95 protein-coding genes and 3 tRNA genes (1 of these 98 cut by a window edge) are annotated in these 101522 nt (G+C 63.8%); 46 read left to right on the forward strand and 52 right to left on the reverse strand.

The window, feature by feature from the left end:
- Together AV929_RS09895 and AV929_RS09900 are read right to left on the reverse strand one after the other, a co-directional pair.
- Positions 1–330, reverse strand: the 5' portion of a protein-coding gene (locus AV929_RS09895; protein WP_064288153.1) for a UPF0179 family protein. The gene continues 123 nt to the left of window position 1, outside the view; only the first 330 of its 453 coding nucleotides appear in the window; the start codon lies at positions 328–330; the stop codon falls past the left edge of the window.
- A 32-nt stretch (positions 331–362) separates the two neighbouring features.
- The gene (locus AV929_RS09900; protein ID WP_064288155.1) at positions 363–740 is read right to left on the reverse strand and encodes a DUF5820 family protein; all 378 of its coding nucleotides are present in this window, start codon (positions 738–740) and stop codon (positions 363–365) included.
- Positions 741–1352: 612 nt separating this feature from the next.
- Between AV929_RS09900 and AV929_RS09905 the strand changes: the two genes are divergently transcribed.
- The 5 genes from AV929_RS09905 (at position 1353) to AV929_RS09925 (ending at position 10720) form a co-directional block, all read left to right on the forward strand.
- Positions 1353–3425 (forward strand): PrkA family serine protein kinase, encoded by a 2073-nt coding sequence (locus tag AV929_RS09905; protein ID WP_014040494.1) that lies wholly within the window; start codon positions 1353–1355, stop codon positions 3423–3425.
- Positions 3425–5707 carry a PrkA family serine protein kinase gene (locus AV929_RS09910; RefSeq protein WP_064288157.1) on the forward strand — a complete coding sequence of 761 codons (2283 nt, stop codon included), beginning with the start codon at positions 3425–3427 and terminating at the stop codon, positions 5705–5707. The genes AV929_RS09905 and AV929_RS09910 overlap by 1 nt, the downstream gene beginning before the upstream one ends.
- Positions 5698–7014 (forward strand): YeaH/YhbH family protein, encoded by a 1317-nt coding sequence (locus tag AV929_RS09915; RefSeq protein WP_064288159.1) that lies wholly within the window; start codon positions 5698–5700, stop codon positions 7012–7014. The genes AV929_RS09910 and AV929_RS09915 overlap by 10 nt, the downstream gene beginning before the upstream one ends.
- Complete coding sequence (locus AV929_RS09920) at positions 7011–10238, forward strand: SpoVR family protein (RefSeq protein WP_050038142.1); 3228 nt, start codon at positions 7011–7013, stop codon at positions 10236–10238. The genes AV929_RS09915 and AV929_RS09920 overlap by 4 nt, the downstream gene beginning before the upstream one ends.
- 89 nt (positions 10239–10327) lie before the next feature.
- A complete protein-coding gene (locus AV929_RS09925) occupies positions 10328–10720 on the forward strand; it encodes a secondary thiamine-phosphate synthase enzyme YjbQ (protein WP_014040498.1) in 393 nt (130 codons plus the stop codon).
- 30 nt (positions 10721–10750) lie between these two features.
- Here the strand turns inward: AV929_RS09925 and AV929_RS09930 are convergent, their stop codons facing one another.
- Positions 10751–12733 (reverse strand): long-chain fatty acid--CoA ligase, encoded by a 1983-nt coding sequence (locus AV929_RS09930; protein WP_064288161.1) that lies wholly within the window; start codon positions 12731–12733, stop codon positions 10751–10753.
- Positions 12734–12896: 163 nt separating this feature from the next.
- On the opposite strand from AV929_RS09930, the gene AV929_RS09935 reads away from it, so the two are divergent.
- On the forward strand, positions 12897–13106 hold the full coding sequence (locus AV929_RS09935; protein ID WP_064288162.1) for a hypothetical protein: 210 nt from the start codon (positions 12897–12899) through the stop codon (positions 13104–13106).
- A gap of 106 nt (positions 13107–13212) precedes the next feature.
- Here AV929_RS09935 and AV929_RS09940 read toward each other — a convergent pair whose 3' ends face one another.
- The 4 genes from AV929_RS09940 to AV929_RS21865 all read right to left on the reverse strand — a co-directional run bounded on the left by AV929_RS09940 (position 13213) and on the right by AV929_RS21865 (position 16407).
- Positions 13213–13392: a hypothetical protein gene (locus tag AV929_RS09940; RefSeq protein WP_064288163.1), complete on the reverse strand. Its 180-nt coding sequence runs from the start codon at positions 13390–13392 to the stop codon at positions 13213–13215.
- A 139-nt stretch (positions 13393–13531) separates the two neighbouring features.
- Positions 13532–14713 carry a bifunctional sugar-1-phosphate nucleotidylyltransferase/acetyltransferase gene (glmU, locus tag AV929_RS09945; protein ID WP_064288164.1) on the reverse strand — a complete coding sequence of 394 codons (1182 nt, stop codon included), beginning with the start codon at positions 14711–14713 and terminating at the stop codon, positions 13532–13534.
- Between the two features lie 110 nt (positions 14714–14823).
- Positions 14824–16077: a DUF4352 domain-containing protein gene (locus tag AV929_RS09950; protein WP_064288165.1), complete on the reverse strand. Its 1254-nt coding sequence runs from the start codon at positions 16075–16077 to the stop codon at positions 14824–14826.
- A gap of 274 nt (positions 16078–16351) precedes the next feature.
- Positions 16352–16407 (reverse strand) — tRNA-OTHER (locus AV929_RS21865).
- A gap of 295 nt (positions 16408–16702) precedes the next feature.
- On the opposite strand from AV929_RS21865, the gene AV929_RS09955 reads away from it, so the two are divergent.
- The gene (locus AV929_RS09955) at positions 16703–18085 is read left to right on the forward strand and encodes an ATP-binding protein (protein WP_050007725.1); all 1383 of its coding nucleotides are present in this window, start codon (positions 16703–16705) and stop codon (positions 18083–18085) included.
- Between the two features lie 55 nt (positions 18086–18140).
- Here AV929_RS09955 and AV929_RS09960 read toward each other — a convergent pair.
- Positions 18141–18215, reverse strand: a tRNA-Glu gene (locus AV929_RS09960).
- A 215-nt stretch (positions 18216–18430) separates the two neighbouring features.
- On the reverse strand, positions 18431–20395 hold the full coding sequence (locus AV929_RS09965) for a 3-hydroxyacyl-CoA dehydrogenase/enoyl-CoA hydratase family protein (protein ID WP_064288208.1): 1965 nt from the start codon (positions 20393–20395) through the stop codon (positions 18431–18433).
- Positions 20396–20508: 113 nt separating this feature from the next.
- Here AV929_RS09965 and AV929_RS09970 point away from each other — a divergent pair, with 113 nt between their 5' ends.
- Positions 20509–21666, forward strand: coding sequence for an acyl-CoA dehydrogenase family protein (locus AV929_RS09970; protein ID WP_064288166.1), 1158 nt, complete (start codon positions 20509–20511; stop codon positions 21664–21666).
- 11 nt (positions 21667–21677) lie between these two features.
- On the opposite strand, the gene AV929_RS09975 is transcribed toward AV929_RS09970, so the two are convergent.
- Positions 21678–22955 carry an RNA-guided endonuclease TnpB family protein gene (locus AV929_RS09975; RefSeq protein ID WP_064288167.1) on the reverse strand — a complete coding sequence of 426 codons (1278 nt, stop codon included), beginning with the start codon at positions 22953–22955 and terminating at the stop codon, positions 21678–21680.
- Between the two features lie 410 nt (positions 22956–23365).
- On the opposite strand from AV929_RS09975, the gene cysE reads away from it, so the two are divergent.
- Together cysE and AV929_RS09985 are read left to right on the forward strand one after the other, a co-directional pair.
- Positions 23366–23923 carry a serine O-acetyltransferase gene (cysE, locus tag AV929_RS09980; protein WP_064288168.1) on the forward strand — a complete coding sequence of 186 codons (558 nt, stop codon included), beginning with the start codon at positions 23366–23368 and terminating at the stop codon, positions 23921–23923.
- A gap of 45 nt (positions 23924–23968) precedes the next feature.
- On the forward strand, positions 23969–24580 hold the full coding sequence (locus tag AV929_RS09985) for a DNA-3-methyladenine glycosylase (protein WP_064288169.1): 612 nt from the start codon (positions 23969–23971) through the stop codon (positions 24578–24580).
- 30 nt (positions 24581–24610) lie between these two features.
- Here the strand turns inward: AV929_RS09985 and AV929_RS09990 are convergent, their stop codons facing one another.
- Positions 24611–25963 (reverse strand): RimK family alpha-L-glutamate ligase, encoded by a 1353-nt coding sequence (locus AV929_RS09990; protein WP_064288170.1) that lies wholly within the window; start codon positions 25961–25963, stop codon positions 24611–24613.
- 88 nt (positions 25964–26051) lie between these two features.
- On the opposite strand from AV929_RS09990, the gene AV929_RS09995 reads away from it, so the two are divergent.
- The 4 genes from AV929_RS09995 (at position 26052) to AV929_RS10010 (ending at position 28849) form a co-directional block, all read left to right on the forward strand.
- Complete coding sequence (locus AV929_RS09995; protein WP_064288171.1) at positions 26052–27074, forward strand: succinylglutamate desuccinylase/aspartoacylase family protein; 1023 nt, start codon at positions 26052–26054, stop codon at positions 27072–27074.
- Between the two features lie 99 nt (positions 27075–27173).
- Positions 27174–27593 carry a succinate dehydrogenase, cytochrome b556 subunit gene (gene sdhC / locus AV929_RS10000; RefSeq protein ID WP_008308928.1) on the forward strand — a complete coding sequence of 140 codons (420 nt, stop codon included), beginning with the start codon at positions 27174–27176 and terminating at the stop codon, positions 27591–27593.
- Entirely contained in the window at positions 27593–27958 is a 366-nt protein-coding gene (locus AV929_RS10005) for a succinate dehydrogenase hydrophobic membrane anchor subunit (RefSeq protein ID WP_008308927.1), read from the forward strand. The genes sdhC and AV929_RS10005 overlap by 1 nt, the downstream gene beginning before the upstream one ends.
- Positions 27959–27961: 3 nt before the next feature.
- The gene (locus AV929_RS10010) at positions 27962–28849 is read left to right on the forward strand and encodes a succinate dehydrogenase/fumarate reductase iron-sulfur subunit (protein WP_050038154.1); all 888 of its coding nucleotides are present in this window, start codon (positions 27962–27964) and stop codon (positions 28847–28849) included.
- A gap of 156 nt (positions 28850–29005) precedes the next feature.
- Here the strand turns inward: AV929_RS10010 and AV929_RS10015 are convergent, their stop codons facing one another.
- Entirely contained in the window at positions 29006–30355 is a 1350-nt protein-coding gene (locus AV929_RS10015; protein ID WP_064288172.1) for a PAS domain-containing sensor histidine kinase, read from the reverse strand.
- 249 nt (positions 30356–30604) lie between these two features.
- On the opposite strand from AV929_RS10015, the gene AV929_RS10020 reads away from it, so the two are divergent.
- Complete coding sequence (locus AV929_RS10020; RefSeq protein WP_014040516.1) at positions 30605–32431, forward strand: FAD-binding protein; 1827 nt, start codon at positions 30605–30607, stop codon at positions 32429–32431.
- 39 nt (positions 32432–32470) lie between these two features.
- Here AV929_RS10020 and AV929_RS10025 read toward each other — a convergent pair whose 3' ends face one another.
- Positions 32471–32791, reverse strand: a complete 321-nt coding sequence (locus tag AV929_RS10025; protein WP_014040517.1) for a cupin domain-containing protein — start codon at positions 32789–32791, stop codon at positions 32471–32473.
- Positions 32792–32994: 203 nt separating this feature from the next.
- Between AV929_RS10025 and AV929_RS10030 the strand changes: the two genes are divergently transcribed.
- Positions 32995–33096: transfer RNA gene (locus AV929_RS10030), tRNA-OTHER, on the forward strand.
- Between the two features lie 362 nt (positions 33097–33458).
- Here the strand turns inward: AV929_RS10030 and AV929_RS10035 are convergent.
- Entirely contained in the window at positions 33459–33683 is a 225-nt protein-coding gene (locus tag AV929_RS10035) for a hypothetical protein (protein WP_004592515.1), read from the reverse strand.
- 86 nt (positions 33684–33769) lie between these two features.
- Here AV929_RS10035 and AV929_RS10040 point away from each other — a divergent pair, with 86 nt between their 5' ends.
- The 4 genes from AV929_RS10040 to AV929_RS10055 all read left to right on the forward strand — a co-directional run bounded on the left by AV929_RS10040 (position 33770) and on the right by AV929_RS10055 (position 37811).
- Positions 33770–34810 carry a nicotinate-nucleotide--dimethylbenzimidazole phosphoribosyltransferase gene (locus tag AV929_RS10040; protein ID WP_064288173.1) on the forward strand — a complete coding sequence of 347 codons (1041 nt, stop codon included), beginning with the start codon at positions 33770–33772 and terminating at the stop codon, positions 34808–34810.
- 2 nt (positions 34811–34812) lie between these two features.
- Complete coding sequence (locus tag AV929_RS10045) at positions 34813–36132, forward strand: cobyrinic acid a,c-diamide synthase (RefSeq protein ID WP_064288174.1); 1320 nt, start codon at positions 34813–34815, stop codon at positions 36130–36132.
- A gap of 72 nt (positions 36133–36204) precedes the next feature.
- Positions 36205–37014: a diadenylate cyclase DacZ gene (gene dacZ / locus AV929_RS10050; protein ID WP_004960990.1), complete on the forward strand. Its 810-nt coding sequence runs from the start codon at positions 36205–36207 to the stop codon at positions 37012–37014.
- A gap of 2 nt (positions 37015–37016) precedes the next feature.
- Positions 37017–37811: a mechanosensitive ion channel domain-containing protein gene (locus AV929_RS10055; protein WP_064288175.1), complete on the forward strand. Its 795-nt coding sequence runs from the start codon at positions 37017–37019 to the stop codon at positions 37809–37811.
- Between the two features lie 6 nt (positions 37812–37817).
- On the opposite strand, the gene AV929_RS10060 is transcribed toward AV929_RS10055, so the two are convergent.
- From AV929_RS10060 to purD, 3 genes are read right to left on the reverse strand one after another with little or no spacing between them, the layout of a single operon-like run.
- Positions 37818–38366 carry a DapH/DapD/GlmU-related protein gene (locus AV929_RS10060; protein WP_175055171.1) on the reverse strand — a complete coding sequence of 183 codons (549 nt, stop codon included), beginning with the start codon at positions 38364–38366 and terminating at the stop codon, positions 37818–37820.
- Positions 38367–38386: 20 nt separating this feature from the next.
- On the reverse strand, positions 38387–39883 hold the full coding sequence (locus tag AV929_RS10065; RefSeq protein ID WP_064288176.1) for a TrkH family potassium uptake protein: 1497 nt from the start codon (positions 39881–39883) through the stop codon (positions 38387–38389).
- 58 nt (positions 39884–39941) lie between these two features.
- Positions 39942–41294 (reverse strand): phosphoribosylamine--glycine ligase, encoded by a 1353-nt coding sequence (purD, locus tag AV929_RS10070; protein WP_064288177.1) that lies wholly within the window; start codon positions 41292–41294, stop codon positions 39942–39944.
- Between the two features lie 153 nt (positions 41295–41447).
- Here purD and AV929_RS10075 point away from each other — a divergent pair, with 153 nt between their 5' ends.
- Together AV929_RS10075 and AV929_RS10080 are read left to right on the forward strand one after the other, a co-directional pair.
- Entirely contained in the window at positions 41448–41711 is a 264-nt protein-coding gene (locus AV929_RS10075) for a hypothetical protein (protein ID WP_050038163.1), read from the forward strand.
- Between the two features lie 54 nt (positions 41712–41765).
- Positions 41766–43919, forward strand: coding sequence for a thioredoxin domain-containing protein (locus AV929_RS10080; RefSeq protein WP_064288178.1), 2154 nt, complete (start codon positions 41766–41768; stop codon positions 43917–43919).
- Positions 43920–43921: 2 nt separating this feature from the next.
- On the opposite strand, the gene AV929_RS10085 is transcribed toward AV929_RS10080, so the two are convergent.
- The 3 genes from AV929_RS10085 to AV929_RS10095 all read right to left on the reverse strand — a co-directional run bounded on the left by AV929_RS10085 (position 43922) and on the right by AV929_RS10095 (position 48381).
- Positions 43922–44311, reverse strand: a complete 390-nt coding sequence (locus AV929_RS10085) for a thioredoxin family protein (RefSeq protein WP_050038165.1) — start codon at positions 44309–44311, stop codon at positions 43922–43924.
- 108 nt (positions 44312–44419) lie between these two features.
- Complete coding sequence (locus tag AV929_RS10090) at positions 44420–46582, reverse strand: beta-glucosidase (RefSeq protein ID WP_064288179.1); 2163 nt, start codon at positions 46580–46582, stop codon at positions 44420–44422.
- Positions 46583–46623: 41 nt separating this feature from the next.
- Positions 46624–48381, reverse strand: a complete 1758-nt coding sequence (locus AV929_RS10095) for a histidine kinase N-terminal 7TM domain-containing protein (RefSeq protein WP_050038167.1) — start codon at positions 48379–48381, stop codon at positions 46624–46626.
- Positions 48382–48408: 27 nt separating this feature from the next.
- On the opposite strand from AV929_RS10095, the gene AV929_RS10100 reads away from it, so the two are divergent.
- Both AV929_RS10100 and AV929_RS10105 read left to right on the forward strand, forming a co-directional pair.
- Positions 48409–48732, forward strand: coding sequence for a DUF5827 family protein (locus AV929_RS10100; RefSeq protein WP_080504296.1), 324 nt, complete (start codon positions 48409–48411; stop codon positions 48730–48732).
- Positions 48729–49553 (forward strand): hypothetical protein, encoded by an 825-nt coding sequence (locus AV929_RS10105; protein ID WP_064288180.1) that lies wholly within the window; start codon positions 48729–48731, stop codon positions 49551–49553. Before AV929_RS10100 ends, AV929_RS10105 begins: the two co-directional genes overlap by 4 nt.
- A 21-nt stretch (positions 49554–49574) precedes the next feature.
- Here AV929_RS10105 and AV929_RS10110 read toward each other — a convergent pair whose 3' ends face one another.
- Positions 49575–50150, reverse strand: a complete 576-nt coding sequence (locus tag AV929_RS10110; protein ID WP_008308900.1) for an MBL fold metallo-hydrolase — start codon at positions 50148–50150, stop codon at positions 49575–49577.
- A gap of 122 nt (positions 50151–50272) precedes the next feature.
- Between AV929_RS10110 and AV929_RS10115 the strand changes: the two genes are divergently transcribed.
- The 5 genes from AV929_RS10115 to AV929_RS10130 all read left to right on the forward strand — a co-directional run bounded on the left by AV929_RS10115 (position 50273) and on the right by AV929_RS10130 (position 53263).
- Positions 50273–50857, forward strand: coding sequence for a response regulator transcription factor (locus AV929_RS10115; RefSeq protein ID WP_023843291.1), 585 nt, complete (start codon positions 50273–50275; stop codon positions 50855–50857).
- Positions 50858–50867: 10 nt separating this feature from the next.
- Entirely contained in the window at positions 50868–51527 is a 660-nt protein-coding gene (locus AV929_RS10120) for an ATPase domain-containing protein (protein WP_044951863.1), read from the forward strand.
- Between the two features lie 82 nt (positions 51528–51609).
- Positions 51610–52353, forward strand: a complete 744-nt coding sequence (gene thyX, locus AV929_RS10125; protein ID WP_014040533.1) for an FAD-dependent thymidylate synthase — start codon at positions 51610–51612, stop codon at positions 52351–52353.
- A 197-nt stretch (positions 52354–52550) separates the two neighbouring features.
- The gene (locus AV929_RS21870; protein WP_155120743.1) at positions 52551–52724 is read left to right on the forward strand and encodes a hypothetical protein; all 174 of its coding nucleotides are present in this window, start codon (positions 52551–52553) and stop codon (positions 52722–52724) included.
- 134 nt (positions 52725–52858) lie between these two features.
- The gene (locus AV929_RS10130; RefSeq protein ID WP_014040534.1) at positions 52859–53263 is read left to right on the forward strand and encodes a translation initiation factor IF-2 subunit beta; all 405 of its coding nucleotides are present in this window, start codon (positions 52859–52861) and stop codon (positions 53261–53263) included.
- Here AV929_RS10130 and AV929_RS10135 read toward each other — a convergent pair whose 3' ends face one another.
- The 6 genes from AV929_RS10135 to AV929_RS10160 form a co-directional block, all read right to left on the reverse strand.
- A complete protein-coding gene (locus tag AV929_RS10135; RefSeq protein WP_004515550.1) occupies positions 53264–53443 on the reverse strand; it encodes a hypothetical protein in 180 nt (59 codons plus the stop codon).
- Between the two features lie 73 nt (positions 53444–53516).
- Positions 53517–54485 (reverse strand): transcription initiation factor IIB family protein, encoded by a 969-nt coding sequence (locus tag AV929_RS10140; protein WP_064288181.1) that lies wholly within the window; start codon positions 54483–54485, stop codon positions 53517–53519.
- Positions 54486–54964: 479 nt separating this feature from the next.
- Positions 54965–55267: a hypothetical protein gene (locus tag AV929_RS10145; protein WP_023843293.1), complete on the reverse strand. Its 303-nt coding sequence runs from the start codon at positions 55265–55267 to the stop codon at positions 54965–54967.
- Between the two features lie 55 nt (positions 55268–55322).
- Positions 55323–55598, reverse strand: coding sequence for a winged helix-turn-helix domain-containing protein (locus tag AV929_RS10150; RefSeq protein ID WP_014040537.1), 276 nt, complete (start codon positions 55596–55598; stop codon positions 55323–55325).
- Between the two features lie 179 nt (positions 55599–55777).
- Complete coding sequence (locus AV929_RS10155; RefSeq protein WP_064288182.1) at positions 55778–56272, reverse strand: fasciclin domain-containing protein; 495 nt, start codon at positions 56270–56272, stop codon at positions 55778–55780.
- 74 nt (positions 56273–56346) lie between these two features.
- A complete protein-coding gene (locus tag AV929_RS10160) occupies positions 56347–56631 on the reverse strand; it encodes a DUF357 domain-containing protein (protein WP_014040539.1) in 285 nt (94 codons plus the stop codon).
- A gap of 101 nt (positions 56632–56732) precedes the next feature.
- Here AV929_RS10160 and AV929_RS10165 point away from each other — a divergent pair, with 101 nt between their 5' ends.
- Positions 56733–57782 (forward strand): NAD(P)/FAD-dependent oxidoreductase, encoded by a 1050-nt coding sequence (locus AV929_RS10165; protein ID WP_064288183.1) that lies wholly within the window; start codon positions 56733–56735, stop codon positions 57780–57782.
- Positions 57783–57848: 66 nt separating this feature from the next.
- Positions 57849–58136: a hypothetical protein gene (locus tag AV929_RS10170; protein ID WP_014040541.1), complete on the forward strand. Its 288-nt coding sequence runs from the start codon at positions 57849–57851 to the stop codon at positions 58134–58136.
- A 16-nt stretch (positions 58137–58152) separates the two neighbouring features.
- Here AV929_RS10170 and AV929_RS10175 read toward each other — a convergent pair whose 3' ends face one another.
- On the reverse strand, positions 58153–58812 hold the full coding sequence (locus tag AV929_RS10175) for a 2,5-diamino-6-(ribosylamino)-4(3H)-pyrimidinone 5'-phosphate reductase (protein WP_014040542.1): 660 nt from the start codon (positions 58810–58812) through the stop codon (positions 58153–58155).
- A 44-nt stretch (positions 58813–58856) separates the two neighbouring features.
- The gene (locus AV929_RS10180; RefSeq protein WP_023843295.1) at positions 58857–59315 is read right to left on the reverse strand and encodes a hypothetical protein; all 459 of its coding nucleotides are present in this window, start codon (positions 59313–59315) and stop codon (positions 58857–58859) included.
- Between the two features lie 243 nt (positions 59316–59558).
- On the opposite strand from AV929_RS10180, the gene AV929_RS10185 reads away from it, so the two are divergent.
- The 3 genes from AV929_RS10185 to AV929_RS10195 are packed head-to-tail and all read left to right on the forward strand — an operon-like array spanning position 59559 to position 63381.
- Entirely contained in the window at positions 59559–60839 is a 1281-nt protein-coding gene (locus AV929_RS10185) for a Single-stranded DNA binding protein (protein ID WP_064288184.1), read from the forward strand.
- On the forward strand, positions 60836–62584 hold the full coding sequence (locus tag AV929_RS10190; protein ID WP_064288185.1) for a hypothetical protein: 1749 nt from the start codon (positions 60836–60838) through the stop codon (positions 62582–62584). The genes AV929_RS10185 and AV929_RS10190 overlap by 4 nt, the downstream gene beginning before the upstream one ends.
- A gap of 47 nt (positions 62585–62631) precedes the next feature.
- Positions 62632–63381, forward strand: coding sequence for a metallophosphoesterase (locus tag AV929_RS10195; protein ID WP_064288186.1), 750 nt, complete (start codon positions 62632–62634; stop codon positions 63379–63381).
- Positions 63382–63400: 19 nt separating this feature from the next.
- On the opposite strand, the gene AV929_RS10200 is transcribed toward AV929_RS10195, so the two are convergent.
- Positions 63401–64249, reverse strand: coding sequence for a class 1 fructose-bisphosphatase (locus tag AV929_RS10200; RefSeq protein WP_064288187.1), 849 nt, complete (start codon positions 64247–64249; stop codon positions 63401–63403).
- A gap of 176 nt (positions 64250–64425) precedes the next feature.
- Here AV929_RS10200 and AV929_RS10205 point away from each other — a divergent pair, with 176 nt between their 5' ends.
- Positions 64426–67260, forward strand: a complete 2835-nt coding sequence (locus AV929_RS10205) for a DEAD/DEAH box helicase (RefSeq protein WP_064288188.1) — start codon at positions 64426–64428, stop codon at positions 67258–67260.
- A 23-nt stretch (positions 67261–67283) separates the two neighbouring features.
- Here AV929_RS10205 and AV929_RS10210 read toward each other — a convergent pair whose 3' ends face one another.
- Together AV929_RS10210 and AV929_RS10215 are read right to left on the reverse strand one after the other, a co-directional pair.
- Complete coding sequence (locus AV929_RS10210; protein WP_050007420.1) at positions 67284–68021, reverse strand: sporulation protein; 738 nt, start codon at positions 68019–68021, stop codon at positions 67284–67286.
- 176 nt (positions 68022–68197) lie between these two features.
- Positions 68198–69334, reverse strand: a complete 1137-nt coding sequence (locus AV929_RS10215; RefSeq protein ID WP_050038175.1) for a PAS domain-containing protein — start codon at positions 69332–69334, stop codon at positions 68198–68200.
- Positions 69335–69528: 194 nt separating this feature from the next.
- Between AV929_RS10215 and AV929_RS10220 the strand changes: the two genes are divergently transcribed.
- On the forward strand, positions 69529–70146 hold the full coding sequence (locus AV929_RS10220) for a zinc ribbon domain-containing protein (RefSeq protein WP_230458876.1): 618 nt from the start codon (positions 69529–69531) through the stop codon (positions 70144–70146).
- Positions 70147–70181: 35 nt separating this feature from the next.
- Entirely contained in the window at positions 70182–71939 is a 1758-nt protein-coding gene (locus AV929_RS10225; protein ID WP_064288189.1) for a DNA mismatch repair protein, read from the forward strand.
- Positions 71940–71944: 5 nt separating this feature from the next.
- Here AV929_RS10225 and AV929_RS10230 read toward each other — a convergent pair whose 3' ends face one another.
- From AV929_RS10230 to AV929_RS21875, 5 genes are all read right to left on the reverse strand, one after another.
- Complete coding sequence (locus AV929_RS10230) at positions 71945–72409, reverse strand: SRPBCC family protein (protein WP_064288190.1); 465 nt, start codon at positions 72407–72409, stop codon at positions 71945–71947.
- Positions 72410–72699: 290 nt separating this feature from the next.
- Complete coding sequence (locus AV929_RS10235; protein ID WP_064288191.1) at positions 72700–73011, reverse strand: hypothetical protein; 312 nt, start codon at positions 73009–73011, stop codon at positions 72700–72702.
- Between the two features lie 645 nt (positions 73012–73656).
- On the reverse strand, positions 73657–76038 hold the full coding sequence (locus AV929_RS10240; protein ID WP_064288192.1) for a cation-translocating P-type ATPase: 2382 nt from the start codon (positions 76036–76038) through the stop codon (positions 73657–73659).
- The gene (locus AV929_RS10245; protein ID WP_064288193.1) at positions 76035–76808 is read right to left on the reverse strand and encodes a sulfite exporter TauE/SafE family protein; all 774 of its coding nucleotides are present in this window, start codon (positions 76806–76808) and stop codon (positions 76035–76037) included. Before AV929_RS10245 ends, AV929_RS10240 begins: the two co-directional genes overlap by 4 nt.
- Position 76809: 1 nt before the next feature.
- Positions 76810–76986, reverse strand: coding sequence for a hypothetical protein (locus AV929_RS21875; RefSeq protein ID WP_023843297.1), 177 nt, complete (start codon positions 76984–76986; stop codon positions 76810–76812).
- Positions 76987–77153: 167 nt separating this feature from the next.
- Between AV929_RS21875 and AV929_RS10250 the strand changes: the two genes are divergently transcribed.
- From AV929_RS10250 to AV929_RS10265, 4 genes are read left to right on the forward strand one after another with little or no spacing between them, the layout of a single operon-like run.
- Positions 77154–78386 carry a halocyanin domain-containing protein gene (locus AV929_RS10250; protein WP_064288194.1) on the forward strand — a complete coding sequence of 411 codons (1233 nt, stop codon included), beginning with the start codon at positions 77154–77156 and terminating at the stop codon, positions 78384–78386.
- Positions 78387–78390: 4 nt separating this feature from the next.
- Entirely contained in the window at positions 78391–78960 is a 570-nt protein-coding gene (locus AV929_RS10255) for a cytochrome c oxidase subunit II (RefSeq protein ID WP_014040559.1), read from the forward strand.
- Positions 78960–80648 (forward strand): b(o/a)3-type cytochrome-c oxidase subunit 1, encoded by a 1689-nt coding sequence (locus AV929_RS10260; protein ID WP_014040560.1) that lies wholly within the window; start codon positions 78960–78962, stop codon positions 80646–80648. The genes AV929_RS10255 and AV929_RS10260 overlap by 1 nt, the downstream gene beginning before the upstream one ends.
- Positions 80649–80671: 23 nt before the next feature.
- Positions 80672–81220, forward strand: coding sequence for a hypothetical protein (locus AV929_RS10265; RefSeq protein WP_014040561.1), 549 nt, complete (start codon positions 80672–80674; stop codon positions 81218–81220).
- A 5-nt stretch (positions 81221–81225) separates the two neighbouring features.
- Here AV929_RS10265 and AV929_RS10270 read toward each other — a convergent pair whose 3' ends face one another.
- From AV929_RS10270 to AV929_RS10310, 9 genes are all read right to left on the reverse strand, one after another.
- Complete coding sequence (locus AV929_RS10270) at positions 81226–82497, reverse strand: hypothetical protein (protein WP_064288195.1); 1272 nt, start codon at positions 82495–82497, stop codon at positions 81226–81228.
- A 40-nt stretch (positions 82498–82537) separates the two neighbouring features.
- On the reverse strand, positions 82538–83680 hold the full coding sequence (locus tag AV929_RS10275) for a zinc ribbon domain-containing protein (protein ID WP_064288196.1): 1143 nt from the start codon (positions 83678–83680) through the stop codon (positions 82538–82540).
- A gap of 60 nt (positions 83681–83740) precedes the next feature.
- The gene (locus AV929_RS10280) at positions 83741–84949 is read right to left on the reverse strand and encodes a PP2C family serine/threonine-protein phosphatase (RefSeq protein ID WP_050038181.1); all 1209 of its coding nucleotides are present in this window, start codon (positions 84947–84949) and stop codon (positions 83741–83743) included.
- Complete coding sequence (locus AV929_RS10285) at positions 84946–86184, reverse strand: FHA domain-containing serine/threonine-protein kinase (RefSeq protein WP_014040565.1); 1239 nt, start codon at positions 86182–86184, stop codon at positions 84946–84948. Before AV929_RS10285 ends, AV929_RS10280 begins: the two co-directional genes overlap by 4 nt.
- A 56-nt stretch (positions 86185–86240) precedes the next feature.
- Entirely contained in the window at positions 86241–87425 is a 1185-nt protein-coding gene (locus AV929_RS10290; protein WP_023843299.1) for a VWA domain-containing protein, read from the reverse strand.
- Positions 87426–87558: 133 nt separating this feature from the next.
- Positions 87559–88161 (reverse strand): hypothetical protein, encoded by a 603-nt coding sequence (locus tag AV929_RS10295; RefSeq protein WP_014040567.1) that lies wholly within the window; start codon positions 88159–88161, stop codon positions 87559–87561.
- A complete protein-coding gene (locus AV929_RS10300) occupies positions 88151–89266 on the reverse strand; it encodes a DUF3179 domain-containing protein (RefSeq protein WP_196219984.1) in 1116 nt (371 codons plus the stop codon). Before AV929_RS10300 ends, AV929_RS10295 begins: the two co-directional genes overlap by 11 nt.
- A 108-nt stretch (positions 89267–89374) precedes the next feature.
- Complete coding sequence (locus tag AV929_RS10305; protein ID WP_014040569.1) at positions 89375–90013, reverse strand: alpha/beta hydrolase; 639 nt, start codon at positions 90011–90013, stop codon at positions 89375–89377.
- Between the two features lie 166 nt (positions 90014–90179).
- On the reverse strand, positions 90180–91013 hold the full coding sequence (locus AV929_RS10310) for a VOC family protein (RefSeq protein WP_044952237.1): 834 nt from the start codon (positions 91011–91013) through the stop codon (positions 90180–90182).
- 285 nt (positions 91014–91298) lie between these two features.
- Between AV929_RS10310 and AV929_RS10315 the strand changes: the two genes are divergently transcribed.
- Entirely contained in the window at positions 91299–91535 is a 237-nt protein-coding gene (locus tag AV929_RS10315) for a UPF0058 family protein (RefSeq protein WP_004592453.1), read from the forward strand.
- A gap of 137 nt (positions 91536–91672) precedes the next feature.
- Here the strand turns inward: AV929_RS10315 and AV929_RS10320 are convergent, their stop codons facing one another.
- On the reverse strand, positions 91673–92146 hold the full coding sequence (locus tag AV929_RS10320; RefSeq protein WP_014040571.1) for a DUF555 domain-containing protein: 474 nt from the start codon (positions 92144–92146) through the stop codon (positions 91673–91675).
- A gap of 251 nt (positions 92147–92397) precedes the next feature.
- Here AV929_RS10320 and AV929_RS10325 point away from each other — a divergent pair, with 251 nt between their 5' ends.
- From AV929_RS10325 to AV929_RS10335, 3 genes are read left to right on the forward strand one after another with little or no spacing between them, the layout of a single operon-like run.
- Positions 92398–93306, forward strand: coding sequence for a DNA-3-methyladenine glycosylase (locus tag AV929_RS10325; protein WP_050038185.1), 909 nt, complete (start codon positions 92398–92400; stop codon positions 93304–93306).
- A gap of 53 nt (positions 93307–93359) precedes the next feature.
- Entirely contained in the window at positions 93360–93635 is a 276-nt protein-coding gene (locus AV929_RS10330; protein ID WP_165353752.1) for an acylphosphatase, read from the forward strand.
- 46 nt (positions 93636–93681) lie between these two features.
- Positions 93682–95124: a bifunctional ADP-dependent NAD(P)H-hydrate dehydratase/NAD(P)H-hydrate epimerase gene (locus AV929_RS10335; RefSeq protein WP_050038186.1), complete on the forward strand. Its 1443-nt coding sequence runs from the start codon at positions 93682–93684 to the stop codon at positions 95122–95124.
- Between the two features lie 9 nt (positions 95125–95133).
- Here the strand turns inward: AV929_RS10335 and hflX are convergent, their stop codons facing one another.
- Positions 95134–96444, reverse strand: coding sequence for a GTPase HflX (gene hflX / locus AV929_RS10340; protein ID WP_014040575.1), 1311 nt, complete (start codon positions 96442–96444; stop codon positions 95134–95136).
- A gap of 190 nt (positions 96445–96634) precedes the next feature.
- Positions 96635–98830 carry a catalase/peroxidase HPI gene (gene katG, locus AV929_RS10345; protein ID WP_064288197.1) on the reverse strand — a complete coding sequence of 732 codons (2196 nt, stop codon included), beginning with the start codon at positions 98828–98830 and terminating at the stop codon, positions 96635–96637.
- A gap of 201 nt (positions 98831–99031) precedes the next feature.
- On the opposite strand from katG, the gene AV929_RS10350 reads away from it, so the two are divergent.
- Positions 99032–99379 (forward strand): FUN14 domain-containing protein, encoded by a 348-nt coding sequence (locus tag AV929_RS10350; RefSeq protein ID WP_008308823.1) that lies wholly within the window; start codon positions 99032–99034, stop codon positions 99377–99379.
- Positions 99380–99394: 15 nt separating this feature from the next.
- Here AV929_RS10350 and AV929_RS10355 read toward each other — a convergent pair whose 3' ends face one another.
- From AV929_RS10355 to AV929_RS10365, 3 genes are all read right to left on the reverse strand, one after another.
- A complete protein-coding gene (locus AV929_RS10355; RefSeq protein WP_014040578.1) occupies positions 99395–100120 on the reverse strand; it encodes a ribosome assembly factor SBDS in 726 nt (241 codons plus the stop codon).
- Between the two features lie 87 nt (positions 100121–100207).
- Positions 100208–100984: an archaeal proteasome endopeptidase complex subunit alpha gene (gene psmA, locus AV929_RS10360; RefSeq protein WP_014040579.1), complete on the reverse strand. Its 777-nt coding sequence runs from the start codon at positions 100982–100984 to the stop codon at positions 100208–100210.
- A 2-nt stretch (positions 100985–100986) separates the two neighbouring features.
- Complete coding sequence (locus tag AV929_RS10365) at positions 100987–101472, reverse strand: Rpp14/Pop5 family protein (protein WP_050007415.1); 486 nt, start codon at positions 101470–101472, stop codon at positions 100987–100989.
- Positions 101473–101522: the final 50 nt, after the last annotated feature.

Consider the following 101522-nt stretch of genomic DNA (forward strand, 5'->3'; position numbering starts at 1 on the left):
GGGCTCACAGTAGGGATGGCTCGGACACTCAGTGTGAGGACAGGGACCCATCAGCGAGGCCTTGCTTCCAGCATACGCGCCCTTCGAGGGCACGTTCGCCTGAATCGGTGCGGGCTCAACCTCGACAGCGCGAACACCATCTTGGTGCACAGCACAGTCTAGCGTTTGGCCGCTCTGTCTGACGCTGGTAATCCGGTAGCGGTTCCCCGTCGTCAAATTGAGGCATTGGTCGCGGTAGGGACAGCCCTCACAGCCGCTGGCTTCGCCGCGGTAGACGAACTCCTCGCCGGCCTCGGCGAGGCGCGTCCCGACGAGCGTGACAGTAGTCATACTGGGTTATAGAGTGTCGCCACGGTAAAGCGTCATGACCGCCCGGTCAGCTCGTCCAGTTTGTCCAGATACGCCTCGCGGGGGACCTGATACAGCGAGCGGTAGTCCAGCTCGCCGTCGGCGAACCGGGTCGCCAGCTCCACGGCACCCTCGACGGCAGTGTCGCGGCGTTCGTAGGAGTCGGCGTCGCGCTCGACTTCGGGCTCCAGATAGAAGGTGACGTACCAGCGCTCCCCGGTCCGGTCAGCGCCGGGGCGTCGGGTTCGTTTCCCGCGCGTGAGATAGATCGTCGGGAGACACGGCGCTGGAAACTGCTCGGAGTCGAAGATGTCCGGGCGGTACGCGAGGATGAGCTTGTCGTCGGTCTCGTTCCACACCGTCCAGTCTTCGGGAAGGGCCGACAGGTCCATACCGTCGAATTGGCGTGGACCGGCAAGAATCCGCTGGTCCGTCCCGAAATCCGCCGGGCCCGGATACCGACACTCGTGCTGACGGCGGCAACGTCGATACGTCAAGCCACAATATCGTGTGGGCCGTTCTCAGTCGCCAATCAAACCAGCAACAGATTCACATCAATCCAGCGCTAAACACTGGCCGACACACCGAAGAGAACAGTTGACAACCGACACAGTATATAAATCCAACTCGAAACCAATGATGCACGCTAACATACATATGGCCCACCATCCCCGTGTTCGGCCTATCACGGCGTCGGAATTTATCGGCGGTATACCCACAAGAGGGCAAAGTTCTTATACGAACAGAGTTCGTACGGTAAATAGTATCGGAAACAGTTCCACACTGTCTCCCGTTACCACAGCAGGTCGGAGCAGTCCCCGTGTTCCGCCCGGCAGGTCAGCCATGGAAGGGCACACGCGTCACCCTGCAGCGAAGGGTGATTCGGCGGCTGTACGCGGTCACATCTGCAGCGGACAGCACCGACGACGAGTAGCCACACAGCCCCGGGACCGTCCCGCAACAGTCGGCGGTCGCCTGCAGCCACGACGAACTACTGAGATAGCATGAGCAAGAACAAAGAGACACTCGAAGCGCTGAGCAAGGAGTACCGTGACACGATACCGGCGGACCTCCGGAAGACGAACACGTTCGACTGGTATCTACAACAGTTGTACGACGAACCGAAGGTAGCCCGCAACGCCCACCAGCGCGTGGCGGACATGTTCGACTACTACGGCAAGACCTACGACGAGGAGGCCGGCGTGGTCGAGTACGAACTGGCGAGCGAAGATCCGCTCAACGACGGCGAGAACACCTTCTACGGGCGAGTCATCCACGAGGCGATCCACGAGTTCGTCAACAAGGTCAAATCCGGCGCTCGCGGACTCGGCCCCGAGAAGCGCATCAAACTCCTCCTGGGGCCGGTCGGGTCGGGCAAGTCTGACTTCGACCGGCAGGTCCGGCGCTACTTCGAGGATTACACCAGCCGGGACGACGGGCGGATGTACACGTTCCGCTGGACGAACCTCTGTGACGTCATCCACGACCAGGACCCTGCCGACGACGTGGTCCGGTCGCCGATGAACCAGGACCCGCTCGTGCTCCTCCCACAGGAGCAGCGGGACAAGGTCATCGAGGACATCAACGCGGAACTCGATGCGCCTTACACCATCCGGAACGAGCAGTCGCTTGACCCCGCCTCGGAGTTCTACATGGACCGGCTGCTGGCCGAGTACGACGACGACCTCCAATCGGTCTTGGAGAACCACATCGAGATAATCCGCTTCGTCGCGGACGAGAACCAGCGCCGCGGTATCGAGACGTTCGAGCCCAAAGACAAGAAGAACCAGGACGAGACCGAACTCACCGGCGACGTCAACTACTCGAAGATCGCCATCTACGGCGAGAGCGACCCCCGCGCGTTCGACTACTCCGGGGCGTTCTGTAACGCCAACCGCGGGATCTTCTCTGGCGAGGAGTTGCTGAAGCTCCAGCGGGAGTTCCTCTATGACTTCCTCCACGCCAGTCAAGAACAGACAATCAAGCCCAAGAACAACCCCCGCATCGACATCGACCAGGTCATCGTCGGCCGGACGAACATGCCCGAGTACCGGGACAAGAAGGGCGACGAGAAGATGGAGGCGTTCAACGACCGGACCAAGCGCATCGACTTCCCGTACGTCCTCCAGTACGAGGCCGAAGCCAACATCTACCAGAAGATGCTACGCAACGCCGACCTGCCGGACATCCAGGTCGAGCCACACACCCTAGAGATGGCGGGCCTGTTCGGCGTCCTCACCCGCATCGAGGAGCCGGACAACGAGTCCATCGACCTCGTACAGAAGGCGAAAGCCTACAACGGTGAAATCGACGAGGCCGACGACGTCGACGTGAAGAAGCTCCGCGAGGAGGCCGAGAAAATGGCCGACATCGGCGAGGGGATGGACGGCGTCTCCCCGCGGTTCATCGGCGACGAGATCGCCGAGGCCATCATGGATTCGATGCACCGCAGCCGGGACTTCCTCTCGCCGCTGACGACGTTCAACCACCTCGAGGGCAACCTCGAGAACCACGGCTCTATCGACGAGGAGTCGTTCAGCAAGTACTACCGCTTCCTCGAACTCGTCCGCGAGGAGTACAAGGAGCGGGCCATCGAGGACGTGCGCCACGCGCTGGCCTACGACATGGACGAGATCCAGCGCCAGGGCGAGAAGTACATGGACCACGTCATGGCCTACATCGACGACGCGACCGTCGAAGACGAACTCACCGGCCGCGAGCAGGAGCCGGACGAACAGTTCCTGCGCTCCGTCGAGGAGAAGCTCAACCTCCCCGAGGACCGCAAGGACGACTTCCGGCAGGAAGTGTCCAACTGGGTGTCCCGGCGTGCCCGCGAGGGTGATACGTTCAACCCACAGGACAACGACCGCCTGCGCCGTGCCCTCGAACGCAAGCTCTGGGAAGACAAGAAACACAACATCAACTTCTCCGCGCTGGTCTCCAGCTCGGAGATGGACGACGAGGAGCGCAACCAGTGGATCGACGCCCTCATCGAACAGGGCTACTCCGAGGAGGGCGCCAAGGAAGTCCTCGAGTTCGCCGGCGCGGAGGTCGCCAAAAGCGAGATGGAAGAGTAATGACCGGCGAGGAGTACATCGACCGCGCGGACGAGTCACTCGACGCCGCCTACGAGGCCCCGATGAGCCTCGCGGAGTACGTCGACACCGTCCTCGAAACGCCCCAGGTCGCAGCCCACGCTTCGAAGTACCTGCTCGATGCAATCGAGGACGCCGGAACACGGATCGTCATCGAGGAGGGCGAGGAGAAGGAGCGCTACCGCTTCTTCGACGACCCGCACAACGACGGGGAACACGCCATCCTCGGTAACACCGAGGTCCTGAACGCGTTCGTCGACGACCTCCGCTCGATTGCGGCGGGCCGCGGGAAAGACGAGAAGATCATCTGGCTCGAAGGACCGACGGCGACCGGCAAGTCCGAGCTCAAACGCTGTCTCATCAACGGCCTGCGGGAGTACTCGAAGACGCCCGAGGGGCGGCGCTACACCGTCGAGTGGAACGTCGCCGGGGCCGGCGGCAACGCCACCAGCATGACCTACGGGAACGCGGCCGTCGGGGACGAGGACGACTGGTACGAGAGCCCCGTCCAGGCCCACCCGCTGACGGTGTTCCCCGACGACGTCCGCACCGATCTGCTCGCCGAGGTCAACGAGCGCCTCGACGACCACATCCCGATCCGCGTCGACGGCGAACTCGACCCGTTCTCGCGGGAGGCCTACGACTTCCTCGAAGAACAGTACCGCCGGCAGGGCGAGACGGACCTGTTCTCGGCGGTCACCCAGCCCGCTCACCTCCGTGTGAAGAACTTCGTCGTGGACGTGGGCCACGGCATCGGCATCCTGCACTCCGAGGACGATGGCACGCCCAAGGAGCGGCTCGTCGGCTCGTGGATGCACGGCATGCTCCGCGAACTGGATTCGCGGGGGCGCAAGAACCCACAGGCGTTTAGCTACGACGGCGTCCTCTCCCAGGGCAACGGCCTGCTGACCGTCGTCGAGGACGCCGCCCAGCACGCTGACCTGCTCCAGAAGCTGCTGAACGTGCCCGACGAGTCCCACGTCAAACTCGACAAGGGAATCGGGATGGACGTGGACACGCAGCTCATCATCATCTCGAACCCGGACTTGGAGGCCCAGCTGAACAAGCACGCTGACCGCGAGGGCCAGGACCCGCTGAAGGCGCTCAAGCGGCGACTGGACAAACACGAGTTCACGTACCTGACGAACCTCTCGCTCGAAGCCCAGCTCCTGCGGCGGGAACTGACCAACGAGACGCAGGTGTGGGACCCCGAGACCTGGGACGAACTGGAGACGTGGATCCAGGAGCCCCTGACCATCTCGGTCCGTGACCAAGTCGAGACGGCGACCGACAAGGAGCTGGCCCCACACACAATCGAGTCCGCGGCGCTGTACGCCGTCGTCTCGCGGCTCGATAGCGCCGAAATCCCGACCGGGCTGGACCTCGTCGACAAGGCCCTGCTGTTCGACCGGGGCTACCTGATGGAGGGCGACGAGCGCGTCGACATCGAGGACTACGACCTGGAGACCACCGCCGAGGACGGCGACCACGGCATCCCGGTCACCTACGTCCGAGATATCGTCGCCGACCTGCTGCACGAGCCACAGGACCGACACCATCCCGACCTCCCGGTCGAACACGTCCTGATGCCCCGGGACGTGCTCAACGCCGTCGCCGAGGGGCTGGAAGACGCCCCCGTGTTCTCGACGGGCGAGGCCACGGAGTACGAGGAACGGGTCGTGACCGTCAAGAACTACATCTTCGGCCAGCAGGAACAGGACGTGCTCGACGCGATGATGCGGGACAAGCGCGTCGACGAGGCGACCGTCGAGGAGTACATCGAGCACGTCTACGCCTGGGAGTCCGACGACCAGATCGAGAACGAGCGGGGCGAACTCGTCGACCCGGACCCGCTGAAGATGAAGGTGTTCGAGATCGAGCACCTGGGCCGCTTCGACGAGAAGAACTACGACGGCAACGAGCCCGACCACGCCGTCGAGCAGTTCCGGACGGACAAGATTATCACCGCCTTGAACCGCCACGCGTGGCAGCGCCGCGACGAGGAGTTCCGCGTCGGCGACGTGAACCCCAAGGAGATTCCGGTCATCAACACCGTCCTCGGCAGCTACGACTGGGACGACATCCAGCGCACCTACGCGGACTTCGAGCCCGGGCAGTGGGACAACCCACCGTCCGGGACTGAGACGGCCCGCCTCAAGGCGAAGACGCTGGACAACATGGTCGAGATGTTCGACTACACTGAGGCGTCGGCTGAGCTGACGAGCCGGCACGTCATGAGCCAGGTGAGTTACAGATGGGACTGAAAGACGACCTCGAACGGTACCGCGACGTGGGCGAGGAGCGCCGACAGGACCTCGCTGAGTTCATCCAGTACGGCGACCTCGGCCAGTCACGCGGGGACTCGGTCCGCATCCCGATCAAGATCGTCGATCTGCCCGAGTTCGAGTACGACCAGCGCGACCAGGGCGGCGTCGGCCAGGGCGAAGGCGCCGAACCGGGCGACCCGGTCGGCCAGCCACAACCCCAGCCCGGCGACGGCGACGGTGACGAGGACGGCGAACCCGGCGAGGAGGGCGGCGAACACGAGTACTACGAGATGGACCCCGAGGAGTTCGCCGAGGAACTCGACGAGCAACTGGGGCTCGACCTCGAACCGAAGGGCAAGAAAGTCATCGAGGAGAAGGAGGGCGACTTTACCGATATCACCCGAACCGGCCCCTCCTCGACACTCGACTTCGAGCGGCTGTTCAAGAAAGGGCTCAAGCGGAAGCTCGCGATGGACTTCGACGAGGACTACGTCCGCGAGGCGCTCAAAGTCGACGGCTGGGGCCCTGCCACCGTCTACGAGTGGACTCGCGAGCAGAATATGCCCGTCTCGAAGGCGTGGATCGACGACGCCTACGAGGAACTGCCCGACGACGAGAAAGGCGTCTGGGACTCCATCGAGGAGATGGAGGACAACGTCGAGAAGGTCGAGACGTCCCAGCGCATCCGCCGGGAGGGCGTCGACCAGATCCCGTTCCGTCGCGAGGACGAGCGCTACCGCTACCCCGAAATCGTCGAGGAGCGCGAGAAGAACGTCGTCGTCGTGAACATCCGGGACGTCTCCGGGTCGATGCGCCAGAAGAAGCGCGAACTCGTCGAGCGGACGTTCACGCCGCTTGACTGGTATCTCACCGGCAAGTACGACAACGCCGAGTTCGTCTACATCGCCCACGACGCCGACGCCTGGGAGGTCGAGCGCGAGGAGTTCTTCGGCATCCGCTCGGGCGGGGGCACCCGCATCTCCAGTGCGTACGAACTCGCCGCCGAAGTGCTCGAAGAGGAGTACCCCTGGAGCGAGTGGAACCGCTACGTGTTCGCGGCGGGCGACAGCGAGAACTCCTCGAACGACACCGAGGAGAAAGTAATCCCGCTGATGGAACAGATCCCGGCGAACCTCCACGCGTACGTGGAAACCCAGCCGAGCGGCAACGCCATCAACGCCACCCACGCCGAGGAGGTCGAGCGCAACTTCCGCGACGCCGACAACGTCGCGGTCGCGTACGTCTCTTCGCCGGAAGACGTGGTGGACGCCATCTACGACATACTCAGTACGGAGGACCAATGAACGACGACAGATTCGCGAAACAGCGCGTGGCCGACGACCTCGACGAGCCCGTCGAGGAGGCTGGCAATCTCGCCAGAAAGCTCGGGCTGAAACCGTACCCGGTGAACTACTGGATCGTCGACTACGACGAGATGAACGAACTCATCGCCTACGGCGGGTTCCAGCAGCGCTACCCGCACTGGCGCTGGGGGATGCAGTACGACCGCCAGCAGAAACAGGGCCAGTTCCTCGGCGGCAAGGCCTTCGAGATCGTCAACAACGACGACCCGGCCCACGCGTTCCTCCAAGAGTCGAACACGCTGGCCGACCAGAAGGCCGTCATCACCCACGTCGAAGCCCACGCGGACTTCTTCGCCAACAACGAGTGGTTCCGGATGTTCACCGACGGCTCCTCCCGGACGACGACCGATGCGTCCGGCGAGGACCGCCGCCGCGGCCCTGACGCCGCCGGGATGCTCGCCCGCCACGGCGACACCATCCAGGAGTACATGCAAGACCCCGACATTGAGCGGGCCGAGGTCGAGCGGTTCATCGACCACGTCCTCTGTCTGGAGGACAACATCGACCAGCATATTCCCTACAGCCCGGTCGAGACGGTCCCCGAGGAGTTCGAGGACATTGAAGGGGCGGACGTGACCGAGCAGCTGGATGATCTTGAACTCTCCGAGGAGGTCAAACGGCAGGTGTTCGACGAGGAGTGGCTGGACGCCCAGCGCGACGACGACGAGAACGTCACGTTCCCCGCCGAACCCGAGAAGGACGTGCTCGGCTTCCTCCGGAAACACGGCATGCAGTACGACGGGGACGCCGAACGCGCGACCGAGATGGAAGATTGGCAGACGGAACTCTTGGAACTGCTCCGACGGGAGGCCTACTACTTTGCGCCGCAGAAAATGACGAAGGTGATGAACGAGGGTTGGGCCTGTGTAGACCCTGAGACGCCGGTTTTCACGGCTGATGGGTTAGTTCCAATGGAGGACGTGGTATCGGACCATGTCACCGTCTCCGATGGTGAACAAGCACGCGAAGTGTACGACTCTAACATTATCCCGGACCACGATACCGTGACGATAGAGACACGTCGTGGGTTCGAGTTGACCGGATCGAACAATCACCGTGTGCGTCAGCCCGATGGAGACTGGGTCAGACTTGATGAACTGGAGACTGGCGATGAAATCGCCGTCACTGGCGGGAACGGGACGTGGCCCGAGACGAACGTCCCAATCGAGTGGACCTGTTCGGAATACACGTCGCTGAATGACGTCGCTGATGAGGCGGGTGTCTCCGTCTGGACCGTAATGCGGTATCGGCGTACAGGTAGCGCCGAAAAGGCTGAGGCTATCGACCGCGCACTCGACGGCTACGAAGAAGGCGGTAACGCTGGGTTGAGTAACAGAGAGTCGATCCGCATCCCTGAAACCGTTGATGAGTTATTCGGGCGATTCCTCGGTTTGTTAATCGGAGACGGACACGTTCCGTCGAATTCCCGCCATATCGGGTTTACATCCGGTAAACAGGCCCATGCGGAAGAGTTCGCTGGGCTTCTCTCGGAACTGTTCGGTATCGAAGCGACGGTCGAACGGCAGGAGTCACGGTGGCGAGTCTACGCGTATTCGAAGAATCTCCGTGACTTGCTCACTGAGGAATTCGACCTCCCAACTGGTGTCGCTGCTGCTGAAAAAACGGTCCCAGACCAGATTCTGCGGTCGCCGAAACAGGTGGTCGCCGAATTCATTCGCGGTCTATTCGACGCCGATGGGTACGCCGGAGAGCAGGGTGCGATCCTGTCGACAAAGAGCGAAGATCTCTCGAAAAGGGTTCAGCTACTACTGACGAACTTCGGAGTTCTGAGCCGACGGCGGGAGCAGTCGGACGGCTGCTATCACGTCCATCTCACCGGTGCGTCTGCAAACACCTTCGCCGACGAAATCGGGTTCGGATACGAGGCAAAAGCGACGGAACTGTCGACGTACCTCGATGAACTCGCCTGGTTCGAAACTGAATCGTGGACAGACGAAATTGTCGATGTCGAAACCGGCACCGGAGATGTGTATGATATCTCCGTTGAGGAGACGCATCGGTACGCTGCCGCGGGGTTCGTCAACCACAACTCCTACTGGGAATCCACGATGATGACCGGCGAACAGTTCGCCGGCGACGACGAGTTCATCCTCTACTCCGACCACATGTCGAAGGTGCTCGGGTCGGGCGGGCTGAACCCTTACAGCCTCGGCCTGGAGATCTGGGAGTACGTCGAGAACACGGAGAACCGCCGCGAGGTCATCGAGCGCCTGCTCCGCGTCGAGGGCATCACCTGGCGGAACTTCGACGAGAGTGTCGATTACAAGATGGTACAGGACCACCTCGAACCGCCGGCGTGGCTCACTGCTGTCCCGAACCACCTCGACGACCTCGACCCCGAGGACCCGCGGGTCGATAGCGACGGGCTGGCGGCGGCCCGCGACGGCGAGTTCGACGTGGAGCAGTACCCCTGGAAGGTGCTGACCTACGAGGGGCTGGCCCAGCGCCACTACTCGCTGGTCAAGCCCCAGTACCGCGGCTTCGTCTCCCGGGTTGGGCAGGAGGAACTGGAGCGGACCGCCCGCTACATGTTCGACAATTCGCGCTACGACAGCGTCGAAGACGCACTCGACGACGTGGATTACACCCGCGGGTGGGAGCGCATGCGGGAGATCCGCGAGAGCCACAACGACGTGACCTTCCTCGATGAGTTCCTCACCCAGGAGTTCGTCGACGACAACGACTACTTTACCTACGAGTACACCCACGCTTCGGGTGACTACCGGGTGACCTCGACGGACCACGAAGACGTCAAGAAGAAGCTCATGCTGCAGTTCACCAACTTCGGGAAGCCCACCGTCGTCGTCGAGGACGGTAACTACCAGAACCGCAACGAACTGCTGCTCGCTCATCAGTACAACGGCGTCATGCTCGACATCGGCCAGGCCAAGGAAGTGCTCAAGCGCACCTTCGAACTCTGGGGCCGACCGGTGAACCTGCTGACCATCGTCAAGGAGTTCGACGACCACGACGTGGAGGTCGCCAAGCGCCGCGACCGCGAACCCGAACCAGAAGAGGTCGGCAAGCGCATCCGCTACGACGGCGACGAAGTGACTGTCACCGATGTCGACTGGTCCGAGGTCGAACACCTCACAGCAACTGACATCGACTACAACACCAAGCCGGACGAGTGGCTTGCCTGAAGGGCGGAGTTTGAACGAGGCCGCGTTTTCCGACCTGTGACGCTGAGCGTAGCGGTACGCTTGAGTTCCGTCCGCTCGTGGGCGCAGATATGCCAACGAATCGGTTCACTGTCGCGACTGACGACCAGCTCTCGGTAGTCGACATCACCGACCGAGTCCGGGACGTGATTCCCGAAGACGCCGAGGGGACCTGTACAGTGTTCGTCCGCCACACCACCGCGGGCATCACAGTCAACGAGGCCGAGCCGCGGCTGCTCGGTGACCTCAGTGACGCACTCGGGGACCTCGTCCCGGACAGCGGGTGGGACCACGACGAACTGGACGGCAACGCGGACGCACACGTCCGGGCGATGTTTGTGGGGCCGAGCGAGACGATTCCCGTCCGCGACGGGGGCCTCGATATGGGGACGTGGCAGTCCGTGCTGCTCGTCGACTGCGACGGGCCGCGAGAACGAGCCGTCGACGTGGTCGTCACCGACTGAGGCGGCGACAGCATTACTGACGACTACCAGTCAGACAGCCTCGACCTGCTGTTCGCCGTATATCTCTGCGAGTTTCTCGCGGTACGCGCTGCGGATGTTGCGGCGCTTCTTTTTCATCGACGGCGTGAGCAAGTCGTTCTCGGCGGTCCACTCCCGGGAGACGAGCGCGAACGACTTGATCCGCTCGACGCGTTCGAGTTCCTCGTTGACCGCGTCGACGGCAGTCTGGACCCACGCGTGGACGCGGTCGTCCTCGACCAGTGCTTCGGGATCGGCGGGAAGGTCGACGCCCTCGCTGTCGGCCCACCGGCGGAGTTCCTCGAAGTTCGGAACGATTATCGCGCCGACGAACTTCTGGTCGTCGCCGACGACCATGACCTGGTCGACTCGGTCGCTCGTCGCGAACTGGTCTTCGATGGGCTGTGGCGCGACGTTCTTTCCGGTCGAGAGGACGAGCAGTTCCTTGAGGCGGTCGTGGTAGATGAGGAAGTCGTCGTCGGTCCGCTCGACGATGTCGCCGGTTCGGAACCACTGGGTGCCGTCGATCTCCGTGAAGGCCCGCGTCGTCGCATCGGGCGCGTTCCAGTACCCCTGCGTGACGTTCGGGCCGTCGACGAGCAGTTCGCCCACGTCGCCAGTGACGTCATCGAATTCGCTGGCGTCGACGACACCGGTGTCGATGTGAATGTCGACAGCAGGTAGCGGGGCTCCCAGCGTTCCGGGACGGATATCTTCTGGCGGATTCACCGTCAAAACCGGCGACGTTTCCGTAAGCCCGTATCCTTCGAGTATCGTCAGCCCCATCCCGAGGAACGTCTCACAGAGCGTTTTCGAGAGGCTGCCGCCGCCGCTGACCATGAACTCAATGTTCCCGCCGAGCCGTTCTTTGACGGTGCTGTAGACGAGGCGGTCTGCGAGCGAGTGTTTCGCTGTGAGTATCGGTCCAGGGTCGTCGGTTCGGGCGTAGTCGCGGGCTACGTCCATCGCCCAGTCGAAAATCCGCTTTTTGAGCGGGGACTCGCTGGCCTGCGTTCGCATGTTGTCGAAAATACGCTCGTAGACTCTGGGGACACTCAATCCGGTCATCGGTTGGACGGTCTGGAGGTCGTCGGCCAGCGTATCCGGGCTTTCGGCGTAGCTCACAGCCGCGCCGGAGGCGTACATGAAGAAATGACCCGCGAGGCGCTCGAATACGTGTGCCAGCGGGAGGAACGCTATCGAACGCGTCTCGGCGGTAACGGTCGGCAGGTCCGACGACTTGTCCGGTCGTGGCCCGATTCGCCTGCGCGTCTGGTTGACGTTCGACCGGAAGTTGCGGTGAGTGAGCCGGACCCCTTTCGGTTGGCCTGTCGTTCCGGAGGTGTAGATGAGGCTCGCAAGGTCGTCGGGGTCGCGCTCGTCAAGCCAGGACTGGTACGCCGACTCGCTGAACGTCTCCTCGCCGCGCTTGTACACTGTATCGAGTGTGTACACGTCTTCGCGGTCCACATCGATATCGTCCATGACGACGATGAACGAGAGCGAGAGAGCGTCCTCGACAGCAAGAACGCGGTCCAGCATCGCAGCGTTCTCCACGACGACAGCGCTCGCCTCCGGGTCCGACAGCAGATACTGGACCTGGTTCGGTGAGGAATCCGTATACACTGTCGTCACCACCCCGCCCGCAGAGAGAACGGCAAAGTCGCTCAGCGCCCACTCCATCCGCGTGTTTGCCAGGATACCGACGCGGGTGTCCGGGCCGACACCGAGGTCGCGGAACCCTGCAGCCAAGTGTTTGACCAGGTGATGCATCCGCTCGTAGCTGAGTTCGGCGCAGTCGCCGTCGGGAGCCGCCGGTATCACGTCGTCAGTCAGTGCCCGGTCGTAGACGCCACCCTTGTACAGTTGGGCGGTCGTGTCAGCGTTCCGGGCCGCGCTTGCGGCAAACATTTCGCCCAGCGTGTCGTCGCCGATGACTTCGTCAGTATACGCTTCCTCGGCCTGACGCCAGTCAGAGTGATTGCCTGCGGTCATGTCATACCGCAGTGTTCACTAGGCCATCCCAAATATGTGCAGGGTGTTAACACTCAATTGGTTTGTCGGAGTTGATTCCGTCAACGGTTTTAGACGAGGAGGCGACGAGTGAGGGGCAAGGTGTCGCACCAAGATTTTATCGCGGCCACAGCATAATTGACCTATGGTCATCTCGACGGAACCAGCCTGGGGTGAAGCCGTGGAGCAGTTCGTCAAAGAGCACAAGAGCGCGATCGTGTACGCCGATATCGAGCAAGAGACAGTCCTGCACGAGGGAGCGGTTCGCGTCCTCGCAAACGGCTGGGTCGAACTACCAACGGGGCGACTCCTCTCGCCAGACGCTGTCCACCACATCGATACGCAGAGCGGCTGAAAGGAACTGAGTAAGGTGTTGTTGGCGAGGGAAGTCCACAGACCTATCGCGCGAGCGAACTCATCGATTGGTGGTCACTGCCCAGAAGACAGCTAGAGCAGACGCCTTATTGCCACTCTAGCCGGCAGTCCTCGTTGCAAAAGTGGGCGGTTTCGACGCCGCCGTCCTCTATCCATGTGATGACGCGGTGTGTCACTTCGTTAGCGATAGCGTCGCCGCAGGTAGCACACTCCGGTGCCTCGTCCTCGTCGATATTCTCGTGGTGATCTGATGTCGGGTCGACCATCTTAGTTGAGAGTGTCTTTCACGCCACTTAATCTCACATACTTACACTGAACATCACGAACGTACACGAATGTCGAACCGGTAACAGAAGGCTAGCGACACGTAGTTACCGCAGACAGACGCTCGATAGAAGATGCCCGCTATCGGTCTCGCGTGACGGATTCGCCAGGGGTTGTCGTCGCGCCCGAGGAGAGGACGACACCGGCGTTCAGGCTCGTGTTGATAGCCGTCTTCGCGCCGTCGCCTGCGACGACGCCGAACTTCCGCCGCCCCGTCGAGACGCGGTCGCCTTTCACTGTCATCCGGACCGGGTCGCCGTCGTGGCGGAGGTTCGCTACCTGCGTTCCCGCGCCGAAGTTGACCTCGCGCCCGATGACGCTGTCACCGACATAGGAGACGTGGGGCACGTTCGAATCGGCCATCAGCACCGTGTTCTTGAGTTCGACCCCGTGGCCGACGTGAGTGTCCTCGCCCAGCAGGGTCGCCCCGCGGACGTAGGCGTTCGGTCCGACGTGTGCGCCCGAGCGGACCAGCGCCGGTCCCTCGATGACGACGCCGGGTTCGACGACCGCGCCCTCCTCGACGACGACTTCGCCACGCAGGTCGGCGTCACCGCGCACCTCGCCGTCGAGTCGCCGGTCCAGTTGTCCGAGTTTCCACTCGTTGGCTTCCAGCAGTTCCCAGGGACGGCCCACGTCGAGCCAGCGGTCGACCTCGACGGCGGTGACCGTCGACTCCTCGATGACTTTGGCGAGCACGTCCGTGATCTCCCGCTCGCCGCGGTCGCTGAGCGGCACATCGAGCCAGTCCCGCGCTTCCGCCGGGAAGACGTACGCTCCTGCGTTTGCGAGGTCCGTCGGTGGGTCGTCGGGCTTCTCGACGATGCCGGTGACGGCGTCGCCATCCGTCGACAGCACGCCGTAGCTCGTGGGGTCGTCGACGCGGTAGGCGGCGACCGACGGTGCGGCGTCGAAGAGGCCGCTGAGACTCGCAGCGTCGTAGAGGTTGTCGCCGTTGAGAACTGCAAAGGGGCCGTCGAGGTGGGCCTTCGCGGCGGCCACTGCGTCGGCGGTCCCCAGTTGCTCCTCCTGAACGGCGAAGCTGACCGGGACGCCGTTGTACTCGTCGCCGAAGTACGAGCGGACCGCCTCGGCCTCGTAGCCGACGACGAAGATGAGTTCATCGGCCCCCGCCCGGATCGCGGTGTCGGCGGTGTGTGCCACCAGCGGCCGGTCCGCGACCGGGAGCATCGGCTTCGGTGTGTGGTCTGTCAACGGCCGCATACGCGTCCCCTGGCCTGCCGCGAGTACGACTGCTTGCATGGTCGGTCCGTTGCTCGGGCCCGAAAAATACCTACCGCTGTTGACTCGTTCGGGAGGCGGATTATCGAGAAGTCACGCTGATTCGGTCGTGGAGAAAGCCCTATCTACACCTATTCCACGGCCTCGAACGTCCACTCTGCCCCGAATGGCGTCGTCCGGTAGTCCCACCGCCTGTCCGCGTCCGGTTCCGTCACCAGTTCGATGGTTCTGGTTTCCCCAGCGGGAATCCGCTGCGTGTAGGGGCCATCAGAGTCAATGTACCACGTATCTGCGGAATAGCCGGCAAGTATGCCTGGTTCCTCGGGCGTCTTGAACTCGAAGATGGACTTGAACATCCCTGCGCTGTCGCCCACGTTCTCGACCTCCATCTCGACTATCGCTTCATCGCCCGTGACGTCCTCCGGCGGAACGTCGATGTTCGCCAGTTCGAACTCGGGGAAGCCACCGGGTGACTGGAGCGGGATTTCGATATCAGCGACTGCACTCCCTTCTGCGAGATTTATGCCGAACGCGAGGTTGTCAATCTTGGCCTTCGGGACAGCGTAAATCAGATGGCCGCTGTAGGTCTGCCCTGGGTTGATGTTCTCCCCGGCTGCGTTCGTCCCGTCACGACCTGCGGCCGACTCGCTCACGAAGCTCGATTCGGGAACGACAAAGTCGTCTTTCGACACCGTCTTCGCCTCGCCAGTTCCGTTCTCGAACGTCACGCTCAGAATCAGGAGGATATTATCTGAGACCGTTTCGCGAATGGCATGGACAGTGTTATCGCCCAAAGCCCGTTCGCCAGAGGGGAGCTCGTAGGCGATCATCTGTTCGTAGGACATATCAGACACTGTGGCCTGAACGCCGCTCGCAAGCTCGATGGTTTCCCCAGTGCTCCCCCGCTTCGGGAGGACCGACACGGTTGACGTGACCGTATCGTCGACGGTGTAGAAGTCCGACGACGGTTCAAACGCCCACGCGCCGGCGTACTCGGCGTCGACACGATAGCTATGCGAGACTTCTTCGCCGGACGCCAGTCCGTCAGCGTTGACGGTGACTGTCTGTGGCTCAGTGTTAGCTGATTCCGAATGGACGAACTCTATGGTTGCGTTCCCGGATATCGGCTCACCACCGACATTGACGGCAGTCACGTCACCCTCGATGGTGTCACCGAACGCGACCTCCTTTGGCCCATTCACGGAGAGCAGTTTCAGCCGTGCCGGTGCCTCTTGATCTACTTCATACGTTGGTTCCGGCGTTGGTGTCGACTCACTGGTTCCGTCTCCGCCGTCTCCGTCTCCCCCGTCGCTCCCACTACATCCTGCAAGGCTGAGTGCAGCGATGCTGCTTCCGATCGTACTTACGTATGTTCGCCGTTTCATATACTACTGGCTTCATATACATATATAAATATGTTTTCTTTCACTTATGTAATTGTCAAATATCAACACAGAGAGTGGCTGAATTGCAAAGCCTGGAGGCTGAACTCACAGTTACGTGCGGACTGGGCAGAGTAGTAACGGATCGAACAGCGGGAACAGCAGTCGCTCACTATAGTAACAATTGAAACAGTTCACACACTGATCACACTGCTGTCGTGCGATCAGGCGTGGGTTGGTTTTCAATGGCTACTATAGTTTGGTTACGACAGTAATGTGCTCGGTCAGGGATTTGAACCCTGGTCCTCGGCTTGAAAGGCCTTCCGTAACCGCAGAGTGACCATTTGTTTCGAGCACACCCAAATCCACCCAATTGCGTTTTTTCGCCGCTACTAACAGCTAATGTACAGGGAGTACTTGAACCAACCTGCTGATTGTCCATCAGCCAAGTTCGATTGGGAGGTGTGTCTGGTTTTAATTCCCACACAAATGGCAGTCGGGACTGGTTCGAGAGCACCTTCTCAGAACCAGTCCGGCTATACTGACTTCAAAATAAAGAAACTACGATTTCTGAAACTACGACTTCCAAAATCGGGAGTTCTATTGTATTGGGTATGGTACTGCCTGTATGGCGCAATTCGTTGACCGGGATATCGAACTCGAGAAGCTAACAGACTGTTACGAGTCTGTGACGGCGGATTTCGTCGTAATCTACGGCCGTCGCCGCCTCGGTAAGAGCGAACTCGTTCGCCAGTCCATCGCTGATCGGGACGACGCCGTATACTACCAGGCAGTCGAGTCCACGGCACCGAACCAACTCGAACAGTTCGTCGACACTGCAACTGCGCAGTTCCCGTCACTGCGAAACGTCCGCCGTGATTGGGAAGCACTCCTAGAAACACTCGGCGAAGAGGACGCCATTATCGTCATCGACGAGTTCCCGTTCCTCATTGAGGAGGACGAATCGCTCCCGTCACGGATACAGCGAGTTTGGGACATGAAGCTACAGGAGACGGGGATGACACTCGTGCTCGTCGGCTCTTCGATCAGCGTTATGGAGGACAAGGTGCTTTCCGGGAGCGCGCCGCTGTATGGACGCCGGACAGCAACAATCGATCTCAAGCCCCTCGAAGTAGTCGATGCGCAGCAGTTCTTCCCGGAATACGATCCCGAAACCGCAATCACCGCGTGGTCGATCTACGGCGGGACTCCGTATTATCTCCAGACTATCGATCCCGACCAGCCGTTAGGAGCGAACGTCCAGCAGACAGTTCTGTCGGAGCGCGGGCTTCTGTACTCAGAACCGGAATTCCTTCTCCGCACCGAACTCCGGCAGCCGAACACGTACTTCAGTATCCTCCGCGCACTTGCTCATGGGCGTCGCACTCCGAACGAGATCGCGGGCATGGCCGGCGTGGATTCGGGGTCGCTCAGTACGTACTTACAGAAGCTTCGTCGACTCCGCCTCGTTGAACGCCACATCCCCGTCACTGAATCACCGAGGACCTCGAAACGCGGCCGGTACCGCATCGCTGCGCCGCTGTTCCGGTTCTGGTTTCGATTCGTCTACGGGAACCAGGATCAGCTTCGCATGCTCGGCGCCGATGCGTACGACAAACTCGTTGTGCCCGAGCTAGCGGATTACGTGAGCCCGTTGTTCGAACGCCTCTGCCAGCGAGCGATTCCAGACCTTATCGACCGGCAGTTCCGTGATGTCGGGCAGTGGTGGTTCAAAGAACACGAGTTGGACATCCTCGGTCTCTCAGATAGGGGATTCGTTGCTGGCGAGTGTAAGTTCACCTCTCAGCCGGTAAGCGAAGGCGTGCTCTCTGATCTTGAACGAACCACGGAAGAAGTCCGGTGGTCAGGAGAACCAGCCGAGGAAGAGACGCTGTACGTCTTGTTCAGCCGCTCCGGATACACTGACGATCTCGAACGCGTCGCTGACACCCGCGATGACGTGCTTCTTTTCGAACTTTCAGATCTGGTAACAACTAACAGCACCTCGTGAACGCGATCCACTCCCCACACAGTAGTGACTTACGAGTTTGTTCGCGACAGTAATGTGCTCGGTCAGGGATTTGAACCCTGGTCCTCGGCTCGAAAGGCCAAGATGATTGGCCGGACTACACCAACCGAGCGTACTCAATCGTTCCGGGTGGACCAATTTAACCCCATCGAAATCAACGCTACCTGAGGATGCGTACCACAGACGTACGACTGTTGTGAGTCGGCAGGCTCCAGTAGCGTGTGTCAAAAAGATACGACGTATTCAGCCGGTGGGCGACTGTCCGCTATTACTTGCCGTCGAAGTCCGGCTCACTTCCGTCAGAGCGAAGCTCTGACGACGGTCGCCTCACTTCCCATCGAAGTTCGGCTCCCCGTCGCCCATGAACGCGTTGATGCCCTCCATCACGTCGTCGGTCCCGATGAGATGACCGAAAGCCTGTGATTCGACTTCGAGGCCGGCATCGATGTCGTCGCGGCCGGCCAGCATCGCGCGCTTGGTGAGTTTCTGTGCGACCGGCGGGCCGGCGGCCATGTCTTTGGCCAGTTCGAGTGCGTGCTCGTGGAGGGCGTCGTTGTCGACGACCTCGTTAATGAAGCCGTATTCGGCCATCTCGTCGGCGTCGTAGCGGTCGCCGGTGAAGATAATCTCCTTGGCGCGGCCTTCGCCGACGATGCGGGCGAGGCGCTGTGTGCCGCCCCACCCCGGCAGGAGGCCGAGGTTGTGTTCGGGCTGGCCCAGTTCGGAGCGCTCCGAGGCCACGCGGAGGTCGGCACAGGTCGCCAGTTCCATCCCGCCGCCCAGCGCGTAGCCGTCGATGCCGGCGACGACCGGCATCGAGCACTCCTCGAGCTTCCCGAAGGTTTGCTGGCCCTTGCGGGAGAGTTCGATGGCGTCCAGCGGCGTCGCGTTCGAGGCCATCGCCTGCACGTCTGCCCCGGCGGAGAACGCTTTGTCGCCGGCCCCGGTCAGCAGGATGGCGCGCACCTCGTCGTCGTCTTCGAGCAGGTCGACGGCGTCGGCGAGGTCGTCCATCAGCTCAGGGCTGACGGTGTTCATCCGGTGTGGGCGGTCGAGTTCGATGTGACCGACCATGTCACCGGGGTACTCGACGGTGACATTATCGAACTCCGCTGGAGCCTCGTCCTCGGTACTGTAAAAGCCACCTTCCGCCGCGGCCTCTCGGAGGCCGTCAGAGACCGCGTAGCGCTCCGCGCCGGTCTCCTCGTGGGTTTCCTCAAGCGTGTCGACGAGCGTCTCGAGACCGGTCTTGTCGGCTATCTTCGCGGGACCGTCCGGGAAGCCGCCGCCGAGCTGGACGGCCTGGTCGATGTCTGCAACGGGGGCCACGTCGTTCTCGACGAGCTTCCCGACCTCGTTTGCCATCACGGCGACGAGGCGGTGCTCGACGTCTTCGCGGCCGGCGTCGGTCGGAATATCGACGCCGCCGTTCTCGTAGTCGTAGAAGCCCTTGCCGGTCTTCTTCCCGAGTTCCTCGTTCTCGACTTTCTCCTCGAGCAGGGGACACGGGGCGTAGGGCTCGCCCAGCACTTCGTGCATATATTCGAGGACGTGGAGGCCGACGTCGTTACCGACCTGATCGGAGAGTTCGAACGACCCCATCGGCAGGCCCATGTCGAACTTCGTTGTCGAGTCGACCTCGGCGATGGTCGCTTCCTCGCCGTGGACGAGCCAGGCGGCCTCGTTCATCAGCGGGACGAGGATGCGGTTGACGATGAACCCCGGCGAGTCCTTGCGGACGCGGACCGGCGTTTTGTCGAAGTCTTCGGCGAGCGCCTCGATGGCGTCCAGCGTCTCGTCGCTGGAGTGTGCACCGGAGATGACTTCGACCAGCTGCATCCGGACCGGCGGATTGAAGAAGTGCATCCCACAGAACTGCTCGGGTCGCTCGGTCACTTCCGACAGTTCCGTGATGGAGAGGCTGGACGTGTTCGTGGCGAAGATGGCGTCTTCGGGCGCGTGTTCTTCGACCTCCGTGTACACGTCCTTCTTGATCTCCATTTTCTCCGGCACGGCTTCGATGACCACGTCGACGTCGCTGACTGCTTCCTCGACATCGACCAGCGGCGTGACGCGGTCAAGCGCCGCATCGGCTTCCTCCTGGGTGAGCTGGTCTCGCTCGGCCAGCTTGTTCAGCGACCATTCGATGTTGTCGTAGCCGTCCTCGACGAACTCGTCTTTGATGTCACGCATCCGCACGTCGTAGCCTGCGATGGCGGCCACTTCGGTGATTCCATGGCCCATGTTCCCGGCACCGAGCACGGCGATAGTGTCAATATCCTCGAAATCCATGACATATCGTTCCACTGCCGGCCGAGGCTTCAACGTTTCTCTCATTAGAAAACCACTCCCCAGTTTATTTCGGATTACAAACCATTAATGCATTTCACGTCAACACACCACATATGGACTTCGAACTGACAGAAGAGCAGCGACAGATACAGGACGAGATCGCCCGGTTCGCCGAAAACGAAATCAAGCCCGTCGCGACCGAGTACGACACGGAAGAGAAGTTCCCTCGAGAGATCGTCGAGAAGGCCGCCGAGATGGGGCTGACAGGCGCGAACATCCCGATGGAGTACGGTGGCGCAGGCTACGACACGCTGACCAACGCTATCATCGCCGAGGAACTGTTCGCGGCCGACCCCGGAATCGGCCTGAGCATCCAGTCGGCCGCCTTCGGTGCTGACGCCCTCATCGGGTTCGGCTCAGAGGCCCAGAAAGAGGAGTACCTGGAGCCTGTGGCGACTGGGGACGCCATCATGGGCGCGGCCATCTCCGAACCAGACACCGGCTCGGACGTGTCGTCGGTGTCGACACAGGCGCGCAAGGAGGGCGACGAGTGGGTCATCAACGGCAACAAGATGTGGATCACCAACGGCTCGGTCGGCGACTACTTCGTCGTGCTCTGTGAGACCGACCCGGACGCGGAGGGGCGGTACAACGGCTTCTCACAGATTCTCGTCGAGTCCGACCGCGATGGGTTCGAGGCCGAGAAGATCACGGGGAAGCTCGGCATCCGTGCGTCGGACACGGCAGAACTCATCCTCAACGACGTGCGCGTCCCCGAGGACAACCTCGTCGGTACGCGCGGGGCCGGCTTCCTCCAGATAATGCAGTTCTTCGACGAGACCCGGACCGGCGTGGCCGCACAGGGCGTCGGTATCGCCCGCGGGGCCGCCGAGCGCGCTCTGGAGTACGCACAGGACCGCGAGCAGTTCGGCCAGTCCATCTCGGAGTTCCAGGCCATCCAGCACAAGCTCGCCGAGATGTTCACCGAAATCGAGGCGGCACGGCAGCTAACTCACAAGTCCGCCTGGAGCGTCGACAACGACGCCGACCGGCTCACCGAGTTGGCGTCGATGGCCAAAGAAAAGGCCTCTCGCGTCGCCGTCGAGACGGCCGACGAGGCCGTCCAGATCCACGGCGGCGCTGGTTACGTCAACGACTTCGACGTCGAGCGGTTCTACCGCGACGCAAAGATTACCCAGATCTACGAGGGAACGACCGAGATCCAGAAGAACATCATCGCCCGGGAACTGCTCGGGAAGGGCATGACGTAAACTACCCCACCCTACTTCGCTCGGTCTGACGACCTCGCTTCGTTGAGGGTGGGGCTTTCGCGTGGACTCCCGCTCTGGCCGGAATCTCCGGCAGGAGTCTCATACTCTCCGTTCGCGTTCAATGTCCCGCGATTCAAGCGCACGCCTACGGGTGCGCCTCCACCGTCCCCAGTTTGGTTACGACGGAGATACCGCAAACCGACGTTTTTTGCCGCATTGTAGTCGGCGTGGTTCTCGTAGCCGCATTTCAGGCACACGAACGCCTCGCTGTCGCGGTTGTCCGGGTGGGTGAACCCGCAGTGTGAGCAACGACGTGACGTGTTTTCCGGGTCTACCACTGCCACATCAATGCCGTGCAACTCGGATTTGTATTTGACGTACTCGTACAACCGCTCGAACGCCCACTTGTGGCCCCACGACGCTTCGGGGAGTCGGTCACAGATTCCGCTCAACTCCTCGAAGGCGATGATCGTACACCCGTTCTCGGCGGCTTCTTCGATGATACCGTTGGCAATCCGGTGGAGCATCAGTTTGAACCGGCCCGTTTCCTTCCCTCCGACCGACTGGATATTCTCGTGAGCGGCCCGCATGCCACACTGCTGGAGCGAGCCACGCCGCTCCTCGTACTCGCGCCTCCAGTGGTCGAACTCGTGGCCGCTCCAGAACGTCCCTGTCGAAGTAACAGCGAGTTGGTTCACGCCGAGGTCAACGCCGAGGACTGTCCTGTGCCCGGTCGTCGCCTGTTTCGGCGTGTCAGACTCCACCTCCGCGTTTGTACGGAGATGAAGGAACCACTGGCCGTCTCTGTGGTGCAGTTCTGCGCCCGTCACTTGGTAGTCGTCGCTGTCGAGATACCGACTGTGTGGTGTGTCGCGGTCGGCGGCGGGAAGGAGGTACTCGACTTCGATACGGCCCTCAACGGTCGCCAGCGACACGTACTCGTCGTGGAATGTCGCGCACCGTTTGTCGTACACCACGGTCGGACTCGTGAAGTGCGGTTTTCCCGCGTACTCGCCCTGCTTCCAGCGGGCGACGGCGCTCTGTACGGCGTCGGCGGCCTTGTTGCGAGCGTTCTGGACGAGATTCGCGTGCAATCGTGTTTGCTCACGCACGTCGTCGTAGGTTTCTGCATGCAACTGGGCCTTGCTCGTCGTTTTGTATTCGCCCTGCCATGCGTGGTCTACGACGTAGTTGGCGGCCAACAGAAATTCATCGACGGTTTCGCGGAGAAGTGCGGCGTCGTTGCTGTCTACGTCGAGTTTGACTGAAACAGTGCGCCGCACTTCCATGGCTCAGACGTGTGCTCGGTGTTTTATCAGCGTTGGGGAGAACAGACGGCAACAGTCCGTGGTCTGTGTCCGGGTTGTCGGCTTCCTCTCCGGCCTACTCGTTCGCTTCGCTCACTCCTTGAGGCCGGAGGCTCCGCCTCGAACCTGCATGATTTTTGCCTCGGTCACCGCTTAGTGGCCTGTGGACCGCCCGCTGCTTTCTTTAATTGCTGGTCGAACCACTGCTTTTTAAGCTATCGAGCGTCGTAGTTGTGGTAATCATCGGCGACCGAACTTCACGCCACGTTGCTCGCCCGCTTCGAACCACAGGCAGTCACCGCTTCTCCCGTCGCTGTTGTCGATTCTAATGTCCAGTGCTTCGGCCCGGCCAGCCGTCCCGTCTACAGACGACACCACCCACACTACACACCATGTTTGACCGACTGAAAGCGGATATCCGTACAGCACTCGCAAAGGACCCGGCGGCGACGAGCGCCGTGGAGGTCGCACTCACGTACCCCGGCCTGCACGCGATCTGGGCCTACCGCGTCGCTCACTGGCTCTGGACGAACGACCGGACGCTGGTCGCCAGGCTTATTTCCCACGTCACGCGGTTCCTGACCGGCGTCGAGATACACCCCGCCGCGGAGATCGGCGACCGCGTGTTCATCGACCACGGGATGGGCATCGTCGTCGGCGAGACGGCCGAAATAGGCGACGACGTGCTCCTGTACCACGGTGTGACCCTCGGCGGGACGTCAATGCGCCGTGAGAAGCGCCACCCGACGGTCGAGGACGGCGCGACCGTCGGTGCCGACGCCTCGATAATGGGACCGATCACCGTCGGCAAGAACGCGTCCGTCGGCGCTGGTGCTGTCGTCGTTGACGACGTGGCCCCGGACACGACAGTCGTCGGCAACCCGGCGGAGCCAGTCGGTGCAGCTGGTGTCGCCTCACCACCGCCCGACCCGATCATCGCCGACGGCTGACGGCGACAGACACGTTCTTTTCGGTCGAGCCAGTATCACAGAACGATGAGTGACTCGCCACACGAGGCGTTGCGCGCGGACCCCGATATCGGGCCGCTGGTCGAGACACACGGCGAACTCACGCTCGACCCCGCGTCGGACCTCTTTGAGCGGCTCGTCGTCTCGATTCTCCGCCAGCAGGTGTCGATGGCCTCGGCCGCCGCGACACGGGAGCGGCTGTTCGACGCCATCACCGTGACGCCGGCAGGAATCAGGGATGCTGACGACGAGGTGCTGCGGGACGCCGGCCTCTCCAGACAGAAGACCCGCTACGTCAACGAGGTCGCCGACGCGTTTCTGGAACACGGCTACTCGCTGGAAACGTTCGAGGACGCCACTGACGAAGAAATCCACGAGGAACTGACCGCCATCACGGGCGTCGGCGACTGGACCGCGAACATGCAACTCCTGTTCGCCTTCGGCCGCGAAGACGTGTTCCCGGTCGGCGACCTCGGCATCCGCAAGGGATTCGAAGCCGTTGTCGGCAGCGGGTACAGCCGCGCGGAGATGCGGGAGTACGCCGAGCGCTGGTCGCCGTATCGTAGTTACGCGAGCCTGTATCTGTGGCGGGCCAGCGAGGACATCACCGAGAGCGTCGCGGAAGTGCGCGAGGACTGAGCCGGCTCGGAAGCTGGTACTGGCTCGTCGTTACTCCTCGCTCTGTTCCTCTTCCTCGGTGTCTACTTCTGACTCGTCGTCCGCGCGCCGGTTCACGTCGACCTGATAGTGCTTGAGGATGTCCCGACCCAGCAACAGCGGGTAGTCCATGTGCCCGCGGTCCTCGACGCTGGCCGTGACGGTGTGCTGGGTCCCGCCGACGCCAACGACGAGGTCGACGACCGGGCGCGACCGACCGGACTTGAGACTCCCGGATTTGATCTTCACGATGTCAAGAATCGGTCCCGTCCCGATTTCCGCGGCGAGCTTGGCGTCGATACTGGTCCGGGTTGCACCCGTGTCGGACTTCGCGAGGACGGACTTGGTCCCCTGCGTTCCGGTGACGACAACCTCCTCGATGTACCCGACGACGACGTTCTCCTGTGCTTTCGGCTGTGGCTTCTTCGGCGTACACGCGGGCTTGGAGTCGTCAAGCCGGTCGGAGAGTCGCTCGACGGTTTCCTCGTCGACGCTTCCGCCAGCCCGCTCGATAGCGAGCTGAGCGATGTAGGGGGCGGGGCTGACGCCGCTGGCCTTGAACAGGCCGCGGAACCCGGCGGTGGGGTTCACTTCGAGCACGTAGTAGCCGTCGTCGCTCTGGACGATGTCGACGCCGGCGTAGTCCAGCCCGATGGCCTCGACCGAGTCGAGCGCGATTTCCCTGACCCGCTCGGGGAGTTCGCCCGTCATATCCTCGACCTCGCCGCCGAGCGCGACGTTTGTCCGCCACTCTCCTTCGGGCGCATAGCGGTTCATCGCGCCGACGATCCGGTCGCCGACGACGTAGACGCGGAGGTCGTGATGGCGCTGCTCGTCGTGTTCCATGTACTCCTGTAAGAACGCGTAGCGGCCGCCGACCTGGGCGTTGACCTGGTTTTCCAGATCGACCATCCACGTCCCGCCGCCGTGGGTGCCGATAGCCGTCTTGTACACCGCGCGGTCACCGAAGCGGTCCCGTTCCTCGTTCAGCAGGTCGCTCGACAGCGCGAGCAGCGCGTCCGGGACCGGGACGCCGGCGTCGGCCAGCGCGGCAGCGCTGGCGAACTTGTGCAAGGCCGTCGTCGCCGCCATCGGTTCGTTCAACGTCGGTGCGAGCCGGCTGATAGTCATCCCGAGCCCGATCCCTTCCGCGGGATGTTCGTCGCTGGAAAGTAGCAGACGGTTCGCGACCACGTCGACACTCGGTTCGAGTGTCATTTCGCCGTCAGCAACGCTGATCGCGGTGTTTTCGGTGCGAAGCCACTCCGTGTCGTAGCCCATCTCGTCGACCGCGTTCAGGATGGCCTTCGACTCCTTGCTGGAGTGGAGGCTGAGAACGCCGACTGTAATATCCTGGTCGCTCATGCTGTCGACTTCTGTCGGCCACAGTATAGATGTACGGATACTCGCTTGTCCCGGAGGGGTTTTAGCCGCCGACTCTCGTTGTGATGGCATGGAAGAGGCCAAGCCGTTCACCTTCGACGGCGGCCGCGTCAAACCGGGGGAAACCCGCAACGTTCGCTACACGGTCAGCGAGACGTATCTGGGGGACGCCGTCCGGATGCCGGTTACCATCGTCAACGGCGAGCGGCCCGGTCCGACAGTGTTTCTCACCGCAGCGGCACACGGCGACGAACTCAACGGTATCGAGGTCGTTCGAGAGGTCGCCCACGAATGGAACCACGACGGGCTGGCGGGGACGCTGATCTGTCTGCCGGTGCTGAACGTCCCGGCGTTTCTGGCACAGGAGCGGTACCTGCCGATCTACGACCGGGACCTGAACCGCTCGTTCCCCGGCGACCCCGAATCGACGAGCGCGAAACGGATGGCCCACGAGATTTTCCGGAACTTCCTGGCCCCGTGTGACGTGGGCCTCGATTTCCACACGTCCACGCGCGGGCGGACGAACATGCTCCACGTCCGGGCGAACATGGACGACCCCGAGGTCGCGCGGGTCGCGAACGCCTTCGCCTCGAACGTCATCATCTCTTCGGAAGGTCCGTCGGGGTCGCTCCGGCGGGAGTTGAGCGATTCGGGCGTCCCGACGATCACGATAGAGATGGGCGAAGCCCACCGGTTCCAGCGGCCGCTCATCGACTCGGCGCTTGATAGTGTTCGGTCGGTGCTGGCGGAGTTCGGCCTGCGGGACTCCGACACCGTCCGGTGGCCGGGCTGGCGGACGGTCATCGACGACAACGGCGAGAAAACCTGGATCCGCGCGGACTCGGGCGGCCTGGTAGACATGCACTACGACCGCGGCGACCTGGTGTACGAAGACGACGTGATATGTACGATCACGAACCCGTTCAAGACGGAGAACACGCTGATGCGTGCGCCGTTTACCGGCCTGCTGGTCGGCGTCCTCGAGAACCCACTGGTGTATCCTGGCAATCCCCTCTGCCATCTGGTCCGACTTGACGACCGGATACAGCGGGCGATCGAGTGGAATCGGCGGACGAACGACGACGATTGGTAACTGCGGAGTAGTCAATTGACGAACGTCTTCGGGCGGGATTCCGGTGATACGCGTCCGTTGTAGAAACTACTATCTGTCCCCGGACTAACCCCCCAGTGTATGAGTCAGTCTTACAATCGCGGCACCGTCGAGGACTTCGGACGGTGGCGGGAGTTCACGGCCGGGATGTGGGCCTGGATCTTCCACAAGTTCACCGGCTGGGTTCTCGTGGGCTACCTGTTCACCCACATCGCGGTGCTGAGCACTGCGGTCGGCGTCGATCCGGCGAGCGCGCAGGCAGGCAGCGACCTCTACACCAGCACGATCAGCGGCCTCGAATCGCTGCTTATCGTCCGGTTCCTCGAAGTCGGTCTGCTAGCCGTCGCCGTCTTCCACATCCTCAACGGCATCCGATTGCTGATGGTTGACCTGGGTGTGGGGCTGGAATCGCAAGACAAGAGCTTCTACGCGTCGCTCCTGCTGACGGGCGCTATCGTCGTCGCCAGCGTGCCGACGTTCCTCGGGGGGAAGCTAGCCTGATGGCTGAACACTACTCCTCCTTCGACCGTGGCGGGCGTCGCTGGCTGTTCCAGCGGCTGACGGCAGTGTTCCTCGTCGGCGTGCTCGCGTTCCACTTCATGCTGTTGCACTTCGTGAACCACGCCGCCGACCTCACCTTCCTGGGTACGCAGGCCCGAATGAACCGACCCTGGTATCTCATCACGATGTGGCTGTTCCTCGTCACCGCCACGTTCCACGGCGTCAACGGCGTGTACAACGCGCTGGTCAACCAGGGACTCACCGGCTCCCGGAAGAACGCAGTCAAGTACCTGCTCGGCATCGCCGGCATCCTGCTCATCGTGCAGGGGACCCGCGTGTCGCTGGCCATGACAACCCTCGTCTGAACTATGAGTACGCAAATCGAACAACAGGAAACCGAGACGGAGGCCGACGAAGAGACAGAGCCCGAGGTCCAGTCCCCGGGCGACCGTCGGCGCGCACAGCGAGACGAACGACAGGCACAGGAGCAGGCCCAGCGGGAAGTCGAAGAGGAGACGCTCGACGACGAAGACACGATCACGCTGAAAGTGTTCCGCTACGACCCCGAAGTCGAGGGGAAGCAGGAACCACGCTTCGACGACTTCCGCGTTCCGTTCCACAAGGGCATGACCATCCTCGATGCCCTCATCTACGCACGGGACCACTACGACTCCTCGCTGACCTTCCGACACTCCTGCCGACAGGCCGTCTGTGGCTCGGACGCGCTGTTCGTCAACGGGCGACAGCGCCTCGGCTGTAAGACGCAGATATCGGAGCTTGACGACCCCATCCGCATCGAGCCGCTGCCCCACCAGGAAGTGGTGAAGGACCTCGTCGTCGACATGGAGCACTTCTACGACCAGATGGAGGCCGTCGAACCGTACTTCGACGCCGACGAGACGCCGGACGACAAGCTCGAAGAGCAGCGCCAGACCCGGGAGAACCGCGAGAAGGTCAAGATGTCCACGCGGTGTATCTGGTGTGGTGCGTGCATGTCCTCGTGTAACATCGCCGCCGGCGACAACGAGTACCTCGGCCCCGCCGCCATCAACAAGGCCTACCGCTTCGCGATGGACGAGCGCGAGGGCGAGAACCGCAAGCAGGAGCGCCTGCGCATCATCGAACAAGAACACGGCGTCTGGCGCTGCCAGACCCAGTTCTCCTGTACCGAAGTGTGTCCGAAGGACATCCCGCTAACCGAGCATATCCAGGAGCTCAAGCGGGAAGCGGTCAAGAACAACCTGAAGTTCTGGTAACGCGGTTCGACTGGCTCGTTTTCCGGTTCGCATTCGGAGTCCGACAGCGGCAGCGAATGTGGTTCGAGCCGAATCGCCACAGGTCTCATATAGATTTGCGCGCTGAACTGGGTGAGCTAGGTTTCGGAAGGGACAGACACGAGCGCAGAACTCAGTTCAGCTACCGCAACAGATGAACTCGAAGCGCGCACCGCCGCTTTCGCTGTCGGTCGCGATGACTTCCCAGTTGTGTGCATCGACGATCTGTTCGACGATGCAGAGGCCGAATCCGGTCCCCTCATCGGCCGTCGAGTAGCCGGGTTCGAACAGGTCCGCGGTGCCGTCGGAAAAGCCCGTTCCGTCGTCCGTAACGTAGAATCCCCACGATTCCGTCCCGACAGTGACAGTCACGTCGTCGCCACCGTGTTCGATAGCGTTCCGAAAGAGGTTCTCGAGTAGTTCCAGCATCGCCCCCTCGTCGGCTTTGATGCTGTCGGCGGTCTCAGTTTCCAGCGTCGCGTCCTGTGTGTCGACCATCGACCAGGCCCGTTGCGAGAGGGTGCTGAGGTCGACTGTCTCGATCTCCTCCGGGTCGACGCCCTGTTTGGCGAGCACGAGCAAGTCGTCGATGAGCGTGTACATCCGGTCGATGCTCCGTTCGGCGCGCTCGAAGTGCGCGTCTTCCCCTGTCTCACGCGCGAGTTCGAGCGAGCCATCGAGGACGTCCAGCGGGTTCCGTAGGTCGTGACTAATCGCGTCCGAGAACCGCTCGAGGCGCTGGTTCTGTCGCTCGAGTTCCTGTTCGCGCTGTTTCCGCTCGGAGATGTCGCGAGTCGTCACGACGACGTGGTCTTCCAGCGGGCCGCTCTCGACCTGCTGGCCGCGGGACTCCGCCCAGATCCAGTCGCCGTCTGCGTGGCGATAGCGGTGCTCGATGACGGCGATATACCCCGGGTCGTCTATCATCCGGCCGAACTCGGTGAGGGCGTTCGAGAGGTCGTCCGGATGCACGTACTCAAAGAGGTCTGAGTCCTGCATCTCGTCTTGCTCGTAGCCGAGGACGCGTTCCACGGACGGACTGATGTACTCGACATTGCCTTGCTCGTCGAACACAGTGAGCACGTCAGAGGTGTGGGTAACGAACTGGTGAAACCGGGCCTCGAAGCGCGGTCGGTCGCTGACGTCGCGGGAGGTGAACACCCGGCAATCGCGGTCTGTCTCGGTGTCTGATGAGACGATGGTTTCGAGCCAGACCCAGTCGCCATCGGCGTTCCGGAACCGGTACTCGGCCCCGTCGTCCTCCCGTTCGCCCGTAAGCGTGGCGAGGACGCGATCCGTATCCTCCGGGTGGACGAGATCCAGCCAGTTCGTGCCGACGAGCGACTCCATATCGTACCCTAACACGCGTTCGATCGCTGGGCTCACAAACCGTATTATCAGTTCTCCATCAGTAACTGTCAGTACTGAGGGTGCCTCGGCTAACACCGCTTCGAAGTCATCAGTTGACGTGAGATACTGGTCTGGCATCAGGTTTGAGACGGGTCAGCGCCCGTAGTGGGACTATCCGTCGGGTCTAGTATCAGTAGTTGGTTCCTAAGTATTCACAGCGCGTGATATAATTCCATCGGATAGGTCAAGAATTCAGTCTCCCTGACAAGACATCCCGATATCAGGAGCGGGATGCAACCCACTAGTGGAGCCATACTCGGTAACGCAACAGGGAGGCTTAAGTTTGGCTAATCCTAAGCCGGAACCACGCCAAGAGACACTCTCACAATGTACGAACACGATGTCATCGTGGTCGGCGCGGGTGGCGCTGGCCTCAGGGCGGCTATTGCAGCGGACGAAGAGGGTGCAGATGTGGCCCTCGTGACCAAGCTCCATCCAGTTCGGAGCCACACAGGTGCCGCGGAGGGTGGAATCAACGCCGCCCTTCAGGAAGGGGACTCCTGGGACCTCCACGCGTACGACACGATGAAGGGGTCGGACTACCTCGGCGACGCTCCTGCCATCGACACCTTCGCCAAGGACGCTCCGGAAGAGGTCATCCAGCTCGAACACTGGGGGATGCCCTTCTCCCGCGAGGACGACGGCCGCGTCTCGCAGCGTCCCTTCGGCGGTCTCTCCTATCCGCGGACGACGTACGCCGGTGCCGAGACCGGTCACCACCTGCTGCACACGATGTACGAGCAGGCGGTCAAGCGCGGCATCGAGGTGTACGACGAGTGGTACGTGACCCAGCTCGCGGTCACCGACCACGACGACCCCGAGGACCGCGTCTGTCACGGCTGTGTCGCCTACGATATCAAGTCCGGCGAGATTCAGGGCTTCCGCGCGAACAACGGCGTGATTCTCGCAACCGGGGGCCTGGGCCAGGCCTTCGACCACACCACGAACGCCGTCGCCAACACCGGCGACGGCTGTGCGATGGCCTACCGCGCCGGCGTCCCGATGGAGGACATGGAGATGATCCAGTTCCACCCGACCACGCTGCCGTCCACGGGCGTCCTCATTTCTGAGGGGGTTCGCGGTGAGGGTGGTATCCTCTACAACGACAACGAGGAGCGGTTCATGTTCGAGCACGGCTACGCCAACAACGAGGGGGAACTGGCCTCCCGCGACGTGGTCGCTCGTGCCGAACTGACCGAGGTCAACGAGGGCCGCGGGGTCGAAGACGAGTACGTCGACCTCGACATGCGCCACCTCGGGGAGGAACGCATCCTCGACCGTCTTGAGAACATCCTCCACCTCGCGGAGGACTTCGAGGGCGTCGACGGCCTCGACGAGCCGATGCCGGTCAAGCCCGGCCAGCACTACGCCATGGGCGGCATCGAGTGCGACGAGAACGGCGAGACGTGCATCGACGGCCTCTACGCGGCCGGCGAGACCGCGTGTGTCTCGCTGCACGGTGCGAACCGGCTCGGGGGCAACGCCCTGCCGGAACTACTCGTGTTCGGTGCCCGCGCCGGCCATCACGCCGCCGGCAAGGACATGAAGACCGCCGAAATCCAGACCGGCCCCTCCGCCAAGAGCGAGCCCGGCGACGTGGAGCCGCCGGTCGAACCCGGTGCCATCGACGCCGGCAGCGACGACGTCGCCGCCGACGGAGCGGCTGTCGAGCCAAAGGCGGTCCTCGAAAGCACCGTCGAGCAGGAGCGCCAGCGCGTCGAGGACCTCATCGAATCCGACGGCATCAACCACGCCGAGGTCCGCGCGGACGTGCAGGAGACGATGACCGAGAACGTCAACGTGTTCCGGACCGAAGCGGGTCTGGAGAAGGCCCTTCAGGACCTCCGGACGGCGCGCAAGGAGTACGAGAACGTCGCCGTCGAAGACCCGTCCCGGACCTACAACACGGACCTCATCCACACCATCGAGACCCGCAACATCCTCGACGTGGCCGAGGCCATCACGCTCGGCGCGCTCGCACGCGAGGAGTTTCGTGGCGCACACTGGCGTGCGGAGCACCAGGAACGCAAGGACGACGAGTGGATCAAGCACACGATGCTTGCCTGGAACGAGGGTACCCCCGAACTCTACTACAAGCCCGTCATCCTCGAAGGCGACGAGGAGACCTACGAGCCGAAAGTCCGGTCGTACTGACGACCTGACCACCGGCGACGATATCTGTTTCTGCGAGTTTCAGGGTGCGCCGACGAGGACGAACGTGCTCTCGGTATCGCCGTTGTGAATCGTTCGCTCCGCCTCCGGCGGGAGTCTGATTGCGTCGCCCGCAGTGAGAGCCACGTCGTCGCCGTCAACCTCGACAGTCGCTTCTCCCTCGATAAGGACGTACACCTCCTCGTGGCCCTCGTCGGCGTGGTCGTGCGGTTTGCCGGTCCAGCCGGCCTCGCAATCCAGCACAGTGACGCCGACCTGCTCACAGTCCAGCGGGTCCCGGAGGAAGTGCATCGCATCGGCGACCGGTTCCACGTCGGTGTAGTTGACTTTCGTGTAGCTCACAGACACGGGTGTCGCCGGCCAACGCAAAATAAGTTGTTGTTACCCCAACAGGACACAGTGACGTACGCGAAACCCGATCCGTCCGGAAGCCGCTGCTGGGGACATGGAGACCGGCGCAAGCGCAGCCAGCGGGAGGCGTCGGCTCGCGGAAACACCCGGAATCATCACTTACTTGGTTGTCAGGAACGTATTACTGATAGCTTGGAAGGGTGGCTCAGTGGTAGAGCGCTACCGACCAACATGCCAGAATCGGTTGGTAGTTACCCCGCAAAGGGCTCCGCGTGGTTCGACTCCCGCCCCTTCCATTTTCCGTCGGTTCGTCGTGAGCGGAGTAGCCGGCTCCGGGTGTGCCACACTGGCAAGTCGGATCTGACAGTTGAGCCGCCTGGAACTACCCCAGTAGGGTTGACTATAGCTATCGGGTACGAAAACCGTCGATGTGGAAGCCGACGCCTCACCGGAAGTGGAAAGGTAAGGAATGTGGGGGTGGGGGGTGGGGTGGTGCGGCACCAGTGTGGTGCCTATTGCGAAAAACGGGAGGAGATGTATAAAAACCCATTGCTGTGATTATCACAGTTGATATTGGGGTGAGATGCTGTTGCCGGATTCTACACTACTGGCGTAGAGAATTGGCGGAGGACCAACGAGATGACACCTGTCCCGGCAGTTACTTGTGGGTAAACAACACGACGTTCCCATCGTTGATAGTCGTACAGAGGTCCATCTCGAAATCGAGATTGAGGGAGGTGAACTCCTGCTTACAGACGACCATATCGTCGAACGGTTCTTCACAGGATGGACAGGCCACAGCCGTCGTGTTCTGGTAGGAAGCGATCGCCTCGTTGTCCTCGCGCGGCGTCAACGACGAGAGGAGTTCGTCAAAATCGTCCATGTTCGGGGAACCGCGGGCGTACGGTATAAATCATGCGCCGCCCCAGCACCAAGGTATTAAAGTTCACTTGTGGTAATACAATCACAATGACTTCAGCCGGTGGCGGAACACGCTTTGCGCTCGTCGCAGGAACGACCGAAACCGCGGGTCGGGCGGGGATTAGCGCCGCCGGAGCCGATCCCGAACTAATGTCGGTAACGCCCGCGGCAGACGCCGAACTGGTGACTTACGGTAGTCCGGTTCGTACGGGTGTGACACCGGTCAGTCCCAGCGGCTGTCCGACGCCAGCGCTGGTGACACGAGCCGTCCGGGACGTCCTGGGATTTGACGTCACTGTGGTCGACGGCGGACTGGCCGAGAAAACGGGCGCGCCGACAGTCTCCGTCGGCGCACGCCCGGGAAAGGACATCGCGGAGCAGGACCCGGTGTCGACGGCCCACGGGGCGTTCGCGGCCGCCCGACAGCTCGGGCAGGCACTCCCGGCCGACGAACTGTATCTGGGCGAAACAATTCCCGGCGGGACGACGACAGCCCTCGGGGTCTTTCGAGCGCTGGGCGAACCGGGAATGGTCTCCTCGTCGCTGCCGGAGAACCCGACCGAACAGAAGGAGAAACTGGTCGCCGAGGGCCTCCAGGCCAGTTCGCTGGAACCGGGCGACGCCGCGAACGAACCGAAACGGGCCGTCCGCCGGATGGGTGACCCCGTCCTGGCAACGCTCGCTGGGCTGACCGCAGGGGCCGTCGAGAGCGATACCGCAGTGACGCTGGCCGGCGGCAGCCAGTGCGTCGCCGTCGCTGCGCTGGTCCGCCACGGCGGCTACGAGGGACCGCTCGGACTGGCGACGACGAGCTACGTGGCCGACGACGGGAGCGCCGACGTGCGGGCGTCGGCTGACCGACTCGACCTCGACCTGACGGTGACAGACCCCGGCTTCGACCGGAGCGATCACGTCGCGATGGAGCGGTTTGTCGCCGGCGAGGCGAAGGAGGGGGTCGGCATGGGCGGCGCGCTGGCGCTCGCCGACCGCGCCGGCATCCCGATGGCGGAGGTCCGTGACCGCTTCGCGGCCATCTACGACGACCTGATCGGCGACGCGCCCACAGCAACGGCCGAGGAGAGGACGTGAACATGGAGGGGTTCGTTCTCGCCGGCACAAGCTCCGGCGTCGGCAAGACCGTTGCCACGCTGGCGACCTTGACAGCGCTCGAAGACGCCGGGTATCAGCCCCAGCCGGCCAAGGCTGGCCCGGACTTCATTGACCCGAGTCATCACGAAGCACTCGTCGACACACCGTCGCGGACGCTCGACCCCTGGCTTGCGGGCGAGGACGGGATGCGCCGGACCTACTGGCGCGGCACGGGCGATATCTGCATTGTGGAGGGCGTGATGGGGCTCTACGACGGGACGAAGACGTCGACGGCAGCGGTCGCCGAGGGGCTGGACCTCCCGGTCGTTCTGGTCGTCGATGCGAAAGCCGGCATGGAGAGCGTCGCCGCGACGGCGCTGGGGTTCGCGCAGTACGCCGACCGCATCGGTGTCGACATCGAGGTGGCTGGCATCCTCGCACAGCGCGCCCACGGCGGCCGGCACGCCGACGGTATCAGGGACGCGCTTCCCGAGGATCTGACGTACTTCGGTCGAATTCCGCCGATGTCGGACCTGGAGATTCCGGACCGCCATCTCGGGCTACATATGGGCTCAGAGGCCGGGCTCGACCGTGACGCACTCTCGACAGCGGCAGAGACCATCGATATCGAGCGGCTGGTCGAAACGGCACGGGCACCACCGGAAGTGGCGACTACGGAGCGAAATACTGGCGACTCGCCGGCTGACCGCCGGGTCGCCGTTGCACAGGACAGCGCGTTCTGTTTCATCTACCCCTCAGTACTCGAACGACTCCGGTCTGAGGCGTCCGTCGAGCCGTTCTCGCCGGTCGCCGGTGACTCAGTGCCTGATGCCGATGCGATATATCTGCCCGGCGGCTATCCAGAACTCCACGGCGAGTCGCTCGAAACCGGCGACACACTCGATGAAATAGCCGTCCGTGCCGCTGACGGCGTCCCCGTCTACGGCGAGTGTGGCGGGCTGATGGCGCTGTCGGAGTCGCTGACGACGACCGACGGCGACACCTACGAGATGGCCGGGGTCCTCCCCGCGGACATCGAGATGCAGGACCGATATCAGGCGCTTGACCACGTTGAGTTAGAAGCACGGACAGACACCGCCGTGGCCGCGTCCGGAGCGCACCGCCGCGGACACGAGTTTCACTACTCCGCTGCGGCCCTCGGCAGCGATGCGTCGTTCGCTTTCGACATGGTTCGGGGCGACGGTATCGACGGCGAACACGACGGCCTCACAGAATACAGCACCATCGGGACGTACTGTCATTGCCACGGCGAAAGTGGCGCGTTTGACCGTCTGCTTGCAGTGCCTTCGAAGGATATCTGACGTACGGCCCGCCGTCGGACGCGTGGCTGACTGCCCGCAACCTTTTTTTCGACAGACAGCGTCGTTCTGATAATGAACGAGTTGCGCGACCTGCTCGGAGACCTGGTCGCAGACGTCGACGCCGTGTTCCTGTTTTCCCCGAACGCGTCGTTCTTCGAGGAGTTCGACGACGTTGACGAGGAAATCGTCGTCGTCGGCCCGGAGAACACCCTCGATGCGGAGCCGTTCGTCGAACTGCCGATCGACTTCACCGACCTCGAAGGCCGCCTCCGCTTCGGTATCGAGGGCGCGCTGGAGCAGGGCATCGTCGACGAGGGCGACGAGGTGCTCTGCGTGACCGAGGTACTGGACGGTGCCGAGAACACGCTCGTGCGGGTCCAGACCAACGACTTCTCCCCCTCCGGCGTGTACGACATGTTCGTCAACTCCAGGGCGGACGCGAGCGTCGTCCGGGACGTGTTCGAGGTCGCTATCGAACTGGGGAAGAAAGGCCAGAAGGGCAAGCCCGTCGGTGCCCTGTTCGTCGTCGGCGACGCCGGCAAGGTGATGAACAAGTCCCGGCCGCTGTCGTACAACCCCTTCGAGAAGTCCCACGTCCACGTCGGCGACCCCATCGTCAACGTGATGCTCAAGGAGTTCTCGCGGCTCGACGGCGCGTTTGTCATCTCCGACGCCGGCAAGATCGTCTCCGCGTACCGGTACCTCGAACCCTCCGCAGAGGGGGTTGACATCCCCAAGGGACTCGGTGCTCGGCACATGGCGGCCGGCGCGGTCACCCGTGACACCATGGCGACGGCTATCGTTCTCTCGGAGAGCGACGGGCTCGTACGGGCGTTCAAAGGCGGGGAGTTAGTCCTCGAGATCGATCCCGAGGAGTACTGAGGATGCAGTTTGGTTTCGACTGGGCAACCATCATCCGGCAGGTGTTCTCGCCACAGGGAACGTTCGTCTTTTCGCTCGTGGTACTGGCGTTTGGCATCGTGCTCGGCTATCTCGTCTGGCGCTCGTCCCGGCGGTTCATGCGCGAACTCGGTGTGCCAGAGGCAGTTGAGGGGACACCGTTCGAGCGGACGGCGCGGGGACTCGGCACATCAACTGTCGGCATCGTCTCGAACCTGGCGGCGCTGTTTATCTACATTACGACGGTCACCGCCGTCCTCAACATCGCGCAACTGACAGACCCGGAACTGTACTGGGCCCGCTTCACGTCGTTCCTACCTGACCTGTTTATCGCCCTGTTCGCCGTCATCATCGGCCTCATCGCGGGCGACAAGGCCAAGCTCATCGTCTCCGAGCGACTGCGCAGCGTCAAGATGCCCGAGGCGACGGTGCTGCCCGAACTCGTCAAGTACAGTATCTTCTATCTGGCAGTACTCATCGCACTCGGGCAACTGGGCGTCGAAACCCTTGCGCTGCTCATTCTCCTCGGGGCGTACGCGTTCGGGCTGGTGTTCGTCTGTGGACTGGCACTGAAGGACATCCTGCAGGCCGGTGCAGCCGGTCTTTACCTCCTGTTGACAGAGCCATACAGCATCGGGGACGAAATTGTCATCGGTGACCAGAGCGGCATCGTGCAAGAAGTCGACATCCTCGTCACGCGTATCGAGAGCGACGGCGAGGAGTACATCATCCCGAACAAGCGCGTGTTCAACGCGGGTATCGTCCGTATTCGCGGCTAAGTGAGGTTACGCTTCTTCGGTTGTCTCGTCGTCCGCGCCCAGCGGTTCGGCCGGGACGCCAGCAACGGTCGTCTCTGGCGGCACGTCGGCAGTCACGAGCGAGTTCGCGGCGACCTGTGCGCCCGGGCCGATTTCGACGCCGGGAAGCACAATCGCGCCCGCACCAATCATGGCCCGTTCGCCGACAACGACTTCGCCAGTGCGGTACTCATCCTGCAGGAACTCGTGACACAGCAGCGTCGCGTCGTAGCCGATGATTGCGTGGTCCTCGACGGTGATGAGTTCGGGCCAGAACACGTCCGGCGTCGACTCCAGCCCCCACGCGACGCCGTCACCGACGGTGACACCGAGCCGCGAGAGTAGCCAGTTCTTCAGCCGGAGGCTCGGCGAGATGCGACAGACGAGGATGACGACGTAGTTGACCATCACCCGGAGCGGGTGTTTGGCGTCAGGCCACGGGAACAGGGAGTTGTGCGGCCCGGGCGTGGGGTGCTGGCGCAGTCGGTCGTGTCGTGGACCACTCACGTCCGTCGTGTACGGGGCCGCGATAATCAAACCCGTCGGCTCGCCGGCGGTCACCGCGTCCAGAACGTCGGCGTCAGCATCACCAGCACGGGGACGATTTCGATTCGGCCGACCCACATCAGCAGTATCATCAGCACCTTGCTCGACTGGGCGAATCCCTCGTAGGTCCCGTAGGGGCCGGCCTGCCCGAACGCCGGACCGATGTTGAAGAACATCGACGCGGCGGCGCTGAGGGCCTCGAACTCGGTTATCGGTGCGCCCGCCCGCTCGCCGTCGGCCACGAGCAGGACAGTACCGAGTATGAAAAACACCAGCGCGACCAGCGTGTACGCATACACGTCGCGGACGGTGTCCTCGTCGACGATTTCCCGTCCCAGTCGGACCGGGCGGACACTCCAACGGTGGGCCGAGACGTTCAGGTCCCGCCAGAAGGACTTGGTGACGATGAGCCAGCGCAGCGTCTTGATAGAGCAGGTGGTGCTCCCGGCCATCCCGCCGATGAACATCATCACGAAGAGGACGTTTTTCGCGCCGGCCGACCAGGTGTTGAAATCCGTTGAGGCGTAGCCCGTCGTCGTGACGATGGCGGCGGTCTGGAAGACGGCGTGGCGAACCGTCGCCCCGACGCCACCGGTGAATCCCTGATCGAGCACGAGTAGGCCGCCGATGAGCAGGGTGCCGACCCCGAGAATCCCCACGTAGAAGTGGAACTCCTCGCTCTGCCGGAGTCGGTCAGTGTCGCCCCGAACGAGCGCGTACAGCAGGACGAAGTTCGTCGCGCCGACAATCATGAACAGCGTCACCGCCCACTGGACGGCCGGCGAGAACGCGCCGATGCTCTCGGCCCGTGGGGAGAAGCCGGCCGTCGCGATGGCGGTGAACGCATGAGCAATCGCGTCGAAGAGGGTCATCTTCGGGGCGAGGCCGCTCACTCCCAGCGCGAACAGAATAGCCGCCGCAGCAGCTGTTAGACCGAGATACAGCAACCCCAGGATGCGCGCCGTATCCTCGATGCCGGGCGTAAGCTTTGTCACATTCTCGGTCCGCGTCTCCGTCTCCATGAGCTGTGCGCCGGCGACCGAGAGCCGCGAGAGCACGGCCGTCGCGAGCAACAGGACGCCGAGGCCGCCGAGCCACTGGAGGACCTGCCGCCACATCAGCAGTGCCTGCGAGTGGGCGTCGAAGTCCCGGATAACGGTCGCGCCCGTGGTGGTGATGCCGCTCATTCCCTCGAACAGCGCGTTGACGGGGGTGGCGAAGACGCCGGTCCCCTCAAGGAACAGCGGTATCGCGCCGACCACGGCGATGGACAGCCAGGCCAACGACACCGTCAGGAACGCCTCGCGGTCGTCGATGCGCTCGCGCTGGAGGCGAGCGAGCGCTGTGCCGACGCCCAGCGTAATCGCTATCGTGACGAGATACGGTAGCGGCGACTCACCGTACAACACAGCCACCAGTGCGGGAATCACCAGCGGAACGGCCAACCACTGCAAAATCGCACCGAGAACGTTCAGCGACGACCGCACGTCGACAGTGGTCAGTGCCAAGGGCGTTCACCGCCCGGCGATTTTCCGGCGCGTGACCGCTGACGCTGCCACCACGCGCTCAGTCCGCGCCGCCGCGGATGTCGTTCATGTGGTCGATACGCTGCTGAACCAGATCGGCTTTACCGATGTCGTGGCGGACCCGAAGCCCCTCCGTGCCGGCCCGTTGGAGTGATGCCTCAGCGATGGCCTCTGCGTCGCCAATCGTTTCGGCCAGGCCGACGACGGCGTAGGATCGCGACGTGGTCGTGTAGATGCCGTCCTCGCGGTCGTCGACGCTGGCGTAAAACAGCAGCGCCTCCGGAGCCGTCTCCGCGTCGTCGCCGGACTGCTCGCGGTGATCCTGAACGACTTCCGCGATGACATCGTCGTCAATGGTCACCTTCGCCCCGGCGTCGGGGTCGGTCGGGTAGCCGTCCGGGACGGCGTACTTGCAGACGGTCGCCATCGGGCGGAAAGAGAGTTGCGGCAACGGCTCCTCGTCGCGGGCGGCAGTCAGCACGTCGAGGAAGTCCGTGTTGAGCACCGGCAGCGTGTTCATCGCCTCGGGGTCGCCGAAACGGGCGTTGAACTCCACGACGCGGGGCCCGGTCTCGGTGAGCATGAACTGGCCGTAGAGAACACCTTTGTAGCCCTCAAGCGCGTCGACGGTCGCCCGGAGCACGTCGACGGCGTCCATGTAGTCATCCTCGTCCATGAACGGGAGGTGGAGGCTGGAGTCCGAATAGCTCCCCATCCCGCCGGTGTTCGGCCCCTCGTCGCCCTCGTAGGCGCGCTTGTGGTCCTGCACCGCCGGCGTGACGCGCAGTTGGCCGTTGGCGACAAAGGCCTGGACGGTGAACTCCTCGCCGACGAGGCGCTCCTCGAGGACGACGCGGTCGTAGTCGGAACTCCGGAGGTATTCCTTGGCCTCCGCGGCGGTACACTGGTCGCCGATGACACGGACGCCCTTGCCGCCGGTGAGGCCGGCGGGCTTGACCGCGAGGTCGCCGTCGTACTCGTCGATGTACTCGCAGGCGGCGTCCATGTCCTCGAACGTCTCGAAGTCCGGACAGCCGGGGATGTCGTGTTCCCGCATGAACCGCCGCTGGAACGCCTTGTCCGTCTCGATGCGAGCCTCCGCCTCCTGTGGCCCAAAGGTGTAGACGCCGGCGTCGTCCAGCGCGTCGGCGACCCCGGCTGCAAGGGCCGCTTCGGGTCCGATGACGGCGAGCGTCGCGTCGACCTCCTGGGCGTAGGTCGTCACTGCCGTCGGGTTTGTCGTGTCGAGTGCCTCGAAACCGTCGGCCAGTGCGACAATACCCGGGTTCCGGTTGCCGGCACAGGCGTACAGCTCCCCCGGTGAGTCCGCGAGCGAGCGCGCAATCGCGTGTTCCCGGCCGCCGCCACCCACGAGCAGCACTGTCTCTGTCATACTCGAAGGCCGGATTGGCTCTCACCTAAGTATTGTCTTTTCGCCGGTTTTCGCTGACTGCGACGGTCGTTTCCACATCGGAAGCGCTGTCGTGTACGGTCCGCCGGACAGAGACCGAGAGCTACTTTGCCCAACCTTGTGACACACAGGTGCATGCCCTCGTCCCGCCCCTTCATCGACCCCGCTACAGGAGAGTTGGAGATAGCCAGAATTATCTCCGAAGCCGTTCCGCTGGCGAAACTCATCGGCGTGTTCGTCGCTGTGAGCCTCCCTCCCTACGCCGTCGCGCTCTTCGGCGCGGAGAACACCGCATTGGGTGCATTACTGGCCCTACTCGGGGATTTTATCCTCGCCGTCGGAGCCGGCGTCGTTCTCATGTACGTCATCGTCCGTGGCATCCAACTGGCTGACGAGTGAGGCCTAGCTGCCGTCGTCGCGTCTCTTTTCCCCGCGGCGCTCCCAGCCAGAGGTATGAGCGACACGACGGACCCGACCTCTCGCAACCGACTCGACGAGGCAGAGAGCCCGTATCTCCGCCAGCACGCGGACAACCCCGTCAACTGGCAGCCCTGGGACGAGCAAGCCCTGGAGGCCGCCAAGGAACGGGACGTGCCTATCTTCCTCTCGATCGGCTACGCGGCGTGTCACTGGTGTCACGTCATGGAGGAGGAGAGCTTCGAGAACGAGGCCATCGCCGAGCAACTCAACGAGCACTTCGTCCCGATAAAGGTCGACCGCGAGGAGCGGCCGGACCTCGATTCGGTGTACATGAGCATCTGCCAGCAGGTGACCGGCGGCGGTGGCTGGCCGCTGTCGGCCTGGCTCACGCCCGAAGGCGAGCCGTTCTACGTCGGGACGTACTTCCCGCCGGAGGAGAAGCGCGGCCAGCCGGGCTTTGGCGACCTGCTCCAGCGGCTCGCCGACTCGTGGTCGGACCCCGAACAGCGCGAGGAGATGGAGAACCGCGCCCAGCAGTGGACCGAGGCCATCGAGAGCGACCTCGAAGCGACGCCGGCCAACCCAGAGGACCCAGCGGAGGATATCATCCAAACTGCCGGAACGATTGCCCACCGCGGCGCGGACCGGCAGGACGGCGGCTGGGGCTCCGGTGGCCCGAAGTTCCCCCAGAACGGGCGGCTCCATGCACTTCTGCGAGCCCACGCGGACGGCGGCCAAGAGGACTACCTGACCGTCGTCGAGGAGACGCTGGACGTGATGGCCGACCGGGGGCTGTACGACCACGTCGGCGGGGGCTTCCACCGCTACGCGACGGACCAGCAGTGGGCCGTCCCGCACTTCGAGAAGATGCTGTACGACAACGCCGAGATCCCGCGGGCCTTCCTCGCCGGCTACCAGGCCATCGGCTCGGAGCGCTACGCGTCGGTCGTGCGGGAGACCTTCGAGTTCGTTCAGCGCGAGCTGCAACACCCCGACGGGGGCTTTTTCAGCACGTTGGACGCCGAAAGTGTCCCACCTGAAGATCCGGATGGCGACAGCGAGGAAGGGCTGTTCTACGTCTGGACGCCCGAGCAGGTCCACGACGCCGTCGATGACGAGACTGACGCTGACATCTTCTGTGACTACTACGGCGTCACTGAGCCGGGCAACTTCGAGGGGGCGACGGTGCTCGCCGTCCGGAAGCCGGTGTCAGTGCTGGCCGAGGAGTACGAACAAAGCGAGGACGAAATCACGGCGAGCCTCCAGCGCGCACTGAACGAGACGTTCGAGGCCCGCGAAGAACGTCCGCGGCCGGCCCGCGACGAAAAGGTGCTGGCCGGCTGGAACGGTCTGATGATTCGGGCGCTCGCCGAGGGCGCGATTGTCCTCGATGACGCCTACGCCGACGTGGCCGCCGACGCCCTCTCGTTCGTTCGGGAGCACCTGTGGGACGCCGATGCGGAGCGACTCAATCGCCGCTACAAGGACGGCGACGTGGCCATCGACGGCTATCTGGAGGACTACGCGTTCCTCGGCCGCGGCGCGCTGACGCTGTTCGAGGCGACCGGCAACGTGGAGCACCTCGCGTTCGCGATGGACCTCGGCCAGGCCATCACCGAGGCGTTCTGGGACGACGACGAGGGCACGCTCTTTTTCACGCCGACCGGCGGCGAATCGCTGGTCGCGCGACCCCAGGAACTGACCGACCAGTCGACGCCCTCCAGCACCGGCGTCGCCGTCGACCTCCTGCTGTCGCTATCCCATTTCAGCGACGATGACCGCTTCGAGACGGTCGCAGAGCGGGTCATCCGCACCCACGCCGACCGCGTCTCCTCGAACCCGCTCCAGCACGCCTCGCTCACGCTAGCGACGGATACCTACGAGCAGGGTGCGCTGGAACTGACGCTGGTCGGCAATCAGCCCGATTATCCGAGCGAGTGGACGGAAACCCTCGCCGAGCGGTACGTCCCGCGCCGCCTGCTGGCTCACCGACCGGCCGACGAGGGCCGCTTCGAGCAGTGGCTCGACGCGCTCGAACTGGACGAGTCGCCGCCGATCTGGGCCGGCCGCGAGCCGGTCGACGATGAGCCGACGGTGTACGCCTGCCGGAACTTCGCCTGTTCGCCGCCGAAACACGACCTCGGGACGGCGTTAGACTGGGGCACAACGGCCGACGACGGAGAGTAGCCTCACGCCATCGCGTCTTCGATCTGGTCGGCGAGAGACACGGCGATAGGGACCGGCTCCTCCTCGACAAAGCGGGCTATCTCCTCGCCGTCGTGCTCGACGACGACCGTCGGAATGAGTTCGATGTCGTACTCCTCGACATGTGGTCCGGTTTTCGAGCCGTCGTCTTCCTTCTCGACGGGATAGTGGTGAATCTGGGCGTCCGGGATATGGGCGGCTTTCAGGGCCGCGCCGAAGTCGGGGAGCTGGGCCCGGCAGTCCTTGCACCAGTCGCCGCCCCAGATCTTGTACTCGAACTCATCAGCGTAGTGTGTGAGAACGTCGACGGTGTCGGAATAGGCGTCTTCGACCCACACCGGGTTCGGCTCCATGGTTTCGAGCGTTTGACTCATAGCTGGCTGTATGTAGTCAGGGGGCTTGAAATCCCCGGCCGTGAATTTTCCGCTTCAGACGGGCTCCAGCGGAAAATCGGTGTTTCAGCCGAGGCGAGTCCGGACGCGCTAGCGGTCGACTCGGACAGTCGTCCGAACGTCCCGAGACGACCGGCCGATTTCGACGGTGTAGGTCCCGGAATCGACTGTCCAGCCGGAATCCGTGTCGTACCGCGAAAACGCCAGGTCGTCCAATGTCAGCTCCACCGTCTGCCGTTCGCCGGCGTCCAACTGCACGGCCTCGAACCCGGCGAGTTCGCGCTCCGGGCGGTCGGCGTCAGCCGCGGACGGCGGTCGGACGTAGGCCTGGACGACCTCTCGACCCGGCCTGTCGGCGACGTTCTCGACGGGGACTGCGACAGTCTGCTCGTCCGTTGCTTCGGCATCGCCGTACTCGAACGCCGCGTACGAGTGGCCGTGGCCGAACGGGTAGGTCGGGTCCACATCCGCGTCGTCGAAATGCCGGTAGCCGACAAAGACGCCCTCATCGTAGTGGACTTCGTCATCGACACCGGGATAGCGGCGTTCAGTCCCTGCAGTCGGATACTCGCTTTCCGGGGCGAAGGTGACCGGGAGCCGGCCGCTCGGGTCGCGGTCGCCGTAGAGGACGGCGGCCGCCGCGTCCCCGTCCGCCTGCCCGGGATACCACTGTTCGAGGACCGCGGCCACGTCCTCCCGCCACAGGAGTTCTACGGGGCCGCCGGACCTGACGACGACCACGGTGTTCTCGTTGGCGGCCGCGATGGCCGAGACGAGTTCATCCTGTCGTCCCGGCAGTTTCAGGGAATCCCGGTCCCGCGCCTCTGTCGTCGCGTCGCGGACGAACACGACGGCGACATCGGCGGACTCGGCTGCCGTGACGGCGTCGTCGAGCGATGGTTCCCGGTCGGCTGTGTCGCCAGCCGCACCGTCGGTTTCGTCGTCCTCGCCGACGAACGGCAGGAGGTCAAACAGCGAAACGGATTCGATTTGCGGGACGCCGAACGCTGTCGTGACTGCGCCCTCGGAACGAGATTCGATCCCGTCGACCGGGGTAACCGAGTGGATCGGCGTTGTTTCTGAGGAGCCACCACCGCCCAGTTTCGGCTCGTCGATATTCGGCCCGATGACGGCCACGTCCGCCCCGTCATCCAGCGGCAGGACGCCGTCGTTGTCGAGCAACACGGTTCCGCGGGCCGCAACGGCCGAAGCGATATCTCGGTGTCGCTGGCTGTCGAGTTCGCCCACCGACGCGTCGCTGCTTTCACCGGCTTCGGCAGTAGTCCGATTACTGTCCAGCCGCCCGAATCGATCTATCTGGCCGAGAATCCGCCGAACCATGTCGTCCAGCCGGCCGGCCGGGACTTCGCCGCCGTCGATGGCATCGGCGAGCGGGTCGCCGAACAGGCCCGCCCGCGTTGCGTCCGGGATGCCGTCGGGCCACTCGAACTCCTCGTCGCCATCCGCGGTGTCGCTGTCGGCGGCTTCCGCTGCGCCGGGGGCCGCCACGCCGGGCATCTCCAGGTCCATGCCTGCATTCGCCGCGTCGACGGTGCTCTCCAGTCCGTACCAGTCCGAGACGACGTAGCCGTCGAACCCCCACTCGCCTTTGAGTACGTCGCCGACGAGGCGCTCGTGGTCGCTCATGTGCGTGCCGTTCACTCGGTTGTACGCCGTCATCACCGACCCGACGCCGGCGTCGACGGCCGCGCGGAACGGCGGGAGGTACAGCTCTCGGAGGGTCCGCTCGTCCACTTCGGCGCTAACGGTCGTGCGGTGTGTCTCCTGGTTGTTTGCGACGAAGTGTTTCACTGTCGCCGCGATATCCGCGGACTGAATGCCGTCGATAAGGCCGGCCCCGACAGCGCCGGCGTGGACGGGGTCCTCGGAGAGATACTCGAAGTTGCGACCGCAGTGTGGAATCCGGATGATGTTCACGCCGGGCGCGAGCAACGCGTCCTGATCGAGCGCCGTCGCCTCGCGGCCCATCGCCGCTCCCTGTCGCCGAGCCAGGTCGGGGTCGAACGTCGCCGCGGTCGCAATCGACGCCGGAAAGGCGGTCGCACGTTGGCCCTCAGCGCGGATTCCCAGCGGCCCGTCGACGAGGCGAAACGGCGGAATCCCGGCCGCCTCAACGCCAGAGATGTATCCCGTCGCTGTGCCTTCCGGGTCGGTTGCGCCGCGAACGAGCGCGAGTTTCTGTTCGCGGGACAGCCGGGCGAGCACCGCTCCAATGTGGTCGTCGTCAGCCATATCGCAGTTCACAGCCGAGCGGGCCTTATACTGTCGGCTGCTCAGGACGGCGTCTCAGAGAGCTGTGTCGACCTTGTTTCGAGCCCCGAAATGACGAGTTTCGCGCCGCCGGACCGGCTCTCCGTCATCTCGACGTCCCACCCGTGGGACTCGACGACGTGCTGGACGATGGCCAGTCCGAGGCCGGTCCCCGACTCGGAACTGGTGACGCCGTGCGTGAATACCTCCTCTCGTTCCTCGGGCGGCACGCCGGGGCCGTTGTCGCTGATCGTGAACCCGTCCGGGGTGGCGTCGACGCGTATCGTTACCCCCGCGCCGCCGTGTGCCACACTGTCGTCGGACCCTGTCCGACTGTGCCCGTGGTCAGCGCTGTCGTCGGCATCTGGTCGACTGCCTGTAGAACCATGTTCCACACTGTTCCGAACCACGTTTTCGAACAGTTGCAGGAGCTGGTCACGGTCGCCGATAATCTCCCGGTCGCCGTCGATTCGCAGCGTCGCCTTGCCGGTGTCGACGTGGCCCCAGGCCGCCTTCGCCAGCGCCGAAAGCTGTAGCTCGACCCTGTCAGTCGTCTTTTCGTCGCGGGCGAAGGCGAGTACCTCGTCGATGAGGCTACTCATCCGGTCGTGGGCCTCCTCGACACGGTCGAACTCTTCGGGGTCGTTCCGCTCTCGGGCCAGCGCCAGTCGGCCCGAGGCCACGTTCAGCGGGTTCCGGAGGTCGTGGGAGAGGACAGCGGCGAACTGGTCGAGCTGCTGGTTCCGGCGTTCGAGTTCCCGCTCGCGCTCTTTCTGCTCGGTGATTTCGTGGACGAGAAACACGCGTCCGACCAGCGCGTCGTGGGAGTCATACAGCGGGGTGAGTTGGACGTCGAAAAACCGGTCGCGCTGCTCGATGACGGCCTGCGTTTCCTCGGCGTCGTCGTTCAGGCCGCGGTACTTTTCCAGTAGCTTTGGCGACGTTTCGAGCGCGTCCTCGACGGATTTCCCGACGATATCTTCGTCTCCAAGCAGTTGCCGGCCGACGTCGTTGGCCTCGATTATCGTATCGTCCGTATCGACGACGAACACAGCGCTGTTGAGGGATTCGACGACCTCCCGGTAGGCGACCGGCGAGATGTCCAGCAGTCGGCCTTTGAAAAACGCCCACGAGAGCGTGAGCCCGGTGCCAGCCAGCAACAGCGGTGTAAATTCGATTGCGGTATCACCGAAGATGCTGACAACGCTCCCGAACCACGGGAGCACGATAGCCAGTAGGACGGCGTACACCTGCTTCCGGTACAGGCCGCCGGAGACGAGTGCGTAGTGGATGAGAAGCGCACTCGACACGGCGATGAGTGCATAGGAGTATACCAGATGCCCCCAGAAGACCGGTCCAGGGGTTATCTCCCAGCCGTACATACCAGCGTCCGTCGGGCCGGAGATAGCGTATATCGCACCGTCGGGGCCGACAAACAGCGCGGCAAAGAACACGAGAGGTTCGACAGCCAGTAACGCGACGGCCCGCCAGCCGAGATACCGGTCGCGGCCGGTGTAGGCCAGCGCGAACACGAACAGGCCGGCCATCGCGGGCATCACGCCGACGTACAGGCCGTACGCGAAGAACAGAGCCAACTCAGTCCCGCGCGTCAAAACACCGACCGCGGCACAGAGGTCCCATATCGAGAGCCCGGCGAGCAGAACAGAGAGCGCGGTCCCGCCGGGAGAGTCACGCCGGCTCCACGCGTACACCGACAGCGTCCCGAGGACAACGGCCACGACAAGCAGGGAAAAGGCATATGCAACGAGCAGCGTGGCCATTGACGTATAATCCGGCTCTGCGAGTAAATGGGTTCCGCCCAGTTCGAGGGATTTACCCACTCGCTCGGCATACCGGCGGGTATGCCTGTCGACAAGCAGGAGTTCGACGAGATACTGTCGTTCGAGCTCCACGAACCCGCGGACATTCTCGACGCCGACAAACTGTACACTATCCCGGAAATCGCCCGCCTCCTGCAGGGCCTCCCGGCGGACGCCGAACTCAGCGAGGCCAACGAGTCGGTGTTCATCGACTGGGCCATCCCGTGGATGATCTTCAATCAGGACGACCTCGTCATCGCCGACCCGCAGGACGACGACGTCGTCGGGCTGTACGGCCTCGCCGAGTCATGAAGCTCCTCGTCGCCGGCAGCGACCGGGTCGACGCGGGCAAGACCACGTTCAGCGTCGGCCTGCTGGAGCGGACCAGCGCCCAGGGGTTCAAGCCCAGAGCGGGCAACAACTACTGGTTCGACCACGACGACTACCAGCGAGCGACGAGCGAGGGGCGGCTGTACGGCAAGGACGCAAAGCGCCTCGCAGCCGCGTCACCGAGCGACGTCGCGCCGGAAGAGATCAACCCGATTCACCGCCTCTGGCACCCCTCGCCGGGGGCCGAGACGGGGCTGCTCGGCAAGGAAAACCAGCAGTTCGTCGTCGACCGGGTCGGTCGCCCGAGTTCCGAAACCGGCGTCGAATACGTCGTCAACGGGACCGTCGACCTGCCGGAGTCCGTTTCCGAACGACTCCCACTTGCTAACGCGCCGCGGGTCACCTCGGTTGCCGATTTCAACGACCTGATGCGGGTGATGCACGTCGAGGCGCTCGATTCGCTCGCCGCGGATATCGAAGCGACGGACCGGGCGGTCGTCGAGTCCTACGGCGACGTGGCCCGGCCGCTGTCGGGCATCGAACCGGACGCCGTGGCCGTCGTCGAGCCGGGCCGAGCCCGCATCTACGACGGCGACCGGTACAGCAAGGCCTGCCAGCTCGCCACCGGCGGCCCCGGCGATGGCCAACTGGAGGAACGGGTGCCGAACGTCGTCGACCTCATCGAGCAAGTCGCCGCGGTGCGCCTGCCCGCGCTCGACAGCGAGCAGCGCGGTGACCCGGCGGCTGTCGCCGATGCGTACGATCACGCCTACGACGCGCTGCTGGCCTGTGCGTTCGACTAAAACTATCGCTCAGCCGCAGCCTCAGAACTTCGCGGCCTGCAGGGCCAGTTCGATGTCCTGATACGGCGCGTCGGTGACGCTCGGCCCGTGGCCGGTGTGCATCTCCTGTAGGTCCTCGTCGACGACCGACAGCACCCGCTCGATACTGTCGACGAGCAGACTACGGTCGCCTTCGTCGAGGTCGGTCCGGCCGAAGCTCCCGTTGGCGAATACGAGGTCGCCGGCGAACAGGACGCCGGCTTCGTCCGAGTAGAAGCAGAGGTGGTCGTTCTTGTGGCCGGGCGTGTGTAGCGCTTGGTAGTCGTGGTCGCCCAACTGTATCGTTCCGTCGTCGGCGATGGCGTGCTCGACGCCGTCCTGGTCCGTGTCGTAGCCGTACACCGGCACGTCGAAGGCGTCGACGACGCTGTCGAGGTTCTCGACGTGGTCGTAGTGGGTGTGGGTGACCGCGACAGCGTCGATGTCGTCGACGTGTTCTTCGACGGCCGACACCACGTCGAACTCGTTGCCGACGTCGACCAGAACGGTTCGGTCCCCGGTGACGAGGAACACGTTGCTCGTGAAGGCCTGCTGTCCACGGGCGAGGTTTCGAATCATTACCCGCCTATTGGCCGTCGTCCCGGATGTGGGTATCGTTCTGTCACCGGCCGAGACGCGCTGCACGCCCGCACCCACAGGGCTATGTACGTGGATATGCAAACGGGGGATAGTAGAACATTATGTCAGATTCGGACCTACCTGTGGTGCTTATCGTCGAAGACGAACCAGATGTTGCCGAGACGTACAAACTGTGGCTGCAACAGGAGTACGAGGTCCGCATGGCACAGAACGGCGACGAGGGCCTGGAGCAACTGGACGCGGATGTCGACGTCGTGCTGCTCGACCGGATGATGCCCGGGCTCTCCGGGGACGAAGTGCTGGAGCGTATTCGCGAGCGGAAGCTGGGCTGTCGGGTGGCGATGGTCACCGCCGTCGAGCCGGACTTCGATATTCTGGAGATGGGCTTTGATGCATACCTCTCAAAGCCGATCCGGAGCGAACAGCTCCACGAGACGGTCGACAATCTGCTCGACCGCTCCGAGTACGACTCTCTGCTGCAGGAGTACTACGCGCTCGTCGAGAAGCAGGCGACGCTGGAAGCGACGAAATCGAGCGCAGAGCTGGCGGAGAGCGACCAGTACGACGAACTGACCCAGAGAGTCGCAGAGATGCGAGACGACCTCTCGGAGACACTCGGTGGCATCGAAGACGACTCCGATTTCATCGCAACGCTTCGCGGACTGAGCGACGATGAAGACAACTGAGCGACAAACAATGTATGATCTCACCTCAGTACTAGAGTTCGATGCGCTCAGTGAGGTCCGGCCAGGGTCCAGCATCCTGATCTCCGGCCCAGCAATGAGCGGGAAGGAACGACTCGCATACGATATTCTCGCCGATGGTCTGCGAAAGGACGACGGCGCAGTGGTCGTGACGACCGGAGACGGCGCGGGCAGCGTCGTCGAGGAGTTCCGGTCGCTCGTGCCCGACCTCGACGACTCCCAGCTCGGTGTCATCGACTGTCGGGGCGAAGGTGGCACGGACGAGGAGGCAATCGGCAACGCCCACGCCCACCACGTCTCTTCGCCCGGTGATCTCACTGGCATCGGTATCGGCATCACGAAGGCGCTGGAGGGACTACACAACGCCGGCAACGAACAGGGCCGTCTGGCCCTCGTCTCGCTGTCGACGATGCTGACCTACACGGACAAGAAGACCGTGTTCAAGTTCTGTCATGTGCTGTCCTCGCGGCTGGACTCCGCGGGCTACATCGGCGTGTTCACCATCGACTCGGGAGCCCACGACGACCAGACACTGCAGGTCATCAAGCAGGCGTTCGACGGGATGATCGACGTGCGCGACGCCGAGGGCGGCGGCCGCGAGGCCCGCGTGCTCGGCCTCGCCGGCGAGCCGACCGACTGGCAGGACATCTGAGTACGTCGCCATCCACAGGCGGTCCGAACCCCGTGTCGGTCCGGGAAGGAAGTATTTTGCCGCTCCGGTTCACCCACCCGATATGGACGTAAAGCTGCTCGAAGCCACAGACGACCCCGAGGACCTCATCTGCAAGGCAGCACGTAACGACTACAGCGACACCTCCGTCGGCAGCCAGTCGTTCGAAGCGACGATGGCTGAGGTCGACGGAGACACCCTTGACGACAAGAAGGAGACGCTCATCGGCCACCTGCTCGACCACGGCCACTTCGGTCCGTTCGAGCACGCGCAGGCGACCTTCGCCGTGGAGGGGGTCTCCCGCTCCTGTATGGCCCAGATCACCCGCCACCGCCACGTCTCCTTCGACGTGCAGTCGATGCGGTACGTCTCCTTCGACGACGTGGACCCCGAAGCCGTCCGGGAAGGCGAACTGGTCGTGACGCCGCCGTCCGCGACGGACCCGGACTGGATCGGCCGGAACCAGCAGAAAGCGAGCGTCTCCGACGAGGAGTTCGAGGAGCGCACGGAAATATTCAAAGACACCATCGAACAGGCGGTCGAATCGTACCAGGAACTGCTTGAGCTGGGAATGCCACCGGAAGACGCTCGGTTCGTGCTGCCAATCGGAACAAAGGTGAACATCGTGATGTCGATGAACGCCCGGATGCTGATGCACGTCGCGGACATGCGAGCCGCGGCGGATGCACAGTGGGAGATCCGGGAGATGACCGAGGAGATGCTCGACCTGGCAGCCGACTGGTGTCCCAAGACCTTCGACTACTACGAGCGGGAGATGAAGGGACGCAAGAACCGGCTCGCACCCTGACAGAGCCGCACTTCTCGCGGCAGTTCAGAACAGCTGTCTTCGGTCGTGGGCATCGACAATTGTTGGATCGACCTTGATACTCACAACGGCAATAGCGAGACACGAGCCGTTTTGTTGCGTCAACGACCGGATTTCAGAGTATCAAAAGACGAAACGAGTACGACACATTCATTACCGCACATCCTAGATAAACAATTGTGTCTTACGAGGTTGAACGTCCCACCCGTCGGTCGGGCACTGCGTCTGATGTGATGTGTGCTGTCGACGATGTCGACGGCCAGCAGCGGTTCGTCATCGCCGATATTGCCCACGATGACATCTGGATTTCGATGGTAGCGGACGAGACCTGCACACTTACAGCCTGGCGATAGCGGGCCACCACCGGCTGTGACGGATTCTTGTAGATAGTTCCGGATAGTGCCGACCTCGGGGTCGACACAGACCGGGAAATCGCTCAAACAGTCCGTATGAAAAGTTTTTGTTGACCGCTCTGTGACGTAGGAGTATGGAATACGACGACATGCTCGACCGGGCGATGGAGGAGACGCCCGAGATTGACGGCACAAGCGAGCGGTTCGAGGTCCCCGATCCAGACGTCCGACAGGAAGGGAACGTCACCGTCTACGAGAACTTCCAGTCGACGTGTTCCCGGCTCGGACGCGAGGACGACCATGTGATGAAGTTCCTCCAGAACGACCTCGGGACAAGCGGCCACATCGACGAGAGCGGTCGAGCGCGCCTGACCGGCGAGTTCGATGCCGACCGTATCGAGGCGTCCATCGACGAGTACGTCGACGAGTTCGTGCTCTGCTCGGAGTGTGGGCTGCCGGACACGCAACTGGAACGGGAACAGGGCGCGCTGTTGCTCCGCTGTGAGGCGTGTGGCGCCCGCTCGGCGACGAGCGAGTAGCTACTGCAGACCTTTCAGCGTCTGCAAGTCGTTTTCCGTGCGGGTAAAAACGGCGAGCCGATGGCTCGCGTGACAGTTCGGGCAGTGGAACGTCGTGTCGTGTCGCGGCAAGTCCGTTGGCGTCGACTCCCAGTCTTTCTTACACTCAGGACAGAGCAATCGAACGTACGCTTCCTCCATGTATGTTACTCACACACATATCCAACGATAAAAAGCCTTGGCGTCTCCCCATTAGTCTGCCTTCACCCGGGCGTCAGGCCGGAAGGTCCTCGGCTTCGAGGAGTTCCTTGTACCGGTTTCGAATAGTCACTTCGGAGATGTCGGCGACGTCGCTGACCTGACTCTGTGTGACCTTCTCGTTGGTCAGCAACGCGGCGGCGTAGACGGCCGCTGCGGCGATGCCGACCGGCGATTTGCCGGAGAGCATCCCCGACTGGCGAGCACCTTCGATGAGGTCCCGTGCCTGTCGCTGGGTCTCCTTGCTGAGTCCGAGGTCGGAGATGAACCGCGGGAGGTAGTGTTCCGGGTCCGCCGGCTGGACTTCGAGGCTGAGTTCCCGGACGATGTACCGGTAGGTCCGTGTGAGTTCCATCTTTTCGACGCGGGAGACGCGGGCCATCTCGTCCAGCGACCGGGGGTTTCCGGCCATGCGAGCGGCCGCGTACAGCGCGGACGTGGCGACGCCTTCAATGGAGCGGCCCGGAAGGAGGTCGTCACCGAGCGCGCGCCGGTAGATGACGCTGGATGTCTCGCGGACGTTCTGGGGGAGTCCCAGCGCCGAGGCCATCCGGTCGATTTCGCCCAGCGCCTGCTTGAGATTGCGCTCCTTGGAGTCACGGGTACGGAACCGCTCGTTCCAGGTCCGGAGCCGCTGCATTTTCTGGCGCTGCTCGCTGGAGAGGGAACGCCCGTAGGCGTCCTTGTTCTGCCAGCCGATGTTGGTCGAGAGCCCCTTGTCGTGCATCATGTTCGTCGTCGGCGCACCGACGCGGGACTTGCGGTCCTTCTCTGCGGAGTTGAACGCCCGCCACTCCGGCCCGTGGTCGATCTCGTCCTCTTCGACGACCAGTCCACAGTCCTCACAGACTGTTTCGCCGTGTTCGGAGTCCGTAACGACGTTGCCACTACATTCGGGACAGGCCTCTACAGCCTCCTGCTCCGTCGGTTCGGATATTTGCTCGTCTCGTTCTCGTGTGCTCGTCCGCGTTGGTGATTCACTCATGATTGGGAGTTCTGTTCTGCCGGGTGCAGAAATTTTAAGACTGTTTGGGGAAACTGTCTTACCCTATAGTTAGTCCGTAAAGTATATAAATCTTTCCCCGTATTTCCGCAGGAACCGCCGGATAGCGGAGTGATAGGGTATGACATGGCCCGCCGTACGGCTATATAATCTTGGTGGTTATCGCCGCCGTCCGTGCACAACGCATAAATGGGGGGCTGCACCGCCGTGCGACTCCATCTGTGCTCCGTCGAACGACCAGTCCTCACCTCGATACGACCGCTCCTGATCGGTCGGGAGCGGCAAGTGGGTCCCGGAATTACCGGGTCAGCGGGAGTCACCGTGTGGTTCCGCACATCGTGGGGGAGTGATGAGATATAAAAAGCGATGTTACCAGCCGATACATTTTACTTACAATTACATACCAGATACATACATCCACACGACGACAGCCCCCGTTTGAGGGATGTCGCGGCAACCGCTCAATCGAGCGAGATCCACGCCAGAAACAGCAGCCCTCCGAGCTCCAGTATCGCAACGAATGTCATCGCGCGACCGGCGACAGGGGCGGCGCTTCGCAACAGCACGGCGACCTCCGGGTCAAGGACGTAGTAGTAGACGGACAGGCAGTTCTCGGCGAGCAACAGTACCCCGAAGACCGTCAGTCCGAGCGCGTGTTTCGAACCCACTGCCAGGTAGTTCCGGACCCAGACTGACAGTAGCACGAGCAGGACCACGACGTTGAGCGCGGACGCGACACTCGCCGCGGTCATCCAGACTGCCATCTGTGCCCTCCTATGCCGGCTCGTGGTAAGACTCCTTTCCCGATTTCAGCCATTGTCACTCGATCTCCGCGATGATTTCCTCGATGGTGTCCCAGTACTGTTCGGTCCTGTCCGTCAGCGTGTAGACGGAGCCGTAGTCGCCGCCGGTGTTGTCGACGACGCCGTTGTCCAACAGCACGTCGAGGTGGTGCCGGACGGTCTTGTAATCGAGGTCAAGGTCCTCCGCCAGTTGGTTAGCGTTCCGGGGCCGTCGCTTGAGGGCCTTGAGGATACGGGCTCTGTTTGGCCCCCCACGGGTCCCGGAGAGAACGTACCAGAGGACACCCTCCATCAGCGGACCCAACTCTCCGGGCGTACGTATATCCACTGGCCGATTGTGCGATAACTGCCTACGAGCGTAACGGCGGAAGCTAATTGTCAGCGGTGGGCATCAAGAACCCGAAGCGGTCGTCGCGGGGTGGCAATTCTGGCCGGCTGTCACGCACGGGCTCGAGATAGTCGTGCGCCGGGTTACGGCTGCAACACGCCGTCGATGGCGTGGATGAAGCCGTTGGAGGCCTCGATGTTCGTGTCGACGATATCGGCCTGGTCGCCGTTGAGGTCAGTCCCGTCTACGTCGATCTTCGCCCCGTTCAGCGTCGGGATTTTCTCCGAGTCGACGACGGAGCTTGCGTCTCGCTCGCCCGGTGCGACGTGGTACGTGAGGACGTCCACGAGGAACTCGTCGTCAACATCGCCGACGTTGTCGACAGTGATTCCCGCGGCGTTAAACGCATCGTCGGTCGGCGCAAACACCGTCAGCTGACGGTTCCCGCTGAGCGTGTCGACGAGGCCGGCTTCCTGCACTGCGGCCACCAGCACGTCGAAGCCGTCGGCCGCCATGGCCACGTCAACGATCGTATCGCCGTCTCTCGGCGGCGCGGCACTCGCGGCACCGACGCCACCGACTGCGACTGCTGTTCCGGCACCGATACTCCGTAACACACTGCGCCTGGTCTGTTTCATGGAAACCCGGACGATTCGGAGGACTGTTGACAGTTAACCGGTTTCCGAACTGGGACCCAAATTAGACCATAGTTTCAGACAGTGAATAGGTGACCCTCGGTCGGAACGTCGAAGAGTCCGATACGTGCGCCCGCGTCCAGCCACGCATGCCCGTACGAGAACGATGCCAGCGCGTTGACCGGGTCGTCGTCGTCCCTGAAGTGGCGACCGTCCGCCAGATACGCCGCCGCCATCTCTTCACACTCCAGTGCGGCGTCGTGCATCGGCGTCCCTTCAGGTGGCGCGACTGATGCCGCGTCGAGCGCCTCGGCGAGCAGTCCCTCGTAGCGGTCGGTCTTCTCTTCGAGATCTGCGGCCATACCCTCAGCGAACGGTGGCAGTGGCCTAAGCGTGTCGTCCCAGTGCGAGTTCGGCGCACGACAACACAAGCTAAATACGGCCCGGTAGTCTAGCTTGGCTAATGACAGAATCGGTCGAACACCGACGACTCATCGTCGCTGGCACCGGCGCAGCGGGACTGACAGCGGCCATCTACGCCGCCAGAAGTAACAACGACCCACTCGTTCTGGAAGGCGACGAACCGGGCGGGCAGCTCACGCTGACCAGCGAAGTCGAGAACTTCCCCGGCTTCCCCGAGGGGCTCTCCGGTCCGGACCTCATCAACAACATGAAAGAGCAGGCCCAGCGCTTCGGCGCTGAACTCGAACACGGTATCGTCGCCGACATCGACGACAGCGAACGGCCGTTCCGCGTGGAACTGTCGAACGGCGACGTGTACACCTGCGACGCCTTCATCGCCGCCTCCGGAGCCAGCGCCCGGACGCTGGGCGTCCCCGGCGAGGACGAGCTGATGGGCTACGGCGTCTCGACGTGTGCAACCTGTGACGGCGCGTTCTTCCGCGGCGAAGACATGCTCGTTGTCGGCGGCGGCGACGCGGCCATGGAGGAGGCCCACTTCCTCACGAAGTTCGCCGACACCGTCTACATCGCACACCGCCGCGAGGAGTTCCGCGCCGAGGACTACTGGATCGACCGCGTCCAGCAGAAGGTCGACGAGGGCGAAATCGAGATCATGCGAAACACCGAGTTGCTGGAGATGCACGGCTCACCCGAGAACGGGGTCGACCACGTCACCCTCGCACAGAACGACGCGGGCCATCCCAGCGAGAAGCTCGACGCCGACGGGACCGAAACCTTCGACTTCGACGTTGGTGCCGTCTTTATTGCCATCGGTCACACGCCTAACACCGACTACCTCGAAGACGCCGGCGTCGAGCTGGACGATACCGGGTACATCCAGACCCACGGCGGCACCGGCGGCGACCAGACCGCCACCGACGTGGACGGTATCTTCGGTGCCGGCGACGTGGTCGACTACCACTACCAGCAGGCCGTCACCGCTGCCGGGATGGGCTGTAAAGCCGCCATCGACGCCGACGAGTACCTCGAATCACAGGCCGAGGCCGCCGCCGAGGCGGAGTCCGAAGCCGCCGCGGAAGCCGACGACTAGCGCAGTTGTTTCTTCGTTCGTCCCCACATCCACAGACCCTTTAGGATAGCCCCCGGAGTGAGCGGCATGGCAACCGATACTGTCACGCTGACTATCGACGACGGCGAAGAGACCGACGAACTCACCGTCCCAAGCGAACTCGTAGACATCCTCCGAGAGTCGCCCGAGGAGACGGACCCGCAGGTCGTCGGCGACATCGCGATGTTCGGCATGACCCAGCGGATTCACAGCGCTGTCCACCACGCGCAGGGCGAGCCGGACGAGCAGATCGTCGCGCTCGAAGAGGAAACCAGCGAACTGTTCGAAGAGCGCTTCGGCCAGTCCTTCGCCGAGCTGACCGGCCACGACCACTAATTCTGTCGGCCAGTTCTTAGAACTGCCAGTGTAGCACCACGCCGTCGTCGAGCCGTTCGACGCCGGCCAGCTCCGGCTCCGGGAAGTCCTCGATGAAGCCGTCGCCGTCGGCCAGCGTCGGCGCGTCCCGGCCGCCGATGACCTTCGGCCCGATGTAGACGAACAGCTCGTCGACCAGCGCCTCTTCTAGCAGGCCGAAGATGAGTTCGCCGCCACCTTCGACCATGAGCTGGTCGATACCGTCGCCCTCCAGTTTCGCAAGCGTCGTCGTCAGGTCGACCCGGTCCTGCCCGGCGGCGATGACGTACGCGCCGGCGTCTTCCATCTCCTCGATGAAGTCCGGCGGGGCGGCTTCGCTGACGAGGAGGTAGGTCTGGGCGCGACCGTCCAGCACTGTGGCGTCCGGCGGCGTTCGGATGCGGGAGTCGGCGACGACGCGTGCGGGATTTTCCGGCTTGCCGCGGTCGGCCCGGGCGGCGCGGCGGTCGGCGTCGTCGACGGTCAGTGAGGGGTCGTCAGCGAGAATCGTACCGACGCCGACCATCACAGCATCACTGTCGGCTCGAAGCTGGTCGACGCGGTCGAAGTCGTCCGGGCCGGAGATAGCGATCTGTTCGCGGCGGCGGGAGGAGAGTTTCCCATCGACACTCATGGCGGCGTTGACGACGACGTGCATACTCGTTCGTGCCGGCGACACGTCAAACGGCTTTTGGGTTACAGTCAGGAGGACGTTGTTTCGGGGCGCTTCGACAGCTTCCGGACGTCGAGTTTCTTCACGGTGCCGTCGCCGGTTTTCAGCTTCAGCACCGTCTTTTTCAGTACGAGTTCTTCGACGTCGAGCGTCGTCTCCGTGCTCCAGCCCCGTAGCCTGACCATCCCTTCCTCGTCGATTTCGAGGAACGTGCGGGGTTTGCGCTGGGACCCCATCGTCCACTCCTCGTCGCCGACGGACAGCTCCTGCCCGCCGCTTTTCGCCCAGCGGAACACGCAAGCGAACTGCTCGCGGGGTTCGTCACCGCGGTCGTGATCGACGCGGGTCCACTGCTCGAAGTCGACGCCGAAGTGGGCGGCCCACAGCTCCAGATACTCGAAATCGAACTTCTTCTTGCCGTCGTTGTTCCGGCCACTCCGCCAGATGACGTGCGCCTCCGACGGCTTCGACCCGAACATACTACCCATAGTCAGGCCCCCGGGCGACTGCCGTTATTATTTGATCTGATATCACGAATCCCGACTAGTCGAATATCTCCGATAACGTACTTTTTAGCCATTTGAAACGTCCCAACACAGTCAACGCCCATATCCTGAGAGATTACAGTATCACAAATAAGAATTGTGGGCGATTTTGAACAGGTGTGAACGGTCGTGACTTGCACGGCCGGCCGAAAACGCTTTTGAGTGCTCCCGTCGAACCGTCAGTCGATGTCTCTCGAAGACCATGCCGAGGAGCTCGCCTCCGACCTCGGTGTTGACAAAGAGGAGGTCACACGCGACCTGGAAAACCTCGTGAACTACTCCGTCCCGATGGACGAGGCCAAGCAGAGCCTCAGACGGAAGTACGGCGATGGCAGCTCGGGCGGCGATAGCACGCCGTCGAGCAAGGCCATCAACGAGGTTTCGACCGACGACTCGAACGTGACGGTCACCGCCGTGGTGCTCACGTCGGGGCGGCGGTCCATCCAGTACAACGGGGAACAGCACGTCATCCGCGAGGGCGAACTCGCCGACGAAACGGGGAAGATATCCTACACCGCCTGGGACGGCTTCTCGGGCGACCTCCAGCCCGGCCAGACCGTCCGGCTGGGCAATGCTGGGGTCCGCGAGTGGGACGGCCAGCCCGAGCTCAATCTGGGCGACAGCACCGACCCCGAGGTCGTCGACGAGACGCTCGACATCGACTACGAGGTCGGTGGCCGCGCCACGCTGCAGGACCTCGCACCCGGTGACCGCGGTATCACCGTCGAAGTGCAGGTGCTCGAATGTGAACAGAAGGTTATCGACGGCCGCGACGGCGAGACGACGATTCTCAGCGGCGTCCTTGGCGACGAGAGCGGCCGGCTCCCGTTCACCGACTGGGAGCCCCACGACGAAATCGAGGAGGGAGCGTCCGTGCGCCTCGACGAGACGTTCGTCCGCGAGTTCCGCGGCGCGCCATCCGTGAACGTCTCGGAGTTCTCGACGGTGACCGCGCTGGACCGCACGGTCGACGTCGCCGAAGACGCGCCCCGGATGTCCGTCCGCGAGGCCGTCGAGAGCGGCGGCCTGTTCGACGTGGAACTGGCCGGCAACGTCATCGAGGTGCGGGACGGCTCCGGCCTCATCGAGCGCTGTCCGGAGTGTGGCCGCGTCATCCAGAACGGCCAGTGTCGCTCCCACGGCGCTGTCGAGGGCGAGGACGACCTGCGGACGAAGGCTATCCTCGACGACGGGACCGACACCGTCACCGCGGTGCTCGACGACGAACTGACCGCTCGCGTGTACGGCGGCGACCTCGACGACGCCCGCGAACACGCCCGCGACGCGATGGACAAAGAGGTGGTCGCCGAGCGCATCAGCGACCGCATCGTCGGCCGCGAATACGTTGTCCGCGGGTCGCTCTCTGTGGATGAGTACGGCGCGAACCTCACTGCCTCGACGTTCACGGAGGCCGAGGACGACCCCGCAGCGCGTGCACGGACGCTGCTGCAGGAGGCGGACACATGAGCGAATCCGGCGACAGCGGCCCCGGCCGCCGGGAGGTCGCACACCGCCTGTTCGCCGCGGAGTTCGACGACGCCGACTTCTCGTATTCGGAGTCCGACGAGGAGCGCGCGCCGAACTACGTCGTCACGCCGACCGGCGCGCGGGTCAACCGGCTGTTCCTCGTTGGCGTTCTCACCGAACTCGAACAGGTCAACGACGACGTGTTGCGCGCCCGTGTCGTGGACCCGACCGGCCCGTTCGTCATCTACGCCGGCCAGTACCAGCCCGACGAACTGGCCTTCCTCGAAGCCGCTGACCCGCCGATGTTCGTCGCCGTCACGGGCAAGGCCCGGACTTTCCAGCCCGACGACAGCGACCGGGTGTTCACCTCGGTCCGGCCCGAGAGTATCAGCGAAGTCGACGCGGACACGCGGGACCGCTGGGTCGTCCAGGCCGCCGAACAGACCGTCTCACGTATCGGCCGGATGGCAAGCGCCAAACAGGCCGGCCTGACCGGTGACGAACTCAGGCTCGCCCTGCTCGACCAGGGCATCGACGAGAGCGCCGCGGCCGGCATCACGCTCGCCCTGGACCACTACGAGACGACCGGCGACTACCTCGACGCGCTCCGGACGACGGCGCTCGACGCCGCCCGCGTCGTCGCCGGCGACACTGACGAGGCCGAAGGGCTGTCGCTGTCCCCCGGCGACGGCACGGACGACCCGGTTCCGCTGCTGGCTTCGCTCGACATCGGCGCCGCGACAGAGACGACCGGCGAAGACACCGAAACGGGGTCACCATCGGAGGCAGCGACCGACGACGCGGAAGCGACCGAGCCGAACGAACCGACGGCCGAGTCGTCCGACAGCGAACTGACGGCAGACGAGGACGTGGCCGAGGCGGCCGAAGCGGGTGCGCCCGCGGACGCCGCCGACGCCGAGCCCGCGCCAGACTCACCCGGCGCACCGGCCGGCGACGAATCCCCCGAGCCAGGCGCCGACGCGGCCACGAGCGACGCGCCCGCCGAAACGCCCGAGACAGCGACCGACGCCGGCGCCGACGAGACAACCGCCGGTGACGACGCGCCCACGACATCCGCACCGAGCGAGCCCGTTGACGAATCTCCGGCATCGAGCGAGCCGGCGACCGACGCCGACGCGACGGTCCCAGACGAGCCGGACTCGTCGTCAGAACCCGAGGCTGACGACGACCTCGGCGAGTTCGACCCGGAGTTCGAACTGGGCGAGGACGAACGCGAGGAAATCGAACAGGAGTACGGCACTGACTTCCAGAGCGGGTCCGAAGTCGACGAGCCCGGCGAGGCCGGCATCGAGACGCCGGACCCCGAAGACCTGGCCGAGGCGGCCGAGGAGGGCGCGCCCGCGGACGCCGCCGACGCCGAGCCCGCGCCCGACTCAGCCGGCGCACCGGCCGGCGACGAATCCCCCGAGCCGGGCGCCGACGCGGCCACGAGCGACGCGCCCGCCGAAACACCCGAGACCGCGACAGACGCCGGGGCCGACGAGACGACCGCCGGCGAGTCCGCGGGTGCGGACGCGCCCGCTGAGGACGTTGACCTCGAAGACGCCGTCATGGAGGTCATGGAGGACCTCGACGACGGCAGCGGGGCCGACCGCGAGGAACTCCGCTCGACGGTCGCGGGCCGCTACGGCGCGGACCCCGACGCCGTCGAAGACGCCATCCAGGACGCCCTGATGGGCGGTCGGTGTTACGAGCCCGACGACGGCAAGCTCACGCCCATCTGACGGCCGAGCCGCGGTCCTTTTTTCTCCTGCGACCCAACTGAGCGCCGATGCGCGTCGAACCGCTTCCCGGTGTCCCGGCTGCGACAGTCGACACTGACGGGGAGCGACTGCTGGCGGTGGCCGACTACCACGCCGGCATCGAGGCGGGGCTCAGATACGAGGGGGTCGAACTCCAGTCAGCCGCCGAGGAGCGCCGGGAGCGATTGCTGGCGTGTCTGGACCGCGCCCGCGCCGACCGGCTGGTCGTCGTCGGTGACCTGGGCCACGCCATCGGCGACCCGTTCGACGACGAGCGAGCGGAACTCGCTGCGCTGTTCGACGCCCTCGACGTGCCCGTGACGCTGGTGAAGGGGAACCACGACGGCGGTCTGGAGCCCGTGCTGGCCGAACTCGACGGCGATATCGAGGTGACGCCGGGCCACGGAGTCCGTATCGGTTCGGTCGGGTTCGCCCACGGCCACACCTGGCCCGCGCCGGACGTGCTCGAAGCCGACGTCGTCTGTGTCGGCCACGAACATCCCGTCGTCCGACTCGAAGACAGCGTCGGTGGGGCCCAGAAGGAGCGGGCCTGGCTCCGCGGCTCGCTGGTGACTGAGCCCTTTGCCGAACAGTTCGACCAACCAGTCGAGAACGCGCCGGACATCGTCGTCTTTCCGGCGTTTAACGACCGCTCCGGCGGGACGTGGGTCAACGTCGACGGCCAGGAGTTCCTCGCCCCGTTCCTGCCCGAGGGCATGGCGGATACCGAGGCGTTCCTGCTTGATGGCACGCGGTTAGGGGCCTACCGACAGGTCTGAGCGGGGGGTCTGGACCCGTTTAGGTCTCTGAAAGTTCCGCTTCGAGTTCGTCGACCAGTTCTGTGTTCCCGAGGAACGTCGGCGTCCGGTCGTGGATACCGTCCGGTTCAACGTCGAGCAACGACTGCGAGCCGTCGCTAGAGGCCCCACCGGCAGCCTCGACGAGGTACGCGAGCGGCGCTGATTCGAAGTGGACCCGAAGCTTACCGTTTGGGTACCCCGACGTCACCGGATACCCGAACAGCCCGCCGTATTCGAGCACCTGCGCCAGGTCGGCGACGGTCGCGCCGCCGTAGCGGAGCTTCAGGTCCCGCTCGAAGGACTGGGCGATGTCGTTGAACGCGTCGCTTCGCTCGCCAGTCTTGCCCGCTAACCCGACAACAGTCGCCTCTGCTGGCAGTTCGAACTGGCCCCAGCGCTCGCTGTGCCCGTCCCGGAGGAGGTGCTCCTGAACGACATCGCGGTCGGACCGGGCGATTGTCAGCGTCGTGTATGGGCCGTACAGCACCATCAGCGATGCGACCATTTCCCGGCCTGCCGCGGGCAGTTCAGCGTCGTAGACCCCGATTATCGTCCCCACGGAGTTGTTCGAGGCGAGGTTCGAGGAGCCATCGAGCGGGTCGATGGCGATGCTGTAGCCCTCGCCACAGTCGACCACGTCGCTACGTTCCTCGCTCGCGTACGCGCCGATGCCGTCGATGTACGCGAGTGCGTCGAAAAACAGGTCATCGGCCCACACGTCGCCACCGACCTGTTGCTCCCCACTCGGGTTCTCGCCAGCGGCTCTGTTGGCGTAGTTCGCCAGGTTCCCGCTAACGTAGTGGGCCGTGTCCTTTACCGCCCGTTCGATCTCATCAAGCGTGTTCACAGGCCATCACCGGCCGCAGTTGCACAGGCGTCAGTCATGGTTCCACATATCCCAGGGCAACGACATAAGGCTGTACCCGTTCTCCCCCGCAACGCCCGTAATGCCCTGGTTACCGACGGGGGACGAGAGAATATGACACAACGTGTTTAACCCGGTGTAGTCGCTAGAGGGGGGCGATGACTGACGGGGTCGCTCGCGGCGATGACGCCTTCACTGCGCTCGGGCCGGCCGTCCGCAGTGCGCTCTCCGAGCGCGGTTTCACGACGCCGACCGACCCACAGCGAAAGGCGATTCCAACTCTGGCTGACGGGCGAGACGCGCTAGTCGTCGCCCCGACCGGAACCGGAAAAACTGAAACGGCGATGTTGCCGGTCTTCGACGCGCTGGCCGAATCCGAGGACCGCTTTGGCATCGGCGCGCTGTACATCACGCCGCTCCGGGCGCTGAACCGCGACATGCGCCAGCGCCTCGACTGGTGGGGCGAGACGCTCGGTTTCGAAGTAGACGTCCGCCACGGCGACACGACGGACTACCAGCGCCAGAAACAGGCCAACGACCCGCCGGACGTGCTCGTGACCACACCCGAGACGCTCCAGGCAATGCTCACCGGGTCGAAGCTCCGAACTGCGCTGGAGGATGTCGAACATATCGTCATCGACGAGGTCCACGAGCTCGCTGCGGCCAAGCGAGGCGCGCAGTTGACGGTCGGACTCGAACGGCTCCGGGAACTGTCCGGGCGGTTCCAGCGGATCGGCCTCTCGGCGACCGTCGGCGACCCACACGAGGTCGGCCGGTTTCTCACCGGCGGCCGCACATGTACCATCGTGGAAGTTGACATCGGCAGCCGGCTGGACATCGAGGTGGTCCGGCCCCAGATTACTGACCGGGACGAGGAACTGTCGAGTTCCCTCGTCACCGACGCGGGAACGGCCAGCCACGTCCGGTTCATCGCAGACCTCATCGACGAAAACGAATCGGTCTTGCTGTTCGTGAACACCCGACAAACAGCGGAGGCGCTTGGCTCGCGGTTCAAGGAGCTCGGAACTGACCTCGGGGTCCACCACGGCTCGCTGTCGAAGGAGGCTCGCATCGACGTGGAGGACCGGTTCAAGGCCGGCGACCTCGACGCCCTGCTGTGTACGTCCTCGATGGAGTTGGGCATCGACGTGGGCCACGTCGACCACGTCGTCCAGTACGGCAGCCCCCGGCAGGTGTCCCGCCTCGTCCAGCGGGTCGGCCGCGCCGGCCACCGCCGGGACCTCGTTTCCTCGGGCACGGTCGTTACGACTGACACCGACGACACGCTGGAGGCGCTGGCGATAGCGAGACAGGCCGAAGCCGGCGATGTCGAGCCCGCCGAAATCCACGACGGGAGCCTCGACACAGTTGCCAACCAGATCGCCGGACTGGTGATGGATACCGGCGAAATTCGGGCGATGCGGGCCTACGAGATACTGACCCGCGCGTACCCGTTCCGGGACCTCGACGAGGCCCAGTTCAAGCAGGTCGTCGAGGAACTCGCAGCGAACAACGTCATCTGGCTCGACGAGGACCGGGACACTCTGGAGAAACGCCGCGGGACCTGGCAGTACTTCTACCAGAACCTCTCGATGATTCCCGACGAGGCCACATACGACGTGGAGGACGTGGCCTCAGGCCAGCAGGTCGGGACCCTCGATGAGAAGTTCGTCGTCAACTTCGCCACGCCCGGCGAGGTGTTCGTCCAGCGCGGGGAGATGTGGCGCATCACGAACATCGACGAGGAAGAGGAAGTCGTGACCGTCTCACCCATCGAAGACCCCGCCGGTGAGGTCCCGTCGTGGGTGGGGCAGGAGATTCCGGTTCCGAGAGCCGTCGCCGCGGAAGTCGGCGAACTCCGTCGTGTGGCTGGTCGGCAACTCCAGGACGGCGCGGACACCGAGGCCGTCGCCAGAGACGTGGCGACTCGCTATGCCGCCGGCCCGGAGACCGTCGCCGAGGGACTTTCGCAGGTCGAGAAGCACGAGGGGCCGATTCCGGACGACACGACTATTCTGGTGGAGTTCCACGGCCGGGAGGTCATCGTCAACGCTTGCTACGGGCACAAAATCAACGAAACGCTGGGCCGGGTCCTCTCGGCGCTGCTCGGTCAACGGGCAGGGTCGTCGGTCGCGATGGATGTCGACCCGTACCGGATTACGCTGGAGGTCCCGCGCCGGATCACCGCCGGCGATGTCATCGAAGTCATTGAGGACACCGATCCTGACCACCTCCCAGCACTCATCGAACTCAGCCTGAAAAACGCCGACGCGCTGAAGTTCAAGCTCGCGCAGGTGGCGACGAAGTTCGGCTCGCTCAAGCGCTGGCGGGGCCGGGGGTCGACTGACTTCGGCCGTGACCGCCTGCTGGCAGCGCTTGAGGACACGCCGATGTATGACGAAGCCCTGCGCGAGGTTCGCCACGAGGACCTCGCTATCGAAGCGACAGCCGACCTCCTCCGGGATATCCAGCGCGGCGACGTGGCGCTCGAAACAGTGGGCGAGCACACGCCCATCGGGACCGGCGGCAGTTCCTCCGGGCGGGAACTCCTCTCACCGGAGAACGCCGACGCGAGCGTCATCAAAACCGTCAAGGAGCGCATCCAGAGTGACCGCGTCATCCTCGCATGTCTGCACTGCAAGAAGTGGGACCGCAAACAGCAGGTCAAGCGCGTGCGGGAGCAGCCGTCGTGCCCGCAGTGTGGGTCAACCCGCATCGCAGCGCTGAATCCGTGGGCCGAGGAAGTCGTCTCGGCCGTCCGGACCGACGACAAGGACGACGAGCAGGAGAAGATGACCGAACGAGCCTACCGCTCGGCCTCGCTGGTCCAGAGCCACGGGAAGCGGGCGGTGGTCGCGCTGGCCGCCCGCGGCGTCGGGCCCCACAACGCCGCCCGAATCATCAACCGCCTGCGAGAGGACGAAGACGAGTTCTACCGGGACATCCTCCGGCAAGAGCGGGAGTACGCGCGCACGCAGTCGTTCTGGGGTTGAGGGCGGCAACGTACGCCAGCGAGCTAACTCAGTTCCCGAATCGCCTCCGCGAGTCGTGGCTCGATAGCATCGGGGTCAGGGGCTTCTATCGTGAGTTTCGTGTGTCGCTCGTCGGCGTCAGTCACCTCCGAGAGCAGTCCGGCGCTGCGGTCGACCTCGACGTACACCGTAAGTCCGTCGTCGTCGAACACCGGGACGATCTCGACCTCGTCGACCGCGCCGGCGAACTCGCCGCGCTGGGGCCGGAACTCGAACTCCTGAGCGAAGTTCGCAGAGGTAGTGAACAGGCTCCCGGCTGTCGCCTCACAGGCCGAGGCATGGAGCGAGAAGCCGAGCGAATCCAGCGCGTCGAACACCGCCTGCGTGCGGTGTGTCGGTTCGACTTCGATGTAATCCTCGTCGCCGGGGTCGACCGCCATCGAGATATCGAGGCCGGTCTCGATTTCGACGGCCGTCGAGCGCGTAGTCACCGGCGTCTCCCTGGGAATATCTATAGTGGTCTCGAAACGCCGCTCCTCACCCGCCCCGATAGTGAACGGTTCGGTGAGTTGCCACTGATCGATGATGGCGTCCTTGTACCCCTCGTCGGATTTATATTCGGTTTCCAGCGCGAAGTAGACCGCGTCGACGTCCTGATCCGTCGACCCGCCCTCGACGTGGACCTCGGCCTGGACGGATTCGCCGGCTCTGACGGTATCCGTCGGCAGAATCGTGTCTACTGTGGCCGAGCCGATGCCGATTCTGGAGAGCACGTCTTTCATTCGTGTTGTGAAATTCGACCGTCACAGAGTATAAAGTTCAGGGAGCGACGCTATCGAAAGAATGGGATTACGAGAGTGCCCGGGCACGTCCGGCTCCGGGCTGAGAGAGCCAGTTGGGACCGTTTCACCCTGACATAGCCGTTTGGAGCCGTCGGTTCCACTGCGGACGCAACCGATCAGTCGTCTGATGTACGTTGACTTATCATGACGACTCCAGCCGTGTTGCCGTCCAAGTCGGTGAGAGAGCGGCCGCTGAACTCATACGTACGGCGGTGCCCGCCGTCGGTGAGTAGGGCGGCCGTAACGGTAGCTCGCCCGCGATCGAGAGACCGATGGACCGCGTCGGTAATCGCCTCCCGCTCGGCTTCGGGAAACAGGTCGGTGATCGGCAGCCCTTCGGCTGCTTGTCCGGTGTGGCCTGTAAGCTCACCCGCCCGTTCGTTGCAGTGCTCGATGTGCCCATCTGCACTGAGGACGAACAGTGGGTCCTCCAGCGCATCGAGCGCTTGCTGGATGACCGCACGCTCCTCCAGTAGTTCCTGTTCGCGGTTGTGACGCTCGGTGATGTCAGTAAACGCAACGACCAGTTGTTCGACCTCGCCGTCAGAGATTATCGGCGTAGCGCTGACTTCGTGGATGACTTCCCCGACCGGGTGGTCCAGTGTCAGCGTGTATTCGATTGTCTCGCGCGTGGCGACGCATTTCCGGTACGCACCAGCGATCTTTCTACTATTTTTCTCCCCAAGTGCTTCAACTGGAGTCTTACCGATAAGCTCTGACTCTACGAGGCCAGTGAACTCAAGCACTCGTGAGTTGCATCGCCGGAATCGGAACCCGTCTTGTTCAACATCGACGAGGAGGAGTCCGTTTCGCGTGTTCTCGAAAACAGCGGCGTACTCTGCTGTGGTTTCCTCCAGTTGCTTTCTCGACTGATACTGCGTGACAGCGTTGCTTATTCGATTGGCTAGCAGCTCGTACTGCTCAGCTCCGGATTGTTTCTGCAAGTAATCAGTCGCACCGGTAGAAATGGCATCGCTTGCAATCTCTTCGCTTCCTCGACCGGTGAACATGATAAACGGGAGTTGCGGGTGTCGCTCACGGACCGCCTGCAAAAATTCAAGCCCGTCTGTCTCGGGCATCTCGAAGTCTGAAACGACACAGTCAGGAAGAGAACGATCCATAGCCTGTAGCCCATCGGTGGCACTTGGGACAGTTTCGACCGTGAACCGCTCGTCTTCACGTTCAAGTAGCTCAGCCGTCACTGTAGCGAGGGCCTCGTCGTCGTCCACAAGAAGAATGCTAACCTCCCCCATATATCATGATAGCAGCCGAATGGATTATCTCTTTGCATAGTTCGCACCAATCATGACATTTAAATTTTAACTAAGTGGATAGGCAACGCAACCGCTCTACGATCTCTTAAGCCGTACTTTCTCTAAGTGTGTCCGAATTCATACTATTCTAATAGCAATGGTTTATCCGGACCACTCAAAGCGCTCGGCGTGCAATGGGGGATATGACCGAGTGGCGCGATGCGTCGGACCCCGCCTGCCCGGAGTGTGGCGAGCCGCTGGAGCCGACGGCGATGGCCTGCCCACACTGTGACGCGTCGTTACTCACCGACGAACAGACGGAGATGCTTGACGAACGCCTGACCGAGACGCTCGAGTCGATGGACGCCGGTGCGCCGACGTGGGCCGTCACGCTCACGGGGCTCTCGCTCGGCGTCGCTATCGCACCGCTCGTGCTGTACGCCGTCGTCATCCTCGTCGGCGATCTCTCGCTTCCCGTGGCCGTCGGCGTCTTGCTGGCCGGCTGGCTCGGTCCAGCCGCGTATCTCTCGCGGCTGCGTAATCCCAGCGAGGTGCTGGCCCGGGGGCTGTACCTCGTCGTCGCCGGCGTGGCCGTCGTCGTGCTCGCAGTCGGCTACGAGGTCCTCCTGTCGGATGGCCCGTCAGTCGTCTCCGAACAGACCGCGCTCGTGTCGCTCGGTCTTGCGATTCCGGCGACGCTGGGAGCACTCATCGCGCGCCGCGCGGCCCGGCGGGCTGACCGGCAGGCCCGCGGGGAGCCGGGGCCGCTGCACGAGCGCTTCGGTATCGACGACGACGAGCCCGACAACTGAAAACGCCTAAGCGGGCCGCCGTTGTCCACCCGTGCATGCGACTGGAGGAGTACTGGGGCATCGGCCCGAAGACGTCCGAACTGCTCACCGAGGAGCTGGGCGTCGAGCGGGCCATCGAGGCCATCGAGTCGGCGGATACGCGTGCGCTAACCACGGCCGGCCTCTCCCGGGGGCGAGCGACGCGCATCCTCCGGCGGGCGACCGGGGCCGAGTCGATGGACCTGCTCGCCACCAGAGATACCCGCGACGTGTACAAGGAACTGCTCGACCTCGCCGAAGAGTACGCGGTCACCGAAGATGCGGCCGACAGCATCCGGGTGCTGACGCCGCTACCGACCCGCGAGGCGATGGACGAGCGGCTGGACGACGTGCTCGAAGCGCGGGATACGTGGGCCGACCTCTCGGAGGCGGACCAGCGGGCCGTTCTCGACGCGTTCGACGCGTTCGACGCTGACGGGGGTGAACTGGCCGCGGTCGACGTGGCGCTGGCGCTCCGGGACACCGGCATCGAGAGCGGCGTGTTCGAGCCACTGGCGACCCTCGACGGCGAGTCACTGACGGCTGGCCGGGCGGCGCTCGCCGGCCTCGCGGGCGACGGCGAGTCCGTCGGCGAAGGGGCCGACGAGGAACTCGACCGCCTGCGCGACCAGCTCGGGCAAATAGAGGATCTTGCAGCGGCATCAATGGAGGTCGTCGAGGCCGTTCAGGAGGGCGCTCGGCGGCCCGACGAGTTCCAGGACGCGCTCGTCCGGCACGTCACGGGCGAGACAGGTATCGACGCTGCCAGAGTCCGCGACGCGATGCCCCGCGAGGCGACCGACGCGCGGGATTTCGTCGACGTGGCGCTCCGGGAACTCCGAAGCACGCTCCGAAGCGACGTCCGGGAGCGCGAGGGGACGGTCGCCGACCGGCTGGAAGACGACCTCGCGGACGCCCGCGGGGACATCGACGCCGCCATCGAGGCGGTGGACGACATCGCGTTCTCAGTGTCGCTCGCCCGCTTCGCCATCGCGTTCGACCTGACGCGGCCCGCCTTCGTCGAGGACCGCAAGACCATCGCGGTGAAGCGGGCTCGGAACCTCACCATCGCCGACGTGGAAAGCGTCCAGCCGGTCACCTACGCCATCGGCGACCACACGCTGGACCTGGACCGGGCGAACCAGCCGCCAAGCGGCGACCGGGTGGCTGTCCTGACCGGCGCGAACTCCGGCGGGAAGACGACCCTGCTGGAGACGCTGTGTCAGGTGCAACTGCTGGCCCAGATGGGGCTGCCGGTCCCCGCCGAGGCCGCCGAGGTGGGCATTGTCGACACCGTCGTGTTCCACCGTCGGCACGCCTCGTTCAACGCCGGCGTCCTCGAATCGACGCTGCGCTCTGTCGTCCCGCCGCTGACCGAGAGCGACCGGACGCTGATGCTCGTCGACGAGTTCGAGGCTATCACCGAGCCCGGCTCCGCCGCCGATCTCCTCCACGGACTCGTGACGCTGACCGTCGACCGCGACGCGCTGGGCGTGTTCGTCACTCACCTCGCGGACGATCTCGAACCGCTGCCTGTCGAGGCCCGTGTCGATGGCATCTTCGCCGAAGGGCTGAATCAGGACCTCGAACTACAGGTCGACTATCAGCCCCGGTTTGGCACTGTCGGGAAGTCCACGCCGGAGTTCATCGTCTCCAGGCTCGTCGCGAACGCGAACGACCCCGTCGAGCGCAACGGGTTCGAAACCCTTGCCACAGCCGTCGGCGAGGAAGCGGTCCAGCGGACACTCTCGGACGCGCTCTGGACCGACGAGTAGCCGAGTCAGGACGGCGAACTGGCGACGACTCGCTCCTCCCCTTCGACCGCCTCGGCGATGTTTTCCAGCAGCCGCCGTACCTCCCGGCGGTTGTACCAGCGGATGAGCGGCGCGAGGAGAACCTCCGGGAGTGGCCCGGGGACCTCGTACTCGGCCGCGTATGTGAGCCGCGTGCCCCCGCGCTCCGGTTCGAACCGCCAGGCTATCCGGCCCGTCAGGTCGCCGCTCATCTCGTAAACGATACGCTCGGGCGGCTTGTACGTCGAGGCACGGACCTCACCGGTGAAGGTGATTCCGAACATTTTGTACTCGTACGCAGCGCGGTTTCCGCTGTTTGGCAGCCGCTCGATGCGTTCGGCGCGGGTAAGGCTCGGCGTGACGGCCGCCTGGTTCGACGGCTCGTCCATGAACGTGAACACTGTCTCGACTGGTGCATCGAGCCAGCGGTCGTCGGACGTATGGACCGTCATGTGTCCTGCTTCGCACTCCAGTATCTTACACGCTCGGCCACACAGTGACAACAGACCAGTCTGGGGGTCAGGAACTAGTGCGACCGGTCCCGGCGGCTACAGCCGACGGGTACGGCGTGACTGTGCTCGGCTCTTCGAGTCGCGTCGCCGCCTACCGATGACAGCGGCGAGGTAGGTTCTATGCATCATGAATGACTCCCCGGCAGGAGCCGAACCTGCGCCGGGCGGGAACCCGACTCCGTCTGGTGATTCCATGGAGGCAAGAGACGGGAGAGAGTGGAGGGCTGCGCTTACGCGTCACCGGTCACGTCGACGCAGTTGACTGCCATCACGCCGAACCCCGCTTGCAGGAGTTCGGTGCGGCCGTCGGCGGTGTTTTCGTCGTCGTTGACTCGCAGGGTCAGCGACACGTCGGCGTCGACCCGGATGTCGGTCCAGGTCGGCCGGACGCTGGTCACGCGGTCGACCGCCACGTCTTCGACGCCGTCGACGGCCGCAAGGACGCCGGCGACACCGGCTTCGAGGGTCTCGGACCCGCCACGCGGAACGCGCAGTGATACGTCGGCCGATACCTCGGTCGGGGGAGTCGCCTGCAGCGACATAACGCCGACGGCCGGAGTCGAACCGGGCCGAGAGGGCACTCACCAGTCGAGTCGCGTCGGTCGGAGACTGCGCGGGTGGCGGGCGCGTACGTCCGGCCCGGAACGGCCGGTACAGGATTCCCACACCGGGAGGATGGGGAACCCGACGGCTGGACAGCGAGATAGCTACACGACACAGTACAGACTCGGGGGCGAGTGGCACAGGCCGACAGACCACACTGGGCGGTGCAGGCCTATCAGACGGAGTGGCCGAGCGGGAGACAGGGCTTCACCGCTTGACAGTGAGCCCGAACGAATCGCCACCGCAGTGCGGCGTCCGTGAGTGGGACGCCGGTCCCACGGCAGCGAACCAGTCTATGGTGCCACGGGCGGAATTTTCACCGAGCGGGTGTCCGCAGTGGCCCGTTCCCCAATAAGGGATGCGTACTCGACCGTAGCGTCAAGGCTACGTTCGATAGCCGACCGCCCGCTGTACAGCCAGCGAGCGAACGACGTTGGCGCGGGAACGGGAATTGCGTAAGTCATGGGTCACCACGTCGGTGAAAGCGACGTATATCCGACCAGAACCGGTGATATATTAAATCTGTTTCAGACATGATACCAAATGACAAGAACGGGAACGTTCGCTGGCACGACAGTACGGCTTCAGTCGGCCGCTGCTGGTTGCTGCGTCGCAGTCGGTCCCTCGGCACTTGCCTTGCTGTGTGTGGCTGTTCCCGCCAGCGTCCGCGTGGAGTTCCCCACGACGAGCAGGCTGCTGGCCGTCATCGCCAGCGCCGCAAACAGTGGGTTCAGGACGCCAAGCAACGCGAGCGGGAGCGCCACGGCGTTGTAACAGAACGCCCACGCGAGGTTCTGTCGGACCCGCGTGCGAGTTGCGGCCGTCACGGCGAACATGTCAGGAACGGCGCGCAGGTCGTCTGTTGTGACGACCGCGTCGGCCGCATCGGCGGCCAGTGACGTGCCTGACGCCATAGCGATGCCGACGTCGGCGGCAGCCAGGGCCGGGGCGTCGTTACTCCCGTCGCCGACCATCGCGACAGTCCCGCGGGACTGCAGTCGCTCGACGACTTCGGCTTTCGCCTCCGGCGGCACCCCGGCGAACACTTCGTCGACGCCGTCGTGGCGCTCGAACGGGACGGCGGCCTCGGGCCGGTCGCCAGTGATGACGACGACATCGCGGTCCCGGGCGAGCGTCGAGACGACCGACTCCCAGTTCGCGCGGAGCCTGTCCCCCGCGACGAGCACGTCCTGTGCTTCGCCGTCCCAGCCGACGAGCGCCGGGACACGCCCGTTCTCAGTCGCACGCTCACACTGGGTCCGGAGGTCGGCGGACACGTCGAACCCGAGGTCGTCGAACAGCGCTTGTGTCCCGACGACAACGTGGTCTCCGTCAACCGTCGCACTGACGCCCTGACCCGGGTGTTGTTCGAACCCGGAGACAGCCGCGTTGGGGACCGGGACGGCGTCGGTCACTGCCTCGGCGACGGGATGCTCCGCAAACTGCTCGACTGCGGCCGCCCGAGACATCGCCCGCTCGTCGGCCTGCTCCAGCAGTTCCATCTCGCCGGTCGTCAGCGTGCCCGTCTTGTCGAACGCGACCACGTCCGCGTCGGTCGCCGTCTCGAACACCGCATCGCCGGTGACGACCGTTCCGCCGTCCAGCGCCCGGCGGATGCCGGCCGCGGTCGCCAGCGGCGTCGCCAGCCCCAGCGCGCAGGGACAGGAGACCACGAGTACAGCCAGCCCGGTCAGCATCGCGTCCGTCGGCGTCGCTCCGGCGACGAGGTGCCCGCCGGTAGCGAGAACAGCCAGGAAAACCACCAGCGGGACGAAGACGGCGGCGATACGGTCAACCAGCCGCTGGACGCCGCCGCGCGTGCTCTGGACCTCCCACAGCAGGTTCGTCAGCCGGTCGACGGTGCTCTCGGCGTCCGGCCCGACCTGGACGACGACGCCGCCCTGCGTGACCAGCGACCCCCCGATGACCTCGTCGCCGTCCGTCTTCCGGACGGCTAGCGACTCCCCCGTCACGAGCGACTCGTCGACGGCAGCGGTCCCTTCCACGACGGTGCCGTCGACCGGGACGCGATCCCCGGACCGGACGACGACTTCGTCACCCGGGCCGAGGTCGCCGACCGCGACCTCCTCGTGACCACCGTCGGTGCGTCGCCGGGCGCTATCGGCCCGCTGTGTCGTGAACTCTGTGAGGCGGTCCAGCGCGCGCCGCCGAACCCGGTCCTGGTAGTAGTCGCCGACCGAGACGGCCATGACGATGACCGTCGCCACATCGAAGTACACCTCTGTATGTCCCAAGATGACGGCGACGACGCTGTATAAGAAGGCAGTCACGGCGGCCATCGCCACCAGCAGGTCCATGTTCGGACGGCCAGCCCGGAGACTGACGTAGGCCCCGCGAAGCAACGGCCACCCAGTGTACCCGACTACGACGCCGGTCATCACGGCCATGTTCCACAGCAGGTAGTCCCCCGCCTGCCCCGCCGGGTCGAACAGCAACAGCGACGGGTCGACACCGAGGTAGGCCGGGTAGAGAAAGAGGACGTACCACAGCATCGTCATCATTCCGAAGAAGCCGCCGACGATGAGACGCCCCTCAAGTTCGTACTCGTCGTCGGTCTCTGTGGCCTGCAGATTGGCGTCGTAGCCGGTGCCGGCCACCGCGTCCGCGAGGTCCGACTCGGAGAGCGTATCGGCGTCGTAGGTGAGTTTCATCGTCCCGGTCGGGTAGCTGGCGGCCGCGGCGGCGACGCCGTCGTGGTCTGTGGCCCGCGCTTCCAGAAACGTCTCGCAGGTCGCACAGTGCATCCCCTCGACGGAGAGGAAGGCCGTCTCGCCGTCGGCGTCGTCCGGGTCGGGTCCTGTGTCGGCCGCATCGTGGGTCTCCGTCGCCGGGTCGTCGAGCGTCCGGGCGACCTCCAGACAGCCGCGACAGCAGAACGTCCCCTCGACCGCGTCGTCGGTGACCGGCGTATCAACCGGCAGGTCACAGAGCGTACAGTGGGTCATGTCCAGGGCATCGGCAGGGGTGGTTTCGGGATGACGATACCGAACGCCGCCAGCCCGTTCGACAGCGGGACGAGCGCGAGCGCGATGAAGACGACCCCGAGCACCCGGTGTAGCGTCGCGCGATGGCCCGGCGACAGCGTGCCGAAGGCGGTCCCGTAGGCGAACACCAGCGGGAACGTCCCGAGGCCGAGCGCGGCCAGCGAGAGCCCGCCAGTGAGCGCGGATCCCGTCGCAAACGCATACAGGAACGCCGGGTAGAGCAGCGGACAGGGGAGCAGCCCGTGCATTGCACCCAGCGCGACCATCCCCGGGCCGTCGACCCACCGGTCGACTCTGGCGACGAGCGACGCGGAGAGTCGCTGGAACAGGTTCCCGACCAGCGGCAGCGACCGGGCCACATCGACGGCGCGGCCACGGGAGAGATACCCCAGCCCCACGGTGATGATAGCGAGGCCGACGAAAACCCCGACGGCTCCACGGACGGCGGTCCCGAGGCGTGCTAAGCCGGCCACGTCGTACAGAACGCTGCCAGCAGCGCCAAGCACCGTTCCGACGAGCGCGTAGCTCAGCGTCCGTCCGGCGTTGAACAGCGCGTGCTGACGTATTTCGTGGCCTGATACCGGCCCGCCGTCGTCAAGTCTATCGGCGTAGGTGGTGACTAACGGCCCGCACATCCCGAGGCAGTGGACACTCCCGACGAGTCCCAGCCCGACGAACGCCGCGAGGCCGGCCGTCTCACCGGAACTCAGCCCCGCCGTCCCGAACTGCATATCAGACGGTACTCGACTCGGTTGGTTGTGTCATCCAGAACAGGCTGCCGGCGATGATGACGACGCTGACCAGCGAGAGCGCGACGATGGAGCGTCCGGTTCCCTGCATGTAGTACGCGACCGGCGCGAGACCGAGCAGCGCCAGCAACGTCACGAGCCGAGGGCTTGACGCAGACATATCTGGCCGTACGTTAGAGGGATTATAAAAAGAAACGGGTCGTTCCTGCCGGCTGAAAACACCATCAGGGGTTTTTTTAGGTAATCTGCTATCTTCCCAGATATGGTACGGCACGAAGCTAGAAGCAGCCAGCTGCCAGATTCGCACGACGCGGTGGGGGTGCGACGATGGCGCTGAGTCGGCGACAGTTCGTCGGTGCCGCAGCCGGGACGGCGGCGCTGGCCGCGACCGGCACGGCGACAGCACAGGAAGAACCGGACTACGGCGGCTGGTTCGACGACGTGTCGAACTACGACGGGACCGCCGACAAGCGAGGCCAAGACACTGTTACAATCACCGTCGGCGCGCAGGGCAACAACGGCGCGTTCGCCTTCGACCCGCCGGCAGTGATGGTCAGCCCGGGCACAGAGGTCGTCTGGGAGTGGAACGGCGAAGGCGGCGGTCACAACGTCGTCTCTGACGGCGACGGGCCGCTCGACTCCGGGGGCGCGGTCAGCGAAGCCGGCACGACCTACAGCCACACCTTCGAGTCTGAGGGGATGTTCAAGTACGTCTGTGTTCCCCACGAAGCGCTCGGAATGAAAGGCGCAGTCGTCGTCCGGTCCGGTAGCAGCGGGGGCGGCGACTCCGATGGCGGCGGTCAGCAACAAGGACCGCCAGCAAACCCGGATTACGGCGGCTGGTTCGACGACGTCTCGAACTACGACGGAACGACAGTCGACAGAACCGACGCCGATAGCGTCGAGATATCGGTCGGTGCACAGGGCAACAACGGCGCGTTCGCCTTCGACCCGCCAGCGGTTCGGGTGACACCCGGCACCGAAGTGACGTGGAAGTGGACCGGCGAAGGCGGCGGCCACAACGTCGTCTCCGACGGTGACGGTCCACTCGACTCCGGGGGCGCGGTCAGCGAAGCCGGCACGACCTACAGCCATACCTTCGAGGAAATGGGCGTGTACAAATACGTCTGTGTCCCTCACGAGTCACTCGGGATGAAGGGCGCTGTCGTTGTCGGTGGCCCGCTCGATGGCAGCGGTGGTGGCAGTGACGGCGGCAGCGGACAGGAAGGGAGCGGTATCGAACTCTCCGGCCCGCAGTGGCTCCTTTCAGGCTCGGTCCTGCTGGCGTTCTTCTCGCCGCTGTTGTTCGCGGTCGCGATGCGACGCCGCCAGAACGGGCGGCCTCCACAGACGGGTGAAGGTGGCGAGCTACGGCGGGCGAGCGGCCCGGAACCTGTTGAAGAGGCCGCTGAAACTGAACCGGCTGTCGAGCTGGGCCACGACGAGTACGACCCGAAGGGAACGGCGGCGTTGGTCGCCTTCTACTTCGTGTTGATTGCCCTGCTGTGGGTGTTCATGTACTTCGTCGAGTTCCTCGGCCGCGTCTCCATAATCGGGTAATACCATGCAGGTTCATAGATTCGAAAAAGTTTGGCTCGGTGCAGCGATACTGCTCATCGTCGGTTTCATCGCCACCATCGCGTACGGGTCGGTTGGTGTCGGCGTCGGGATGGTCGACGATACGGGCGGACAGATCAGCGCAGAAGAAGTACAGAACGGTAACACTGGGACCCAGTTCGACGACCCCGGTGTCGTCAAAGAGGACGGGCAGTACGTCGTGTACGTCGTCGCCCGGCAGTTCCAGTTCTCTCCCGGAACTGGGGACACACCGATCCGCGTGCCCGCGGGTGAGAACGTCACGTTCAAGGTGACCAGTGCAGACGTGGTGCACGGCTTCTCAGTGGTCGAAACCAACATCAACACGATGGTCATCCCGGGACAGGTCTCAGAAGTCTCGGCCCGATTCAACGAGCCCGGCACCTACGGGCTCATCTGTCACGAATACTGCGGGGCGGCCCATCACACGATGGGTGGCTCCGTCGAGGTCGTCCCGCCGGAGGAGTACGATATGCAGCAAGAGAACATCGACCAGTCCGCAGATGACGCACAGGCTCAGGAGGAGGCGGATCAGTAATGGTGTTCGTCGACTCCTATCCGAAAACGTCGAAGCTCGTCCGTAGCGAGTTCCTCGTCTCGTTCATCGCTCTCGGAATCGGTGCGCTGTTCGGCGTCATCCAGGCGCTCCATCGGACCGGCGTGTTCCGGGGCTTCGTCAGTTCAGCCGACTACTACACGATTCTGACGGGCCACGGCGTCCTGCTGGCGCTCGTGTTTACCACGTTCTTCATCGCAGGACTGTTCACATGGGCTGTCGCCAGCAGTCTCGAACGGGAGTTGCCACAGCGTATCGCCTGGTCGGCCTTCTGGATAATGCTCACGGGGACGGTGCTTGCGGCCGTGTCTATCATCGGCGGTATCGTCGGTTCGCCGTCGATCCTGGGTCACGACCTCGAAGCGGACGTGCTGTTCACCTTCTACGCCCCGATGAAGGCGCACCCGGCGTTCTACATCGGCGCCGCGCTCATCATCGTCGGCTCGTGGGTCGCCGGCCTCGCGTACTTCAAGTCCCTGTGGGAGTGGCGCTCTGAGAACCCGGGTGAACGCATTCCCCTGCAGACGTTCATGGTCCTGACGACGATGCTGATGTGGTACGTCTCCACCATCGGCGTCGCCGTCGAGGTCGTCGCCTTCCTCATTCCGTGGTCGCTCGGACTCATCCAGAACGTCGACCCGCTGCTGACGCGGACGCTGTTCTGGTACTTCGGCCACCCGGTCGTGTACTTCTGGCTCATGCCGGCGTATCTCGTCTGGTACACGATTCTACCGAAGCTGGCCGGTGGGCGGCTGTTCAGTGACCCGCTGGCCCGCGTCGTGTTCGTCGCCTTCCTGCTGCTTTCGACCCCGGTCGGCTTCCACCACCAGTACACCGACCCCGGTATCCCCTCGGGCTACAAGTTCATCGCGATGACGAACACGATGTTCTTGCTGTTGCCCTCGCTGCTGACCGCGTTCACCGTGGTCGCCTCGGTCGAACACGGCGCTCGCCAGCGGGGTGCAAAGGGCTATCTCTCCTGGCTTCGGAATCTGCCCTGGGGTAAGCCGGCCTTCGCCGGCTGTATGCTCGCCGGCCTGATGTTCGCCGCAGGAGGGTTCTCCGGCATGATCAACGCCGGGATGAACATCAACTACCTCATCCACAACACCATCTGGGTGCCCGGCCACTTCCATCTCACCGTCGGGACTGCGTTCGCGCTAACGGCGATGGCGATCAGCTACTGGCTGGTCCCACAGATCACCGGGAAGAAACTCCGACAGCGCACCATCGCCACGCTCCAGCCGTACGTCTGGTTCGTGGGCATGGCGGTGATGTCGAACGCCATGCACCGCGCCGGCCTCGCCGGCATTCCGCGACGGACTGCCGAACCGACGTACGACGAGTTCGCGTTCGAGGGCGTCGCCGGAACGGTCGGCGAAATGCGCATCCAGATCGCCATCGGCGGCTTCCTGCTGTTCGTCGGCGCGGCGATGTTCCTCATCGTCATGGCCGACACCTTGCTCGCTCGCCGCGGCGGGACGCTGTCGGTCAACGGGACGATTCCGGAGCCGCTGTCCGGCGCGGACCACAGCCCGCGTATCCTGGACAACTACAAGCTCTGGACGGCGATTGCCCTGCTTCTCATCGCCATCGCCTACGGGCCGCCGCTCGCCAGCATGGTCGCTGATGGACTGTTCGCGCCCGGTAGCCCGCCGATCCCGGTCTAACACAACTTCACTACTCTCTCATCATGTTCGACGACGTCGACGGTCCGGAGCAGAAAACGCTGCTACGACTCCTCATCATCGTTGGAATCGGCTTGCCGATCCTCATCGAGGTCGTTACCTTCGGGAGTATGATGGGGCATCATTTGACCGGGGACACCGGGGGTGAGGCGGTCCCCGAAACGCCGACTGCGGAGCCGGCCGGTGCCGGCGTCGGCGACCCGATTCTGGAATCCGCGAACGTCTCAGCCCGCATCGATGCGGCGTCTGTCGTCACCGCTGACGAGGGGTGGCGGTTCACGCTCACGGTGAACGTGACGAACACCGGGACAGACCCCGCGGCAGTTCGTCTCGACAGCGTCACCACCCGCAGCGGCGAGACGGTTGCGGAATCCGCGAGCACCGGACAGCTACCAGTGAATCAGACTGACGACGTGACCAAGTCGTGGCTACTGCCCCCCGGCGAACGACCGGACACTGTCTCCGTAACAGTGCTAGTGTATCCGGACGGGGGCTCGGTACAATCGACGCAATACACCGTTGCGCTCGGTGACATCCCCGTTTCGAACCGCTGACCGTCTCACTCGTCCACGGGGTCGCCACAGGACGGGCAGGCGGTAGCATCGGGCGGGAGCGACTCGCCGCACTCGCCACAGTACGACTGGCCGGCGTCGCGGCCACCCGGCGTGAAGACGGACGTATCGTCCATCCATGCCTCGTCTGTCGCCGAGGCAGTCTCATTCGAACTGTCCGTCCCGGCCGTCTCCGATTCCGTTTCTGTACCGCTGTCGGTGGCCGCCGTTTCCGGTTCCGCGTCGGCGTCCGACGGCTGCGCGTTGTTCTGTTCCGATCCGTGAACGGGCGGTTCCGCCGCCGGGACCTCGTCGGGCGAAAACACTCGCGTCCCGGTGTGTCCCGGTGGCTCCTCGTCGCTGTCAGCATCTGCGGTGTCGGTCCCCGATCCAGTCTGTTCCCGGGAGTCCGGTGCGGCGTCCACAGTCCGTTCGGCAGTCGGACTCTCGTCGCTGCTTTGTGAGCCGCCGACCGGTGGCATGATAGGGAACCGCTGGTCCGGACGGCGCTGGGGGTTCGAAAGCGGCGCACGGATTCGAACGACGGTTCCAGCGAGCAGTTGGAACAGGAGGTACGCGCTCGCCAGCACGCCGGGGACGGCGATGAACAGAGGTGTGGCTTGCGATGGCTGTACGCCCGTCAGTTGCAGCGCCGTCTCCGCTACGGGAGCGACGCCCGCCCGCGCCAGCCACGGGGACAGCGACGACGACACGCCGGGTGCGACGACCGGCTGGGTCAGCCACCCAGTCCCGAGAGCAGCGGCGCTTACGAACACCAGCAGCGACAGGAGTCGTGGAACCGAAAGCGTGTAGACGCGGTGTCCATAGGCGACGGTCCGGACGGCGAGATGCACCGTCCCGAACAGTGCAACTACCGTGAGCAGACGTTGCTGGCCGAGCGTGACACTGAGCAACAGGCAGCCCAGAAGCACACTGCCGGGGAGAGCGAGCAACAGGCTCGGATGGTCCAGCCGATACGCGTCGGCGAGGTTGCCGTAGCTGTTCCGAAGCCGTCGGTTGACGAGGACAACGGTCGCCAGCGACGGACCGAGGAGCCAGAGACTGGCGGCAAGTACAGTGCGTAGCGAGATAGTCCGGCCAGCAAGTGTCACAAGAACAGTACCTTCGATCCCTGGGAACTGCGCCAACAGCAGCCCCGTCGCGAGCACCCAGCCACCGTAGACGAGCCATGCCAGACCCACACCCACAAACAGCCAGGTTTCAGTTCGCAGTAGTGCGGCGGACTCGCGGAGTTCCAACCCCAGTCGACCACGCTCCATCAGCCTGATATTTCCCGACCGACCGCTTAACTGTGGGTGGTCACGCCGCCCGAATTGTCATCGTGGCGACGCCCGACAGTTCGAGTTCGTCGCCCGGTTGGATCGGTTCCCGGTCGCCTTTCTTCAACTGGGTCTCGTTCAGCCGCGTCGGGTTGTCCCCGAGGTCGACCAGATAGTACCCTTCCGGCTGGCGGTCGAACCGGACGTGTTCGCGGTGGATCCGAACCGCTTCGTCTTCCGGTCGCCCGGCATCCAATAGTGCCGCCCGAATCTCCCGGCCGATGCGGTCACCGTCTTCGATGGTGATGTCACGACCCTCGACCGAGAGGACGAGTTTGTCCGGTACCGCCGCGTCGTCGGTGGACTGTGACGCGAGTGTGTCGACGGCGTTGCCCGTGGCTCCTGACTCACTCTCCGTCTCGTCGGCGGTCGACGACCCTGTCGAGTCAGCCGTCGGCGTGTCGCTCTCGCCGCGATGTGCGTCTAAGTCCTCCCCACAGTTGACACAGAAGCTGGCATCGTCGTCGACAGCGGTGTCACAGGACGGGCACGCGTCGAGCGAGCCGTCGTCGCCCGGTGTGATATCCTGTACGTCGGCACCGCAGGCGACACAGAAATTCGCGTCGGCGTCGAGTTCGCGGTCACAGTCCGGACAGGAAATCGTCGCCGCGTCGTCATCTGTCTCCGAGGTGTCGTCGGATACCTCGGCGTCCGCATCGGAGTCACTGCTGGACTGGTCCGAGGTGTCGTCATCCTCGTCGGGTTCTTCCGCAGCCTTCGGCTCGGTTTCGTTTTCGGCATCGGTGTCGGCTTCAGGCTCGTGTTCCGTCGCCGTCTCCGCCGTCCCCACCGTCTCGTCTCCGGCCTCGGCTGCCCCAGTATCCGAGGCTCCATCCACCGATGCGCCGTCGTCGCTGTCATCGTCGACAGTGTGCCCATCCGGGGCGTCGGCTTCGTCGCTAGCCCCCATCGACCGGCCATCCGTCGGGTCCGCCTCGTCCGTGCCTTCCGGTATCAGGTCGGCGTCGTCCGGCACCGCATCGTCGGTGTCAAAATCAGCAGCGCTTTCGTCAGTGTGTTGCCACTCACCACAGTCCGGGTTTGTGCACCATCCGCCCGCGACTGTCGGATCAAAGTCCTCGTCGCATATGGGGCATTTTACCGTGCGGTCGGATTCAGGCATGGGTTTCGTTAGAGAGTATAGAGTCGAGAAATAAAATACTTGTCCCACGAAACTTTCTCTCTATTCGTCTGTCATAATAACGGTATCCCGTTCGGAAATGTCGAGATCAGGGTCGATATCTCGGACTGGCATCCCGCCGCTTTCCGGTGTTTCCGGAAGCGCACTGTCGGCAAACAGGAGCACGGAGATGTTGTCCTTCCCCCCGCGGTCGTTTGCCAGTGACACGAACTCCCGACTCGCCGCGTCGAGGGACGCTGCATCGAGGACCACGTCACGGATCTCGTCGTCGGTGACGGCCGCTTCGCGGATACGCTCGGCCACTGAATCGGCGTGGTCCGAATCGACGTACTCCTCGTACAGTTCCGGCGCGTCGGTCTGTGCGTCGATGAGTCCGTCGCTGGTCGCCAACACCGTGTCCTCCGCGTACAGCCTGACCGTCCGCGTGTCCACCCCGACAGTCGCCTCGTCGGGGTCCTCGTAGCCGGACCCGCCCAGCGCGCGTGTGATCTCGTTGCCGTTCGGGTGGACGTGTGCCTCGACCGGGTCGATTTCGTCGTTGTCGACCCACTCCTGAACGACGGCGTGGTCTCTGGTCAGCGGTGAAATCGTCTCACGGGCGCTGTTGACGACGTAAGCCCGGCTATCACCGACCCAGCCGTAGTGGAGTTTGCCGTCGGCGTAGATGCCTGCAACGACCGTCGTGTAGGATTGGGTCCCGGTCTCGTTTGCGTACCGGATGATCTCGCGGTGGGCCGCCGTAATCGCCTCCGCCACGGCAGTTTCGAGTTCCTGTTCGCCGGGCGGGTCCGGGAGGACGTCGCGGGCGACATCGACGTCGAACCCGCCGGGATAACTCCGGGCCGTTCGAATCGCCACGGGGGCGAGGTGTTCAGCCACGATAGTCGTCGTAATGTACGACGCAATGTCTCCGGCGTCGTGTCCGCCGGCACCGTCGGCCACCACGAACACGCCGGCCGAACGGTTCATCGGTCTCCCGTTGCCCTCAGTGTCAGCTGAAGCCCCTTCGTCAGTGTCCGCTGCGTCCGTGTCGTCAGCGGTATCGGTCGCCGTCTCAGTACCGGCTGTCTCGTCTGTCACATCCGCCGTCTCGTCGCCGTCTGCTGTGACCGGCTCCTTCGACTGTGGTCTGTCTTGCCCGCGGTAGCCGTCCCGATGCCCCTCCTCGAACACCGTCAGCGAGACGCTGTCCTCGTTGATGCCCTGTCCTCGCTTCCGCTCGCCGATGTCGTAGTTCGTGCTGTATCTCATGACTCCTCCGGATGGAACTCGAACGTGACCCCGTAGGTCGGATGGACCAGCGACACCAGGTCGCCGTCGGTGAGTGTCACCGACTCGGGTGGAACGTTGCCGTGTCTGTCGGTCGGGTCCTCGCCCTCGGAGCGCAGACGGTTGCGTCCGGGTTCGGAGAGGACCCGCTGCCAACCGGCCCCCTTCTGGACGAACGTCCCGTTGAGGCTCCGGTCGTGGAGGGACCACTCGCCGTCCTCGATATCGAACTGTACCTGCACCGAGGAGATGTACTCCCCCTGCGGGTCTTCGATTGTTATCGATGCCGGGGGACCGCTCGCGCCCTGTCGCCCGATAGTGTCGCCCGGTTCGACGGTGAACTGCCTGTCCGCTTGAATGTACGTCACTGACGCCGTCGCGGGCGGCGTTGGATCGCGCCGTTCGAGGACCTCTTTGAGGACCGTCGCGTTCCGGTATCGGTCGCGGTAATGTGACTGCGTGGCCCGTTCGACGATTTCGGCCAGATAATCGTCGCAGTCGGCCCCGAACGCTTGCGGGTTCACCCCGTCTTTCTTCGGGACGCTCCCCTTGAGCAAGAATAGGAGTATCTTCCCGATAGAATACACGTCCGACCACGGCCCCTGCCGAACGTCGGTTCGGCTGGCCTCGGCGACTTCGCGGGGCTTGAACGGCCCCAGAATCGTCGTCCCGGTGTTGCCGGAGGACGGATCCTCGGTGGCATCGAACCCCGTCGCCGTATTGAAATCGATCAGCGTGGGCGTGATGTCGGGTGTGAGCATCACGTTCTCCGGTTTCAGGTCCCGGTAGACGATCTCGTTCTCGTGGAGAAACCCCATCGCGTCACAGAGGTCGATGCCGATCTGTCGGACCTGTTCGCTGTCGTCGATTGGGCCGTGCTGGTCGATGACTTCGTCGAGTTCGATCCCGTCGACGATCAGCTGGACGACCAGAAACGGAACGTCACGCTCCGTGACCTGATCGTAGTAGTCCATCACGTTCTCGTGACCGCCGGCCCGGCGGATGCGTTCCAGTGATCCGACCTCCTTTTTGAAGTACTCCTCGATGATGTCGGGGTCGTTCTGGGATTCGGTGTAGTTGGGGTACTTCACAGCGACCGCCTCACCCGTCTCGGTGTCTCTGGCGCGGAACGCCTTCGCGAACCCTCCCTTGCCGAGGAACTCCTCGAGTTCGTACTGGCCGGCGATGACATCACCGCTCTCAGGTTCCCAGTTCATGGATCACCCGTTTCTCCGGCCAGTAGCGGCCCTGCCGACACTGCAGGTCGTTGCAGTCACTTCTGGATGCCCTCGTCAGTGACGATCTTCGTCGCCTTGTTCTGCTCCTTGCGTCCGCCTTCCATCACGATCCGCGTCTCACGCTCAGCGGTCTGGACGGCCTCGGTGTCCTCGCCGTGGATGCGCGTCATCCGCTCCAGTTGGGTCTGTGCCTCGGCGACGTTGCCCTTGCCGAGTTCCGTCTTGATAACGGTCTGTCGGTGGTCCACGTCGACCTGTTCGTTGTGCGCGGCCAGTTTCGCCTCGTCGTCGGTGTAGTCTACGGTGATCGATTCCCGCGTCGTCTCGCCGCCAGCGTGCAGCGTGACATCCGCCACGGACACGGCGTCTTGCGGGTCGTTGGCCGGCGCGTGTATCTTCAGCACGACTCGCTGAGTCTCCCGCTCTAGCAGGTCGGGCAGCGGCACGACAGCCGCGTTGTCCTCCCAGTTGGGGTCTACAGACTGGGTCTGTGGCAGCGAGCGGTACACTTCACTCACCTCGACACCGTCAGCCACGTCAAGTTCGAGACGGGCGTCGGGAGCGACGACGGTCCCGGCCTCCTCGACTGCGTCGCCGAAGAACGACTCGATGTCACCGGCGGCGTCCAGGTGTGTCCATTCGCCGCGGGCAACGGTACCGAGCGTCCGGATCGTCTCCTCGCGGTAGTCGCTCCCGATACCAGCCGCCTTGATTCTGATGCCCTCGGTGTCGATTTCGTGTGCTAGCGTCCCGAACGCTTCCGGGTCGTGGGAGTTGTCCTTCCCATCAGAGAGGAGCAGGACCCGCCGAGCCGTGTTGTCGTCTGTCGGCAGATCCTGCAGGGACGCCTTCGCTTCCAGCAGGCCGCTGTACATATCGGTGCCCCCGCCAGCGGAGATGTCAGCGACCGCGTCCACTGCCGTTTCACGCGAAATAGTCCCCCACCGGGTCGGTGCAAGAACCGTCGTGACCTCGTTGTCGAAGGCGATGATCGAGATGTAATCGTCCTCGTCGAGTAGCCCGAACACCCATTCAGCGCCAGCGCGGGCCTGTTCGATGTCTTCGCCGGCCATCGATCCACTCGCGTCGATACAGAGAGCAATCTGTCGCGTGGGTGGCTCCTCCAACCGTCCGGGCTCGACTTCGATCTCAGCGGTCAGTTTCGCCCCGCCCGTCGGCACGTAGGGTCGGTTGACCTCGCTCACGACAGTAGCGGTCATACTGGTAGATGGGTCGTACGGAGTAATTATATGTTTCCCTCAAATCGAGGGAAAAAAGTTCCAACTGGTACCTGGGTCGGTAGCCTGTAGTTACTAGCTATCCCCCAGTAGTAGGTGCTGTCTACGTCGCCTGTCACGTTGTCTCGACTCGGCTGCCGACCCAGAGAAGGGTTCCGAGCAGTGCCACGACAGTGAGCGGAAGGAGCCACTGGAACAGCGAGAGAAGTCCAGCGCTCGCCTGCACACCGACAACGAGCAAAATAGTGGGCCCACAGCAGGCGAATCCGGAGAGCAGTCCCGGCAACCCCGACACAGCCCCTGCCCCCGGGCCGAGACGGCAGGCCGATGGGCCGCGCCACGCGACGGCGGAGACGGCGAGGTTGAGTCCGACCAGCGATGCCAAGACGGCACCGAGAAGCACGTTCAGCGGCGAGACGAGCAGTTCGACTGGGCCGACGACGACCAGTGCAATCGGTTCCCACTGAAACGGCCCGACCTGCCGGAACGCACGGGTAAGCGGGTTACTGACGACAGAAACCTCGTAGCCGGCTGGGCCGAAACCGAGGTGTCTGAGACCAGCGAGGTACAGCAGGAAGTACGCCAGTCCAGACACACCCAGAAGCAACTGACCGTCGCGGCGGGTGAGCGCTCCCCGGACCGCAACCGCAGTGTGCCGAAGCAAGCGTTCGATGCGAGCGGCCACACCAGCCCCGTCGGCTGCACTATCAGTCGACATACGCACTCTCCGGATAGAAACCGGCCCAGGCGAACCACATGGCGTCGAAGGCCAGTGAACGGTCCAGCGGGAGCGAATCGGCATCGTGTGTGGTCCCTTCGAGCGTGTAGCCGTCGTCCGCCGCTTCGACCGTCGCTGACTCCGGATTCGCGTACACGTAGCCCGTTTCGAGGTCGGTGTCGGCGACGGCGACGTACGGCGTGTCGCCGATGTTGCCTGTCAGAACGCGCTGACTCAGCAATGTTCCCTTATCGAAGGCCACCGCCCCCGTCTCCGTCCGGGTCCCGATGACGACGGTCTTTGGGTGCGCGCGGCTGTCACCCTGCAGCGGCTCAAACAGCGTCCGAGTGCTCGAATAGTAGCCGCGTTTCGCGTTGTACTGGCCGTATGGATCAGTGCCGTAACGCCGCGAGAAGCCGGTATCCTCGGTCAGAACGGTCGTTTCCGGATAGGTACTGGACCAGCGGTCCCACGTCGTCCAAGTGACCCGGAATTCCTGCAGCGACTCGCCCGTTAGTGGGCCTGTAATTGCCGTCGCGAGCATCTGTGGCCACCAGCTGTCGGTGCCCCGGTCGTACATTGTCAGGTTCGAGTTCACCAGTCGACCGGAGACGCCGAACTCCACCGGACCGCGCTCGAATCCCTGTGCGGTGCCCGTCAGCGGACAGTACGTCACGGCGACGGAGTCACCAGCGACAGTGTCGTTCACGATTTCGTGGTGGACGAGAATGTACTGCGGATAGGCTTTCGCCTCCCCGTCGCGGACCACGCCGAACACCGGGTCGTCCAGATCCAGTATCTCTGGAGGCGTGTTGGTGAACGTCGGGTCGTCGATGGACGGAATACCGTCTTTACGAACGCCACCGCTGACGATGTTCTCTTCAAGCGTCCCGATATCGTAGTCCAAATCGAGGCGGCCATCAGCCGTCGGTGGCTTCGACCCGTCGCTTCGGTCGGTTGCCGTCGATGGCGTCCCGGTTCCGCCGCCGGACCCGGCCACTGAACGCGATCCAGTAGTCGAGCCGTCATCTCCCGCGCAGCCTGCGCCGCCGAGTGTCACACCGGCACCAACCGTCGTGAGAAGCCGTCGGCGGGAAAGGTCCATGCCATGTGTAGTCTTTCCAATCACTAAGTCTCGCGGTGAGGGGCCGGTAACTCCCTGCTGGCACGCTCAGCGAGGCTATCTCGGTGTACGAACCAACGCTCGGACGGCCTAATTGACGAGGGTGGCGGCCAGCGACGAGACGTACGCCAGTTCGTCCTCGTTCACGCCGTGGCCCATCCCCTCGTAGATGCGTTCCTCCACATCCCCGTTCAGTTGCTCGAAGACCGAGGCCGTAACGTGAACGCGCTCTTCGGGAATGTGCGGATCGACGTCGCTACAGCCCAGGAACACCGGCGTTTCCTCGATGTCGCCCTCGTACTCGCTCTCGTCGATGGTCTCGCCGATGAGGCCACCACTGAGAGCCACGAGCCCGCCGTAGCGCTGCGGGTTACGGGCGACGAACTCGCTCGCGAGACAGGCCCCCTGGGAGAAGCCCAGGACGAGCACACAGTCGGTTGGTATCCCGGCTTCCTCGGCCTCCGTGACGGCGTCCTCGATAGCCTGCAGTCCCGATGTCCGCCCGGGTTCGTTCTGCTCGACCGGCGAGAGGAAGGAGTTAGGGTACCAGGTGTTCCGCGCGGCCTGGGGGGCGAGCAGAGCCAGCCCGTCCTGCTGGAACTCTGTTCCCATCTGGACGATACTCCGGGCAGTCGCACCCCGACCGTGGACCAGCACCGCCGCCGCGCTCGCCTCCGATAGCGCGGCTCCAGCAGTCACGAGTTGCTGGCCCTGATGGGGGCCGCTCATCGCGCTCCTCCCGGCCGTCGGCTGTGCCCTGTCACGTCCGTGCAGTCCGTTTCTGTTCCCGTTCGCCCGGTTGCCGTAGCCAGCCACCGTGTCGTGTGCATACCTCAGATAGCGCGCGAAGACACTTGACTTGGCACATCGGTCAATCGGTCGAGATATCCCGTGTTCAGGCTCGCAATCGGAGTTCGATGTCGTCACCGTCACGCACTGTGAGACCGGTATCGGTTTCGGAGACAGCGTAGCCGGACTGACGGAGGCGCTTACGTGTCGCAGCAAGGGTTGCTTCGTCGGGGAATCGAATCTCGAACCACGCCAGACCCTGTCCGGCGTGGGGCCTTGACCGCCCCTGCCAGACGTTGGCTCCGATGTGGTGGTGGTAGTCACCGGCCGCCAGAAACACCGCGCCGTCGTACGCGGCTCTGACACGCAATCCGAGTGCGTTGGCGTAGAACGACCGGGCCGTCTCCACTGACGAAACTTCCAGATGTACGTGTCCAATATCGGACCTAGCGGGCATCGACTGTTCACCGGTCGCGGCAGCCGCGACTGACTGCGTATCGAGGGGCTCTGTCACCATTTCGACGTGACCCGACGGTGTCTCCTGCCACGGCGCCCGCGGAAAGTCCCGATAGATCTCGACGCCGTTACCGGCCGGGTCCGACAGATATAGCGCCTCGCTGACACCGTGATCCGATGCGCCGGAAAGTGTCCACTCCGATTCGATACGCTTGAGTGCATCACCCAGCGCCGCTCGCGACGGAACGCGAAACGCGACGTGGTACAGCCCGGTCCCGGCAGAACCTCTCGCTGGTGCGTCTGGCCGACGGTTCAGGATCAGTAGTTCCTGTCCACCCGCACCGAGTATCGTCCGGTCGTCGTCTGAGTCTAGGACTTGGAGGCCGACAACATCACGGTAGAAATCGACAGTCGGTGGTAAGTCAGCAACGGTCAGGGCCACCCGGCCGATCTCGGTTTCTGATGGGAGAGTGGCTTGGTCCATACCGATAGCAGGTATAGGCAGCCCATAACTCTGGGTGCCAGCCGGAGACTCCCGCAACGAGTTTGAGTCGACAGTGTTCGAGTCGAGGCCGTCCGTCATCGAAGCGTTGTACATTGCTAGCACTCGACAGTGCCTTTGGAGAAATGGTAAAATTCAGTGTAAAAAACTCAAAATATACTCCGCACCAGGAATTATTCATGAACTATTACGTATTACTAGCAGAGCCGTGTGTTAACCTTCATCAGAGTAGTACTATAACCTTCGAGTTGTTACCTTGGGTTGACTATGAAAAAGCAGGAGCTCATCCACCTTCACGGCCTGCTTGCACAGGTACAGAACCACTACGAAGCCGAATCCGGGACAGAAGTAGACCACGACGAATACGAGGAACTGGGCGTCAAGCCGACATCGATTCACAAGTCGAAAACAGACCACAAGGCCGCTGTCTTTGCGATTGCTGACGGTATTGCCTCCGAGATGGCTGACGAGACCAAAGAGCCAGTTTCTGCCGCCGCGGACTAACAGTTCTCCGTCGTTTCTATGCAGTTCTCCCGACGAGCAATGCTATTAGTGACTGTATAACGGCTGTCGGAATCATATTGGAGACGCGATACGTCGAGGGTGTTGAACAGAGAGACCCTGTTGCTCGGTAACCGGACTTACTCGTCGATTAATTCCTCGAATTCGGGTAACACGTCGTCCGATTCGTCCTCGGACTGGCCCGACGACTGGTCATCGGCCTCTGCTGTCGACTCTGTCGACGAAGACTCGTCGTCCGTCGTTTCGTCGGCCTCCTCCGGAATCTCCTCGATTTCGAGCACGTCGAGCGGGATGTTCTCGAGTCGTTGCCCAATCTCCTTGCGTGCAATTCGGGCGGCATGTTCGTCCCGTTCGACGTTGAACACGGTCATCTCCAGTTCGAGTGCGACGAGACTCTCATCGGCCGCGAGAAAAGCCGGTTCCAGTGTCTCGCCGCAGTGCGGGCAGTGCCGGTCGCCCATGTTGATCTCGACGTAGTTGAGGTCGGGGTTCAGCATTTCCCCCGTCTTCGAGATGGCGATGCGAACTGCCTCGTCCGCAGATGCCACATCGTACACTGGGACTGCGGCCTCGACAACAACTCGGCAATTCATGCTAGTATGTTTGTTTCCCAATATAATGAAGGTTAGCCCTGAAACGGGGATCACCTCTCACCCCATATATCGTGGTATAGAGGGGCAGAAAGCACCGTTGAGCCGCACAGACGCAAGCGACATAAAACATCACGACGGCGAAAAGCAGTGACAGATCAGACGGATATGAACGTCCGCTAGTCGAGAGAGGTCTCCAACCCGTGCGAGCGGAACTCGTAACGCCATTACCTCCGGGTCCGTACACACGGACAATGGAACAGGGCGTCATCGACGTCGGGTCGCTGGCCGGCGGTATCGACCTCCAGGCAACTGTCGAGAGCGGGCAGTCCTACCTCTGGAACCGGGAGGACGGCGAAATGTACCAGCGCGACGGGGGAACCGGGGACGACGCGTGGTACTGGACGACAGTCCGTCGAGACGGGTCACCAGCAGTCATCCGCGTCCGGCAGCGGGACGGTGTCCTCGAATGGGAGTCCACGATCGACGCGGAGGCAGACCTCAAGCGACTCCTGCGGCTTAGGGACGACCTCTCCGCGATTCGGACGACGGCACCGGCCGACGACGTGGTCCAATCAGCCTACGATAGGTTCTGGGGGATGCGTCTCGTTCAGGACCCACCGTTTGGCTCCCTCATCTCGTTCATTTGCTCGGCCCAGATGCGCGTGGCCCGGATACACAGTATGCAACAGGCGCTCCGCGACGCGTTCGGCGAGACAGTCGAGTTCGACGGGCGGACGTACAACGCCTATCCGACGCCGTCAGCGTTGGCCGAAACGACCGAAGAACGCCTCCGGGACCTCGGGCTGGGCTATCGAGCGCCGTACGTCCAGCGCACCGCGGAGATGGTCGCAGGCGGCGAGGCCGACCCGGAGGAAGCCGTCGGTCTCGACTACGAGGACGCCAGGGAGTCGCTCACCCGCTTCGTCGGCGTCGGCGACAAGGTCGCGGACTGCGTGTTGCTGTTCTCGCTTGACTACCTCGAAGCGGTCCCGCTAGACACCTGGATCCGGTCGACCATCGAGGAGTACTACCCGGAGTGTGAGCGAGGGAACTACACCGACACGTCCCGGGCCATCCGGGCCGCGCTCGGCGGCGAGTACGCCGGCTACACGCAGACCTACTTGTTCCATTATCTCCGGACGGGCAGCGACGAAAACTGACGCGGGTGATGGAAGGCGACAGTATAACGGAGTCCACAAGCAAACCCTCGGACATGGCTCGCACGCGAGCACATGTATTCGTCTCCGGTCGTGTCCAGGGCGTCTATTACAGAGCGACCACGCGGGAGCGCGCACAGGACCAGGGGGTCGACGGGTGGGTCCGGAACCTCGACGACGGGCGCGTCGAAGCGGTGTTCGAGGGCCCCGAGGACGACGTAGAAGCGATGGTCGAGTTCTGCCACGAGGGGAGCGAACGCGCGAACGTAACCGACGTCGAAGTCGAGTTTGAGGAGCCGGAGGGTATCAACGGCTTCGAGGTCCGCTGGTAAGCCGCCGTCCCGTAGAGTTACTTCACTGGCGGGCGAACCCGCGGGTATGCTCACCGGCTCCGAAATGGGTGTCGTCGATGAGAACGCCGCGGCGCTCGGCGTCCCGCGCAAACAGCTGATGGAGTCGTCCGGGCACGCCGTCGCACGGGCGGTCCGTACCCTCGCTGACCCCGGCGACCAAGTCACCATCGTCGCTGGTCGAGGGAACAACGGCGGAGACGCGCTCGTCACCGCCCGCTTTCTCGACGAGTACGACCTCCGCGTCCTTTTGTTGGGCCGCCCGGACGCAATCTCGACGACGATTGCCAGGGAGAACTGGGATGCCCTCCAGCACGCCGAGTATCCGACGAAACCAGTCAAAGATTCCTCGGCCTTCGACCTTGGGAGCCCTGACGTCGTCGTCGACGCGATGCTAGGAACGGGAATCGCCGGTGCCCTCCGGGAACCGGAGGCAACGGCCGCCACGGCGATGAACGAGAGCGACGCGATCGTCCTCTCTGTGGACGTCCCGTCGGGCCTCGACGCCGAAACGGGGCGGCTAGCCGAGAACGCCGTCGACGCCGACCACGTCGTCACGTTTCACGACACCAAACCCGGTCTGGCGGACCTCGACGTCCCGGTCACAGTCGCCGACATCGGCATCCCCGACGCCGCGGAGTTGTTCATCGAGCGCGGTGATCTCACCCGCCTCGAACGGGACCCAGCGAGCCACAAAGGCGACAACGGCGAGGTGCTGGTCGTCGGCGGCGGCCCGTACACCGGCGCGCCGGCGCTCACGGCCCAGGCCGCCCTCAGAGGCGGGGCCGACCTCGTTCGAGTCGCCTGCCCGGCAGTCGTCGCGCGGGAAATCCAGTCCTACAGCGAGAACCTCATCCTCAGACCGTTCGACGGGGACCACCTCGCGCCACCCCACGTCGACAACCTCGCCGAACTGGCGGCAGAGCACGACACGCTGATCGTCGGGCCGGGACTCGGGAACGCCGACGCGACGCTGGAAGCGGTCGGGGACCTGCTGTCAGGATTCGAGGGGACGGCTGTCGTCGACGCCGACGCTCTTTCCGTGGTTCCGGACATCGAAACGGACGCGGACCTCGTCTGTACGCCCCACCAGGGCGAGCTTCTCGGGATGGGCGGCGAGACGTCCGAGGACTGGCGGGAGCGGGCGGACCTCGTGGAGTCCTTCGCATCGGAGGTCGACCAGACACTGCTGGTCAAAGGCCCGTACGACATCGTCTCCGACGGCGAGCGAACCCGCGTCGGCCGGACGGGCAATCCGGGGATGACGGTCGGCGGCACCGGCGACGTGCTCGCGGGCGTGACGGGGGCGCTCGCCTGCGTTCAGGAGCCGCTCGACGCGGCCGCCATCGCCGCCTACACCGTCGGCACGGTCGGCGACCGGGTCGTCGACGACCGCGGCTACGGATTGGTCGCAACGGACCTGCTAGACGAGATACCGAGCGTACTGTGGCAGCGGGAAGCAGAAGCGTAGCGTCCGCAGTCAGGCCGACGCACCGACCAGCTCCCCGGCTTTCGCTCGGGACTGCTCGATGATCGCGGGCCGCGCCTCGAACTCGATAACCACCTGGTCGCCGTAGTCGACCGTCTCCACGCTGGCGTGGTCGTGAATCCACGAGACGAGGCTCATCGTGTCGTCGGTCATCGGGAGCACGAGTCGCTCGCGTTCGTAGTCCGGCAGTTCGTGGTCGATGCGGTCCGCCAGGTCGTCGATGTTGAGCCCCTGCTTGGCGCTGACGGCGACGGGGTTCGGAGCCAGCGACGAGAGCGCGTCTTTCTTGCGGCGGACCTCTTCATCATCGACCATGTCGGTCTTGTTGAGGACTGTGACGATGGGCGCTTCGTTGCGCTCGTACAGCGTGTCGTGGCTCGTCACCAGTTTCTCCCGGATTTCCTCGACCGACTCGGAGACATCGACGACGAGCAAGACCAGATCGGCGTGGTACACCGACCCGAGCGTCGATTTGAACGATTCGACGAGCCAGTGCGGGAGGTCCTGAATGAACCCGACGGTGTCGGTGACCAGCACCTCGCGCTTGCCGACCGCCGCGCGGCGGGTGGTCGTGCCAAGCGTCGTGAACAGACGGTCCTCGCTCTCGGCCGTGGTATCGAGGTCGGGATGCAAGTCGTCGTTCTCATCGACGTCGAGGTCGTCGGCGAGGCGGCGCAGGAGCGTCGACTTCCCGGCGTTGGTGTAGCCGGCCAGCGCGACGAGGTCGAAGCCGGACTCGCGGCGCTGCTCCCGGCGGTGTCGCTCGGTCTCCTCGATGGATTCCAGTTCGTCCCGGATGTTGGCGATCTGCTTTTTGATGTCCTCTTCGCGGGACTCGTCGTACTCGCCGAGCCCCATGAACCCCGGCCGCTCGTCGCGTTTGGCCAGGCTCGCCTTGGCCTCGGCGCGCGGGAGTTCGTAGCGCAGTTCCGCGAGTTCGACCTGGAGTTGGGCTTTTCGCGTCTGGGCCCGCTGGCCGAAGATTTCGAGGATGAGCCGGAAGCGGTCGATGACGCGCACCCGCTCGGGGAGCTCGTTCCCGATGTTGTACGTCTGGTACGGGCCGAGTTGATTGTCGAAGATCACGACGGCGGCCCCTTCGCGAGCGACCGCGTTGCTCAATCGCGTTACCTTCCCCTCGCCGAGGTGGTACGCCGGGTCCTCCGTTCTGGTCTGTGTGATCTCGTCGACAACCTCGTAGCCGGCCGCCCGGGCAAGGTCCCGGATTTCCGTCGTGTCGGCGGTGCCACTGTCGACGCGCTTCGCGATAACCGCTCGTTTCGTGGTGTGTGTCGCCGTCACTCGTTGGAAAACTACGGCGTCCGATTATTTAACCCCCCGGGAGGGGACTCACACTCTTCCGGGGGTCGGCGGTTGGACGGTAAAATGGCAGATACTGAGCGATTCCTGCAGCCGGCTGGCGAAACTAACGACTTCGATACCCGCTCGAAGGCTGAAATGCAGCCAGCAAAGCGGTAGCGGTCAGTCCGGCTTATTCGAGGTCGAAGCGGTCGAGCTTCATGACCTTGTTCCATGTGTCCACGAAGTCGTGGACGAGCTTCTCCTCCGCGTCGGCAGAGCCGTAGACTTCCGAGATGGCCCGGAGCCGGTCGTTCGAGCCGAAGACGAGGTCGATGCGTGTGGCTTCCCACTTGACCTCGCCGGTATCACGGTCGAGACCTTTGTAGACGTGTTCTGAGTCCGACGCCGGCTCCCACTCCGTTCCCATGTCGAGCAGGTTCACGAAGAAGTCGTTGGTCAGCGTCTCCGGTTCGTCGGTGAAGACGCCGAGGTCGGTGTCCCCGTAGTTCGCACCGATCGAGCGCATCCCGCCGATCAGGGCGGTCAGTTCCGACGCTGTCAGGTTCAGCAGGTCCGCGTTGTCGACCAGCACTTCCTCGGCCGGTCGCGTGATGTCGTCCTGGATGTAGTTTCGAGCCCCGTCGACCTTCGGCTTGAGAGCGTCGAAGGAGGCGGCGTCGGTGTGTTCCGGCCCGGCATCCACTCGGCCGGGTTCGAACGGGATCTCGACGTCGTAGCCGGCGTTCGCTGCCGCCTGTTCTACGGCCGCGTTGCCGCCCAGCACAATCAGGTCGGCAAGCGAGACCTGCGTCCCGTCGGAGCGCGAGTCGTTGAATTCCGTCTGGATGTTTTCGAGCGTCCCCAGGACCGTCTCTAGCTGCTCGGGCTCGTTGACTTCCCAGTTTTTCTGGGGTTCGAGTCGGAGACGAGCGCCATTAGCGCCGCCGCGCTTGTCGCTGTCGCGGTAGGTCGATGCCGACGCCCACGCGGTCTTGACGAGCTGGGAGACAGAGAGGTCCGAATCGAGGATCTTTTCCTTGAGCTCGGTGACCTCCTCGTCCCCGATCAGGTCGTAGTCGGCGTCCGGGAGCGGGTCCTGCCAGATCATCTCTTCGTCAGGAACCTCCGGACCGAGGAACCGCTCAGGCGGCCCCATGTCGCGGTGGGTCAGCTTGTACCAGGCCTTCGCGAAGTTCATCCCGAACTCCATCGGGTTCTCCTGGAAGGTTTCCATGACCTCTCGGTAGTCCGGGTCTCGCTTCAGGGCGATGTCCGTCGTGAGCATCATCGGCGTCTGCTTTTCGTCTGGGTCGTGTGCGTCCGGCACGCTGTTTTTCAGCTCCTCGCTCGTGGGTGCCCACTGCCACGCGCCGCCAGGACCCTTCTCCGGCTCCCACTCGTAGTCGAGCAGGTTGTTGATGTATCCCATATCCCACTCGGTCGGCGACTGGGTCCACGGCCCTTCGATACCGCTCGTGATCATCTCGCCGCCTTTGCTGTTCCCGTTCTCGTTTTGCCAGCCGAGGCCCTGCTGCTCGATGGGGGCCGCTTCGGGCTCGGGACCGAGGTTCTCCTCGGGGTCGTCAGCGCCGTGGACTTTGCCGAACGTGTGTCCGCCGGCGATGAGCGCGGCCGTCTCCTTGTCGTTCATCGCCATCCGGTCGAACGTCTGCCGGATGTTCTTCGCCGACGCCTCCGGGTCAGGGTTGCCATCCGGTCCTTCCGGGTTCACGTAGATGAGGCCCATCACGGAGGCACCGAGCCCTTCTTCGATTTCGCCTGGCTCGTCGAAGCGTTCCTGGGTTTCCATCTCGTCTTCCGGCCCCCAGTTGACAGCCTTGTCCTCCTCGAAGGCGTCCTCGCGGCCGCCGGCGTAGCCGAACGTTTTGAACCCCATCGACTCGATAGCGACGTTCCCTGCGAGGATCATCAGGTCGGCCCAGGAGATCTTTTGGCCGTATTTCTGCTTGATCGGCAGGAGCAGTCGTCGCGCCTTGTCGAGGTTCGCGTTGTCCGGCCAGCTGTTGATAGGTGCAAAGCGCTGTCGGCCGCCAGCCGCGCCACCGCGACCGTCGGCGGTCCGGTACGTCCCGGCGCTGTGCCAAGCCATCCGGATGAACAGCGGGCCGTAGTGGCCGTAGTCGGCTGGCCACCAGTCCTGCGACGACGTCATCAGCTCTTCGAGATCCGACTTCACCGCTTCGAGGTCGAGTTTCTGGAACTCCTCCGCATAATCAAAGTCGTCCTCCATCGGACCGACATCACGGGCGTTCTGGTCGAGGATCTCCAGATTCAGCTTGTTTGGCCACCAGTCCTGATTAGATTTCGGTCGCTTCGAATGTCCACCTGCGGCACCGCTCATATCGGAATTCGGTGTTTCTGCCATCTTAACAGTAAGTAAGATTCGTCGGTAGCATACAAATCTTTGGATATGAGTAAAGAAATGGCATCGTGTGAAAAATATCGCCCCGAATTCTTTGGGACACCCCGGTAGCAACGACACCCGTTCCTGTGGCGGAGGCTGTGTAAAAGGGAAAGCGCCAGAGGGAGCACAAAGGATTTAAAAACAGGCGGTCAGGTACGCTGTATGGGTGAGTTCGTACTCCAACTAGATGGGTTGGGCCTCCAGCAGATGGGCCTCGAATTCGGTGGCGGCGGCCTTATCGGCGGGATCATCGGGTTCGCCGCCAAGAAGGTCGCAAAGCTCATTGCCGTCATCATCGGCATCGAGCTGGCACTGTTCAAGTTCCTCGAGACGCGTGGCATCCTCCAGGTGAACTGGGACGCGATAGGCGGGGCCGCACAGAACGCGACCGGCACCGCCGGGAACGCGGCGTCGGCGCAACCGCCGTCCTGGGTCACGTCACTGCTCTCGGCGCTGCCGGTCAGCGCTGGTTTCACTGCCGGGTTCTTGGTCGGCTTCAAGAAAGGGTAACGCGACGCCGCGGCGTTAGCGCGTACTGATGTCGTCTTCGTCTTTGATTATCTGGGTTTCTGCCTCGCCGCTGGTGTGTTCGTTCACCACGTCGTAGAAGTCGTTCTGTAGGCCGGCCGGGAACGTCATGACGCCGACCCACGAGCCGTCGGACTGCCACTCCTCGCGTTCGAGGTCGCCGAACTGTCGGATCTGTGCCTGGGCGCTCCCAGCGTAGTCCGCGGGGACCTGCACGGCGACGGTGACCTCGTCGAACCGGATCGGAATGACCGGCCGGAGCGCATCGAGGGCGTCGTCGACCTGCGCCTCGACGGGTTCCATCGGGTCGACTCTGAAGTCCGTCTCTTCGAGCGCGGATTCGATGCGCTCCGGCGGGTGCGGCGCGTCGTCCATCTGTGGGTTGACCGCGTTGCGCGTGATCCGCTGGATGAGCTGTTTGTGCTTTTGTTCCTGCATCTCGCGGCGCTGGTCGGCCGTGATCTGTATCTCCCCCCGCTTGATGACTTCGGGGATGATGGCCATCGGATCAGTGGTGTCAAACACCTCTTCGAGCATATTCTCGGGCGGTCGGTCCCCCCGCGAGGCGTCCTCGAACACGTCCTCCGCGGCGATAACGTCCTCGAGGTCGCCGTCGAAGTCATCACGTTTTATCGCTAGCGCCGCGTCCGGATCCACCAGTACCTCGAACCGCTGGCCGTGGGATTCGAGGCGCGCCGTCACCGCCTCGTCAAGCGATATCATACCCGTCGGTAGCAGTGGGCCAGTTAAAGGCCTTACTGCGTGGTCGGACAGAAAAAGTCCAGTCGCCCGCGAGGGCTGTCGGAAGGGTTACTCTTCGGTGGCGTCTTCGCCTTCGTCGTCCGCGTCTTCACCGGTATCAAGGAGGTCGGCCTCCGCGAGGTGAGTCTCCTTCTCCTCGTCGGTCAGCTGGCCGAACGTCTCCGTTTCGACGTCGACCGTGGCGACGCCGATGCCTTCCGGCGTGAGCCCGTCCTCGTTGACCGACGCGAGAGCGGCCAGCGCGAGGTCGACGCCCTCGTCGAGGTCCATCCCCTCGTCGTAGTGCTCTTCGAGGTAATCCCGGATGTCGCCGCGGTCGGCTCCGACAGCGAGGGCCTTCCATTCGTAGGGCGTCCCGGAGGGATCGGTCTCGAACAGACGCGGCTCGCCGTTGACGATGCCGCCGATGATGAGCGCGACGCCGAACGGGCGCGCGCCGCCGACCTGCGTGTACTGCTGGATGTAATCGGTGATTTCCTTGGTGAGGGTCTCGACGCCGACCGGCTCGCCGTAGCGCAGCTGGTTCACCTGCGCCTGGCGGCGGGCGAAGTCGATGAGCTGTCGGGCGTCGGCGACGTGGCCGGCCGAGGCGATGCCGATGTGGTCGTCGGCCTTGTGGATCTTCTCGACCGAGGAGCGCTCCATCAGCGGCGACCGGATGCGCTTGTCCACGGCGAGAACGACGCCGTCGCTCGTTCTGACGCCGATGCTTGCTGTGCCGCGTTTGACCGCTTCGCGGGCGTACTCGACCTGGTAGAGGCGTCCGTCCGGCGAGAAGATAGTAATCCCGCGGTCGTAGGCCTGCTGTTGATTTTGTCCCTGCATAGTTATCGGAAATCGAGTGCTGTCGCGCCGACGAACGCGCCGCCGGAGGCCGCTTCGACATCGTAGCGCGGAGGCCGAACAGTAGCGCTCCGGTCTGCGTTCTCGAACACGACGTGTCTCTGTTCAGTGGCTTCCGGCGGCCCGCGTATATACTTTTCTTCACAGGCACGCACAGTGCCGCTAATCCCCCGGACACGGACCCGAACCTCATCGCCGTCGACGCTCTCCAGACAGGTCAGTGCGGCCCGCGCTGGGTCTGTCTGGCCGCGTCTGGTCCGGACGATGGCCTCGGCCGTGCCGTCGTAGTCGTGGAACTGGAGGACGGTCATGTCCGTCTCGGCGCTGCCGGTGTCGCCCAGCAGGTTCTGGGCGGCGTACCACACCGCCCGCTGGAACGCCCGACGGTCCAGCGACGCTGTCGGCCACGTCTCGATACCGACGGCCAGATAGCGCCACCGGGGCCGGAGATGCTTCGGGAGGTGTTTCATACGCCAGCGTTGGGGTGGAGGACAATGAGCGGTGTGGTATTGCTACTGTC

This window comes from Haloarcula sp. K1, assembly GCF_001647155.1.
GTDB classification, from domain to species: Archaea; Halobacteriota; Halobacteria; order Halobacteriales; family Haloarculaceae; genus Haloarcula; species Haloarcula hispanica.

Coding starts and splice junctions, on each gene's coding strand:
- AV929_RS10215 (WP_050038175.1), bottom strand. CDS start 69,334: ATGGGGGAGGTTAGCATTCTTCTTGTGGACGACGACGAGGCCCTCGCT.
- AV929_RS10075 (WP_050038163.1), top strand. CDS start 41,448: ATGCCCTCGTCCCGCCCCTTCATCGACCCCGCTACAGGAGAGTTGGAG.
- AV929_RS10040 (WP_064288173.1), top strand. CDS start 33,770: ATGACTTCAGCCGGTGGCGGAACACGCTTTGCGCTCGTCGCAGGAACG.
- AV929_RS10285 (WP_014040565.1), bottom strand. CDS start 86,184: ATGAACTGGGAACCTGAGAGCGGTGATGTCATCGCCGGCCAGTACGAA.
- AV929_RS10080 (WP_064288178.1), top strand. CDS start 41,766: ATGAGCGACACGACGGACCCGACCTCTCGCAACCGACTCGACGAGGCA.
- AV929_RS09910 (WP_064288157.1), top strand. CDS start 3,425: ATGACCGGCGAGGAGTACATCGACCGCGCGGACGAGTCACTCGACGCC.
- AV929_RS09935 (WP_064288162.1), top strand. CDS start 12,897: ATGGTCATCTCGACGGAACCAGCCTGGGGTGAAGCCGTGGAGCAGTTC.
- AV929_RS21875 (WP_023843297.1), bottom strand. CDS start 76,986: ATGTCTGCGTCAAGCCCTCGGCTCGTGACGTTGCTGGCGCTGCTCGGT.
- AV929_RS09965 (WP_064288208.1), bottom strand. CDS start 20,395: ATGGATTTCGAGGATATTGACACTATCGCCGTGCTCGGTGCCGGGAAC.
- AV929_RS10130 (WP_014040534.1), top strand. CDS start 52,859: ATGGAATACGACGACATGCTCGACCGGGCGATGGAGGAGACGCCCGAG.
- AV929_RS10120 (WP_044951863.1), top strand. CDS start 50,868: ATGTATGATCTCACCTCAGTACTAGAGTTCGATGCGCTCAGTGAGGTC.
- AV929_RS10290 (WP_023843299.1), bottom strand. CDS start 87,425: ATGACCGCTACTGTCGTGAGCGAGGTCAACCGACCCTACGTGCCGACG.
- AV929_RS10175 (WP_014040542.1), bottom strand. CDS start 58,812: ATGCACGTCGTCGTCAACGCCGCCATGAGTGTCGATGGGAAACTCTCC.
- AV929_RS10270 (WP_064288195.1), bottom strand. CDS start 82,497: ATGGAGCGTGGTCGACTGGGGTTGGAACTCCGCGAGTCCGCCGCACTA.
- AV929_RS10045 (WP_064288174.1), top strand. CDS start 34,813: ATGGAGGGGTTCGTTCTCGCCGGCACAAGCTCCGGCGTCGGCAAGACC.
- AV929_RS10085 (WP_050038165.1), bottom strand. CDS start 44,311: ATGAGTCAAACGCTCGAAACCATGGAGCCGAACCCGGTGTGGGTCGAA.
- AV929_RS10250 (WP_064288194.1), top strand. CDS start 77,154: ATGGCGCTGAGTCGGCGACAGTTCGTCGGTGCCGCAGCCGGGACGGCG.
- AV929_RS10300 (WP_196219984.1), bottom strand. CDS start 89,266: ATGGACCTTTCCCGCCGACGGCTTCTCACGACGGTTGGTGCCGGTGTG.
- AV929_RS09900 (WP_064288155.1), bottom strand. CDS start 740: ATGGACCTGTCGGCCCTTCCCGAAGACTGGACGGTGTGGAACGAGACC.
- AV929_RS10185 (WP_064288184.1), top strand. CDS start 59,559: ATGTCTCTCGAAGACCATGCCGAGGAGCTCGCCTCCGACCTCGGTGTT.
- AV929_RS10005 (WP_008308927.1), top strand. CDS start 27,593: ATGGCTGAACACTACTCCTCCTTCGACCGTGGCGGGCGTCGCTGGCTG.
- AV929_RS10140 (WP_064288181.1), bottom strand. CDS start 54,485: ATGAGTGAATCACCAACGCGGACGAGCACACGAGAACGAGACGAGCAA.
- AV929_RS10155 (WP_064288182.1), bottom strand. CDS start 56,272: ATGAAACAGACCAGGCGCAGTGTGTTACGGAGTATCGGTGCCGGAACA.
- AV929_RS10350 (WP_008308823.1), top strand. CDS start 99,032: ATGGGTGAGTTCGTACTCCAACTAGATGGGTTGGGCCTCCAGCAGATG.
- AV929_RS10135 (WP_004515550.1), bottom strand. CDS start 53,443: ATGGAGGAAGCGTACGTTCGATTGCTCTGTCCTGAGTGTAAGAAAGAC.
- AV929_RS10190 (WP_064288185.1), top strand. CDS start 60,836: ATGAGCGAATCCGGCGACAGCGGCCCCGGCCGCCGGGAGGTCGCACAC.
- AV929_RS09920 (WP_050038142.1), top strand. CDS start 7,011: ATGAACGACGACAGATTCGCGAAACAGCGCGTGGCCGACGACCTCGAC.
- AV929_RS09975 (WP_064288167.1), bottom strand. CDS start 22,955: ATGGAAGTGCGGCGCACTGTTTCAGTCAAACTCGACGTAGACAGCAAC.
- AV929_RS10020 (WP_014040516.1), top strand. CDS start 30,605: ATGTACGAACACGATGTCATCGTGGTCGGCGCGGGTGGCGCTGGCCTC.
- AV929_RS10260 (WP_014040560.1), top strand. CDS start 78,960: ATGGTGTTCGTCGACTCCTATCCGAAAACGTCGAAGCTCGTCCGTAGC.
- AV929_RS10275 (WP_064288196.1), bottom strand. CDS start 83,680: ATGCCTGAATCCGACCGCACGGTAAAATGCCCCATATGCGACGAGGAC.
- AV929_RS10205 (WP_064288188.1), top strand. CDS start 64,426: ATGACTGACGGGGTCGCTCGCGGCGATGACGCCTTCACTGCGCTCGGG.
- AV929_RS10180 (WP_023843295.1), bottom strand. CDS start 59,315: ATGGGTAGTATGTTCGGGTCGAAGCCGTCGGAGGCGCACGTCATCTGG.
- AV929_RS09995 (WP_064288171.1), top strand. CDS start 26,052: ATGGAAGAGGCCAAGCCGTTCACCTTCGACGGCGGCCGCGTCAAACCG.
- AV929_RS10015 (WP_064288172.1), bottom strand. CDS start 30,355: ATGCCAGACCAGTATCTCACGTCAACTGATGACTTCGAAGCGGTGTTA.
- AV929_RS10325 (WP_050038185.1), top strand. CDS start 92,398: ATGGAACAGGGCGTCATCGACGTCGGGTCGCTGGCCGGCGGTATCGAC.
- AV929_RS10195 (WP_064288186.1), top strand. CDS start 62,632: ATGCGCGTCGAACCGCTTCCCGGTGTCCCGGCTGCGACAGTCGACACT.
- katG (WP_064288197.1), bottom strand. CDS start 98,830: ATGGCAGAAACACCGAATTCCGATATGAGCGGTGCCGCAGGTGGACAT.
- AV929_RS09950 (WP_064288165.1), bottom strand. CDS start 16,077: ATGAAACGGCGAACATACGTAAGTACGATCGGAAGCAGCATCGCTGCA.
- AV929_RS10265 (WP_014040561.1), top strand. CDS start 80,672: ATGTTCGACGACGTCGACGGTCCGGAGCAGAAAACGCTGCTACGACTC.
- AV929_RS10305 (WP_014040569.1), bottom strand. CDS start 90,013: ATGAGCGGCCCCCATCAGGGCCAGCAACTCGTGACTGCTGGAGCCGCG.
- AV929_RS09970 (WP_064288166.1), top strand. CDS start 20,509: ATGGACTTCGAACTGACAGAAGAGCAGCGACAGATACAGGACGAGATC.
- AV929_RS10035 (WP_004592515.1), bottom strand. CDS start 33,683: ATGGACGATTTTGACGAACTCCTCTCGTCGTTGACGCCGCGCGAGGAC.
- AV929_RS10090 (WP_064288179.1), bottom strand. CDS start 46,582: ATGGCTGACGACGACCACATTGGAGCGGTGCTCGCCCGGCTGTCCCGC.
- AV929_RS10100 (WP_080504296.1), top strand. CDS start 48,409: ATGGGTTCCGCCCAGTTCGAGGGATTTACCCACTCGCTCGGCATACCG.
- AV929_RS10255 (WP_014040559.1), top strand. CDS start 78,391: ATGCAGGTTCATAGATTCGAAAAAGTTTGGCTCGGTGCAGCGATACTG.
- AV929_RS10280 (WP_050038181.1), bottom strand. CDS start 84,949: ATGAGATACAGCACGAACTACGACATCGGCGAGCGGAAGCGAGGACAG.
- AV929_RS10110 (WP_008308900.1), bottom strand. CDS start 50,150: ATGATTCGAAACCTCGCCCGTGGACAGCAGGCCTTCACGAGCAACGTG.
- AV929_RS10240 (WP_064288192.1), bottom strand. CDS start 76,038: ATGACCCACTGTACGCTCTGTGACCTGCCGGTTGATACGCCGGTCACC.
- AV929_RS10245 (WP_064288193.1), bottom strand. CDS start 76,808: ATGCAGTTCGGGACGGCGGGGCTGAGTTCCGGTGAGACGGCCGGCCTC.
- AV929_RS10335 (WP_050038186.1), top strand. CDS start 93,682: ATGCTCACCGGCTCCGAAATGGGTGTCGTCGATGAGAACGCCGCGGCG.
- AV929_RS09990 (WP_064288170.1), bottom strand. CDS start 25,963: ATGAGCGACCAGGATATTACAGTCGGCGTTCTCAGCCTCCACTCCAGC.
- psmA (WP_014040579.1), bottom strand. CDS start 100,984: ATGCAGGGACAAAATCAACAGCAGGCCTACGACCGCGGGATTACTATC.
- cysE (WP_064288168.1), top strand. CDS start 23,366: ATGTTTGACCGACTGAAAGCGGATATCCGTACAGCACTCGCAAAGGAC.
- AV929_RS10055 (WP_064288175.1), top strand. CDS start 37,017: ATGCAGTTTGGTTTCGACTGGGCAACCATCATCCGGCAGGTGTTCTCG.
- AV929_RS10115 (WP_023843291.1), top strand. CDS start 50,273: ATGTCAGATTCGGACCTACCTGTGGTGCTTATCGTCGAAGACGAACCA.
- AV929_RS10165 (WP_064288183.1), top strand. CDS start 56,733: ATGACAGAATCGGTCGAACACCGACGACTCATCGTCGCTGGCACCGGC.
- AV929_RS10225 (WP_064288189.1), top strand. CDS start 70,182: ATGCGACTGGAGGAGTACTGGGGCATCGGCCCGAAGACGTCCGAACTG.
- AV929_RS09955 (WP_050007725.1), top strand. CDS start 16,703: ATGGCGCAATTCGTTGACCGGGATATCGAACTCGAGAAGCTAACAGAC.
- thyX (WP_014040533.1), top strand. CDS start 51,610: ATGGACGTAAAGCTGCTCGAAGCCACAGACGACCCCGAGGACCTCATC.
- AV929_RS09925 (WP_014040498.1), top strand. CDS start 10,328: ATGCCAACGAATCGGTTCACTGTCGCGACTGACGACCAGCTCTCGGTA.
- AV929_RS09905 (WP_014040494.1), top strand. CDS start 1,353: ATGAGCAAGAACAAAGAGACACTCGAAGCGCTGAGCAAGGAGTACCGT.
- AV929_RS09940 (WP_064288163.1), bottom strand. CDS start 13,392: ATGGTCGACCCGACATCAGATCACCACGAGAATATCGACGAGGACGAG.
- AV929_RS10365 (WP_050007415.1), bottom strand. CDS start 101,472: ATGAAACACCTCCCGAAGCATCTCCGGCCCCGGTGGCGCTATCTGGCC.
- AV929_RS10310 (WP_044952237.1), bottom strand. CDS start 91,013: ATGGACCAAGCCACTCTCCCATCAGAAACCGAGATCGGCCGGGTGGCC.
- AV929_RS10320 (WP_014040571.1), bottom strand. CDS start 92,146: ATGAATTGCCGAGTTGTTGTCGAGGCCGCAGTCCCAGTGTACGATGTG.
- AV929_RS10170 (WP_014040541.1), top strand. CDS start 57,849: ATGGCAACCGATACTGTCACGCTGACTATCGACGACGGCGAAGAGACC.
- AV929_RS09930 (WP_064288161.1), bottom strand. CDS start 12,733: ATGACCGCAGGCAATCACTCTGACTGGCGTCAGGCCGAGGAAGCGTAT.
- AV929_RS10295 (WP_014040567.1), bottom strand. CDS start 88,161: ATGTCGACTGATAGTGCAGCCGACGGGGCTGGTGTGGCCGCTCGCATC.
- glmU (WP_064288164.1), bottom strand. CDS start 14,713: ATGCAAGCAGTCGTACTCGCGGCAGGCCAGGGGACGCGTATGCGGCCG.
- AV929_RS10010 (WP_050038154.1), top strand. CDS start 27,962: ATGAGTACGCAAATCGAACAACAGGAAACCGAGACGGAGGCCGACGAA.
- AV929_RS10315 (WP_004592453.1), top strand. CDS start 91,299: ATGAAAAAGCAGGAGCTCATCCACCTTCACGGCCTGCTTGCACAGGTA.
- AV929_RS10095 (WP_050038167.1), bottom strand. CDS start 48,381: ATGGCCACGCTGCTCGTTGCATATGCCTTTTCCCTGCTTGTCGTGGCC.
- AV929_RS10355 (WP_014040578.1), bottom strand. CDS start 100,120: ATGATATCGCTTGACGAGGCGGTGACGGCGCGCCTCGAATCCCACGGC.
- AV929_RS10210 (WP_050007420.1), bottom strand. CDS start 68,021: ATGAAAGACGTGCTCTCCAGAATCGGCATCGGCTCGGCCACAGTAGAC.
- AV929_RS10105 (WP_064288180.1), top strand. CDS start 48,729: ATGAAGCTCCTCGTCGCCGGCAGCGACCGGGTCGACGCGGGCAAGACC.
- AV929_RS10235 (WP_064288191.1), bottom strand. CDS start 73,011: ATGTCGCTGCAGGCGACTCCCCCGACCGAGGTATCGGCCGACGTATCA.
- AV929_RS10330 (WP_165353752.1), top strand. CDS start 93,360: ATGGCTCGCACGCGAGCACATGTATTCGTCTCCGGTCGTGTCCAGGGC.
- AV929_RS09985 (WP_064288169.1), top strand. CDS start 23,969: ATGAGTGACTCGCCACACGAGGCGTTGCGCGCGGACCCCGATATCGGG.
- AV929_RS10230 (WP_064288190.1), bottom strand. CDS start 72,409: ATGACGGTCCATACGTCCGACGACCGCTGGCTCGATGCACCAGTCGAG.
- dacZ (WP_004960990.1), top strand. CDS start 36,205: ATGAACGAGTTGCGCGACCTGCTCGGAGACCTGGTCGCAGACGTCGAC.
- AV929_RS10145 (WP_023843293.1), bottom strand. CDS start 55,267: ATGGCAGTCTGGATGACCGCGGCGAGTGTCGCGTCCGCGCTCAACGTC.
- AV929_RS10220 (WP_230458876.1), top strand. CDS start 69,529: ATGGGGGATATGACCGAGTGGCGCGATGCGTCGGACCCCGCCTGCCCG.
- AV929_RS10150 (WP_014040537.1), bottom strand. CDS start 55,598: ATGGAGGGTGTCCTCTGGTACGTTCTCTCCGGGACCCGTGGGGGGCCA.
- sdhC (WP_008308928.1), top strand. CDS start 27,174: ATGAGTCAGTCTTACAATCGCGGCACCGTCGAGGACTTCGGACGGTGG.
- AV929_RS09915 (WP_064288159.1), top strand. CDS start 5,698: ATGGGACTGAAAGACGACCTCGAACGGTACCGCGACGTGGGCGAGGAG.
- AV929_RS10160 (WP_014040539.1), bottom strand. CDS start 56,631: ATGGCCGCAGATCTCGAAGAGAAGACCGACCGCTACGAGGGACTGCTC.
- purD (WP_064288177.1), bottom strand. CDS start 41,294: ATGACAGAGACAGTGCTGCTCGTGGGTGGCGGCGGCCGGGAACACGCG.